Consider the following 104,087-nt stretch of genomic DNA (forward strand, 5'->3'; position numbering starts at 1 on the left):
TGCCGCTACCGCCCACTTCGTCTTCAACCACACCATGTTGCGCGTCAAGGATATCGAGAAGTCGCTGGACTTCTACACCCGGGTACTGGGTTTCCGCGTGGTGGACAAGCGTGACTTCCCTGAAGCCGCCTTCAGCCTGTACTTCCTTGCCCTGGTCGACCCGGCGCAGATTCCCGCTGATGACGCTGCACGCCACCAGTGGATGAAGTCGATCCCTGGCGTACTGGAGCTGACCCACAACCACGGCACCGAAAACGATGCTGAGTTTGCCTACCACAACGGCAATACCGACCCGCGCGGGTTTGGCCACATCTGCATTTCGGTGCCGGACGTGCGCGCCGCCTGTGCGCGCTTTGAAGCACTGGATGTGCCGTTCCAGAAACGCCTGCAGGACGGGCGCATGAACCACCTGGCCTTCGTCAAGGACCCGGACGGTTACTGGGTAGAAGTGATCCAGCCGACCGAGCTCAAAGGCTAAGCATTCATCGCTGTTCGCTCGTCGGGCCGGGAACTCCCGGCCCCTTGCTGTGGTATATGAAGGTAACGGCTTCACATGCCACAGCGAGGTAAGGACGATGCAATCTCTTCACTGTGAATACCGCGAGCACACCATCACCGCCAGCGTGATGCCCCACCCCGACTCCCCCCTGCCCTACGCCGCCGGCTGCCTGATTACCGCGCCCGACGGGCACACCAGCAAGCGCATGTCGATGCCGATGAAGTTTTTCTCCGACCTGGAGAACGCGCAGCATGTGTCGCTGGCCCACGGCCGCGCACTGGTCGACCAGCAGCTGGATGACGGGCACAAGCTGTTCTGACCCTTCCAAGGTTTGTACTGGCCCCTTCGCGGCTAAAGCCGCTCCCACAGGTAATCCACAGATTTCAGATGCTTTGCTGTACCTGTGGGAGCGGCTTTAGCCGCGAAGGGGCCAGCACAGGAGTAACTAGCCCTCCCGGGCGTAAGCCACTGCGGCATCCACCTGCGCCCGCGTCGGCCTGATACCCGTGTACAGCACAAACTGCTCCAGCGCTTGCAGCGCAATGACCTCCAGCCCGGTAATCACCGGCTTGCCCAACGCCTGCGCCCGGCGAATCAACGGCGTCTGCGCCGGCATCGCCACCACATCGAACACCCGCTCGGCCGCCGCTATGGCATGCTCAGAAAACGCCAGCACCTCTGCCTCCGGCCCGCCAGCCATACCGATCGGCGTCACGTTCACCAGCATCGGCGGGCAGATGTCGCCCAACTCAGCCAGCCAGCGATAACCACACACATCTGCCAGTTGCCGACCGGCCTGCTCGTTGCGCGCAACGATGATGCCTTCGGCAAAGCCTGCATCACGCAGGGCACTGGCCACGGCCTTGGCCATGCCACCACTGCCACGCAGGGCAAAGGCGGTGCCCGGATCGACCTGATGCTGCGCCAACAACTGGCGCACGGCCAGGTAATCGGTGTTGTAGGCCTTCAGGTGGCCACCGGTATTGACCAAGGTATTGACCGACTCGATGGCCGCCGCCGACGGGTCGATTTCATCGACCAGCGCCATACAGGCCTCCTTGTACGGCATGGACACGCCGCAGCCGCGGATACCCAAGGCGCGGATACCCGCCACCGCCGCCGGCAGGTCATCGGTGCGCATGGCCTTGTAGTAAAAGTCCAGGCCCAGCTGCTGGTACAGGTGGTTGTGAAAACGCACGCCAAAGGTGCCGGGGCGGCCGGCCAAGGAGATGCACAGCACGGTATCCCTGCTGGGAGTTGTCGACATAACCTGCTCCTGTGTCAGAACTGAAACGTTTGTGCAGCGTAACAGAGGCGACCACTGGTCGTCCCTTACACAACCTTTACCGTTCCCCTGTGCTCAGCTGACAGAGACTGGAGTCATATTATCAAGGCCCCCGAACGTGGGCTTTCTCTGCGAGGTGCTCCATGATCCGTCACATTCCCGGAATCGCCCTGCTGGTCGGGGCCTTGGCCATCAGCGGGCCCGCTGCTGCTCACGGTGGCCATGGCGGCGGTGGCTGGTATGGACCGGGCCCGGTCCTGGGTGCGGCAGTGGTCGGCGCCGTGGTCGGGGCAACGGTTTATGGCGGGCGTGACCGTACTGTGTACGTTGAACGCCAGCCGGTCTATTACGGGCCGCCGCCGGTGTACGTGCAACCGCCGCCGCAACCGGTGTACTACCAGCCGTACTACGCACCGGCACCACCGCCCCCGGGCTACCGCACCTACTACGGCCCGCCACCGGTGTATTACGGACCGCCACGCTGGTAATGGTTGATAGAACTAATGACCACTATCGAGGAAGTTGATTTCAAAGTGCCCAGGCTGCTGCGTATGGTAGGGCCATGTTTCACAGGAGGTCCACATGGCCACTATCCAGATCATGTCCGTTGTCGGCAGCGCCGTTCCCACTTCACTGCGTGAACAGGGCCGGCTGGCATGCTGGTACCTGGTGCGCAACGGCGAAGCCGTAAGCGGCCCGATGCCGACCCTTGCTGCGGCGCAGGCCCTGGTTGAACAGTTGCAACCAGGCACCCTGGTCGCCTGACCCGAATTTGTTGTGCGTTGCTCCCTACGCCCTTTATGGCCCGCCGATCTGGCGGGCTTTTTTTTGCCGAAACGCCTGGCCGGTACTGTGTGGGGGGCGCATCGCGAGCAAGCTCGCTCCTACAGTTTTTTCGGGCCAGTGTTTTTTGTAGCCATGGCCAACTGGCTGGTCAGTGCCAGGACTTTGCCCTGTAGCCGGCCGACGCTTATCACCAGCTCGTTGCGTTCCCTGGCGAACTGGTCGGCTTTGGCCTCTGCCTCTCTGCGGGCATCGCGCTCAATGTCCAGCAGGTCGGTCAGTCGGCGGATGACTGCAATATCTGCACTGTCCATCGCACGCTCGGTTGCATCCCTGGATAACCACTTGCGCAGCCACAGACCTGCACCCAGTAACACAGTGCCCGTGCCGCTCAGCCAAGTGACTGTGCCCGGGCCGAAGTCGGTCGGATCCATGTGAACCTCATTACAGATGATGATGCCATGAGCCCCGGAGAAAAATGTCTCGCTGGCTTCCCTTGCTGGTGAATTTAATTTAGCCTACAGCTAACTTTGCCACAAGAGAAATTTAGCTATGCGCACATTTAGCAGCAAGCTAAACACTGGCATGCTTCGCCCTATGGACATCTACGACATTCGCAAGCACAACCTGGTCAAGCTCATCGGCAGCCAGAGAAAGGGATCCTGCGCAGAACGCTGGGGGATGGCGCCTGCACACCTCAGCCAGATCCTTTCCGACAAGACCGTGAAAAACCTGGGCGATGACGTGGCCCGCCGAATCGAGGGCATCGAAGGTTTGCCTCGGGGTTGGTTCGACGCACTGTCGGCAGGCGACCCTGGGCAGCCTTCGGTCGAAGCCGGCGACGGTAAACTTTCGGCAGCCGACCTGGTCAAGCAGATGCTTGCCAGAAGCGGCAGAGGCATCCCTGAAGAAACCCGCCAAAGGTTGCTGGCCGCTGCAGAAGAACCGCAGAATGCCACGCTGCTAAAGGCTGACCGTGTTCGCCCTGGCTTGGTCGGCGACGAAGTGTGGATTGCTCACTACGATGTGCGGGCTGCCATGGGCGGTGGCCAGATCCCTCACGACTACCCCGAGATGTTCACAGACGTCCGCGTCAGCCCCAGCCATCTGCGCGAACTGGGTGTGACGTTCACGGAGCACCATCACCTGAAGATGGTAACGGGCTGGGGCCAGTCGATGGAGCCGACCATCAAGCACCGCGACCCGCTGATCGTCGATGTCAGCATCCGCGAGTTCGTCGGCGATGGCATCTACTTTTTCTCCTGGGGCGACCATATTTACATCAAGCGACTGCAGATTGCTGATGAGGACCATTTCGAGATGATCTCCGACAATTCGCGGCACAAGGACCGCATGATCCGCCGAGAAGAGACCTACATCCAGGCCAGGGTCCTACTGGTGTGGAATGCCCACCTTGTGTAAAACGAAGCCCGCCTCTTAAGACGGGCGTTTGCTGAGGCTCAAAATGGCGGCGCCTCCTCCATCACCTCCTCGTTGTACTGCTCGACGCTGAAGTCGTCACGTGCTTGCACGCTGGTGCGCGCCCAGCGCACCGTCACGCTCTGGTCATCGTTGAAGGTAAGGTTCAACTCGGGCGTCTCCAGCAGCAGGCCCATCACCTCGTCCCATTCCGCATCACCGTCGGTATCCAGCCGGTGCACAACCACCCAGCGCTGCGTCTGCGCCAGCGGGTGGTTGATCATCGACGACACCCGCAGGCTAAGCCGCTCTACTCCGGTCATTCCCTGGCACTGCCGGGGGGCTGCGTTCACGTGCTTGAACATATTCTCATCCTGATATCTGTATGTTTGTACAGTATTCAGGGAAAGCTTATCTCACCGCCAAATCCACCGTAAACCCCTGCCACCGGAAAATTTCGCCTCCAGGCAATTTTGCCTATAGCGAAATTTATTTAGCCAATGGCTATTGACTTGAATTTAGCCCAAGGCTAATTTCGTTGCGCAAGCCACCGCAAAGCTGCTGGAACGCTTCGTCATTCAGGCCCTTTTCGTCAGGAGTTACCATGACCGTAGACATCAACGATCTCACCATCGCCACCCCGGTGGCGGTCTCCCCAAGCAACCCTGTAGCACTCGAACTCAGCGGTGCTGAAGCGATCGCCCGGTTCCCGAGTGTGGTGAAGGTCCTCAGCGATGGGTCAATCCAGCTTTCAGCCCCCACCAAGGGCGCTTCGAGCAAAAGTACCCACAGGACCCGCTGCGAATGGACAGAAACAGAAGACTGGACACTGGGAAGCGCCCAGGACCACTGGAATCGCCAGACCATGACGCTGACCAAGGTCAACGCGGCGCAAAAGGTGGTGATCGCCCAGATGCACGTGCGCGGGGATGACAGCCCGCCGGTGAAGGTGTTCTGGAACAAAGGCAACATTACCCTGGGGTTTCGGCGGACCTACAACCAGACCGACCCGGTAAACTCGACAGTACTCAAAGGTGTGCCGCTGGGGGGCAGGTTCGACGTGAGCCTCCACACCACGTCTGCAGGCGTGGTCAATGTAACAGCCAAATGCAACGGGGTATCCGGCACGTCCGGCGATCTACAGCTCGACAGCACCTGGTCTTCGCAGCTGTTCGAGTTCCACGGCGGCATCTACAACCAGGTTGACTATACCGACGCAACACCGGCCGACGACGGCTCGGTCTGCATCATCAGCGAACTCTCGCTGATTCATCGCTGAGCGACATTAGCCGGCAAAGCATCCCGATGCCCCGCCCCATCACAGATTGCATCGGGATGCCAACTGACCAAAAGCGCATGGTTGACGCGCGTGACACGCCACGCCAGTGATTAGTCTCGATGAGTCATATTGTTGCCTGCCCGCTCTCAGACTAATAATTACCTCTCTGCCTGGGGAGGCGCGAAACATGCAACCAAGATTCGTTATCGTTCCTGCTGTGCCAGTGGAAGGTGAATCCTTCCGCATCGGCAACCGGTTCTACGCCGCGACCGCTTCGGGCGGCTTCGATATCTATGACAACCAGGAGAAACAACGACTCAAGCGCGGCTATATCAACAAATCCGAGGCTGCGACTGCGTGCGGGTTGATGAACGCCGAGTCACGCAATCCCGCAGAGCAGTTCCCCATATTGCGAGCAGATTGATGGTTATACGCAGCCTGGCGAAAAACCTGCCTCCAGACCCCGACAAGGAGGGCTGGGTGCTCGGCTGGGGTGTGCTTCGGGACAAGCATCCATGGCATTTTGTCGACGTCTATGCCGACCAGAAGACAGCCCAGGTGGAGGCAGCGCGCCTCGGCGCTGGTTATGTTGTGGAGTACGGTTCACATCGCCTTGGCTCGAGTGAGTTCGTGTGCGGCATTACGCTTCCCGAAGGCTAGAGAGCAGCCCCGCCCATGAAACAGGGGCTCTAAAAGGCTTGCGGTATCATATGGCCGTGCCGTAAATTTCCCCTTCCTGTCATTCCTGCGTTGAGGAGTGGCGCTGAGGCCCAACACCATGTTGGGCTTTTTCGTTTTTGCGACAGGGCCATGGTTCAAGGTGTGCCGATTGTTGCGACTCATCAAAAGAAAGTTCTCCAGGGTGCTGCGAAAGTGGTTTGTCTACCTTGCGGTTGCAGGGCTGGCGGGCAACTACAGCCGACTGTTCGATCACCTTTCAATCTGGAAGCCGTGGCGAATTGCCAAGGGCCTGGCGGCCTATCTGATCGCATCCTGATACGCCTTTCACGCGGCGCAGGATTAAATTTCGTTCAACTTGCGCCCTTTAGTCATAAGGCATTCGACAGCAATTCAGCCATACTCCAGAGGTGTTTTTTGGATTTTGGCGGGTTCTAGAAAGTTACGGAGGCCCGTATTTACGGGCCTTCCAGCCCCTCTCGTCACCAGGCGGCTACGTTCCAAGCACAAGGTTAGGACCCATTAGCCCACATTTTTCGAAAGTGCTTTCGGGCTGCAGCTGGCAGATTTCCAGTTTTGTGCTAGATATTTTGATTCTTGATTTTTTTTCAAGAGCTCTCCCCAGGGATAACGTAAGCAAGGAGCTAACAATGGGAATTGTTCAAAACGCTATTAGGGCTTTAGAGAATCACGCTGACGAAAAAGCTAAAGAAGTGAAAGCTTCTTTGCAGATGTTAGATGTACTCGCTCAAACAAAACTTTCAGAAATAAAACGACTCGTTGAAGACGACATTGCCAAATCTAAGTCTGACGCTAAGTCTGGATCGCCCACCCAGATCCCTCCAGGCCTCTACATTATGCAGGACGAGGGGACTCATGTAATGTCATCTTCTGGACCGTCGGCAGGCATCAAGAATGCTGTCGACAGTCTATTACATAGTCCGGAAGCTAAATGGCGCGATGCCTTAACCGGCTTGATAGGTACTGCACTAGACACATTAATTGGTAACTCATCAGGTGCATCAAGCAACAAAAAGCTCTATTTAATCGCACTCGATGGACATGCAGCAGATCCAGATAAAGGCATCGAAGAAACATACGTTCCCGTACGCATTGACTATTGCCTGTGGACCTACAATTTCGAAAGCTCAGGCATCTCAGATATAGCAACAAATGCTATTGCCTATTACGCACAGACGTCCCTGCTTGACTACAGCAACATCCCAAGCAATCTCCAAATCGATCAATCTCTTAAGTTGATCGGAATCCCACAAGAATATCGCAACGCCATTATTGAACAGGTTCAGAAAGAGCGCGAAGCAAAACGACCTCTCAATTTGGAGAAATATCTTAAATCCGCCTCACCAGAACTGCGCGCCTCAGCTAAAAAGCTGTATTTATCGTAAAGGTAGAGCCCCACCCCTCCGTAGGGTGGGGTCTTTACAGCCAATATTTCCAACAGCATGGTCGACATCCGGCGTACTTTTCCCAGTCTTGCTGGAGCGTGCCTAACCTGACTACATCGAACACACATGCCGAGCAAATAACCCTCAACTTTGGACGAGGGGCTATCCGACGTGTTCGAGTGGTATCGGTTGGGCTCAGTCGTGAGGAATGTACGCAAACAGGGAGCTGAGTTGATAAAGCCAGCTGAGTGGAGCGGCGGCAGATCCTTGCCCCGGGCCTTGGCCACGACGTGGAGCTTGTAATCGGAGACCGCCTGGAAGAGCGACTCAGCCAGCAGGCGCAGGTGCTCGATCTCCTCTGCAGGCGCGCCATGATCCTGCGTCTGGTGGTAACAGCGCATGGCGTCGATCGCCTTCTGAATCAGCGGCTCGCCGGCCTCAACCATCCCGATGAAAGTCCGCTCATCCATGCCTAAGCTCCAAGCAGGAATGATATGGAAAGGTTTGGTCAGTAACCAACGTTGAAGCCCCATTCAAGCGTGAAACCTCCAGAGCCAAGATTAGGCTGCTTCAAAGAAAAAACCAGCAAGCAGCCTAATGGTGTGATCACGCTAGCGCTGCACTTCAATAGCCGTGCCGGCCTTAAGGGACGAGCGTGAAATAATTTTTGCCAGCGTCAGCAGATATTTCTCTACAAGAAGGTAGCATACAATTCCGCCTAGCAGCCCAGCAGTCACAGCGCCTACCGCGTACCAGACTGCCATCGCAAGGCTGGTTATCTGCCCAAACGTCGTTACAAATAGCACATACCAGATTCGTTGAGAAATTGGATGCGACAAATACAGTGAATAAGATGCCTCCCCAAACAACAGAGCGACCCTATTGATATTTGACCGAATGTACTTCTCAATCGAGATAAATCCTGCGACTAAGAAAAACGCCGGGACGCCATATACTAAAGGCCGAGTGAATAGGGTGAAATCAGCTAATACCAGCGCCACACTACTAGCCCCAACCAATAGACTTGTCGGCAAAAAACCGATACCCACCCAGCGCTGCCTGGTGACCCCTAGCAAGACGCCAAGCAGAAATTCAATGATGATCGGGCTTGTGTAGGTTTTGCCCAATGGCCCTTCTGGAGCCAAAGCAGACCCAACAATAGCAAGTGCAACTATAACTGCAGCCAAGAACAGAAGTCTCATTCTTAGGTTTTGCAATGCTAAGGAGAGACCGAATATCGCGTAAAAGAACATCTCATATGTGAGGGTCCACCCAATGGTGTATACAGGCGTGACATCACCCACATCTGGGTTTAGGGCGGGAATGAAAAACAGTGACTTAAGCAGGAATACTGGATCGACTGCGCGGGAGTTGAAAAACAAGCTTGGCATTAATAGCGCGGCAGCGACAAGCACACAGGTGAACACCCAGTATAACGGCGCCACTCTCAATATCCGCGAAACCCAAAACTCTCTTATACCTTTATTCTTACCCTCTGTGGTTACCCACATTACGAACCCGGATATAACAAAGAATATATCTACACCAAAATCACCCACCGGGTTATCGAAGTATGGTGCTACAGCAATCATCACCATGGAATGGTAGATGATAACCAGCCCAGCTGCAATGCCTCTCAAATATTGTATTCCGTAGAATTTTTCCACGCGCGCAGTCCATTGCAAGTGTATGAGATTAATTCGCCATTATCGCCAGGTACGTCGCATTTCTCAATATCTTGAGAGGCTGAAGTCTCAGATGGTTATTTTCGCCCGAGTGCGTCATAGGACGCTTCGCACTGATGACCGGCTATGCGTGCCCGGTCATAAGCCTGCGCCAACTCTCCCGCTCGTTCATCAGCCCGTGAGAGCAGCTCGGAGAGCACAATGGCGGCGCGGGTGGCTACCTCGCCTCGGGCGACAGCGGCGATATTCGCGTCTCGACGAAGTCGCCATTCATCTTCCAGCCTTCTGGCTCATCACCACACATCACCGTGCCCGAAACCGGCGGCAGGCACTTCAACCAGGCGCTAGAGGCAAAGGGGCTCAGGCACAGGCCTCAGTACAATTGCCGGCACACATATGTCACGATGTGCCTCATGTCGGGGATGAATCCAGCGTTTATTGCTGGGCAGCTTGGGTACTCGGTGCAGGTGCTTCTCTCGACCTACGCTAAGTGGTTGAATTCTGCCAACGATTGGGCGGAACTGGCGAAACTGGAAAAGAACGTAATGGGTACAGCATCGGCGCAGGATTAAATTTCGTTCACCTTGCGCCCTTTAGTCATAAGGCATTCGACAGCAATTCAGCCATACTCCAGAATGCATCGGTTTTAGGGGGAAAACCCTTGCACAGCCAACGACATACCAACTTTTAGTGAGCCTCAACGTGAAAAAATCCCTGTCCATCCTCAGCCTGCTGCTGTTGCTCACAGGTACCGCGACCCTTCCGTCGACTGCTGCTGCACAACCCCCGGCCCAAGCCCAACGAGATCCGTCCAAGTTGCATCTGGCTTCAGGCAGCGCCTTGCTGATCGACCTGAATACCAACCAGGAGTTGTATTCGAGCCACGCCGACCGCGTGGTGCCGATCGCCTCGGTCACCAAGCTGATGACGGCGATGGTGGTACTGGATGCCAAGCTGCCCATGGATGAAATGCTCACCATGACCATTGCCAACAACCCGGAAATGAAAGGCGTGTATTCCCGCGTACGCCTGGGCAGCCAACTCGATCGCCGCGAGACCCTGCTGATCACCCTCATGTCGTCGGAAAACCGTGCGGCCAACAGCCTGGCCAACGCCTACCCCGGCGGCTACCCGGCGTTCATCAAGGCGATGAATGCCAAGGCCCGCAGCCTGGGCATGGCGCATACCCGCTACGTTGAGCCGACCGGCCTGTCGACGCAGAACGTGTCCACCGCACGCGACCTGGCCAAACTGCTGATGGCCTCGCGCAAATACCCGATGCTGAGCGAGCTGTCGACCACGCGTGAGAAGACTGTGGCCTTCCGCAAGCCCAACTACACCCTGGGCTTCCGTAACACCGACCACCTGGTGAACAAGAGCAACTGGGACATCAAGCTGACCAAGACCGGCTTCACCAACGAAGCAGGGCACTGCCTGGTGCTGCTGACCCGCATGGATAACCGTCCGGTGGCCATGGTCATCCTCGACGCCTTCGGCAAGTACACCCACTTTGCCGATGCCAGCCGCATGCGTCAGTGGCTGGAGACCGGGGCCGCCAAGCCGGCACCGGCAGTGGCCATGCAGTACAAGACCGAGCGGCAGAACAAGGGGCGTGTAGCGGCCGAATAACCGCATGCCCCTGGGGCTGCACAGAACCTGTGCAGGAGCGGCCCATCGCGACGCAAGGCCGCTCCTGCAGGCGTTGCACCAGGCAGTCAGGCCGTGGCGCTGACCATCCCGCCCGAGCTGCTGCCACCCTCTTGCTGCAACAGCTCCAGCAGCTGTGCCGTGGCTGCCATGATCTGGCCGTTGATAGTGGCAATGCTTGCCTGCTTGGCGCCCACCGCAGCGGCCTTGGCCGCTTCATCCATCTTGCTGTTCTGCAGCGCAGCCAACTGCTTCTGCTCCTCGACCAGTTGCTTCTGCAGATCCTTGATCAGCTGACGCAGCTCGGATACGGCCTCTGACTCACCACTGTCTTCACTGTCCGCAGGTTGCGCCTGGCTACCCGCTGAAACTTTCATGCTGTCGCTACTGATGCTCAAGGGGCCCAGCGCCTCACCGGCCTGCTTTGCCTGTTCGCGTTCGTTGGCTGCGTTGGCGCTCAGCGTCTGCGCTGAAACGCCATTGATCATGAGGTTGCTAGCCGTAATTGCGCTCATCTCGATTCCCTGGCTGAAAGATAGGTCCTTGCCGTAACCACCCTATCGGCCATCCCTGGCAGTTCTTTAGCCCGCTTAAATTCCCCCGCGACTGGCTCGTTCCAACACATGTACTTGCGCAGGAGCCGGAGCGCCGGCGGGCGTCCAATTTCGACCATTCAGGGAATCGCAGCCATGAGCCAGTCCTCACAGCAGGAAACCATCAAAGATCTGATCGGCGTGGGCTTCGGCCCTTCCAACCTGGCCTTGGCCATTGCCCTGGAAGAACTCGCCGAGTCCCAGGGCCATGCCCTCGACGCGCTGTTCATCGACAAGCAGCAGGACTACCGCTGGCACGGCGAAACCCTTGCCACCCAGAGCGAGCTGCAGATTTCGTTCCTCAAGGACCTGGTGTCGTTGCGCAACCCCACCAGCCCCTACAGCTTCGTCAACTACCTGCACCAGAAGCAGCGCCTGGCCGACTTCATCAACCTCGGCACCTTCTACCCCTGCCGCCTGGAGTACAACGACTACCTGCGCTGGGCCGCCGACCATTTCGCCACCCAGGCGGTATATGGCCAGGAAGTGCTGCGCATCGAACCAGAGGTGAATGCCGGCCGGGTCGAGCACCTGCGCCTGGTCTCACGCGACGCCCAAGGCCGCGAATACAGCCGCCGCACCCGCTCGGTGGTGGTCGGCAGCGGCGGCACGCCAAAAATCCCGGAAAAGTTTGGTGCCTTCAAGGACGACCCGCGGGTTTTCCATCACTCCCAATACCTGAGCAGCCTCAACAAGCTGCCGTGCACCGCCGGCAAACCCATGCGCATCGCGGTGATCGGGTCGGGGCAAAGCGCCGCCGAGGCGTTCATTGATCTGAACGACAGCTACCCGTCGGTCAAGGTCGACATGATCCTGCGTGGGTCGGCCCTCAAACCCGCCGACGACAGCCCGTTCGTCAACGAAATCTTCTCACCGGACTACACCGACCTGGTCTACAACGAACCGGCCGACCAGCGCAGCAAACTGCTGGGCGAATACCACAACACCAACTACTCGGTGGTCGACCTTAACCTGATCGAGCGCATCTACGGCATCCTGTACCGGCAGAAGGTCGCCCACCAGCACCGTCACAACGTGCTGTGCCGCCGCCAGGTCGAAGCCGTGGTGGCCACCCGCGACGGCCTGGAACTGACCCTGCGCGACCTTGCCACCGGCCAGCAGCAAACCCACCGCTACGACGCCGTGATCCTCGCCACCGGCTACGAGCGCCGCTCGCACCGTGACCTGCTGGCACCGCTTGCCGGTTACCTGGACGATTTCAGTGTTGACCGCAACTACCGCGTACTGGCAAGCCCCGACCTGCAGGCGTCGGTTTACTTGCAAGGGTTCTGCGAGAACAGCCACGGCCTGAGCGACACCCTGCTCTCGGTGCTGCCCGCCCGCGCTGCGGAAATTGGCCGGGCGCTGTACCAGGACCTGGCGCAGTTGCACGGCAAACCGCAACCGGCCGTGGCCATGACCCACGCCTGACCCCGCTGCTGCATGCCTTCAAAGCCGGCCTGACGCCTCGCGCACAGGCCGGCTTTGCGCTTAGAAACATTTGCTTGCATTTAAAACGGCAGGTTTTCAATTCTCATTCGTCCTTATCAGTACAGCCCTCTTTGGTTGGGCACACGCTCGACCACCCAATGCAGAAGACCGTCTGATGGCCAAATCACCGAAAAAATCCAAATCCAGGCTGTGGTTCCTGGTCCATAGCTGGCTCGCCCTGCCGATCTGGTTCTTTGTGCTGATTGTCTGCTTTACCGGCATGCTCGCCGTGGTCAGCCAGGAAATCGTCTGGCTCGCCAACCCCGATGTGCGCGCCAGCAAACCCGATGCCGACGCCGAGCGCCTTAGCTTCCAGCAAGTGCTGGACGCCCTGCACAAAGCCGAACCGGACATGGTCGTGGACTCGCTCATACAGCCCGACGGCTCACACTTTGCCCTCACGGCCGATGTCACCTTCCCCGACGGCACCAGCCCGACGCTGTACGTCAACCCGTACACCGGTGCCATCCAGGGCAAGTCCCCCGACTTCAACTTCGAAGCCTTCACCCGCGCCCTGCACGGCTGGTGGCTGGTGCCGTTCACCAACGGCTTCAGCTGGGGCTGGTACCTGGTGTCGATCCTTGGCTTGCCCATGCTGGCATCGCTGGTAACCGGGCTGGTGGTGTACAAGAAGTTCTGGAAGGGCTTCTTCAAACCGGTACGCACGGGGCATGGTTCGCGCATCTTCTGGGGCGACCTGCATCGCCTGGCGGGCGTCTGGTCGATCTGGTTCATCGCGGTCATTTCCATCACCGGTACCTGGTTCCTGATCCAGGCAATCCTGTTCGACAACCACATCACCATTTCCAGCCGGCCCATCGTGCCGGTGATCGCCCGCGAAGAAGTGCCGCAAACACCAGATGGCAGCCCTGCCCCGCGCATTGACCTCGATGAGGCGGCACGCATCGCCGGCCTGGCCATTCCCGGCCTGGATATCACCTTCGTTTCGTTGCCGTCTACCGCTTACAGCCATGTTTCAATGGGCGGGCGCGGCTGGTATCCGCTGATGTTCCAAAGCGCCGAAGTCAATCCTTACACGCGCAAAGTCGACAGCCAGTTCCTGCTCAGCGACCGCTCCACGCTGGAGTTCGTCACCGAGTCCATGCGCCCCTTGCACACCGGCGACTTCGGCGGCCTGCCGATCAAGCTGATCTGGTTCTTCTTCGGGCTGATACTCACCCTGATGGTGTTCAGCGGTTTGCTGATCTGGACCAAGCGCACCGCGCAGGCCACCGCCGCCGCCCTCAAGCGCAGCGAACGCGCACCCCGTACCGAACGCGCCCAGACCTCCCTGGAGACCCAATCATGAGCCACGCCCAGGCCGTACCCGCCAGCCCACTGAAGCAGTGGTGGCTGAAGTGGCGTTTCCACCTGAACATCCTGCTGATCCTGGTACCGCTGGGCTTCATGCCCAAGTATTTCAACGACGCAAAGCTGTTCCGTGGCGACGCCGGGCTGGGTGCCAACGTGATCACCGGTATCCAGGCAGGCCCCTACACCCTGGATTTGGCTGAACTGCGTGACGAAGCACCACGCCCGGACGGCCCCGCTGGCGATTTCAAATCCTTCAACGCAGCGCTGTGCAAGGCCTGCATCAATGACGTCAAGGCCGTTTACCTGCGCATTGGCAAACCGCGCAGCCTGCGTGCCGCCGGCACGATCTTCTTTGGTGCGCCTTATCGCATGGGCACCAACCTGCCCATCCCGCCCCGCACCAAGCCTGACGCACAGATCTGGATCACCCTGGAAGGCTGGGACGGCAGCATGCACCAGGCGTCGGTCCCCCTGGCCAAAGCATCGCCAGCCACCGTGGCCTGGCTCGAAAAACAAGGAGGCAAGAAATGAAACAGCTGATGCGAACCCTCGCCCTGCCCTTGCTGGTACTGGCCGCCGGCCCCGCCCTGGCGCATAACCCGATGTGCGAATGCGAAGAAACGGCCGGCGGCCAGGTCAAGTGCACCGGCGGTTTTTCGGACGGTAGCGGTGCCCCCGGGGTGACCCTGGATGTGATCGGTTATGACGAACAGGTGCTGGTCGGCGGCAAGCTTGGCGACGACTCGACACTCACCTTCAAGCGCCCGGACGGCGAGTTCTACGTGCTGTTTGATGCCGGCCCAGGGCATGTCGTGGAAGTCGACTACGCCGATATTGGCCAGCCATGAGCCGCGCCCAAGTGATTCGCCCGGCCGGCGCCGGGCACGAAACCCTGTACGTGCTGCTGATCAGCCTGCTGATCGTGCTGCTCGCCGCCAGCGTGGTGCTGCTGCGTGGCGAGCGCGAAGACGAACAGACCATCGCCAGCCACCAGATCGACGCCCGTCGCGACCTCACCGCCGCCGAGCAAGGCCTGTACACCGACCTGCGGGTGGCCTTCGACGAGATCCAGCTGCTGCGTGAAGAAAACGCTGCCGTGCCTAGCGTGCAGGCCCTGGCCGAAGAAGGCCTGCCGCCCTTCGTGGTCGACGCAGGCAGCCAGAGCCGTGGCGGCCACCACTGGTCATGGCTGGAGCCCGGCGCCTACCTGGGCCGCAGCCAGGCCCCTGAAGTCGCCGGCAGCCTGCTGCTGATCCTGCCGGCCGAGAGTACTGGCCAGGCCGATGTCTGGCTGCGCCGCGACAGCGCCGCCACGCCCCCGGACGACCTCGGCCAGGCGGCACTGATTGCCGCTGGCTGGCAGCAGGTGGTCAGCCACTACGACGCCGGGGTTACCCGCGAACACCGTCACTGAACCCAAGGACTTCCCCATGTTCCGCTCCGCCCTCGCCCTGCTCCTGGCGCTTGCCCTGCCGGCAACGGCCCTGGCCGATAACGGCAAGCCGCTGCGCATCGGCATCACCCTGCACCCCTACTACAGCTACGTGACCAACATCGTCGGCGACAAGGCCGAAGTGGTGCCGCTGATTCCAGCGGGCTTCAACCCCCACGCCTACGAGCCACGGGCCGAGGACATCAGGCGCATCGGCACCCTGGACGTGGTGGTGCTCAACGGCGTGGGCCACGACGACTTCGCCGACCGCATGATCGCCGCCAGCGAAAAGCCCGGCATCAATACCATCGAGGCCAACCAGAACGTTCCATTGCTGGCGGCCACCGGTATTGCCGCCCGCGGCGCCGGCAAGGTGGTCAACCCACACACCTTCCTGTCGATCAGCACCACCATCGCCCAGGTCAACAACATCGCCCGTGAACTGGGCAAGCTCGACCCGGACAACGCCAAGCTCTACACGCAAAACGCCCGCGCCTACGCCAAGCGCCTGCGCGCCCTGCGTGCCGATGCCCTGGCCAAGGTCACCGAGGCCCCCAGCGCCACCTTCCGGGTGGCCACCATCCACGCCGCCTACGATTACCTGGTCCGCGACTTCGGCCTGGAGGTGACCGCCGTGGTCGAACCGGCCCACGGCATCGAACCCAGCCCGGCCCAGTTGAAAAAGACCATCGACCAGCTCAAAGCCCTGGACGTGAAGGTGATCTTCTCGGAAATGGACTTCCCGTCGGCCTATGTCGAAACCATCCAGCGTGAATCTGGTGTGCGCCTGTACCCGCTGACGCACATCTCCTATGGCGAATACACCAAGGACAAGTACGAAGTGGAAATGAAGCGCAACCTCGACACCGTGGTCCGCGCCATTCAGGAGAACCGCGCGTGACCGCCGCCGCCAACCTGCTGACGGCCTGCGGGCCACGCATCGAGTTCGCTGGCATCGACCTGACGCTAGGCCGCACACGCATCCTTGAACAGGTCGCTTTCACTGTGGCCGCCGGCAGCGTGCATGCCATCGTCGGCCCCAATGGCGGCGGCAAGAGCTCGCTGATCAAGACCCTGCTCGGGCAGATGCCGCATCAGGGCCAGTTGACCCTGCATTGGCCAAGCGCACGCGAGGTGATCGGCTATGTGCCGCAGGCCCTGGAGTTCGACCGCGGCCTGCCGATGACCGTGGACGACTTCATGGCCGCCATGTGCCAGCGCCGCCCCGCCTTTCTCGGCCTGTCGCGGCGGGTGCAACCGGCCATAGACGCCGCCTTGGCGCAGGTCGGCATGCTAGACAAACGCAAGCGGCGCATGGGTGCGCTGTCCGGGGGCGAGCGCCAGCGCGTGCTGCTGGCCCAGGGCTTGATCCCCGAGCCGCAGTTGCTGGTGCTGGACGAACCCATGTCGGCACTCGATGAAGCCGGTATCCAGGTGTTCGAGCAGTTGCTCAAGGGCTGGCGCCAGGCGGGCACCACCGTGCTGTGGATCGAGCACGACCTGGAAGCGGTGCTGCGCCTTGCTGACCGGGTAACCGGCCTGAGCCGCAAGGTGCTGTTCGACGCCCCCCCCGCCCAGGCCCTGACCCCGGAGCGCCTGCTCGGCCTGTTCTCTGTTCACCCGCGTAGCGAGAGCCTTGCCCCATGAGTTTTGAAGCATTTCGCCAACTGGTCCAGGACTGGGCCACCGCTGGTTACCTGCCCGAGGCGCTGGCCTACGGTTTCGTGGTCAACGCCCTGTTGGCCGGCCTGATGATCGGCCCGGTGCTGGGCGGCCTGGGCACCCTGGTGGTGGTCAAGCGCTTCGCTTTCTTCTCCGAGGCAGTGGGCCATGCCGCGCTGACCGGGGTGGCCATCGGTATCCTGCTGGGCGAGCCCTACACCGGCCCTTACGGCAGCCTGTTCGGCTACTGCCTGCTGTTCGGCATCCTGCTCAATTTCCTGCGCAACCGTACCGGGCTGTCGCCGGACACCCTGATTGGCGTGTTCCTGTCGGTGTCGCTGGCGCTGGGCGCCAGCCTGCTGTTGATGCTGGCGGGCAAGATCAACGTGCACATCCTCGAGAACGTGCTGTTCGGCTCGGTGCTGACCGTCAGCGGCCAGGACCTGGTGGTGTTGGGCATCGTCGCGGTCCTGGTGCTGGCTTTGGCGCTGCCGCTGTACAACCGCATCATGCTGGCCAGCTTCAACCCACAGCTGGCAGCTGTGCGCGGGGTAGCGGTGAAAACCCTGGACTACCTGTTCGTGGTGCTGGTGACTTTGGTGACCGTGGCCGCCGTGAAGGTGATCGGGGCCATCCTGGTCGGCGCGCTGCTGGTCATTCCCGCTGCCGCCGCTCGCCTTGTCAGCCAGTCGCTCAAGGGCTTTTTCTTCCTGTCGGTGGTGATTGCCACTGTCAGCACCCTGTTTGGCATCCTGCTTCCGATCGTGTTCGACCTGCCAGTACCGTCAGGCGCCGCCATCATCCTGGTCGCGGGCATCTGCTTTGCCCTGGCCGCCCTGGCCCGCGCCCTTGTCCCTCGCCTGCAAGGAAACCCGGCATGAACCTGAAACGCCTGACCCTGGCGCTGGCCCTGGCCGGCCTGCCGTCGCTGTCTTTTGCCACACAAGTGCTGACCACCCTGCCCGTCACCCACAGCCTGGCCAGCGCCCTGCTCGACGGCACTGCGGTACAGCTAAAACGTGCGGCGCCGGCCAACCTGCCGGCCAGCCGGCAGCCGTCGTACTTCAGCGGGCGCGGTGGCGCCAGCCTGGAAAAAGCCGCACAACAGGCCGACGCGGTAATCGGTGTGCGTTCGATCTGGCGTGACGACCCGCTGTACCCGATGGCCCGGCGCAGCAACATCCGCATCGTCGAAATCGATGCCGCACGGCCGGTGGATGGTGCGCTGCCAGGGATTGCAGTCTCCGGTGATGATGCCTATGGCGCCTACCCTTGGCTCAACCCGACCAACCTCGGGCGTATGGCCGATGTGGTGGCCAATGACCTGGAGCGCCTGGCCCCGGGTGACAAAGCGAAGATCCAGGGCAACCTGGCGGGGCTCAAGCGCCAGCTGCTGGAGCTTTCTGCCAGCAGCCAGACACGCCTGGCCAAGGTCGACAACCTGACGGTGGTGAGCCTGTCCGAGCGGTTGGGTTACCTGGCCAGCGGGTTGAACCTGGATGTGGTGGAGCAACCGCTGCCGACCGAATGGGATGCTGCCGCGCTCAAGGCGCTGGAGGAGAACCTGAAAGCGCAGGATGTAGCACTGGTGCTGGACCACCGCCAGCCGGAGGCCGCAGTAGCCGAAGCGATCAAGGCCGCCGGGGCGAAGCTGGTGGTGGTGGAGAGTGACCCTGACGATGCGTTTGCAGGGCTCAAGACCAGTGTCGACCAGGTGGTTGGGGCATTGGGCGAAAGCTGATCGAGCAGGCCGATGTGGTCAATGTGGGAGCGGCCTTGCGTCGCGAAAGGGCTGCACAGCAGCCCCGCAATTTTTGTATCAACGCAGAAACCCTGGGGCCGCTATGCGGCCCTTTCGCGACGCAAGGCCGCTCCCACAATGGATCGCGTCAGCTGAAAAGTTAACGCTTCATGCACCGCTGATAGCGCTCGTCCACCCGCCCGGCAAACCACGCCGTGGTCAACTTGCGGGTGATCTTGGGGCTCTTCAGTTCGATCCCCGGCAATACCGCCCGCGGCACAGGTTTACCGGCCTTGGCATCTGCCAGGGCAAACACCCCGCTGTACAACTTGCTGTCCTCGAACGCCAGGCTGTCGCCCTCTTCCAGCTGGCTGCGAATCTGCGGGTTACGCAGCCCCAGCTTCGCCCCCAGCTTTCTTGCGGCTTGCTCGGTGGCACCTGGCATGATCGCCCCAGGTGCAATCAGGTCGCCGTCCAAGGCAAGCGGCACGCCGGTCGCCTTGCCCAATGCGGCCTGGAACGCCGCGTTGCGGCTGGCGTACCAGCCCGCGTTGAAATCGGCAAAACGGTAGAGCTGGCGTTCGTAACTGGCGGGGTAGCCCAACAGGTGGGCGATGCCGAAGTACATGCCGCCGCGCCGCGTGAACACCTCCTGGCGAATCGTGCCGTCATGACTGTAGGGATACGCCTGCGCATGCTTTTCGGCGAAGTCGATGCTGACCTGCATCGGCCCGCCGGTGCGCACCGGGTTCAGCCCGTCCAGCAAGGTCTTGCCCAGCGGTACACGGGCGATGACCTCGTCGTAAAGCTCGCTCAGTTGCTTCTCGCTGCGCACCGCCTGCAAACGCTGCTGGTAGCTCTGGCCGTTACCGGAGGGCGCCTTGAGCGCACCGTCAACCAGTAGCCTGGGGATATGCAAGCGCCCGGCACGGCGGTCGATTTCCTCGCGGGCGATACGCCCCAGGTTGGGCACCTGCGGGTCGGCAGTGAAAGTGGATTCCTGCTCGGTCACCGCCAATACAGCGCACAAATTGCTTTTGCTCGGCGTAATACGCTGGGCCTCGAACGCCACTTGGATGTCCTTGGCCCAGCCTTCGCGGTCCTTGGCCTGCGCAGGCAGCAACCGCAACAGCTGGGCGCGGACTTTGGCCGGGTCCGCCTCGGGCGCTTCTTCACGGCGCCCGGCACAGCCTTGCAGCAGCGCCAGCGCCATCAACCCGGCAGCCAGTAACCGGCCGTTCAGGGCTGTTCACCGACCAGGTAGGTTTTGCTGATGTGGCGAAACAGCGGGTGGCCGGCGCTGCCCATCAATTCGAACAACACCATCTCGCGGGTCACCACCTGCGCCCCGGCCTCACGCATGCGCGCCAGGCCCGCCGCCTTGCTGGCAGCGGTACGGCTGTCGCAGGCATCCTCGACCACGAACACTTGCTTGCCCAAGGCCAGCAGGCCAAGCACCGTCTGTAGCACGCAGACATGGGTTTCCATACCACACACGATCACCTGCTCACGCGCCATCAGGCTCGCTGGCAGGCAACCGGCAGCCACACAGGAAAAATGGCTTTTCTCCACCACTTCGGCTGCCGGTGCTGCGGCCAGCAGTGGCGCCAAGGTATGCCCCAGGCCCTTGGGATACTGTTCGGAAATCACCGTCGGAAGCTCCAGCTCGGCGGTCGCCGCCAACAACCAGCGTGCCCGTGCCCGAGTACCCTCAGGGTCGCTCATGGCGTCGATGAGTTTTTCCTGGATGTCGACGACCAGCAGCGTGGCCTTGTGTGGATCGATCAGCATTGTCCGCCCCTTGCCTGGGAAAAGGCCTAGCCTCCCCCAGGCAAGCGGTGACGTCAATCAGGCAGAAAGCCGAAGCGGTTCCAGTGAAGCCGTGAGCGCGCCAAGCACGTGGTCCTCCTGCTCATGGATGAAGAAGTGGCCACCGGGAAACATCTGCAGCGAGAACTCGGCTTGGGTTTCCTGGCGCCAGGCCTGCAATTGCTCGTCGCTGGCCCGGTCATCCGCCCCGCCCAGCACGTGCAGCGGGCACTGCAACGCCGCCCGCTGGCGGTAGGCGTATGTGCCGCAAAGCAGAAAATCGGCGCGCAGGGTAGGCAAGGTCAGGCTCATCAGCTCGGCGTTGGCCAGCACTTCCTCAGGGGTACCCTGAAGCTCACGCAACTCGCGGATCAGCTCGGCGTCGCTCTTGGGCTCGCCCCAGTTCTTGCCGTCGTAGTCTTCGCGCCGGGAGGGTGCCGCCGTACCGCAGGCAAACAGGGCCAGCGGCGCGGGGCAGCCCAGCGCCTGCAGCTCATGCGCCAGCTCGAAGGCCAGCAATGCACCCAGGCTGTGGCCGAGCAACGCATAAGGGGCGCTCGTCGCCAGGCGCTGCTCGCTGGCCAGTTGCCGGGCCAGCACTTGCATGTCGGTGTGCAGCGGCTCGGCCATGCGTGCGCCGCGCCCGGGCAGCTCCACCGGGCGCACTTGCAACCAGGCGGGCAGTTTGCGCCGCCAGCGGTTGTAGACCATGGCGCTGGCCCCGGAGTACGGCAGGCACAGCAGGTTCAGCGCGGTCACTGGGCGGCTTCGGCCATTTTCTGACGCAGGCTCAGCGGGCGCATGTCGGTCCACACCTCGTCGATGTAGGCCAGGCATTCCTTCTTCAAGCCGCTCTTGCCGACGGCACGCCAGCCGTTGGGGATGGCTTTGTAATCTGGCCAGATCGAGTATTGCTCTTCGTGGTTGACCACTACCAGGAACTGGATATCGTCGCGGTCGAAAACGGAAGTCATTGCCTGTCTCCTTGAATGATGAGTGCCGCTGCACGCCTGGTGCAGGGGGCTTTCAAGTAGACGTAGCACGCGGTGAAAAAATTAGAGCAACTGGCGCGCCCCATGTGGGAGCGGTGCAGAAATCAAAGGTCAGGCATCACGCAGCAGGTCGTGGGTATCGAGCAGACGGAAGGCTACCTGCGGGTTGCGCTCCAGCCCGCGGCGAATTGCCGCCGGGATCGACTGCCGGGTCTTGCGGCACAGACCCGGCTGGTCATCCAGTTCAATGACGATACCGCGCATGGTCCGCACTTCGTTGTAGCCGGGGGCAATGTGCACGCGGATGCCGAGGTTTTCGTACAGGCGTTGCTGCAGGCGTTGCAGGTCCTCGAAGTCCTTGAGGTTTTCCAGGCGTTCAAGCAGGCGCTTTTCTTCCTGTCGGGTCAGCAGGAGGATGCGCTGGGCCGCCTGCGGGTGATCGACCAAGTGTTCACGGCCGCAGTCGCAGGCACCAGGAGGGCAAGGTTGGCGCAGAGGGGGTGGTGTCATGGAGCAAGCATAGCCCGGCAAAGGCCTCGAAAAAAACTTTCCTGTCAGGATAAAAAATTTCACAAACCGCTAGACCGCTAGCCCTCATTTCGCCTATAAATCGCCAAAAGGAAATTTATATTCCCACGAAGAAACACCACTTTGCCCCTTGCGAAGCTTTTTTTGCCCTTGTGCCCGACCTGCCCCACTCCATCACGAGGCCTACCCGACATGCACCCCGCTCCCGATCACTTCATCCTGCGCGTCAGTTGCCCGGCCGTGTCCGGCATCGTCGCCGCAGTGACCACCTACCTGGCCGAGCACGGTTGCTACATCAGCGAGATGGCGCAGTTCGACGACGAGGACAATGGGCGCTTCTTCATGCGCGCGGTGTTTCGCTTCAACACCGGTATCCGTGGTGATACGCCGCAACTGGAGGCTGGCTTTACCGACGTGGCCCAGCGCTTCGGCATGCAGTGGAGCCTGCACAGTAGCGCCCGGCCGATGCGCGTGCTGCTGATGGTGAGCAAGTTCGACCACTGCCTGTCCGACCTGCTGTACCGCCACGCCAAGGGCGAGCTGGACATGCACATTACCGCTGTGGTCTCCAACCACCTGGACCTGCGCCCGATGGCCGAGCGCCAGGGTATCCGCTTCGTCTACCTGCCGGTGACCAAAGACACCAAGGCCGAACAGGAAGCCGCGCTGCTGCGCATCGTCGAGGACACTGGCACCGAACTGGTGGTGCTGGCGCGCTACATGCAAATCCTCTCCGATGACCTGTGCCGGCAGCTGTCGGGGCGGGCGATCAACATCCATCACTCGTTCCTGCCCGGTTTCAAAGGTGCCAAGCCTTACCACCAGGCCTATCAGCGCGGGGTCAAACTGATCGGCGCCACCGCCCACTACGTGACCAGCGACCTGGACGAGGGCCCGATCATCGAGCAGGAAGTGCAGCGCGTGGACCACGCCTACGCACCGGACGATCTGGTGGCCATCGGCCGCGACACCGAGACCATCGCCCTGTCCCGCGCCGTGAAATACCACCTGGAACACCGGGTGTTCCTTAACCACGACCGCACGGTGATCTTCAAATGAGCGCCCTTCCCAGCGTCAAGCTGATCGACGGCAAGGCCACCGCCGCGCGGGTGCTGGCCGAAGTGCGCGAGCAGGTGCTGGAACTGCGCCAGGGCGGCGTGCAACCCGGCCTGGCCGTGGTGCTGGTGGGCGCCGATGCCGCCAGCCACGTGTACGTACGCAACAAAGTGCTGCGCGCCGAAGAGGTGGGCATCCGCTCGCTGGAACATCGCCTGCACGCCGACACCACCCAGGCCCACCTGCTGACCTTGATCGACCGCCTGAACCGCGACCCGGAGGTAAACGGCATCCTCGTGCAACTGCCGTTGCCCGGGCACATCGACGAGCACCGTGTATTGCAAGCCATCAGCCCGTTCAAGGACGTGGACGGCTTCCACAGCGAGAACGTTGGTGGCCTGGCCCAAGGCCGCGATGTGCTCACCCCGTGCACCCCCAGCGCTTGCATGCGCCTGCTGCGCGACGCCTGTGGCGAGCTGCGCGGCAAGCATGCGGTGGTGGTCGGCCGCTCGAACATTGTCGGCAAACCCATGGCTGCCCTGCTGCTGCAGGCCGACTGTACGGTGACCGTGGTGCACTCGCACAGCCGCGACCTGCCAGCGCTTTGCCGCCAGGCCGACATCCTGGTGGCGGCAGTGGGCCAGCCACGGCTGATCGGTGCCGACTGGCTCAAGCCCGGCGCGGTGGTGATCGACGTCGGCATCAACCGCGTCGATGACGGCGGCCACAGCCGCCTGGTCGGTGATGTCGACTTCGCCGCTGCCCTGCCCCAGGTCGCCGGCATTACTCCGGTGCCCGGCGGCGTCGGCCCGATGACCATCGCCTACCTGATGAAAAACACCCTGCTCGCCCTCGACCTGCAACAACAGGCCGCCCACCAGGAGCGCACCTGATGCCTTTCGCCCTGCTGAAATACGGCCTGAGTGCCGACTACCCGGTGGAGGTCGACCTGCCGCCACCGTGCGAACTCAAGCCACGCTATGACGTGGTGATCATTGGCGCCGGCGGCCATGGCCTGGCCATCGCCTACTACCTCGCCAGGTACCATGGCGTGACCAACGTCGCTGTGCTGGAAAAGGCCTACCTGGGCGGTGGCAATACCGCACGCAACACCGCGGTTATCCGCTCCAACTACCTCACCAGCGAAGGTGTGCGCTTTTACGCAGAATCGGTGCGCATGTTCCAGAACCTGTCGAACGAGTTCGACTTCAACATCATGTATTCCGAGCGCGGCCAGCTCACCCTGGCGCACACCGATGCCACCGTGCGCGCCTTCCGCCAGCGGGCCGAAGTCAACAAGCACTTCGGCGGGCGCACCGAAATGATCGACCGCCAGCAGATTCGTGAACTGGTGCCCAGCCTTAACCTCGACCCCGGCCACCTGCCGGTGCTGGCGGGCCTTTGGCACATCGACGGCGCCACCGCGCGCCATGACGCAGTCGCCTGGGGCTACGCCAAGCAGGCAGCCAAGCGTGGCGTGGAAATCCACCCGCTGACCGAAGTGCAGGACCTGCTGATTCGCAATGGCCGCATCGAAGCGGTCAAGACCAACCGTGGCACCGTACAGTGCGGCTGCGTGGTCCAGGCCGTGGCCGGCGCCAGTTCGCTGCTGATGGCCAAGGCTGGCATACGTGCGCCGATTCACACCTACCCGCTCCAGGCCATGGTCACGCAGCCGTTCAAGCCGTTCCTCGATCCGCTGGTCAGTTCGTCGGCACTGCACTGTTATGTGCAGCAGACCAGCCGTGGCGAGATCGTCTTTGGCGGCGGCTCCGACCCCTACCCGCTGTACAACACGCGCTCCACACTGGATCTCAAGGAAAGCCTGCTGGCCCACGCCATCGAGATGTTCCCGTTCATGGCCAACGCCAAGCTGATGCGCCAGTGGGCCGGGATGACCGACATGACCCCGGACTACAGCCCGATCATGGGCCTGTCGCCGGTGCACAACTACTACCTGGACGCCGGCTGGGGCACCTGGGGCTTCAAGGCCACGCCAATTTGCGGCAAGACCATGGCCGAGCTGGTGGCCAGCGGCGGCAAAGTGCCCGAAATGATCGCCCCCTTCGCCCTGGAGCGCTTCAGCCGCTTCCAGCAAGTCAACGAAATGGGCGCCACTGCGGCCAGCCACTAGGAGCAACGACAATGAAGATCCTGACCTGCCCCTTGAACGGCCCGCGCAACATCAGCGAGTTCACCTACGGCGGCGAATTCAAGCACATGCCCGACCCGGCCCGCTGCAGCGATGCCGAGTGGGCAGACTACGTGTTCAACAGCGACAACCTGGCCGGGGTGGTGACCGAGTGGTGGCTGCACAACGCCTCCAGCTACTGGTTTCTGGCCGAGCGCCACACGGTGAGTGACCAGGTGCTGCGCACCTTCGACCCGAAAGCACTGTTCGACCGCCGTGTCGACTTCACCCCCGTTGCCACACCGGAGATCGCCGGATGAACAGCCACACCCGCCTCCCTGCGCCCATGGGCCTGCTGATCGACCGCGAGCGGCCCCTGCGCTTCCAGTTCGATGGCCAGGCCTGCCAGGGCTTTGCCGGTGACACCATTGCCAGCGCCCTGCTCGGTAACGGCCGCTGGCTGCTGTCGCGTTCGTTCAAATACCATCGCCCACGCGGCCCGCTGAGCATGGCCGGGCAGGATGCCAACACCCTGGTGCAGTTGCCTGACGAACCCAACGTGCTGGCCGACCTGGAGGCCGCATGCGAGGGCCAGGTGGTCACAGGGCAGAACTTCAACGGCAGCCTGGAGCATGACCGCGACGCCTGTCTGGGCAAGTTTTCACGCTTCATGCCGGTGGGCTTCTACTACCGCTCGTTCTACAAGCCCAAGGGCATGTGGAAAGTGTGGGAACCGCTGATTCGCAAAAAGGCCGGCCTGGGCGTGCTCGACCTTGGCTTCAAGCCGCAGTACTACGACAAAGCCTATCTGTTCGTCGATGTGGCGGTCATCGGCGGCGGCCCTGCCGGCCTGCGCGCCGCGCTGGACGCGGCCAATGCCGGGGCCAAGGTGCTGCTCATCGAACAACAGCCGGTACTGGGAGGCTCGCTCACCTACGCCCGCTTCGACATCGCCGGCACCCGCGCCGCCAGCCTGCGCCAGGAGCTGTTGGCCGCCATCGAGGTCCACCCGAACATCCAGGTACTGCTGGATGCCACCTGCAACGGCTGGTTCACCGACAACTACTTGCCAGTGATCCAGCACACACGCTTGTACAAGGTGCGTGCCAGCCGTTGCCTGGTGGCAGCCGGTTCGTTCGACCAGCCGGTGGTGTTTCGCAATAACGACCTGCCGGGCGTGATGCTGACCAGCGCTGCCCAGCGGCTGATGAAGCTGTATGCGGTCAAGCCCGGCCAGCGCGCGGTGATCCTCACCGGCCACGATGACGGCTATCTGGCCGCCCTCGACTTGCAGGAGCAAGGCGTGGCCGTGGCCGCAGTGGTCGATATGCGCGCTGCGCCGGCCGATGCCGCACTGGCCGCCGAACTGAAGCGCCGCGATATCCCCGTGTACCTGGGCAGCACGGTGTACGAAGCACTGCACGAAGCGGGTATGCGTCATGTGAACGGCGTGGACATTCGCCCGATCACCGGCCAGGGCAAGGTCGGCCCTCATGGCCTGCGCCTGGCTTGCGACCTGCTGTGCATGTCGGCGGGCTACATGCCGGTATACCAGCTGCTGTGCCAGGCCGGTGGCAAGTTGGCCTATGACGTCAACCGCGACGAGTTCACCATCAGCGACCTGCCAGCCGGGTTGGGCATCGCCGGCTCGGTGAACGGCCGTCACGCGCTGACCAACGTGCTGGCCGATGCCACGCGCGGGGCTGCCGATGCAGTGGCAGCGCTGGGCCTGCAAGCGCCACCACAATCGGTGTTCAGCGCCGAAGCCAAGGTCAATTTCCCCTGGCCAATCTTTGCGCACCCCAAGGGCAAGGATTTCGTCGACTTCGACGAAGACCTGCAGGTGCGCGACATCGTCAACGCCACCCGCAGCGGCTATCGCGACGTGCAGTTGGTTAAGCGCTTTTCCACGGTCGGCATGGGCCCGTCCCAAGGCCGCCACTCGGCGCTGCCCACCGCACGCCTGGTAGCGCAGGCGACCGGCCGCAGCATCAGCGAGACCGGGGTGACTACTGCCCGCCCACCGTTCCAGGCAGAAAAGCTGGCGCATGTCGCCGGCCGTGCCTTCGACCCTTACCGGCAAACGCCAATGCACCGCCGCCACTTGCAAGCCGGGGCGAAAATGATGCCTGCCGGCACCTGGCAACGCCCGGCCTACTACGGCAAGCCCGAGGAACGTGAGCGCTGCATGCAGGAAGAAGCCCGCCATGTGCGCGAAAAAGTCGGCCTGATCGACGTGTCTACCTTGGGCGGCCTGGACGTGCGCGGCCCAGACGCCGCAGAACTGCTGGAGCGCGTCTACACCTTCGGCTTTGCCAAGCTGCCTGTCGGCCGCACCCGCTACGCGCTGATGACCAACGAACAGGGCGTGGTGATCGACGACGGCGTCTGCGCACGCCTGGGCGAGCAACACTTCTATGTCACCGCCACCACCAGCGGCGTGGACCGCATCTATCAACAGATGCTGAAGTGGAACGCGCAGTGGCGCCTGGACGTGGACATCACCAACGTCACCGCCGCCCTGGCCGCGGTAAACCTGGCCGGGCCACTGTCACGCCAGGTGCTGGCCAAGGTGTGCGCTGACGTGGACCTGTCGGCCGAAGCCTTCCCCTACCTCGGCGTACGCCTGGGCAATGTAGCGGGCATCCCCGCACGCATCCTGCGGGTCGGCTTCGTCGGTGAGCTGGGCTACGAAGTGCATGTGCCGGCGCGCCATGCCGAGCGCCTGTGGGACGAACTGATGCAAGCCGGTGCAGGCCTGGGTATTCGCCCTTTCGGCGTCGAGACCCAGCGCCTGCTACGCCTGGAAAAAGGCCATGTGATCATCAGCCAGGATACCGACGGCATGACCCACCCGGCAGAGATCGACATGCAATGGGCCATCGGCCGCAAGAAGCCGTTCTTCGTCGGCAAGCGCTCCATCGAAATCCTTGAGGCGCAGCCGCTCAAGCGCAAGCTGGTCGGTTTCACCCTGCCGAAGGGCAGCCCGCAACCACTGGAGGGGCACCTGGTGCTGGACGGGCCGGACATCAGCGGCAACGTCACTTCCTGCGAATACTCGCAAACCGTAGGGCGGATCATCGGCCTGGCCTATGCCGGTGCCCACCAGGCCACCCCAGGCATGCACATCCCGATCCGCGTGCAGGGCGGCGCGATGGTGCAGGCCAAGGTGGTGCAACTGCCGTTCCACGATCCCGACAACCAGCGCCAGGAGCTCTGAGCCATGACCCGTTTGCAAGCCGAAGCGTTTCTCCCTCACAGCCCGCGGGCCGAGTGGCGGCACACCTGCGCGTTGACCGACCTGACCGATGTGGCACGGGTCGGGTTTCGCGGGGGTGACACCGCCGCCTACCTGCAGCAGCGCGGCTACCGTTTGCCGCCGCAGCCGAACCAGGCCGTGCGCCAGGACGACGGCGGCTGGGTAGCGCGGTTGTCGCAGACCGAGTACCTGCTGCTGGGCAGCCTGGCCGACAAAGGCGCACGGGTGGCTGGCGCAGAGGCCGAGTGGGTGCAGGATGCCCAGCGTAACTACTTGCTGCCGCGCCAGGACAGCCATGCCTGGCTGCAGCTGTCTGGAGCCCTTGGCAGTGCGGTGATGGCCAAGTTGTGCGCAGTGGACTTGCGTGCCGAGGCGTTTCCGGCCGGGGCGGTGGCGCAGACTTCGGTGGCACGCATCAATGTGATTGTGGTGAATGTGGGCAGCGATGAGCGTCCAACATTACAGTTGCTGTTTGATCGGGCGTCACGGGTGTACATGCGGGCAGCGATGCTGGATGCCATGAATGAATTCGATGGCGGTTTGATTGAGCTGGGTGCGTTGGTGGGTTGATACGCGGTGAGGCCTGCAGCGTGTTCGCCGCACGATTTTCGGCGTTTGGCCCACGCTTGTGATTCGAGATTACGGCCCTCATCCAACTGTTCGGGCTCTCGCCAAAGTGGAACGGTGAATGGCAGCTTTTGCTCCCACACGTGCTCTGGGCACCTCGGGCTATCAGCTTGCCATTCACCGCTCTCACTTCAGATTCTATTCCTTCTCCAAGACACAAGCGGGTTTACCCGCGAAAGGGCCATCAGCCCAACATCAGGGTTCAAACCCTTCGACAATGATCACTTCAGCCTTCGCCACCCCCTGGCGATGGCTGCACGCCTCCTGGTACAGCGCGGACCGGTAACACGCCACGGCCTGCTCGTACGAATCAAACTCGATCACCACGCTACGCTGCGGGGTTGGCCGCCCTTCCATCGCCTCACTGCGCCCGCCACGTGCCAGGAAGCGGCCGCCGAATGCCTTGAAAGCTGCCGGAGCGCGTTGGGTGTACTGCTGGTATTGCTCGGGGTCGGTTACGTCCACGTGGGCGATCCAATAGGCCTTCATGCGCTGCTCTCCTGAAACGACGATATTTGTGTATGATGGTATACCATAATAATCACCCCACCACAGTGAGCGTGCAACATGGCATTCAACACCATCGAGGAACTTCTAGCGGACTACCGGCAAGGCAAGATGGTCCTGCTGGTGGATGACGAGGACCGAGAGAACGAAGGCGACCTGCTGATCGCTGCCGAGCGTTGCGACGCCCAGGCCATCAACTTCATGGCCCGCGAAGCGCGTGGCCTGATCTGCCTGACCCTGACCGACGAACACTGCCAGCGCCTGGGCCTGGAGCAGATGGTACCGGCCAACGGCAGCGCTTTCAGCACGGCGTTCACCGTGTCGATCGAGGCGGCCACCGGCGTCACCACCGGCATTTCCGCCGCCGACCGGGCGCGCACCGTGGCAGCGGCCATGGCCCCCACCGCCCGCCCCGAAGACCTGGTACAACCCGGCCACATCTTCCCCCTGCGTGCACGCGAAGGCGGCGTGCTGACCCGCGCCGGCCACACCGAGGCCGGCTGCGACCTGGCGCGCCTGGCTGGCTTCAGCCCGGCGTCGGTCATTGTTGAAGTGCTGAATGACGACGGCACCATGGCCCGCCGCCCTGACCTTGAAGTGTTCGCCGCCCGGCATGGCATCAAGATCGGCACCATCGCCGACCTCATTCACTACCGCCTGAGCACCGAGCAGACCATCAAGCGCATCGGCGAGCGCGAGCTGCCGACCGTGCACGGCACCTTCCGCCTGGTCACCTATGAGGACCGCATTGAAGGCGGTGTGCACATGGCCATGGTCATGGGCGACATCCGTCGCGAGCAACCGACCCTGGTGCGGGTGCACGTGATCGACCCGCTGCGCGACCTGGTCGGTGCCGAATACGCAGGCCCGCCCAATTGGACGCTGTGGGCAGCGCTGCAGAAGGTGGCCGATGAAGGTGCTGGCGTGGTGGTGATCCTGGCCAACCATGAATCCTCCCAGGCGCTGCTGGAGCGTGTACCGCAGCTGACCCAGCCGGTAAGGCCTTATCAGCGTGGGCAGTCGAAGGTGTACTCCGAAGTGGGCACCGGGGCGCAGATTCTGCAGGACCTGGGCGTGGGCAAGCTGCGTCACCTGGGGCCACCGCTGAAGTACGCCGGCCTGGCGGGATATGAGCTGGAGGTGGTGCAGAGCATTGCGTTCGAGCCCGTAATGCCGGGCTGACCTCCGCCCTCCCTGCGACACCGGCCTTGTGGGAGCGGCCTTGTGTCGCGAATGGGCCGCAGAGCGGCCCCTGCAATCTTTCGGTCAGCTCTGAAATCCTGGGGCCGCTTTGCGGCCCATTCGCGACACAAGGCCGCTCCCACAACGCCCCCGGCAACCAAACCTGAGGGCAGGGTGATGGCCGGTCGCCTCATACCCCTTGCCAAAAGTTTGGAATACCATAATATGATATCCCGTAGACCTTAAATCTGCAGGCCGGCACCTACAATTAAAAACGGCCACCCAGACACTTTGTTTTAGCTGCTCCCCGAACACTGTTGGCGGGCGCACCACAAGCCCCGCCTCGAATAACAAAAGCAACGAGGGCGTAACCATGCTGTTGAGCAAACGTGTAACCGCAGTGCTGTCCGCCAGCCTGCTGACCCTGGCATGTCAAGCCGCCCAAGCCGCTGACAGCCTCAACTTCGTCAGCTGGGGCGGGACCACCCAGGACGCCCAGAAAGAAGCGTGGGCCGTACCCTTCACCAAAGCCACCGATATCAAGGTCGTGCAGGACGGCCCCACCGACTACGGCAAGCTCAAGGCCATGGTCGAAAGCGGCAACGTGCAATGGGACGTGGTGGATGTCGAAGCCGACTTTGCCCTGCGCGCCGCCAGCGAAGGCCTGCTCGAACCCCTCGACTTCAACCAGATCAAGCGCGACAAGATCGACCCGCGCTTCGTGTCCGACCACGGCGTCGGCTCGTTCTTCTTCTCCTTCGTACTGGGCTACAACGAAGGCAAGCTCGGTGCCAACAAGCCGGTGGACTGGACCGCACTGTTCGACACCAAGACCTACCCTGGCAAACGCGCCCTGTACAAATGGCCCAGCCCCGGCGTGCTTGAACTGGCCCTGCTGGCCGACGGCGTAGCGCCGGACAAGCTGTACCCGTTGGACCTGGACCGCGCCTTCAAGAAGCTCGACACCATCAAGAAAGACATCGTCTGGTGGGGCGGTGGGGCCCAGTCGCAGCAGCTGCTGGCTTCGGGTGAAGCTTCCCTCGGGCAGTTCTGGAACGGCCGTGTCTACGCCCTGCAGCAAGACGGCGCTCCCGTGGGCGTGAGCTGGAAGCAGAATCTGGTCATGGCCGATTTCCTGGTCATCCCCAAAGGTGCCAAGAACAAGGAGGCGGCCATGAAGTTCCTGGCCAACGCCAGCAGCGCCGAAGGCCAGGCCGAGTTCGCCAACAAGACCGCCTACGCCCCGGTGAACGTCGACAGCGTGGCCAAGCTGGACAAAGACCTTGCGCCAAACCTGCCCACTGCCTACGCCCAGGACCAGGTCACACTCGACTTCGCCTACTGGGCTAAAAACGGTCAGGCCATCGCGGCCCGCTGGAATGAGTGGTTGGTCAAATGAAAGTCGCCATCAACGCCCTGCATAACGCGCAAGGTGCCCCCACGGGCACCGGCGCCCCTGGGACGGCCCCTCGCCGCACCAGCCTGAGCCAACGCTGGAAAGGCAGCCGCAACCTGCTGCCGGCCCTGCTGTTTCTTGGCTTGTTCTTCTTCGCACCGCTGGTCGGCCTGTTGCTGCGTGGCGTGCTGGAGCCAACGCCGGGGCTGGGCAACTACGAGCAGCTGTTTGCCAACTCAGCCTACGCACGGGTGCTGTTCAACACCTTCTCGGTAGCTGGCGTAGTCACCCTGATCAGCGTGCTGCTGGGCTTCCCGCTGGCTTGGGCGATCACCCTGGTGCCCAAGGGCTGGGGCCGCTGGCTGCTGAACATCGTGCTGCTGTCGATGTGGACCAGCCTGCTGGCGCGCACCTACTCGTGGCTGGTGTTGCTGCAAAGCTCGGGGGTGATCAACAAGGCGTTGATGGCCATGGGTATCATCGATACCCCGCTGGAAATGGTGCATAACCTCACAGGCGTGGTAATCGGCATGAGCTACATCATGATCCCGTTCATCGTGCTGCCGCTGCAGGCCACCATGCACGCCATCGACCCGATGGTGCTGCAGGCCGGTTCCATCTGCGGCGCCAGCCCGTGGACCAACTTCTGGAAGGTGTTCCTGCCGCTGTGCCGTTCGGGGCTGTTCTCCGGGGCGCTGATGGTGTTCGTGATGTCGCTGGGCTACTACGTTACCCCTGCGCTGCTGGGCGGGGCGCAGAACATGATGCTGCCCGAATTCATCATCCAGCAGGTGCAGTCGTTCCTCAACTGGGGCTTGGCCAGCGCCGCTGCGGCATTGCTGGTGGCGATCACCCTGGTGCTCTTCTACCTGTACCTGAAGCTGCAGCCGGAATCCCCGGTCGGCAACGCGAGGTAAACCGCCATGCTCCTGTCTCCCAATGCCATGGGCCGCCCGCTGCGTACGGGCCTGTACCTGACCACCGGGGTCATCGCGGCCTTCCTGCTGCTACCGGTGGTGTTCATCGTGTTGCTGTCGTTCGGCTCGTCCCAGTGGCTGGTATTTCCGCCCCCGGGCTGGACCTTCAAGTGGTACGGCCAGTTCTTCTCCAACCCGGAGTGGATGGACGCCGCGCTGGCCAGCCTCAAGGTGGCCGTGCTGACCACCGTCGCCGCCGTGCTGCTGGGCCTGCCCAGCGCATTCGCCCTGGTGCGTGGCCGCTTCCCGGGCCGTGAGCTGCTGTACGGCCTGTTCACCATGCCGATGATCGTGCCGCTGGTGATCATCGCCGTGGCGGTGTACGCACTGTTTCTCAAGCTCGGCTACACCGGCACGCTGTTCGCCTTCGTGGTCAGCCACGTGATCGTCGCCCTGCCCTTCACCATCATCTCGATCATCAACTCGCTGAAGCTGTTCGACCAGTCGATCGAAGATGCCGCGGTGATCTGCGGTGCCTCGCGCCTGCAGGCTATTTTCAAGGTCACCTTCCCAGCCATTCGCCCGGGAATGATCGCCGGCGGCCTGTTCGCCTTCCTGGTGTCGTGGGATGAGGTGGTGCTGAGCGTGATGATGGCCAGCCCCGACCTGCAGACCCTGCCGGTAAAAATGTGGACCACCCTGCGCCAGGACCTCAGCCCGGTCATCGCCGTGGCCTCGACCCTGCTGATCGGCCTGTCGCTGCTTGTCATGTTCATTGCCGCCGCCTTGCGCCGGCGCACCGAAACAAACGCCTGAGCGCGCGGAGAAAACAACAATGAGTGCAGTGATCAAAGACATCGCGCCAGGCAAGACCCTGGTCAGCCTGCGCGGCCTGAACAAGCACTACGGTGACTTCACCGCCGTGGACAACCTTGACCTGGAAATCCAGGACGGCGAGTTCCTGACCTTCCTCGGGTCCAGCGGCTCGGGCAAATCCACGACCCTGTCGATGCTGGCCGGCTTCGAAACACCCAGCAGTGGCGAGATCCTGGTGGATGGCCAGTCGCTGGTGAATGTACCGCCGCACAAACGTGACATCGGCATGGTGTTCCAGCGTTACTCGCTGTTCCCGCACCTCAACGTGCGCGACAACATCGCGTTCCCCCTGGCCATCCGCAAGCTCAGCACCAGCGAGACCAAAAAACGGGTCGACGCCATGCTCAAGCTGGTACAGCTGGAGCAGTTCGCCCACCGCAAGCCGTCGCAGATGTCCGGCGGGCAACAGCAGCGCGTGGCGATTGCCCGGGCACTGGTGTACGAGCCACGCATTCTGCTGATGGACGAACCGCTCGGCGCACTGGACAAGAAGCTGCGCGAAGACCTGCAGGACGAGCTACGCCAGTTGCACCGTCGGCTGGGTATCACCATCGTCTACGTCACCCATGACCAAGAGGAAGCCATGCGCCTGTCCCAGCGCATCGCCATCTTCAGCCATGGCAAGATCGTCGGCCTGGGCACCGGTTACGACCTGTACCAAAACCCGCCGAATGCCTTTGTCGCCTCGTTCCTGGGCAACTCCAACTTCTTGCGCATCAAAGCCAGCAGCAACGGCGCAGGCAGCTTCGAAGGCCAGCCGGTGGCCATCCGCCTGACCCCGGGCCTGGCCGCTGCGCAGGATGCGCTGATCATGGTGCGCCCGGAAAAAGCCCTGGCCCTGACCGTCGACCAGGCCGCCCGCGAACCACTGCCGGCGGGCTGGAACGAGGTGAGTGCCAAGGTTGGCGAAGTGCTGTTCCTGGGTGAAAGCCAGACCTGCCATGTGGTGACTGCAGGGGGCACCGAGCTGACGGTGAAAGCACTGTCGGCTGCGGGCATGCCGATGCAGCCGGGTGACAGCGTGAAGGTGCGTTGGGCGGTAGCCGATGCGTGCATCTATACCGAGTGGGCCGAGAGTGACCTGAGCAAATCCGCCGGGGCGCATTGAGTTCATCACTCGCCGCACAGGGAGGGCAAGGCCCTCCCTGTGCGGCTGTCACATTATCATCACGCCACTGTCGTAATCTGCCGGCCATCTCTATGCCATAGGCCACCCGGCATGCCCCGCCTGTTTGTCTTGCTGCTCACTTTGCTACCGCTGGCCACCCTGGCCGAGCCTGTGCACCTGCGCGTTCAAGGCTCCAACACCATCGGCGCAGCGCTGCTCCCTGCCCTGGTAAAAGGGCAACTGCGCGCGCAGCAGGCCACAGTCGTCGAGCAGCAGCCGGGCAAGGTCGCCAACGAGTTGGTGATAACCGCGCGCGACGCACAGGGGCAAACCGTACGCATCGACATCGCCGCTCATGGGTCCAGCACCGGCTTCGCCGCCCTCGGCCGTGGCGATGCCGACCTGGCAGCTGCCTCGCGGCCGATCAACGACAGTGAAGTGCGCCTACTACGTGCCCTTGGCGACCTGCGCACTGCCAGCGCCGAACAAGTGATCGGCCTGGACGGTGTTGCGGTCATCGTCCACCCCGACAACCCGCTACCACAATTGAACACGCAGCAGCTGGCGCAGATTTTCTCTGGGCAGATCCAACGCTGGGAGCAATTGGGCATTCCTGGCGGCGCCATTCACCTGTACGCCCGCGACGACCGCTCCGGCACCTTCGAGACGTTCAAGGCGCTGGTGCTGGAGCCCCAGCACAACGAGCTGTCAGCCAAGGCTCTGCGTTACGAGTCCAGTGACGAACTGGCCGCGCAGGTGGCCACCGACCGCCAGGCCATCGGCTTCAGCAGCCTGGCTGCGGTGCACGGGGCCAAGGTGCTGGCGGTAGCCGAAGGCGACGCACCGGCCATGCTGCCGGAGCGCGCCCTGGTGGCCAGCGAAGATTACCCGCTGTCACGGCGCCTGTACTTCTACCTGCCGGCCAACCCCAAGCCACAGGCCAGAGCCCTGGCCGACTTTGCCCAGAGCCCGGCCGGCCAGGCCATCGTCGCCCAGCAGGGCTTTGTTTCGCAGCAGATCACGGCCCAGCCAGTCGTGCCCCAGGCAGACATGCCGCCGCGCTACCGCACCCTGGCCCAGCAGGCGCAGCGGCTGAGTGTGAACTTCCGCTTTCAGGAAGGCAGCGCCAGCCTCGATAACAAGGCCCTGCGTGATGTGCAGCGGGTGGCCGAATACCTGCGCCAGGCTGGCAAGCTGCAGAGCAAAGCGGTGCTGGTAGGGTTTGGCGACCCCAAGGAAACGCCTGGCCGCGCCGCCCTGCTCTCGCGCCTTCGGGCCCAGGCAGTGCGCCGCGAGCTGGCGCGCGATGGCGTGGAGTTGCTGGAGGTGACGGGCATGGGCGATGAACTGCCGGTGGCCGGCAATGAGCTGGAGCAAGGGCGACTGCGCAATCGGCGGGTTGAGGTGTGGGTGTACTGAATTGATGCAGGGGCCCTGGCAAAGAAATGTAACAGCTCCCCATTCGGTATCTCCTGCAATCGGGTCTAGGCTCAAAGTCATGTGATACCGGGCCCCTCTGACGGCTGCCAAGCCGCCATGTCGGATCACTGTTGCCATGCAACGTCGACATTCAAGGAGGGGCTCATGACAGCTCTGCAAGCATTCCTCACCACCCCCGTACTCGGTACCAGCACCTGGTTGTGGCTGGTGTTCATTGCCATCGTCATCGGTTTGCTGGTGCTCGACCTGGGCGTGCTGCACCGCCACGACCGGGAAATCGAAATGCGCGAAAGCCTGCTGCTGTACTCGGGCTACTTCAGCGTTGGCGTCTTGTTCGGCGTCGGGGTCTGGTACCAGCTGGGCGCGCAATCGGCGCTGGAGTTCTACACCGGTTTCCTGGTCGAGCAATCGCTGTCGATGGACAATGTCTTTGTCATGGCGATGATTTTCAGCTACTTCGCCATTCCCCGCCGTTACCAGCATCGCGTGCTGTTCTGGGGCATCCTGGGGGTGGTATTCCTGCGGGCGATCATGATAGGTGTAGGCGCCGCGCTGGTGCAGAACTTTGCCTGGGTGCTGTATCTCTTCGGTGCTTTCCTGTTGTTTACCGGGGTGAAGATGGCGCTTTCGAAAGAAGACAGCCACCCTGACCTGGCCAACAACCCGATACTCAAGTTCGTGCGCCGGCACATGCGGGTCACCGACCAGATCCACGGCTCGCACTTCTTCGTGCGCCAGACCCCGCCCGGGCACAGCAAGGCGCTGCGCTACGCCACCCCGTTGTTTCTGGCGCTGGTGCTGATCGAACTGGCCGACCTGGTGTTTGCAGTCGACAGCGTGCCCGCGATTTTCGCCATCACCCAGGATCCATTCATTGTCTACACCTCGAACATCTTCGCCATTCTTGGGCTGCGATCGTTGTACTTCGCGCTGTCGGCGTTGATGCACCGGTTTGTATACCTCAAGTATGCGTTGGCGCTGGTGCTTATCTTTATTGGTTGCAAGATTTTCTATCACGGCATGGTGGGCAAGGTGCCGGCACTGCTGTCGTTGGGGGTGACGTTCGGGTTGTTGCTGGGTGGGGTGGTGGTTTCGTTGGTCAAGACGCGGGGGGAGAACCCGGCGATCGCGGATCATTCGCCTGAGCAGTCTTCAAATGCCGATTGTCCAGTCAGCCCGAAAGACGAAGACCCGCAGATGCGGATCTGATACGGCTACTTGATTTTAAATAATGCCCATACAACTACCATCCAGATGAATCCAGTCATGCTTAGCCACGCAGCAACCTTCAACTTACGCTTCAGCTTCTGCGGAAAGGCATTCAACTCGCCAGCATCCAGTTGCCCCATACGCAGCGCTAATCACGGAAATGCAACTAGTCCACTTACCGTACAAAGGGTCAGCCAGCGCCACTCAAATGATCCAGAACCCCATACACGCTTAATGCTTTCGAAGTAGGGATTGCTCGTGATGGCCGAGCAGGCGACGCCATAATCTTTCGTCAACGTCGCGACAACACTAAGAGCTAGCCCAGGTATACCGATAACAAAAGGACTTAGTAGAATTACCAATTTGGCAAGTGGTTGCCAGCCAGTAATCAATCACTGGTCGCCTCGTAGATAACCTCGCCTACCGACTCACCGAGCTTGCCGCCCAGCACTCCCCCAGCCATACCGCTGGCACCCACCAGCACTATGCCGCACACTGGCCCGGCCAGACCTGCAGAGCCCATAGTAACAACGGCACATACTGTTCCGGATACGAGGACTGCTCCTGAGGAGCCAAGCATAGCTCCGGCGGTTCCAACAGCAAAACCTCCTGTCTCGGTCAGTCTGACCTTTTTACAAGCTGCGAAAAACGCTGGGCTGTTCAAGTGGCCATGGCGCAGGAACTCTCGCTGGTGCAACTGCTCGATACTGGTCAATGTATGACTGACCTGTTTCAAACCTTGATCGAGCATGTCCTTGCCGACGCCCATGGTCAGATACTTCCTACACATTGCGGGAGTTTGCGCGATCACTGTGGGAGCGGGTTCACCCGCGAAGAGGCCGGTGCAGGCCGCTGACTCAGCGCCCGCTACGCAACAGCTCCACCGGCACATACTTGCCAATTTCATATTTGCCAATCGCCGCCCGGTGCACTTCATCCGGCCCGTCGGCCAGGCGCAGGGTGCGCTGCATGGCGTACATGTAAGCCAGCGGGAAATCGCCACTCACCCCTGCCCCACCGTGAATCTGAATCGCCCGGTCGATCACCTTCAACGCCACGTTCGGCGCCACCACCTTGATCTGCGCGATCTCGCTGCGGGCCACCTTGTTGCCCACGGTGTCCATCATGTATGCCGCTTTCAGCGTCAGCAGCCGGGCCATGTCGATTTCCATGCGTGAGTCGGCGATCTTGTCGACGTTGCCGCCCAGCCGTGCCAGTGGCCGACCAAATGCAGTACGTTCCACCGAACGTTTACACATCAGCTCCAGCGCACGCTCGGCCATGCCGATCGAGCGCATGCAGTGGTGGATACGGCCAGGGCCAAGGCGCCCTTGGGCAATCTCAAAGCCGCGCCCCTCACCGAGCAGCACGTTTTCATAAGGCACCCGCACGTTCTCGAAAAGCACTTCGGCATGGCCATGAGGGGCATCGTCATAGCCGAACACCGGTAACGGGCGGACGATCTTCACGCCCGGCGCATCGGTGGGCACCAGCACCATCGAATGCTGCTGGTGGCGTGGCCCTTCAGGGTCGGACAGGCCCATGAAAATCATGACCTTGCAGCGCGGGTCGCAGGCGCCGGAGGTCCACCACTTGCGGCCATTGATGACCCATTCGTCACCGTCACGCACGGCAGTGGCGGCCATGTTGGTCGCGTCCGAGGAGGCCACGTCCGGCTCAGTCATGGCAAACGCCGAGCGGATCTCGCCGCGTAACAGCGGCTCCAGCCACTGGCGTTTCTGCGCTTCGCTGCCATAACGCACCAGCACTTCCATGTTGCCGGTGTCCGGCGCCGAGCAGTTGAACGGTTCTGGCCCGAGCAGCGAGCGGCCCATGATTTCCGCCAGTGGGGCGTATTCCAGGTTGCTCAGGCCGGCGCCGTATTCCGATTCGGGCAAGAACAGGTTCCACAGCCCTTCGGCGCGGGCCTTGGCCTTGAGTTCTTCCATGATTGCCGTGGGCTGCCAGCGGTCGCCCTCGGCAACCTGGCGCTCGAACACGGCTTCGGCGGGGTACACGTAGGCGTCCATGAACGCAGTAACGCGCTCGCGCAGTGCCTGGACCTTGGGCGAATAGGCGAAATCCATCGGGGCTACCTTCACGGTTCGGAGTACATGGGCAGAGCCTAGAGCAGCGCAACCCCATCCACCTAGTCTATTTTCCGTGTGTATAAACATTCATAACCGATATATGATCGGCCAATAATTCCAACAAAGAGCGGCGCCCATGAACCTCAGCAAGGTCGACCTCAACCTGTTCATCGTGTTCGATGCGATCTACACCGAAGCCAACCTGACCCGCGCCGGGCAGATTGTCGGCATTACCCAGCCAGCGGTGTCCAATGCCCTTTCGCGGCTGCGCGAAACCTTCAACGACCCGCTGTTTGTGCGCACTGCACAAGGCATGGTGCCCACGCCGATGGCGCAGAACATCATCGGCCCGGTGCGCAACGCTTTGGCACTGCTGCGTACCTCGGTGCAGGAAAGCCGCATCTTCAACCCGCAGCAGGCCAACAAGACCTTCCGCATCAGCATGACCGACCTGACCGAAGCGGTCATCCTGCCGCCGCTGTTCCAGCGCCTGCGCCGTCTGGCGCCTGCGGTGCTGATCGAAAGCTTCCTGTGCAAGCGCCGCGAGACCACCAAGGAGCTCGCCGCCGGCCGCCTGGACTTCGCCATTGACGCGCCCCTGAACACCGACCCGCAGGTGCGCCACATCAAACTGATGCAAGACCGCTATGTGTGCGCCCTGCGCCAAGGCCACCCGCTGGCTGACAGCAAGCTGACCCTCGACAGCTACCTGAGCATGACCCACATCCATATTTCCAGCCGCCGCAACGGCCTGGGTTACGTCGACCTGGCGCTGGGCAAGATGGGTGTACAACGCAAGGTCGCCCTGCGTTCGCAGCACTACCTGATGGCCTCGCAGGTGTTGCAGCAGACCGACATGGCGATGACCGTCCCCGAGCGCTTCGCCCGTCGCCATCAGTTGCGTTACCAGCCACTGCCAGTGGAGGTGCCGGCACTGGAAACGCACCTGTACTGGCATGAAAGCACCGACCAGGACCCGGCCAACCGCTGGATGCGCGAGCAGATCACCGAATTGTGCGAACGCGTGGTAGCCGAGGAAGAGAAGACCCCACAGCCTGCCTGAAGACGCCTGCGAGCGGCGGCGCCTCAGCTCTGCTCGACTGTAGAAAAATATTCTCCAAAAAGTTCGCAGTGGAGAAATTTTTATTACAGAGATTCAGAAAAAAATTGGCGGGAAGCGAAAACTATCTTCTTCATCGCGGGTACGCTTATCCCAACAATCGCCGATTTCACGGCGACAGATATGGACCCGCCCGAATGCCTAGCGCCCCTCTTTATTTCGATTACGCCGCCACCACCCCCGTCGACGACCGGGTCATCGAAACCATGCTTGCCTGCCTTGGCAGCGAGGCCAACTTCGGCAACCCGGCGTCCAGTGGCCATGCCTACGGCCAGGCCGCGCGACAGGCCGTGGAGCACGCTCGCCAGCAGGTGGCCGAGCGCGTCGGCGCGCAAGCCGACAACCTGGTCTGGACCTCGGGCGCGACCGAGTCCAACAACCTGGCACTCAAAGGCATTGCCCAAGGCATCGACCAGCCCGGGCACCTGATCACCAGTCAGCTAGAGCACAAAGCCGTGCTCGACACCGCGGCCGAACTTGAACGCCAAGGCTGGGCCGTCACCCGCCTGGCGCCGGATGCTGCCGGCCTGATCCAGCCTGCAAGCGTGCAGGCAGCGTTGCGCGCCGATACCCGCCTGGTGTCGCTGATGGCGGTCAACAACGAGCTGGGCACGGTTACCGATTTTGCCGCCATCGGCCAACAGGTGCGTGACCACGGTGCCCTCCTGCACGTGGACGCCGCACAGGCCGTAGGCAAGCTGGCCATCGACCTGAAGGCGGTGGCCGTGGACATGATGTCATTTTCGGCGCACAAGGTTTACGGGCCAAAAGGGATCGGCGCGCTCTATGTCGGCCCACGCGCCCGTACGCTGATGCGCGCGCAGATGCACGGCGGCGGCCATGAGCAGGGCCTGCGTTCCGGCACCCTGGCAACCCATCAGATCGCGGGCATGGGCAGCGCCTTTGCCTTGGCCGGCGAACCAGGTGACAGCGAGCACCAGCGCCTTGAGCAACTGGCCACGCGCCTGCGCGAGGGCCTGCTGGCTTTACCCGGCGTCACCCTCAACGGCAGCGCCAGCCAACGCATCCCCCACACCCTGAACCTGTGCATCGACAGCAAGGGCTTCAACAGCGCGGCCCTGGCCAGCGAGCTGGCCTTGTCGACCACTTCGGCCTGCAACTCGGCGAGTAACGCCGCCTCCCATGTGCTGCTGGCACTGGGGCTGGACGAGCGTCAGGCGCGCAACAGTGTGCGCTTGAGCATCGGCCGATTCACGACCGAGGCGCAAGTGGACCAGGCGCTCGCAGTGTTTGGCCGGGTGCTGACGACGGCATCGGCTGCACTGTGGTGAACACACGCTAGAACAAGCGGCTGTCCGGGGTAAAATCCTCGACCTGGATTTTCGCACGCTGTGCCTGCGCGTGCCGTGGGTTGAACAGGTAGTTGATGGTGCTGGGCATGATCGCGCTCGGCACGGGCAGCAGTAAAGCCGAGCAGTCATCCAGAAAGCGATTGCCCAGCGCCCGGGTCAACTCAGGCTGAGCGGACCAGCCGGGCTGCAAGGCGGGCAACTGCGCCTGTGAAACCGTATCAGGCAATTCGATACGGATCAGGCGCATGGTGGTAGGAAAATCCTCTGGGTCGATCTCCAGGTGCACAAGCACCTCGAGCATCGCCCCGGAAGGGCTGGTGGCGGCATACACCACGGGCCGGCCCGCCTGGTGCCAGCGTCCGCTAACACGCAGCCCCCCAGTGCCGCTCAAATCTGCATAGGCGCTGATACGCCACAAAATCACAGGCCAAAACCCTCGGCAATCTGCAGCAGCATCTCTTCGACCTGAGTGGTGCCTTGCTGGGTTGTGAGCATCTGCATCGGCGTCAGCCCCGAAAAACGTTCCTTGGGCTTGGACAGCCAGCGCTTGGCCTTGTCCGCCTCGCCAAACACGGCTTCGGCCATGGCGGTGATGTGGGCCGAACGGAACAGCCGATCACTCTCTTCCACGGTCAGCGGCTGGTCACGCTCGATACGGGTTTTCAGGGTGCGCAGGGGAATGATCTGGTCCCGCTCCACCGGCGTGAACACACCGCGCTCGGTCAGCTTCACCAGCCAGGTAGCGGCAAAACCGTGGGTGATCCGGGTGTGGATTTCGAAGTCACTGGCAAGTTCGGGTATTTCCAGCAGCGCCTGCAGGCGCGCCCGGTACTCGTGGTAACCGTTGTCACGAAGCACTTCGGCAAGCATGGCATACTCCTGTTTCGGCGTTTGCCGACAAGTATGCGGTATTCACCGGATCATTGCCAGTTTGACTGGCCCCCTTGGTTGTGGGGGCACTGCGCCCCCGCTCCTTTCAGAAGGTACCCGGATAAGCCCCGCCATCGATCAGCAGGTTTTGCCCGGTGATATAGCCGGCATGCGCACTGCACAGGAACGCACAGTACGCGCCAAACTCCCCGGCATCGCCAAAGCGCGCCGCCGGGATGGCCTTGCGCCTGGCCTGGGCAGTGGCTTGCACATCGCCACCCGCCGCCTGCAACGTTTTTTGCAAGCGCGCGGTGTCGAACGCCCCAGGCAGCAGGTTGTTCAGTGTCACATTGCTGCCCGCCAGGCGCTGCTGCCGGGCCAGGCCGGCAATGAAACCGGTCAGGCCACTGCGGGCGCCGTTGGACAGACCAAGCATGTCGATCGGCGCCTTCACCGCGCCTGAGGTGATATTCACCACCCGCCCGAAGCCCCGCTCGGCCATGCCGTCGACAACTGCCTTGATCAGCTCGATGGGGGTGAGCATGTTGGCGTCCAGCGCCTTCAGCCAGTCGTCACGCCCCCAGTCACGGAAGTCCCCCGGTGGCGGGCCACCGGCGTTGTTGACCAGGATGTCGACCTGCGGGCAGGCCGCCAACAGCGCCTGGCGCACCTGGGCATCAGCAACATCGCCGGCCACGGTAAGCACCTCGATGCCCGGGCAGGCCGCACGCAACTCGCTGGCGGTCTGCATCAGGGTGGCTTGGGTGCGGGCATTGATGACCAGGTTCACGCCTTCTTTGCCAAGCGCCTCGGCGCAGCCTTTGCCCAGGCCTTGGCTGGCCGCGCAGACGATGGCCCAGCGGCCGGTAATGCCTAGATCCATTGTGTTGGTCCTTGATGCAGTAGGGTTTCAGGGGGGTAATCTAGAGCACAGGACAGGGCCGCCGATAATGAAAAGAGCTGATCCACCAATAACCGGCATTTATCCCCGCCAGCAACAGGCTGAAGGGCTGGCGTCAACAAGTTTCAATCGGCCGTCAATTCCTCTACCAGCAACCGCGCCGCTGGCGCTAGCAGCGTCGCCACACGGTGCACGATGCCGAACGGCTCGCTCAAGGCCCGTAGCTGCACCGCCAGCGACACCAGTAACCCGCGCTGCTCGGCAAAAGTCGCCACAGCACTGGGAATGACCGCCACCAGCGTCGGGTCATCTTCCAGCAGCATGAAAGTAGCGAAGGTTGAAAAGGTTTCCAGCGGATAACGGGGCACCTCCACCCCTGCCTCGCTCAACTCGCGCTCCAGCGCCTGGCGCATGGGCATGTTCGCCGGGTAGACCACCCAGCGGTAATGGCTCAAGTCGCTGATATGCAGTGACGCTGCCCCGGCAAGCGGGTGTTGCGGGTGCGCGACCACTACCAATGGCTCCTGGGCCAGTTCGACAAAGGCATAGTCTGTAGCGTTGCGGCCCAGCCCCGGCCGGCAGATCGCCAGGTCCAGGCGCTCCTCGTCCAGCTGGGCGAGCAGGTTGGCGCTGGTATTCTCGGCAATTTCCACTGCCAGCTGCGGCTGCTTGCGGCGCAAGCGCCCCAGGGCGCTGATTAGGGTCGGCATGGCCCCCATGATGCTGCCCACCGCCAGCCGCCCACCCTGGCCTTGGACGATGCCCAGCACCTCTTCGCGCAAGTGCCCCAGGTCGCTGTGGATCAGCCGCGCGTAGCGCACCACGCAACGGCCCACGTCGTTGGCTACCAGGCCGCTGGGCAGGCGCTGGAACAAGGGTACACCCAACACCTCCTCCACCTCGCGCAACGCCTTGGTGGCCCCGGGCTGGGAAATGGCCATGGCTTCGGCAGCCTTGTGCAGCGAACCACAGCGATCCAGCTCGATCAGCAGGCGCAACTGGCGCAGGCGCAGGCGAGAAAAAATGGAATCCAGGGAAGGGATCATCAGGCAGGCTCGACATGGGTCTTGTAATGCCGAGCACTATAGAGGGTCGTCAACGGGGGAGTATTGAGTTTCAAGCAAATGACCCTTGATCGCAGAACACGCATACCAGCCCGTTATGCTGCGCTGTCGCCCATGGAACAAGGCTTCGGCAAACGCCGCTTTATCCTGTGGGAGCGGGCGCGCCCGCGAAGAGTGCGACGCGCTGCATGGCACCGGCTGCGCCGGTGTTCGCGGGCTTGCCCGCTCCCACAGGGGCCCCGCCCAATCAGGTATTTATGTTCGAGTAACGCGCTTACCGCGGTCTACGCCGTGCCAGGCAGGCGTAACCCAGGCCCAGCACACTGATCGCCAGTACGCTCAGCAACACCATCAACTCGCGGCTGTAGCGCGCCACCATGGCCGGAAAACCGATGACTTCGTGGTACACCTGCACATTGGCCACGCCGTCGGCGTGGCTGATGCTGACCCCGCCTTGGCGGATCTGCAAATAGTCTGCATCGAAATAGACCCAGACCTTGCACGTGCCACCCGGCTCGATGGCCGGGATGTCCACCTGCGCGGTGGCGGTTTCCAGCAGGGTGTCGTTGCCGGCAGCATCACGCACCTGCACCAGGCCCTTGGCTGGCAGACGGACCTTGACCTCCCGTACTGGCGCATCACCCCTGTTGCGTAGTTCGATGAGCAAGCCAGTACGGTGATCGACCAGCCCGGCCTCGAAAGGCTTGGCGAACAGCTGGGCATAGGGTGCCTGGGCCATTTCTATCAACCGCTCGACCTGATCGTGGCTTAGCTCGCCTTGGCCAATGCTGTTGATGCGCCCCTGCAACTGCTCATACTTGAGTTGCTCGCTGGCTTTGCTTATGCGCTCGCTGAACTGGGTGGGATAGGTGAGGTAGGCATAAGTCAGTGACGCCTCCAGACGCGGGTTGCCCCTGAGCAACACGTAGGCGGCCAAAAGGACCATCAGGCCCGCAAGCACGGCTACGAGGAATTTCCCCACCTTGTCCCAGCTCAATGCGAACTTCCTTTTGTGGTGATACAGACGATTCAAACCGCCCAAGGGTGCCAAGTTAAGGCCCCCCAGGCAAGCTTGACTAGCGTTCGCGTTCACCTTCCCGCGCCTGACGCATCTGCAGCAGCTGGCCATCGATCAGTGCTTTGGCCATGCCCGCCAGGTAAACCGTGGCCTGCATCATCACCTTGCGGTCGCCAGGCCTGTCGATGGCCTTGCGAGTGATTTCAGTCATGCAGCCCATGATGCTAGATGCCTCCATCAGTGCGGTCCTCATCGGCAGCTGCGGTTTCATCTGCACCAGTTCGGCATCGGCGTTGCCAAACCGGCTCGCTGCACGCACAACATTGAGCTTGCTGCTTTTCGGGTTGTCGTTGTCCATGTCCATTCCTCGGGCGGTTGCGGGCATGCCCAGACTAGGACGCTGCTTTGCCCCCCACAATGACCAGCAGGGTGGTAACAATCACTTTCGGAAATGGACTACAAGCACTCCATGAAGTGTGCCCTCCGCCACCGATCAGCCCTTGACCGCCACCTGGCAGTGTCGGACGATCAACCTCCCCCACCCCAGGACGAACACCATGCTACGGATACTCGGCAGAGCCTCCTCCATCAATGTGCGAAAAGTGCTGTGGGCCTGCGCTGAATTCGAGGTTGCATTCGAGCGCGAAGACTGGGGCTCTGGCTTCAAGGCCACTGACAGCGCCGAGTTCCTGGCGTTGAACCCCAATGCCATGATCCCGGTGATCCAGGATGGCGACTTCACCTTGTGGGAATCCAACAGCATCATCCGCTACCTGGCCAACCGCTATGGTGCCACCGCGTTCTACCCCGACGATGCCCAGGCGCGGGCCAGGATCGACCAGTGGATCGACTGGCAGGCCTCAGACCTGAACCGCTCGTGGAGCTACGCATTCATGTCACTGGTCAGGCACTCCCCCGCGCACCAGGACCCGCAAGCACTTGCCGCCGGTTGCGCGGACTGGTCTCGCTACATGCACATCCTCGACCACCAACTGGCCAGCACCGGTGCGTATGTGGCCGGCAGCCAGTTCACCCTGGCCGATATCCCTATCGGCCTGTCGGTCAACCGCTGGTTCGAAACGCCGTTCGAACACCCGCAACTGCCAGCGGTGCGCGATTATTACGAACGCCTCAGCGAACGCCCGGCCTATCACCTGCACGGCCGTAACGGTACACCGTAAACGTACAACACGGGTTTCACTGCCGGGCATTGGGTAATACTGCGAGTCATTACCACTAGTCGTTTACCCCCGGGTGACCTGGCCGGCAAATACAGCGCCGGGCTGCGTGGCAGCTTCAGCCAGCAAGCCCTGCAGCAGTTACTGGTCCTGCGGCCTGCTAGCCATGCCGCAGGACGGCGGTTACCGCCTGATCCCGGCCAACCGCTGCCATTGGGTGCTGTGGCACTGGACCCGACCAACGTGACCGGCACTGCCAGCCTCGGCGAGCAGACCGAAAACGGCATCACCGTGGTGGCGGCAACGGCACTGCTGGATTCTGGGGCTGCTTTGCAGCCCATCGCGACACAAGGCCGCGCCTACAAGAGATCCCATTTTCCCTGTAGGCGCGGCCTTGTGTCGCGAAAGGGGCGCACAGCGCCCCCGGCGATCTCAGTTTGTTACGCCGCAACCTGCCCCCCCGCTGCCACCACCCGCCCACGCCAGGCAAACAGCAACACCATCACCAACCCCAGTGCCGCCATCGCGGCGCCCGCCAGGGAAATCGCCGGGTAGCCCAGCCCTGCGTTGATCACTGCGCCACCCAGCGCGGCGCCAATCGCATTGCCCAGGTTGAACGCACCGATGTTCACCGCCGAGGCCAGGTTGGGCGCATCCTTGGCTGCCTCCATCACGCGCATCTGCAACGGCGGCACCAAGGCAAAACTGGCCGCGCCCCAGAGCAGAATCGCCACGGCTGTCGGCAGCGGCCAGTCGAGCACCAGCGGGAACACCAGCAGCACGGCAATCAACAACGCCAACGACAGGATCAGGGTACGGTCGATCGAGCGGTCTGCCGCCTTGCCCCCCCACACATTGCCCAAGGTCAGGCCAACACCGAACAACACCAGCATGGCTGTCACGAACGTGGTGGATGCGGCCGCCTCACTCTGCAGGATCGGCGCAATGTAGGTGAACACCGTAAACATCGCACTGGAACCCACCACCGTCAGCAGCAAAGCTGCCAGCACCGGGCCGCGGCCCAGCACACGGATTTCAGCCATGGCCCCGTCGCCTTTGGGCGACGGCACATTGGGCAGCGCGTACCAGAGGGTGGTCATCGCCACCAGGCCAAGCCCGGCGATACCCCAGAAGGCTGTGCGCCAGCCCAGCATTTCACCGAACCAGGTCGCCAGCGGCACGCCGCCGATGGTGGCCAGGGTCAAGCCCATGAACATCGCCGCCACCGCCCCGGCACGCTTCTCGGGTGGTACCACGCTGGCTGCGACAATCGAGCCGATGCCGAAGAAAGCACCGTGGTTCAGTGAGGTGACAACGCGGGCCACCAACAGGCTGGCGTAGTCGCTGGCCAGGGCCGACATCAGGTTGCCCAGTGTGAAAATGACCATCAGCCCGATCAGCAGATAACGCCGCGGGATCTTCACCGTGGCCAGGGTCATCAGCGGTGCGCCGATCAGCACGCCGATGGCATAGGCGCTGACCAGCAGCCCGGCAGCAGGGATGGAAACGCCAAGGTCAGTGGCGATACTGGGCAACATGCCCATGGGGGCGAACTCGGTGACACCGATGCCAAAGGCACCGATGGCGAGTGCGACAAGAGGTGGATTGATACGCATGGCAAGCTCCTTATCTATGCCGCAAATGCTACGATCTGTTTCAAAAGCGCACTAGACTGCTTTTTTGCTAACCACCTTTGCGCACGAGGCACAAATGGACTTCAGTGGAAGATCCGGCGAGATGGAGATATTTGCCAGGGTGGCGCAAGAAGGCAGCTTGTCGGCTGCCGCGCGGGCACTGAACCTGACGCCTTCTGCGGTCAGCCGTATCCTCGCCCGCACCGAACAGCGCCTGGGCACCCGCCTGCTGCTGCGCACCACACGGGCAATCACCCTCACTCCCGAGGGTGAGGCGTACCTGCGCGGTGCACGGCGGGTGCTGGCCGACATGCTCGAAGTGGAAGAAGCCATCACCGACCAGGGGGTGCCGCGCGGGCGCTTGCGGGTGAGCGCCGCACTGGGCCACGCCCGGTTGACCGTAGTGCCGCTGCTGGCGGCCTTCAGCGCCCGCTATCCGCAAGTGCTGGTTGACCTTACCCTCAGTGACGAAGTGGCCGACATTCTCGGGGGCCAGGCCGACGTGGCATTACGCTTCGGGCACCTGCCGGACAGCTCGTTGAGCGCCCGCGCCATTGGCGAAACCGGCCAGGTGGTGGTCGCCTCACCCGAATACCTGCAACGCTGCGGTACCCCGCTTGAGCCTGAAGACTTGGCCCGGCACAACTGCCTGCGCTTCAATTTCCGCCGCGCGGAGCCCGACTGGCCGTTCCGCCGCGACGGGCAGGCGTTCTCGTTGAAGGTGACGGGGAATATCGAATGCAGCAGCGGCGAAGCCTTGGCGCAACTGGCCAGGCTTGGTGCCGGCGTGGCACGCATCGGTACCTTCACGGTGGTCGATGACTTGGCCAGCGGGCGGCTGGTGCCATTGCTGGAGGCGTACAACCCTGACGACCGCGAGCCGATCCATGAGGTGTTCGTTGGCGGGCCGGCCATGCCGGCGCGGGTCCGGGTGTTCGTGGATTTTCTGATAGAGCACTTGTCGGGCGGCCTGCGCACCCCCTTGTAGAACGTCTTCCGGGCTACGCGTTGGGAGCGGCCTGGTGTCACGACAGGGTGCATGAGCCGGTCGTGGTGCGCTGCGACCACAGTCTGACCTGACGTTGATATCTACAGTTGGGTTATCTTCGACGCTTCACTGTACGGCCAGGGCCAGACCACCATGCGCATTGTCATTCCCGACGACTACCAGGATGTGATCCGCACGCTCGACTGCTTCGCCAAACTGAGCGGGCACGCTGTCAGCGTGCTTCATGAATGCCAACCCGCCACGCCAGAGCAACTTGCAGCACGCTTTGCCGACGCCGACGCACTGGTACTCACCCGCGAACGTACCCGCATCGACGCCGCCTTGCTCGACCACCTGCCTGACCTCAAGCTGATCAGCCAGACCGGCAAGGTGTCCAGCCACCTGGACCTGGCAGCGTGCACGGCGCGGGGCATAGCCGTAACCGAGGGGCGTGGCTCGCCGGTGGCGCCTGCGGAACTTGCCTGGGCGCTTATCCTGAATGCCCGTCGGCAGCTGGTACCGGCCATCGATGCCTTGCGCCAAGGCCATTGGCAGGTCAACCTGGGGCAGGCGCTGGCCGGCCAGCTGCTGGGCATTTGGGGTTACGGCAAGATCGGCCAGCGCCTGGCGCGTTACGCACAGGCATTCGACATGCACGTGCTGGTGTGGGGCAGCGACAGCAGCCGCGCCGCAGCCCAGGCTGATGGCCACCGCGCAGCCGCCTCGCGTGAGGCATTTTTTGCTGAAGCGGACATTGTCAGCCTGAACCTGCGCCTGTCGGCACAGTCGCGCCACGGGGTCACCTTCCGCGACTTGTCCAGCATGAAGCCCGATGCCCTGCTGGTAAACGTCAGCCGCGCAGAACTGATTGCCCCAGGGGCATTGCTGCAGGCACTGGATGCCGGGCGGCCGGGTTACGCGGCAGTGGATGTTTTCGAAGAGGAGCCGGTGCTCGACCCCGCCCATCCGCTGCTGCGCCACCCTCGTGTACTCAGTACACCGCACCTGGGGTATGTGGAGAAGAACGGTTACGAGCTGTACTTTGGCGACGCCTTCGACAATGTGCTGGCGTTTTTCGAAGGAACGCCAAAGAACGTTGCCAACCCCGAGGTGCTGGCGGCTCGGCGCTGAGCCCTGTGGGCGCGGGCATGCCCGCGATGGGCCGCATAGCAGCCCCAGTCATTACGTATGGACTGCACGCGCCCATTGGGCATGTGCCTTCAAGTTGCGTTCAACCGAACAGGTTCAGCCCCAGCGCAAAAACGGCCACCGCCAGCGCTACCAATGGCACAGCATTGCGCTCCAGGTACGCCGCCCAGCCAGGGCCGGCCAGCTGCTGCAATTGCAGCTCGCATTCACGCTGGCGCTCAGCCAGGCTGGCCAGACGCGCCTCGACGCTGTCAACGCGCTGAGCCTGGGTGCTGGTGGCCAGCGCTAGCCGCTTCAACGCCGTAGTCACAGTGGTGGACAACGCGTCCCGTGCCAGGTTGCTCGCGGCCAGTTGCTCCTGGTACTGCTCAAGGCTCTTGCGAATCGCCCCTTCCTTCTGCACGCGGGCCAGGGTACTTGCCACCAGTTTCCGGTTCTGCGCCTCGCCACTGGCCTGCAGCGCAGCCAGTTCGAGTGCATGCTGGGCCTGCACACTTTCAAGGCGCTCCACCTCTTGCCTGCAGAAGGCATGGCCCTCGGCCGGCGCCGGCAGGTCGTCGAGCTGTTGCTTGGGTTCGTATGGCTGGTTCATCAATTTCTGTCCGGATACAGCGGTAAAGGGCGGAAAGCTATCAAATTGGCATCACTGAATCCACCGGCCAACGAGAGAATTGAGCAGTTGATCAGGTAACGAGGGCACCGCAGGCCTGGGGGCTTTCGTCGCTGCGCAGGCGTACACTTCCCTTCAGCACAGGTTCAGGAGTTGCTCAATGCCCTACCCCATCGAACAGAAACTGGTCATTGGCGTTGCCTCGAGTGCGCTGTTCGACCTCACCGTCTCGGACGACATCTACAAGACCCAGGGGGTCGAGGCGTACCGCCATCACCAGCAGCAGAACCTGGACGAGCCATTCCCCAAAGGCGTGGCGTTCCCGTTCATCCGCCGCTTCCTGAGCATCAACCAGGCCTTTCCCGATCAACTGCCGGTAGAAGTGGTGCTGCTTTCGCGCAACTCCCCGGAAACCGGCCTGCGGGTGTTTCGTTCGATCAACCACTATCAGCTGGACATCACCCGCGCAGCGTTCATGTCGGGTCGCTCGCCCTACGAGTACATCCCGGCATTCAATGCCTCGCTGTTTCTCAGTGCCAACGAGGAAGACGTGCAGAAAGCCATCGATGCCAACTACCCGGCCGGGCGGGTGCTGCCGACGCGCATCTACGATGACGAGATCGACACTGAATTGCGGGTGGCCTTCGACTTCGATGGTGTGATTGCCGACGACGAGGCGGAAAGCGTGTACAAGCGCAACGACAACCTGGACGATTTTCAAGAGCACGAGCGCGTGCACAAGGGCATTCCACATTCGCCCGGGCCGTTGGCGGACTTGTACCGCAAGCTGTCGCTGATACGCATGCTGGAGGACCGCAAGCTGGCCGAGGACCCGGCGTACAAGCGGATCTTGCGGATTGCCATTGTGACAGCGCGCAATGCGCCCTCACATGAGCGGGTGGTGACGACGTTGAAGGATTGGGGGGTGTCGCCGGATGAGTGCTTCTTTCTCGGTGGGATGGAGAAACCCAGGGTGCTGTCGATTCTCAAGCCGCATGTCTTCTTTGACGACCAGCGCAGTCACCTGCAGTCGCCGGCAGGTGATTTGCCGATGGTGCATGTGCCGTTCGGGGTGGCGAACAGGGAGCGTTCAACGACGCGCTCCCCGCTCGACACGCCTGTGCAGGAGCAGGACGACACCGGCGTTGCCGGTGCCATCCAGCCTGTCTAGCGAGCAACTTCCTCGACCGGGGTATTGACGGCCGGGCGGCTACGCTGCCCCAGCAACGCACGCGCCGCCAATGCCGCTACTACAAGGCCAGGTGACGCTGCCAGCAGCAGACCACCTACACCGGCCCCGGCCGCCAAAATCTGCCCTGCAGCCAATGGCCCGGCCATCGACCCCAGGCGCCCTACAGCCACCGAAGCCCCCACGCCGGTCGCACGCACGTGGGTCGAATACAACGTCGGCGCAAGTGCATACAGCACCAGCTGGCCACCGATGGCGCAATAGCCTGCGGTAAATCCTGCCAGCAGCATCAGGCCGAAGCTGGTCGACAACCCAAGGCCTGCCAACGAAGCGAGCATGCCAGCATACGCAATGAAAACGGCCCGCCCCGCCAAGCCTCGGTCCATCATTCGCCCGGTGAGGAACGAGCCTGCAGCGCCCCCCAGGTTGAACAGTATCTGCACCGCACCTGCCTGAGGACGGCTGTAGCCCTGCCCGATCAGTAGCGACGGCAACCAGTTGAGCAGCATGTACAGCACGGTTAGCGTGAAAAAGCACGCCACCCACAGCAACAGGGTACGGCTTACCTGCCCCGGGCCGAACAGCTGGGCCAGCATGCCGTTGCCGCCGGTGCTGGCAGCAGGCTGGGCACGGAACGCCTGGGACTCCTTCAGCCACACCATCAGCACAAAAGCAATCGCAATGGGGGCGATACCGCCCACGTAGAACACCGCCCTCCAGTCCTCGCCCAGGCCGGCCATGCCGATGACCGACGCGATCGCCCCTCCCAAGGGCACGCCGCAATAGGTGACGCTCACCGCCGTGCTGCGCAGGCGCTGCGGCGCGGCCTCGCTGGCCAGGGCAATCAGGATCGGCAAGGCTGCCCCCAATCCCAACCCGGTCATCAGGCGCGCGATCAGCAACGAGGTGTATGTATCAGCGTGGGCGGTACCCAGCGAGAAGCCGCCGAACAGCAGCACCGCCACGATCAGGATTGCCTTGCGGCCCAGCCGATCGGCCAGCCAGCCGCCAATGAACGCCCCCGGTAACAGCCCCAGCAGCCCGGCACTGAATACCCAGCCAAGCATGGCGGGCGTCAGCGCGAATGCCTTGGCCATGTGCGGTGCAGCAACCCCGGTGGCCTGAAGGTCCAGCCCCTCCAGCAGCGCCACCAGAAAACACAGGCCGATGGTAAGCACCGGCTTGCTTGAAGATGAGGATGAATCACTCATGTATGGCCCCTTTTGTTGTTATGGGTCGGGAAGTCAAAGCCTGAACGTGGCACGCAAGGAAACGAACGACGAGTCTTCGCCACCGGCTTCCTTGATGGCGGAACCTACGTCGTAGTACTTCATGTCGAGATCCAGCGTGAGGTTGGGCGTCGCCAGCCATCGGGTGTTGGCGCGGTAGATGGTGCCCACATGCCGGCCGGTGCCGCGGGTGTTGGCCAGCATGCTCATGCCAGGCATGTACACGCCATCCTCTTCGCGCTGCTTCCAGACTTCGAGCACGCCTTGTTCGAAGCGCACCGTGCGCCAGGGCGAGAAGCCGAACGTAGGCCCGACCACGATCACGTTGCTCAAGGTGGTCAGGCTGGCCTCACCGTAAACGCCGTTTCGCGGGAACAGCGGGTCGAAGGTGCCGACCTTGCCGTCGCCGGGGTCGCTATCACCGCTGGCGGCGTCGGCACGCATGCCCAGGCGCGGCTGCCAGGGGTGGTCGAAGGTGTAACCACTGTCGCTCGACACTGCCCAGGCACGGATCGAGGCGCCGCCCAGGTGGCCGCCCTGCCCGGCCAGGTTCCAGCTCCAGTCCAAGGCCTGATAGCGGCCAAACAGGCGCGTGCCGTAGGTGTAGCGCTGTTCGTCCCCAGCCTCGCCGGCCAGGCTGCGGTCATCGGTTTGCAGGCCGAACGCGAACAAATCCATGTTCCATACGGCCGTCAGCGGCAGGGTGCCGTACAGACCGTAAAACTTCACCGCGTTGTTACTGCCATCGTCCCAGCTGTCTTCACCTGTTTTCAACGGCCTGACGGCAAAGGCATCGAGCTTGCGCCCGTCCTTGAGGTTGAGGCTGGCACGCACGCCATCGAAGCTCAAGCGCAGGTTGGGCACATCACGGTAGGTGACGAACACCTGGTCGCCGAAGGCCATCTCCTGGCGTCCGACCCGCGTCGTATAGCGCCCCGCAGCAAAATCGTGATTGAAGTCGATGAATGCCTGGCGGATTTCATTTCGACCTTCGTCATTAGGTGAGTACAGGTCTTTGCCGAATGCACGGGTGTTCTCGACCTGCACGAAGGTGCGCAGGGCGTCATCAAACAGGTGCAGGTCAGCATGCGCTTGCAAGCGCTGCAACAAATAGGAATCGTCGTTCAGGCCACGCAAGCCGAAGAAGGGCTTGTTCAGTACGTCGGCGCGATAACGCGCCTCAGCCCCCAGTTGCAGCCAGGCCGACTCGGACAAACGATGGTAGCGCAGCCCATCGAACGGGTCGCCGGCCTTGGCGGGGTCATCCAGAAAACGGTAGTCCTCGACCCAGCGCGGGGCGCCAGGCCTGCCTGGCCGGCTGTCTTCAAGCGGACTGGCCGCTTGCACGCACTGGCACAGCGAAAGCAGCACAACGGGCACCAACGCCCGGTTCAACGGCCTCGTCATCAGAATTTCCCTTTACTTGTTTTTATAAAATTGGATAACTCTGTTAACGATTATTTTTGTTAATCATCTTGCCGTCAATAGCCAATCGACTGCCCGCAAGAGGCAGGCGGCATTGAGCGTTCGCTGATCGAACGCTTATGCACGCAGGTGCTGCGATATGGCGCCATTGATGGCTACTATTGGCCTTGCGCGCTGTCTGCTACGCGGTCATACGCGTCTAAACACTCATTAAAACAACAAGAGCACCTACATGAACTGCCTCAAACCCCTTGCTGCCCTCGGCCTGCTGATGCTTGGCGCAAGCCAAAGCCTGGCTGCGCCAACCGTTAAGCAACCAAACATTCTGCTTATTGTTGCCGATGACCTCGGCTTTTCCGACTTGTCTGCGCTTGGAAGCGAAATCCAGACCCCGCATCTGGACCAGCTACTGGCTGACGGCCGCCTGATGCTGGACTTTCATGCCGCGCCCAGTTGCTCCCCCACCCGCGCAATGCTGATGTCGGGCAACGACCCGCACATTGCCGGGCTGGGCATGATGGCCGAAGCACGCAAACGGCTGCCCCCAGGTTCCGAAGTGCGCGCAGGCTACGAAGGCGTGCTCGGGGCCAACGTCGCCACCTTGGCCGAACTGCTGCACGATGCCGGGTACCGCACCTACATATCTGGCAAATGGCACCTGGGCATGCAGCCCGCTCAGCAGCCGCAAAATCGTGGTTTCGACCAGGCCTACGTGCTGCTGGAAGGGGGCGCTGCGCACTTCAAGCAAGCCAACATGGACTTGCAGTCGAACTACAGCGCAACGTTCCAGCACAACGGCAAACCCATCGAACTGCCCGACGACTTCTACTCAAGCACCTGGTTCACTGACCGCCTGATTTCCGCCATCGACGAAGGCAAGGCCAGCCAAAAACCCTTCTTCGCCTTCGCCGCCTACACCGCGCCACACTGGCCCTTGCAGGCGCCAGACAAATACCTGGCGCAGTACCGCGGCCGCTACGATCAGGGTTACGAGGCCATTGCCCACGAACGCCTGGAGCGCCAGCGCAAAGCCGGGCTGGTGCCGGCGGACTTCCCGCGCCAAGCGCAACTGGAGGGCGTGCCGAGCTGGGCATCACTGACCGTTGAGCAGCAACGCCAGTCAGCGCGCACCATGGAGGTGTACGCGGCCATGGTCGCCGCACTGGATGCCGAAGTCGGTCGGCTGGTAGATCACCTGCGCAAGGCCGGCGAGCTGGATAACACGCTGATCCTGTTCATGTCCGACAACGGGCCGGAAAACGCGACCCGCGTCGACCCGAACTGGATCAAGCAGCATTTTGACAACAACCTGGACAACTACGGCAAACCTGCCTCGTTCCTGATGATCGGCCCGGCCTGGGCCCAGGTCAGCGCCCTGCCCAGCCGTCGCTACAAGATGACGACCTACCAAGGCGGCATCCGCGTGCCCGCCTTTGTCTATTACCCGGCAACGATCAAGCCTGGGCGCAGCGAAGAACTGGCCAGCGTCAGAGACATCATGCCCACCCTGCTGCAACTGGCGGGTGCCCCCATGCCCGGCATCAAATACCGGGAACGCGATATCGTGCCGCCGCAAGGCACCTCGGCGTTGGCCTACCTGCAGGGCCAGGACACGCGAATTCATGCCGAGGACGAAGCCCTGGGCTGGGAAATCAACGGCAGCGCCTCGTTGCGCAAAGGCCCGATGAAACTGCTGTGGGATGCCACCGATGGCAAGCCGGCCTGGCACCTGTACGACCTGGGCAAAGACCCCGGTGAGCACCACGACATCGCTGCCGATCACCCCGAGCAGGTCGCCAGCATGCTGCGCGACTGGAAAGCGTATGCGCAGCGCAGCAATATCGCTATCGACGCCGATGGCCACCCCGCAAGCCCCGCCAAACCGGCCACCCCGACCGTGGCCAGCAAGCCATGATTGCCCGAGTAGCCGGCTGCGCACTGGTCGCCGCCGGCCTGCTCGCCGTGGGCTACAGCGCCTGGCCAGAAGCCCCGGCGCCGGTGCTGCTGTGCAACGGCTACAGTGGCCTGCCCGCAGCACGCCAGGGCGCCTGGCGTGACGGCCTGGTGCGCGTGCCAGGCGGCACGTTCAGCTTTGGCTCGGACCGCTTCTACGACGAAGAAGGCCCGCCCCATACGGCTAGCGTGGCGGATTTCTGGATCGATGTGCATCCGGTCACCAACGCCCAGTTTGAACGCTTCGTAGCCGCTACCGGTTACCTCACCCATGCCGAGCGGGGCATCAGCTTCAAGGACGACCCCACCCTGCCCGAGCACCTGCGGGTGCCTGGCGCGATGGTATTCCAGCAAGGGCCGGACGTGCTCAGCCCTGGCTGGCAATTCATCCCTGGGGCGAGCTGGCGTCACCCGCAAGGCCCGGGCAGCAGCTTGGCGGGGCTGGAAAACCACCCGGTGGTGCAGGTGGCGCTTGAAGATGCCCAGGCGTATGCCCACTGGGCCGGGCGCACGCTTCCCACCGAGGCCCAGCTGGAATACGCCATGCGCGGAGGCTTGCAGGATGCCGACTTCAGCTGGGGCAAAACGGAACTGCCCAAAGGCCGGATCATGGCCAATACCTGGCAGGGCCAGTTTCCATATCACAACGCGGCAGCCGACGGCTTCACCGGTACTTCACCGGTGGGCTGCTTTCCGGCTAACCGCTTTGGCCTGTTCGATGCCGGGGGCAATGTGTGGGAACTGACCCGAACGGGCTATCGTCCTGGCCACGACCCACAGCGTGACGCCGCCCTCGACCCGCCAGGCCCCACCCTGGACCAAAGCTTCGACCCCGCCGAACCTGGGGTGAAAGTGGCCGTGATCAAGGGCGGTTCGCACCTGTGCTCGGCAGACCGGTGCATGCGCTACCGGCCCTCGGCGCGGCAACCGCAGCCGGTGTTCATGGCGACCTCGCACGTGGGGTTCAGAACGGTTGGTGAATAAACGGCAAAGGTGCTGCGGCCGCGTCGATGGCCGCCACCTGCCGGTCGAAATCGGGCAACAGGTAGTCGAAGAAGTAACGGGCACTTTCCTGCTTTTCCAGGCGCTGCGGCGCGTCGACAGGCAGCGCCTGGATGCAGCGGCACGTGCGGGCCCAGGCATAGGCCTGCAAGGCTGTACCGCAAAGTTGCAGAAAGTCGCCCGCGGCCCGGTACGGGTACTCGGGGTCGTCTGCTGCGCTGAGCTGCACCTTGGCAAGCACCATCTCCAGCGTCTCGCAAACCCTGCGCAACGCATCGCCCTCCTCGCCCGCACCCGTTTCCTGCCGCAGCTCGACCAGCAGCAGCGCAAAGCCTTCGCCCCCATCCCCCAGCACCTTTCGCAGCAGCAAGTCGTTGGCCTGCACTTCATTGGTGCCTTCGTAGATCATCGCAATGCGGCTGTCGCGCAGCGTTTGCTCGATGGCGAACTCGCAGGTGTAGCCATAGCCGCCGAACACCTGCAGCGCCTTGCTGGCCAGGTTGAAACCGAGGTCGGTGAACACGGCCTTGATGATGGGCGTCAACAGCGCTGCCAGCTTCGAGGCCTTCGCCCGTTGTGCGAGGTCAGCTGATGCATCGGCAATATCCAGCCAGTGCGCTGCCCAGTAGCCCAGGGCCCGCATGCCTTCGGTGCGCACACGCAGCTCCAGCAAGATGCGGCGCATGGCAGGGTGCAGGTGAATGGGGTCGGCAGCTCCCTTGGCCTGCCCCGGTGCATTCATCTGCCGGCGCTCCCAGGCGTACGCGCTGGCGTACTGCCAAGCCGCCTGGGCATGCGCCAGCCCCTGCAGGCCGACATGCAGCCTGGCCGAGTTCATCATCACGAACATGGCGGCCAGGCCACCGTGCGCCTGCCCCACCAGCCAGCCGCTGGCCCCTTCGAAACGCAGCGCGCAGGTGGCGCTGCCGCGAATGCCCAGCTTGTGCTCAAGGCCATCGCAGTACACGGCATTGCGCTGGCCATCGTCCAGCCATTTCGGCACCAGCAGCAGCGACAAACCACGGCTGCCCGCTGGCGCATCCGTTAGCCGCGCCAGCACCAGATGCACGATGTCGTGTGTCAGGTCGTGGTCGCCGCCAGAAATGAACAACTTGTTGCCGGTGACGGCGTAGCGGCCGTCGCCCATGGGTTCAGCGCGACAACGTAGCAAGCCGAGGTCACTGCCGGCCTGAGGCTCGGTCAGGCACATGGTCGGCAAGGTCTCGCCGCTGACGATGCCCGGCAGATAGCGCGCCTGCAGTTCGTCAGACGCATGGGTTTTCAGGCACAGGTAGGCGCCATGGGCGATGCCGGTGTACATGGCCCAGGCGTGATTGCTGGCGAACAGCATCTCCTGCAAGGCAGCATCCAGCACCTGGGGCAGCCCTTGCCCGCCGAGTTCCGGGGCACAGGCCAGCGCCGGCCAACCACCCTCGACATAGGCTCGATAGGCCGCCGCAAAACCCTCCGGCGTGCGTACATCACCGTCGTCCAGGCGGCAGCCTTGGCGATCGCCCGGTGCATTCAGCGGGGCCAGCACCTGTTCACTGAAGCGGGCGGCCTCTTCCAGCACCTGAGTGGCCAGGTCGAGATCGATATCTGCATAGGGAGGCATTGCCTGCCAGCCCTGCTCGGCCCGCAGCCAGTGTTGCAGCACGAATTGCATGTCCGCCAATGGCGCCTTCCAGGGCATGGGCTACCTCGCGTTCAAGCCGTGAATTGGGGGTTTTCGATCAGCAGCGCCATGCCTTGGCCGCCACCGATGCAGGCGGCTGCGATCCCGTAGCGCAGGCCGTCCCGGCGCAGTTGCCGAGCCAGGGTGTGCACCAGCCGCAGGCCGGTGGCGGCCAAAGGGTGGCCCAGGGCGATGGCACCACCATGAACGTTGAGCTTTTCCACATCGAGCTGCAGCGCCCGGGCCACGGCCAGCACCTGGGCAGCCTGGGCCTCGTTGATTTCGAAACGGCCGATCTGCGCCAGGCGCAGGCCGCTGCGTTCCAGCAGCAGCGCGATGGCTGGGGCAGGCCCGATGCCCATGGTGTGCGGCGACACACCAACCGCCGTGGCCATCAGCAAGCGCGCCAACGGCAGCCGGGTACAGGCTGAGTAGCGCGCCACCACAGCTGCGGCAGCGCCATCGACTACTGCACAACTGTTGCCCGCCGTTTGTACGCCGTCACGGTGCACCGCACGCAGCCGGGCCAACGCTGCAGCATCCGTCGTGCGTGGGTGGCTGTCCCGGCTGATTTCGCTTACCCCACGGGGCAGCTCGATCCCGCGTGGCAAGCAGCCTTCAATATCGAATGCCTCAGCCGTGACACCGACGATCTCCTCATCGAACCAGCCCTGCTGCTGGGCGCGCAAGGCGCGCTGGTGGCTGCGCAAGGCCCAGGCATCCACGCATTCACGGTGCAAGCCGTACTCACGCGCCAGGTTGTCAGCAGTACCGATCATATCCACCCCGGCAGCGGGGTCGTACAGCGCTTCCCAGAGGAAGTCCTTGAAGCCGACCGGCGCACCCAGCCGAAAACCGTTTCGATGTTCGTAGGCCGCAACCGGGTTGCGCGACATCGACTCGGCGCCCACGCACAGCACCTGCTGGGCGCCACTGCGCAGCTGCTCGCCGGCCTGGCGCAACAGTTCAAGGCCGGTGCCGCAGATACGTTGCACCGCCAGCGCCGGGACGGCCTGAGGCACGCCGCAGTACAAGCCCACATGGCGCGGCAGGAAGTAGGCATCGAAACTGGCCTGGGCCATGCTGCCGGCGAGCACGCTGTCCACCGCCTGCGGGGCAATACCTGCCCGAGCCAGCACCGCACGCCCGGCCTTGATCCCCAGGTCGATGGGCGACACAGCGGACAGTGCGCCGCCCAGGTCTACCCAGGGGGTACGCACCATGCCCACAATGGCTGCGTCATCGAACGCTGTACACAGGCCGGCACTGCTCATGACCGACCCTGTGCGTGCAGCTGGGTCGGGCCTTCACCGCGGTACAACGCATCTACCTGCACGGCCCGCCGCTGCAGCACCGCACGCTGGTTGATCGAACCCTTGTCGGTGATTTCGCCCGCGTCGATCGACGGCGGCTCTTCGAGCAGCGCCAGCCACTCGATGCGGCTGGCGTTGCCCTGGGCGTCACGGTTCAGGCGCGCCAGCCACGCGGCAAACCAGTGGCGTACCGTTTCGCAGCCCAGCACCTCGGCATCACTGGCATCGGCCGCCAGGCCAGCAAGTGCCCGGCACTCGGGCAAACGCGGGAACACCAGCAACCCCAGGCACTCGCGGTCCGGCGCGGTTACCACGATGTCCTGCACATAGGGCGAGCCTTCCAGTACCGCTCGGTTACGCAGCGGGCCGACACTGACGAATACCCCGGACGATAACTTGAAGTCCTCGGCGATACGGCCATCGAACATCAGCCCCTGCTCGGGCTGCTGCAGGTCGGCCAGTTTCAGCGCATCGCCAGAGCAGTAGAAGCCCTCCTCGTCAAAGGCTTCGGCGGTTTGCTGCGGCGAACGCCAGTACCCCGGCATGATGTGCGGGCCACGGAAGCGCGCCTCCAGCTTGTCGGCCTGGGGTACCAGCTTCACTTCGCAACCCGGCGCCGGCAGCCCCACATAACCGGCCATCGATAACGGCCCGGTGGTGAAGGTGCAGGACGGCGCCGCTTCGGTCATGCCCAGGCCAGCCATCATGCGGATGCGCTCGCCACAGTGCTGCTCGGCGATGCGGTCCAGGCGGTCCCATACGCTTTGCGACAGGCCCGCGGCGGCGAAGAAGAACAGCTTGATGCGGGCGAAGAACACGTCACGCAACTGGGCGTCCTGTTCCAGTGCCTTGGCCAGCTCTTCCCAGCCCTTGGGTACGGTCAGGTAGGCTGTTGGCGAGATTTCGCGCAGGTTGCGCAAGGTTTCGCCGAAGCCTTGCGGGGTGGGTTTGCCCGCGTCCAGGTAAAAACTGCCACCGTTGTACAGTACGATGCCAAGGTTGTGGCTGCCGCCAAAGGTGTGGTTCCAGGGTAGCCAGTCCACCAGCACCGGCGGCTCTTCAGCAAACACCGGAAAGGTCTGCAGCAACATCTGCTGATTGGCGCAGAGCATGCGCTGGGTGGTGATCACTGCCTTGGGCAGTTTGGTGGAGCCCGACGTGAAGAGGAACTTGGCGATGGTGTCGGGCCCGGTGGCGGCAAACGCTGCATCGCCAGCAGCGGTGTCGCACGGTTGCAGCAGGCTGTCGAAGCTCAAGTGCCCACGCCCCGGCGCTTCGCCGCGCATGCTGACCACGGGTACCGACGCATCAAGCACGGCATCGAAGGCGCGCAAAAACGGCTGAGTATCGGTGGTGAAAACCAGACCGGGGGTCAACACCTGGCACACATGCCGCAGCTTGGCAAAGTCCTGCGACAGCAGCGCATAGGCCGGCGACACCGGGCAATACGGGATGCCGGCATACATGGCGCCCAGCGCAATCTGCAGATGCTCGATGTCATTGCCGGAAAACAGCGCCAACGGCCGCTCGGCGCTCAGGCCAAAGCCCAGCAGGTGGGTGGCGATGGTGCGCACCTGGCTGAGCATTTGCGCATAGGTGATCTCGCGCCAGGCGCCGTCAGGCTCACGCGCGGCAATAAAAACTGTATCGGGGCGCATCTGCGCCCAGTGCAGCAGCCGGTCGAGCAAGCGCGCAGGCAGCGGCGCCAGCGGCTCGACCGGCTGCATGCGCAGGATGCCGTCGGCTTCACTGACCTGCACCTGAGGGTGCCCGATGGACACCTGCCGGTAGGGCGTGCATTGGCCAGGGTCGGACGACCGTAAGCGGGCTTCGGTATTCACGCAGGTTGCTCCTTGTTCTTGTTGTACATCCTGCCGCCGCCCGGCGCTGCCGGTGGCGGCCAATCGCGTGTTGCTCAGATGGGATAATGCCGCGGGCCATGCTGCAGGGTGACCCAGCGCAGCTGGGTGAACTGGTCGATGGCCGTGCGGCTGCCGAAACTGCCGTAGCCACTCGACTTGACCCCGCCAAACGGCATCTGCGCCTCGTCGTGCACGGTCGGGCCATTGATGTGGCAAATGCCCGACTCCACCCGCTGGGCCAAGGCCAGCGCACGGCTGGTGTCGCGGCTGAAGATGGCTGACGACAGGCCGAACTCGGAGTCGTTGGCCAGCTTCAGCAGGGCCTCGTCACCCTCACCGCGCAACACCACCGCCACCGGCCCGAAGGACTCCTCGCGGTACAGGCGCATGCTGTTGTCGACGTGATCGAGCAGGGTCGGCTGCAGGATGCTGCCCTGCAGCTGGCCGCCGCATACCAAGCGTGCGCCCTTGGCCACGGCATCGTCGATCAAGGCCTTGATGCGCTCACCAGCCGCACCGCTGACCAGTGAGCCGAGCACTGACGTACTGGCCTGCGGGTCGCCGGCGCGCAGCCCGGTCACCTTCGCCGCCAGCTTCTCGACGAAGGCATCGGCGATGCGACTGTCCACCACCAGCCGCTCCGTGGACATGCAGATCTGCCCTTGGTTGAAGTAGGCACCAAACGCCGCGGCTTCGACTGTGGCGTCCAGGTCGGCGTCGTCCAGTACCAGCAACGGGGCTTTGCCGCCCAGCTCCAGCAAGGCTGGCTTGAGGTGCCGAGCGGCCAGCTCACCGACAATGCGCCCGACGTGGGTAGAACCGGTGAAGTTCACGCGGCGCACGGCCGGGTTGGCGATCAGCCGTTCGACGATGGCCGGGGCGTCTTGCGGGGCATTGCTGATCACGTTGACAACGCCGTCACCCAGGCCTGCATCGTGCAACACCTGGCCGATCAGCCGATGCACTGCCGGGCTCAGCTCCGATGCCTTGAGCACCACCGTGTTGCCGCACGCCAGCGGCATGGCGATGGCCCGGGTGGCAAGGATGACCGGCGCGTTCCAGGGCGCGATGCCCAGCACCACGCCACAGGGTGCGCGCAAGGCCATGGCGAAACTGCCGGGTACATCCGATGGGATGACTTCGCCGGTTATCTGCGTGGTCATGGCTGCAGCTTCGCGCAGCATGTTGGCGGCCAGTTTCACGTTGAAGCCATACCAGTTGGCCATGGCCCCGGTTTCACCCGCCAGCGCGATGAACTCGTTTGCCCGCGCCTGGAGCAAGTCTGCACCGGCCAACAACCGGCTGCGGCGCTCGCCGGGCGCCAAGGCGGCCCAGGCCGGGAACGCAGCACTGGCAGCGGCTACCGCCGCATCAGCATCGGCCAGCGTGGCGGCGGCGGCTTGCGACACCCCTTCGCCGGTGACCGGATTGCAGCGTTCGAAAGTACGTCCGTCACTGGCGGGGCACGCCCGCCCGCCGATCAGCAAAGGCACCTGCAACATGCTTATTCCTCTTTTTGTACTTGTCGGGAATATCTGCAGGCTGTGACCGGTAATGGCCCAGCCCGCTTGAACTCAGCGCTTGTAGGCCTGCAGGCCTGGCTTGATGCTCTTGTCGTCCAGGAACTGCTTCATGCCCTGCTCGCGCCCGCCTTCGGTGTCCAGCAGGCGGGACTGGTCAAGCTTGGCGTACAGGTAGTCTTCGTTCTGCTCCCAGGTCAGTTCGCGGCAGCGCTTGAAGCCGTGCTTGGCCGCACGCAGCACCACCGGGTTCTTTTCCAGCAGGTTGAGCGCCAGTTCGCGGGTGACGTCGCGCAATTGCGCCAGCGGCACGCTTTCGTTAACCAGCCCCATCTCGGCGGCTTTAGGCCCGCCGAACGTCTTGCCGGTCATGATGTAGTACAGCGACTGGCGGTGGCCAACGGTATCGGCCATGGCTTTGCTGACCAGGTTGCCCGGCGGGATGCCCCAGTTGATTTCCGACAGGCCAAAGGTGGCCTCGTCGGCACAGATGGCCAGGTCGCAGGCCACCAGCGGGCTGAAGCCGCCGCCAAAGCACCAGCCGTTGACCATGGCGATAGTCGGCTTGGCGTACATGCGCAACAGCTTCCATTGCCATTGCGAGGCTTCGCGGCGGATTTTTTCCTGGAGGATTTCCGGGCCGGCGTCCACTTCACGGAAGTATTCCTTCAGGTCCATGCCTGCGGTCCACGACTCACCTGCCCCAGTCAGCACCAGCACCCCGGCGTCGCTGTCCTGCTCCAGGGTTTCCAGCACGTCGACCATTTCCCGGTTCAGCGTGGGGCTCATGGCATTGCGCTTTTCCGGGCGGTTGAGGGTGACCCAGGCAATGCCCGACTCCAGTTCGACCTTCACGGTAGCCCAGCGGCCTTCGTATTTGCTCATGGTTCTGCACTCTTGTTGTTCGAGGTGGTGAACACCAAGCTAAGCGAGCTAATTAGTTATGTCAATTAACTATTATGAAAATTATCTTTCCTGCACTGCCTGTTGGACGGTGATTTCCCAGACACTCCTCTAGCCGGATTACGCCAAGGCAGGCAGACTGGGTAACTTTCTTATCCATGAGCCAGGAGCCTGTACCCCCATGGCAAGGTCTGCCCGCACTACCGAAACCGCTTCCATGCCCGCTGCAGCTGCGGATGGAGTGCTTGAAGACTTGATCGGTTACGCCCTGCGCCGCGCCCAATTGAAGCTGTTTCAGAACCTTATTGGCCGGCTCTCGGCACACGACCTGCGCCCGGCGCAGTTCTCGGCGCTGGCGGTGATCGAGCAGAACCCTGGGTTGATGCAGGCGGACCTGGCGCGGTCGCTGGCGATCGAGCCACCGCAGGTGGTGCCCCTGCTGAACAAGCTGGAGGAACGAGCCCTGGCCGTGCGCGTGCGGTGCAAGCCCGACAAGCGCTCTTATGGGATTTTTCTGAGCAAAGCGGGTGAAGCGCTGTTGAAGGAACTGAAGCAAATTGCCCATGACAGCGACCGCGAGGCGACCTCGGCGCTGGATGATGAGGAACGCGGGCAGTTGTTGCGGTTGCTGACGAAGATCTACCAGGCGTAAGGAGAACACCCGCCCAGGCATCACAAAAAATGCATTTTTTCGATTTTACAAATTTGATTTAATCATTTTTGAGAATATTAGCTTAGGTTGAAAAAGTATTTCAAAAGCGTTTTTCATAGAGATATGTTCTCACCAGACCGACCCCTGACTGGCGGAGGCAAAGGAACCTAATACCTCCTTCAGCCTCAGGTCACCTCACCCGGCTCCGGTATCCAGGTATCCGAAATCCCATTCGATGCTGGTTATCTGGAAGCTGCAGCATGAAGCCCTTGCCCTACCCTGTTCGCCATCACCTGTCCGCCGCCGTTGCGTTCGCCCTGTTCACGCCCACAGCCTTCGCCGAGCCTGTCGAAAAGCCTGGCGACAAGCTGCCAACCGTCACCGTCACGGCGGAGCACCGGGAAGAAAACCTGCAGAAAACCCCGCTGGCGATCAGCGCCTTCGACGAGCGCACCCTGCAGGACGCGCAGATCAACAACATCCGCGACCTGTCTGGCCGGGTGCCCAACCTGACGCTTAACCGCCAATCCATTTCCTACAGCGCACAAACCTACGGCATACGCGGCATTGGCGAGACCGACCCGATCCAGGAAGCGGCTGTTGCGGTCTACGCCGACGATCTGTACATCCCGCGGGCGATTTCTTCGATGCTGGACTTCAACGACGTGGAGCGCGTTGAGGTGCTGCGCGGCCCACAAGGCACCCTGTACGGGCGCAACAGTGCAGCCGGCGCGATACGGGTAATCACCCGCGACCCGACCCAGCAGGCCCGCGCCTTCGTCGAGCTGGGTGCCGGCAACTTCAATGCACAGAACGGGCGCCTGCTGGTCAGCGGGCCATTGGTGGACAACACCCTGTTCGGCAGCTTTTCAGCGATCCGCCTGACCCGCGACGGCACCGTGTACAACCGCACCCGTGACAAGGATGTCAACAACATCGACATCCAGTCCTACCGCGGCAAGCTGCGCCTGGCCCCGCAGGATTCGCCCTGGGACGTGCAACTGACCCTGGCCGGCACCTTCGACCGTGGCGATACCACCAGCTATACGCCCTTCAACCCGGCCAACGGCCATTTCGACAAATTCAAGACCTACAGCAGCCTCGACCCCAAGAACCAGCTGGATCAGGGCAGCGCGGTGCTGCGCGCGATCTACAGCATCGATGACCACCTGAATTTCAAGTCGGTCACGGCCTGGTCGGAATTCGACCAGCCGGTGGACTACGACAACTCCGGCCAGGCCAACAGCGGCACCGCGTCACCGATCCAGAACAACCTGATCACCTACAAGCAGCGCTACGCCACCCAGGAATTCCAGCTCAACGGCGAATACGACAGGTTCAGCTACACCCTCGGCGTGTACCTGTACAAGGAGCGCTTCCGCGCCGAGCGCGACAGCCTGACCTTTTCGGTGGCGCAGAACCGGGTCAACGCCAGCGGCCAATACAGCACCACCGATACCGAAAGCTACGCGTTGTACGGGCAGAGCAATTACAAGCTCACCCCACGCCTGTCGCTGACCACCGGCCTGCGCTTTACCCACGAGCACAAGCACTTCGATTACACCAACTACGCCATCACCACCGACAGAGCAATTACTGGCACCAACTTCGCTGCCGAAACCAGCGACTCCTGGGCATCACTCAGCCCCAAGATCGGCCTGGAGTACGCCTGGAGCGACAACCTGGTGCAGTACGGCTATGTGGCCCGGGGCTTCAAGGCCGGCGGCTTCGACAACCGCGCGCCAACCCGCGCCGCTGCCGAGCAGGGCTTTGAGCCGGAAAACGTCACCACCTATGAGGTGGGCTTCAAGGGCGACTTTGCCGATGGCCGCCTGCGCAGCAACATCGCCTTCTTCTATAACGACTACGACGACCTGCAGACCAATGCCTGGGACCCAGCCATCAGCGCCAACCTGCGCACCAACGTAGGCAGTGCCCACACCTACGGCGTGGAACTGGAAAACACCGTGCTGCTGGCGCGCGACCTGCGCCTGACCGCCAACCTGGGCTACCTGAAAAGCCAGTACGACGACTTCCAGAACGCCAGTGGCCCAGGCGTGAGTGCCGACGGCAAGGAAATGATCTTTGCACCGCAATGGAACGCCAGCCTTGGCCTGAACTGGACGCTGCCCGTCAACCTGCCGGGTGAGCTGGTGGCCAACACTGACTACCAGTACCAGACCCGCTCCTACGCCAACCCGCTGAACGCCGACATCTACGAAGTACCTGCCCAGGGCTTCTGGAATGCCAGCACCAGCTATGCCAGCGCGGACGGCCACTGGACCACCACCTTGTCGGTCAAGAACCTGCTCGACCGCGCCTACCCGCAAAGCATCGCCTACTCGGCCGCCAGCCGCACCGCCTACTACTCGGTCAACGACCCACGCACCGTGCTGCTGAGTGTGCGCTACGAGCTGTAGCGCCGCGCTGAACGGACTCACTTTCCACTTGCAAGGAGAACACACCATGGGCTTGACCCGTAGAGACCTTATTGCCCACCTGATGGCCGCTGGCAGCTACGGCGCCGCGCTTGGCAGCCTGTCCGCGCTGGGCCTGTTGCCCGCAGCAGCCACGGCCAGCACCTTCCAGCCGCTGGGCCTGCCGACCACGTCCGGCAACGGCAAGCGCGTGCTGGTGGTGGGGGCTGGCATCAGCGGCCTGGTGGCAGCCTATGAACTTGGCAAAGCCGGTTTTGACGTGCGTGTGCTGGAAGCCCGCGAGCGAATCGGCGGCCGCGCCTGGACGCTGCGCAACGGTGACGAGGTCCTGCACAATGACGGAAGCCGCCAGCAGGTGCGGTTCGACAACGGCCACTATTTCAATGCAGGGCCCGCACGCCTGCCCAGCCATCACCTGACCATCCTCGGCTACTGCCGCGAGCTGGGCGTGCCGCTGGAAGTGCTGGTCAACAGCAGCCGCAACGCCCTCGCCCAACCGGACCTTGCGCAGCCACCGTTACTGCTGCGCCAGGCGGTGAATGACACCCGTGGACACCTCAGCGAACTGCTGTCGCGCAGCATCAGCGGCAAAGCGCTGGACAAGGAGCTGGACACGGGCGATCAGAAGGCCTTGCTGGATTTTCTCAAGGTATACGGTGACCTCGACGAGCAGCGTCATTACAAGGGCTCGGTTCGCGCCGGCTACACCCGCTTCGCCGGGGCGGGCGACCAGACACCGATCCAGCGCCAGCCAGTGGCACTCAAGCAGCTGCTCAACCCTAACCTGATGCTGCCGCTGGTGTTCGACGAGATCCCGGAGTTTTCCGCCACCATGTTCCAGCCGGTCGGCGGCATGGACCAGATTGCCAAGGCCCTGTACGCCAAGGTGCAGGACAAGGTGCAACTGCATGCCCAAGTGCAGGCGATCCGCACCGGAGACAACGGTAGCCAGGTTACTTGGCGTGACCGGCGCAGCGGCAAGTCCCAAGTGGAAACCGCCGACTACGCCATCGTCACCATCCCCCTGCCACTGCTGGCCCGGGTTGACCACAACTTTGGCAAAACCACCCAGGCGGCCATCGCCCAGGCCAAGCCGGACCTGGCCAACAAGGTGGCCTGGCAGGCACCCCGGTTTTGGGAAAGCGAGTTCCAGATCTATGGCGGGCTCTCCTATATCAACCACGAAGCGCGGCTGCTGTGGTACCCCAGCGATCACCTGAACAGTGCCCAGGGCATCCTGGTGGGCACCTACAACACCGGCGAAGTGGCGCGCACATTTGCCACGCGCTCGACAGAGCAGCAACTGGCAGCGTCGCGCCAGGCCGTGGAGTCGCTGCACCCGGGCCACGCCGGCAAGTTGCAGCGTGGGGTGGCGGTCAACTGGTCCAAGGTACCGTTCAGCGAAAGCCCGTGGATTGTCCATGACGTGCTTGCCGAGCCCGGTTATTCGCACCTCAACCAGCCCCAAGGCCGCACCTGGCTGGCCAGCGATGCACTGGCCCATGGCGGGGTGGGTATCTGGCAGAACAGTGCTGCGGACTCGGCCCGCCATGTGGTCGGGCAGATCGCCCGGCACGCCCTGCAACAGCAACGCGGCGTCGCCGCCTGAACAAGGAAGCCCTTTGATGAACACAACTGCCCTGCTGCTTGGAGCCTTCATGTCACTGTCCGCACTGACCGCCCAGGCCGACACCATCAAGCGTGTCGACCCGCCAGGCTCGAAGTTCCCCATTTCGCAACTGGTCACCGTACCCGCCGGCACCTCGCTGACCTTCGTCAGCGGCACCTTGCCCGACGTTGCCGACCCCAAGGCACCACCACAGACCATTGCCGCCTATGGCAACACCGAAACCCAGACCCGCTCAGTGCTGAACAAGATCCAGGCTGCGCTGCAAAGCCAGGGTCTGGGCCTGGGTGACGTAGTACAGCTGAGGGTGTTTCTGGTAGGCGACCCGGCCACTGAGGGCAAGCTGGATTTTGCCGGGCTGCAAGCCGCCTACACCGAGTTTTTCGCCACTGCCGAGCAACCGAGAAAGCCAACCCGCACCGCCTTGCAAGTGGTGGCCCTGCCCCTGCCGGGCGCCCTGGTCGAAATCGAAGCGGTCGCTGCAAAAGCGCCCTGAAACGCCGCTAACCCACCCCTATTGCTTGCCTGCCGGGACCACCCGGCGGGCGGCCCCTGTGCACCCGCTGTTCAACAGCGCTCATGGAGAGCGAACATGCTTCACGCCCTGAAACTGCCCAGCCCGCGCCTGCAACCCGCACTGCTGACCATGGCCCTTGGCACCACCGGCCTGGCCACGCCTGCTGCATTTGCCGAAACCACTGCCCAGGCCAACGACCCGGCACAGCTGGGCACCGTGATCGTCACAGGTAACCGCGGCTCGGAAAAACGTACGGTCACCACAAGCCCGGTGCCGATCGATGTGATCAGCGCCAAGCAGCTGCAGCAAACCGGTAAACCCGGCCTGATGGAAGCCCTCAGTGCCAGCGTGCCGTCTTTCACCCTGCCGGAGAAAACCGGCTGGGACGCCAGCGGCATGGCCCGTGCGCCCAGCTTGCGCGGGTTAAATGCGGCCCAGGTGCTGGTGCTGGTGAACGGCAAACGCCGCCATACCAGCGCCACCCTGAACATCAGCGGCATCCATGCGGGCGCAGCGCCCACCGACCTCGACCTGATCCCCATCAGCCTCATCGACCACGTCGAGGTGCTGCGCGATGGCGCAGCCGCCCAGTACGGCTCCGACGCCATCGCCGGGGTGATCAACGTGATCCTCAAGGCCGACGCTTCCGGCACCTCGGTGACCAACGCAGGCCAGGGTTACGACGGCAAAAAGCAGACCGTGCAGCAAGGCTTGAACAAGGGCTTCGAGATCGGCGACAGCGGCATCGTGCAGCTGGCCCTGGATGCGCGCAGCCAGAACGACGACAACAAGGCCAGTGCTAACGGCTACAGCTATGCCGAAGCCTTCGACAAGGCTGGCAAGTCAACCTACGGCGGCTACGGCACACCGAAGATCAACCTGCTGACCTTGGGCTACAACGCCGAGCTGCCGCTAAGCGACGACCTGGCCCTGTATTCGTTCACCACCTATTCACACCGCAAGGCCGAGCAGGGGCAGAACTTCCGCCTGCCGACCATCACCAACACCATCACCACCGGGCCTAACGGTTACCCCAGCGGTTACACACCCACCTGGTACATCGAGGAAGAGGATGTGCAGGGCGCCTTCGGCGCCAAGGGCAATGTCGGGGAATGGGCCTGGGACCTGTCCAGCACCTACGGGCGCAACGAGGCGCTGCAAGGCACCACGCACAACCAGAACGCCTCGCTGGGCGAGGCCACGCCCAACCATTTCGAATCGGGCACCTGGGTCGCCACACAGCTGACCAGCAACCTGGACCTGCAGCGCAGCTTCGACATTGGCCTGGGCAAGCCGCTTGACCTGTCCTGGGGCCTGGAGCACCGCCGTGACACCTACCAGGTGCGCGATGGCGACTGGGCCTCGTGGGCCAACGGCGGCTACTGCCGTGCGCCCGGGGACTGCGCAGCCTCCGGTGCACAGGTCACCAACGGTATCTCACCGGAAGAAGCCACCAGCACCAGCCGCAACAGCGTGGCCAGCTACATCGACGTCGGCTTCAACCCGCTGCCGCAGTGGTACCTGGGCAGCGCGCTGCGCTACGAACACTACAACCGCGGGGTGGGCGCCACCCGCAGCGGCAAACTGACCACCCGCTATGACTTCACCCCCGCGCTGGCCGTGCGCGCCACGGTCAGCAACGGCTTTCGCGCACCGTCGCTGGCCAACAGCCTGTTCAGCGCCCGCTCGACCACCTACGGTGTGGTCAATGGCGTGTACCAATCGATCAACTACGGCGTACTGCCTGTGGACTCGGCGGCAGCCAAGGCATTGGGCGCCACCGCACTCAAGCCCGAGCGCTCGACCAACTACAGCCTGGGCCTGACCTACCAGCCTGCACCGCAGCTGTCGTTCACCGCAGATGCTTACGTGATCAACGTGCGCGACCGCATCACCCTCACCGGTACCCTGCTGGGCGACGAAGTGACCCAGACGCTGCTGGACAACGGTATCGATTCCACCTCTGGCGGGCGCTATTTCACCAACGGCGCCAATACCCGCACCAAGGGCCTGGACCTGGTGGGCAATTTCGACCAGAACCTGGGCAACTGGGGGCAACTGAAATGGACCGCCGCCTTCAACTGGAACCAGACGCAGATCCTGAGCTACAAGGAGAACGTCAATATCCAGGGCACGGACTACAGCCTGATGGACCGCCAGGCGCGCAACTTCCTGACCGAGGTGCAGCCGCACACCAAGTTGATTCTGGGCGCCAACTGGCAGCGCGACCGCTGGACCAGCAACCTAACCCTGACCCGCTATGGTTCATGGCGTGAAGTGAACTCGGCGACTGACCGCAGCCTCGACCGTGAATACAAGGCGCGCTGGATCACCGATATCGACGTGGGGTACCAGCTGAGCAAAGACCTCAACCTGGCGGTGGGAGCACAGAACCTGTTTGATGTTTACCCCGAGCGGCAGAACCCCAGCAGCAAGACCATGACCAAGGGGTATGGGGCCTATTCGCCTTATGGTTTTACCGGGGGTTACTACTTCACCCGGCTGACTTACAACTTCTGATATGCACCGTTGGCAGACTGGGGCTGCTGCGCAGCCCCGAAAACCCAAACTAGAACGCATATTTAAAACAAAAGACCATGCCGGTGGGCTAGATTCATTCGAAAGACGAGGCGCACCCCATGAGCCTGATCCCCGGATTATCTGACAATGCTCGCGTGCTGATATGCGGTGCAAGCCGAGGTATCGGCCTGGCATTGTGTAAGGCGATGCTGGCCCGCGATGATGTAAGCCGCGTCTGCGCTGTGTCGCGGCACGCCCGCACCGCTGAGGGACTGCTTGCACTTGCCCAGGCACATGGCGAACGCTTGGTACTGCTCAATTGCGATGCTCGCGACGAGCTGGCGCTGGCTGCGCTTGCATCCGAGGTGGGCCATGCCTGCCCACACCTTCACCTGGTTATCAGCACACTCGGTATCCTCCACCAGGAGGGCAGCAAAGCCGAGAAATCGCTGGCCCAACTGGACCTCTCCAGCCTGCAGGCCAGCTTCGCCACCAACGCATTCGCACCGATCCTGCTGCTCAAGCATCTGTTGCCGCTGCTGCGCAACCAGCCCGCCACCTTTGCGGCGCTGTCGGCCAGGGTAGGCTCGATCGGTGACAACCGACTGGGCGGCTGGTACAGCTATCGCGCGAGCAAAGCGGCGCTGAACCAGCTGCTGCACACGGCAAGCATCGAACTGAAACGCCTGAACCCGAACGCCACGGTGCTGGCGCTGCATCCGGGCACTACCGATACCGGGCTGTCGCGGCCGTTTCAAGGGAATGTGCCGGAGGGGAAGCTGTTTGAACCGGCGTTTGCGGCACAGTGCGTGATGGAGCAGGTGGGGCGGCTTGGGCCATCGGAGAGTGGCAGTTTTTGGGGGTGGGATGGCGAGCGGATAGCGTGGTGAGTGCGCTCGCGCCGGGTAGCGGTTGCAGCCCGGCCGAGGCAATGCGTTCCATCGCGAGATCAGCTCAGCGAGGGCCACCCCCCTGATGACCGCCGAAGCCACCCCCACCGCCACCATGACCACCACCGTGCCCCCCGCCACCACCTGGCGGCATGAACATCCAGCAACCCGACAGGCTGGATACCAGGACTGCAACCAGGGCTGCACGGAAAAGATGTTTCGACTTCATTGGAACGCTCCACAGGGTTAGATCTGCTGCCTGCCAGTAGCAGTCTGGCAGCGAGCGGATTCTAGAACTGCAGGGTGATGGCACAGGGAAACTTTGCATATCTTTACAGTCGGGTGGAGTGACTGACGCTCTAAAGCGTCCTTGACCCACGCCCTTCCACCGCCGCATGCTCGAACGCTTCCACCCCACGCTCAAGGAACGATTGCATGAAGCTGGAAACACTCGCCCTCCACGCGGGCTTCAGCCCCGACCCGACCACCAAGGCCGTGGCCGTACCGATCTACCAGACCACCTCCTTCGCCTTCGACGACACCCAGCACGGCGCGGACCTGTTCGACCTGAAAGTGGCAGGCAACATCTACTCGCGCATCATGAACCCTACCAACGATGTGCTCGAGCAGCGCATGGCCGCCCTCGAAGGCGGGGTGGGCGCGCTGGCGGTGGCCTCGGGCATGGCGGCCATCACCTACGCCATCCAGACCGTCGCCGAGGCCGGCGACAACATTGTCTCGGTGGCCAAGCTGTACGGCGGCACCTATAACCTGCTGGCCCACACCCTGCCGCGCATGGGCATCCAGACCCGCTTCGCCGCTCATGACGACGTCGCCGCCCTCGAAGCGTTGATCGACGCGCGCACCAAGGCGGTGTTCTGCGAGTCTATCGGCAACCCCGCCGGCAATATCGTCGACATCGCCGCACTGGCCGAGGCCGCCCACCGCCACGGTGTACCACTGATCGTCGACAACACCGTGGCCACCCCGGTGCTGTGCCGACCGTTCGAGCATGGCGCGGACATCGTCGTGCACTCGCTGACCAAGTACATCGGCGGCCACGGTACCAGCATCGGCGGTATCGTCATCGACGCCGGCACGTTCCCCTGGGCCGACAACAAGGAGCGTTTCGCCCTGCTCAACACCCCCGACCCGTCCTACCACGGTGTTACCTACACCGAAGCTTTCGGCCCCGCCGCCTTCATTGGCCGATGCCGTGTGGTGCCGCTGCGCAACACGGGCGCCGCGCTGTCACCGTTCAACGCCTTCCTGATCCTGCAAGGCCTGGAAACTCTGGCCCTGCGCATGGAGCGCCACACTGAAAACGCGCTGAAAGTTGCCCATTACCTGCAAGCCCACGAACAGGTGGCCTGGGTGAAGTACGCCGGGCTGCCCGACCATCCCGAGCATGAACTGGCACAGCGCTACACGGGCGGCAAGCCAGCGTCGATCCTGTCGTTTGGCATCAAGGGCGGCCAGGTTGCCGGGGCGCGCTTCATCGATGCGCTGCAGTTGGTAGTGCGCCTGGTGAACATCGGCGACGCCAAGTCACTGGCTTGCCACCCCGCCTCCACCACTCACCGCCAGCTCAACGACGAGGAGCTGGAAAAAGCCGGCGTGCCGCGCGACATGGTGCGCCTGTCGATTGGCATAGAGCACAGCGACGACATCATCGCCGACCTGGCCCAGGCCCTGGAGGCCAGCCGCGGGTGATGCATCCGCGCCCCACCCAATGCCGACGGCGGGCGCACCTTCATTTAGCCTGGATACACCCGCAATGACCCTGCTCTACCTGAAACTTATCGTCACGCCCCTGCTGATGTGGGCCATCTCCCTCGCCTCGCGGCGCTGGGGCGGTTTGCTGGGGGGCTTGCTATCCGGCCTGCCGATCACCTCGGCACTGGTGATGACTTTCCTGTGCCTGGAACAGGGCAATGCCTTCGCCTTGGGTGCAATAACCGGTGCACTGGGCGGCCTGGCGGCAGTGCAGGCCACCTACACCTTCTATCTGTTGGCCACGCGCAGGCTCGGCGTTGCCTTGGCAGCCCTGCTGGCGTTGCTTTTCTATGGTATGGCCGCCTATGCGTTTACCCACTGGGGCAACCTTAACCTGTCGATTGCCGTGGCACTGGTGCTGATCGGCGTGCTGATACGCGCCAGCGGCCGTGAACCAGAACCAGATACCTTGGCCCGCCCCAGGCACCGGTACTGGGAAATCCCGCTACGCATGGTGTCTGCCACATCCCTGCTGATGATCACCACCAGCCTGGCCAGCTGGCTGGGCCCGGCGACCAGCGGGATGCTCGCGCCGATACCGGTGATTGCCTGGCCGCTGGTGGTGTTCGCCCATGTGCAAGGGGGGCGCCCCGGGATGGTAGCAATGGTGCGGGGCAATGCGATCGGGGCGGTTGGGGTGATCGCATTTTATCTTGTATTGGCGGGGCTGCTCGAAACGTGGGGCGTTGGCGTTACCATCGGGCTGGCCATGGCTTGTGCCGTGCTGCTGACCGTTGGGCTCGCCACTGTGTTGCGGCGGCGTTGATGCGCCATTTGGGGCTGCTGGGCAGCCCATCGCGGCACAAGGCCGCCCCTACAGGGACCGCGTAAATCCTGGGCTGTGCACCCTGTCTGTGGGAGCGGGCTTGCCTCGCGAACACCGGCGCAGCCGGTGCCATACCTGATGGAAAAGCGGCCGATGAAGCCAGGCTGGCAGACCCAGGACGCCGCACTGAGTTGGCATCGGCCCTGAAATGCAAACGCCATCAACGCGGTTGAGGATGCTCGGCAGACACCGAGTTATTGGCCTCCACGTCTTTCATTTCCTCTTCAATCGGGCCGTCATCATCTGCGGGTAATGGCACCTCTGCGTCACCTGCACCAGCCTGCTCATCGTTGGTTCTTGCGGTGCCGTTGTCCCGGTCAAGCTGCCCGTCCTGGTCTGAACCGGGATTGCCGGGAGGTGGGTCCCAGTCTACGGGGCGATTCTCGGACCAAGCCTCACCGACGCCTTGCTTAGGCTCGGACTCAGCCTGTTCAAGGCCCGAGCCATGGCCCGCGCCTGCGTCAGGGGTGTTTTGCGGTGGCCCCGGGTACGGCGAGTCGGGGCCATTGTGGTCGATTGCCATGGGCGTTCTCCTGGTTGCAGCGCAGCAAGGGTGCGCCTGTTGTTCAGAGAGCAATCGGCTGGCGAGAGTGCCTTGTGTTCGACCGGTGGTGCAAAAGGCCGGGCTCGCGGCTTTTGCTGGCCAGGTTGCAGGCGTGTTGCACCGGTATCCGTCAAGCCAGGTGGATTTGCGATAAACCCAGTACCTGGGCCTGCGCGAGAACCTGCTGAGGGGTGGCGTCGGCGGGCGGCATGACCAAGCTGTTCTCGCCATCACCAAAGTGCAGCACCATCAGGTGAAGCGCCGCTTCGTGCAGGGCGAGCTTGGGCTGCTTAAGTTCGAAGGTATGAGTGGCCGATTGGCCGTTGATCAGATAGCGAACTGTGTACGCGTGCATGAGAACCTCAAAAGCAGATAAGGGGCTCATTACCTGACCAACCGGGCAGGAATTAATTCATAATGCCTCGATGCTGACGCAGCAGGCGCTTCAGCGCACCGCCGCGTCATACGCCGATCATGGCTGCTGCAGCTTCATCGTCTTGCGGTGCAGTTCGATGAACGGCGCCTCCGCCGGATCGATGCGGTCCATGCCTGCCGCAATGCGGTGCCAGTACGGATACTGCGGTGCAATGCGCGTTACTTGCTCGAGCTGCTCCAGGTCGTCTGCCGTGAGCACCAGCTCCACCGCCTGCAGGTTGTCGTGCAACTGCTCGAAGGTACGCCCTGCGGTGATGACGCTGGTTATCCCAGGCCGGTCTTTGAGCCAGGCCAAGCACACCCGTGCCGGTGAGCACGCGTGGCGCTGGGCGATTTCAATCAGTGCCTCGATGATGTCGTAGGCCCGCTCGCGGTCGTGCACGTAAGGTTCCGGCCAATCATTACCCTGGCGGGTACCCTCTGGGGTCGGCTGCCCGCGCCGCACCTTGCCGGTCAGCAAACCCTCCCCCAGCGGCCCCCACACCAGCGTCGCGAAACCCTGGTCGATGGCCATCGGCAGCAACTCGTACTCTGCCTCGCGGGCCTCAGGGGTGTAATAGATCTGCTGGGACACCGGCTGCTGCCAGCCGTTGAGGCGGGCGCAGCCGAGGGTTTTCATCATTTGCCAGGCGGTGTAGTTGGAGGTGCCGAAGTAACGGATCTTGCCGCTTTGCACCAGGTGGTCCAAGGCCGCCAAGGTTTCCTCGACCGGCGTGACACCGTCCCAGTTGTGGATCTGGTACAGGTCGATATGGTCGGTACCAAGCCGCTTGAGGCTGGCCTCGCAGGCGCGAATCAGGTGATAACGCGACGCCCCGCTGTCGTTGGGGTTGTCGCCCATCGGGCTGCGGGCCTTGGTGGCGAGGATGATGGAATGGCGTCGCTGCCCCAGCGCAGTGCCAACGATTTCTTCTGCCAGGCCGTGGGAGTACAGGTCGGCGGTATCCACCAGGTTAACCCCGGCATCGAAGGCCATGTCGAACATACGCCGCGCCTGGTCGACATCCACGCTACCCGTTTTTTCGAACGCGCCACGCCCGCCGAAGGGGACAGTGCCAACCACCAATTCTGAGACCAACAGGCCGGTGTTACCGAGTGCACGATACTTCATGGACAACCTCTTTTGCGCAAGACATGGAAGTACCGACGGTGCTGGGAGCTGAAACGTTCAATCTGATCAGCCGGCGAAGCTGCATGCACCTGAGTTGTGGGAGCGGGCTTGTCCCGCGAAGCAGGTGACGCCGTGCAGGCACCGGCTTTGCGGTGTTTGCGGGCGCGCCCCCCCCTACACGCCTGCGCCTGACTCGAGAGCCCGTCAGTGGAAAAAATGTCCAATGGTTGATTTAGAGACGTTTCCTACACGGTTTTAAGACGCCCATAAACCTCCGGCAAGCGATTCCTCGTTAGTGTTCAGGGACCATCACGGTCCTTTCAATGCGAGGTCGTTTTTGACAATCAGCCAACGTATCGCCATTGCGGCAGCCGAAGCCGGGCTGCCGCATGACCAGTGCATGTCTTGCGAACGCCAGGGCCTGCCGATCCTGCCGCTGCGCCGCGCCCTGGTACCGGATACCCGACAGGAGTGCATCACGACTGTGGCAGGTAGCCAACATATCTCGGGGAAGATGGGCCTGCGTACTTTGCGCATGGGTTACCTGTATGTACTGCTCGACCAGCAGGTCTGGCATGCCTACGAAGTCAGCGAACAGGGCCATCTGCGCCGCTTCAACCCCTACGAACCGTCAGAGGGCCTGCCCGCATCGCTGCCCGAAAAGTGCGTGAATGAAAACCACGACATTCCTTCATCCTTCCTGAACATCGATACCGACCGGTATGGCACAGCCTGGCTGGCCTTCTCCAGCGATGCCTGGCCGGTCAGCGTGCTGAATGCCTACAAGAAGGGCCAGGCACCTGCACATCGCTTCGAGGGGATTGACCTGACCCAGGCGCGTAACAACCCAGAATTACTGGGCATTGCAATGACGCCGGATAACCTGCAGGTCGACAAGGATGTGTTCGAGTACGCCCAGCATGGGTGCTCGCCGTTTGACAGTGCGCATGGCTTTCACACTCGCAAGCTGCGCAGGTTTGCCTTGAAGGGATACCTGGTCAACGCGATGAACCGGCACACGCTGGAGAACGGCGTGCTGGCAGTGGTGCTCGACGATACCGTTGGCCTGATTCAGGAATTCAACCATCAGCGGTTGACCTGGGTGGTGAAGCGCCAGGTCTGGCGTGAGGACCCCATGCGTGCCTACCAGCTGCAGACCTCGCAGATCCTGCAGGTCATTCGTGCCACGCAGCGAGAGTGGGCAGCGCAGAAGGTACCGTCGCTGGAACCCATGACCGGCGATGGGCCGCCGGTGTTCGTCGACCCGGCAGTGGAGCGTCAACGATTGGTAGAACGAGCCCAGCTGGAAAGTGACGAGCGTCTCGAAGAGCGCTACCACGAACCGAAGCGAGCGGCGTTCCAGGCCGAGTATGACCAGCAGGAAGCCGAGTTCCAGCGCTACATCGACAAGGACGCCCGTGCTTACGCCGCGCTGTTCGACACGCCCATGTTCAAGGTGGCCGAGCAGTACGATTACGACGGCGATCATCGTGAGTCTGGCGTAGCGTATGCCAAGACCATGGCGCTGTGCCTGGGTGGTGGCATCACCGAAGCCGTGGTGCCCGGTACAGCTCCCGTAGCTGGCACCACCGAAACTCTCTGGCTGAAATGGTTACAGGACCCCGACAGCCCGCCCTATCGCGCGCTGTTTATGCGGGACCGCTCACTGCTATCTGGCCTGCTTCCCAGCTTCACAGCCGCCGAAGGCATCAACTGGAACGACAGCGACAAGCTCTACTCGATGTTGAGCAAGGTCATCGCCAGCGACGATGCCGGCTTGCGTATACGCAATACCCTCAAGCAGGCCATTGCTGAAACACAGGGTGCGCTCAACGCTGCCAGCCAGCGGCTGGCACCCTGCATGTCGCCCGGTATTCAGAACGCCGTCCGGCACCTGAACAGTGCAACCCAGTTTCTCTACAACGGCTTGCACCTGATCGAACTGGAAGTGAAGATGAAGCTGGGCGAGTACTACGCCTTGCAGAGTGCTCACTTACGGGAGTTGCAACACAAGGCCAATGCCTCGATTGCCGATGCCAGGGACCGGATGCACGGCAATATCGATGAGATTGACGTCCATTCGTGGAAAGCCTGGCACAAGGTCCGGCCGATTATCCAGCACGGTTTGATGAGCCTTGCAGTGCTCGACCCGCGTTTCACCAACACCACGATCAGTGTGTCGGTGTGGGTCGAGGGCACAGCTGCGGAAGTGCATGGTCGATTATTTGAGGAAGCCCATATGAAGGTGACCCAAGCCAGCAGCTTAGCGCAGCGTACCTTGGTGGATGTCTCGGTAGCCGCGGGGACGCTGGAAACTCAGGCGCGAAAGGTGCTGCAAGGGATGAAGATCACCTCGCAGCAAGCGGCGCAATTGCTGCAGACCGGCTTCAGAGGGTTGCGGGGCGTGGCAAGTAGTTGGGAGCTACTGCTGGCAATGGGAGGTCTTTATTTGCAAAGTGACAGTTTGAGTAAGAACCAAGCGAAAGCCGAATCTGAAGTCGGGCCCAAAGCCAGGGAAGCCATGATGGCCTTGGCAGGTGTAAGAGTGGGCATCTTGGGCGGTAGCATTGAGGCGCTGGGGTTGGCTATGGTCTCTGGAGCATCAGAGATTAGGCGCATACGAACGTTGTCCTTAGCTGCTGAACATAAAGCGACAAACCTACTAAGTATCGGACGCGTGGTAGCTAGAGTCGGCGCGATTATCACTGCAGGAGCTGGTGTTTTCGACGCGCTACAAACGAAGAGTGCTAGTAAGCGCACTGCTGCAGCAGGAGACATAAGCGCCTCGAGGATCTATCAATACGCAGGCACTCTATTTGGCATCGGGATAATTGCCGCCGTCATTGCAGCTTTCAAGCCACTAATCGTGGGTGCCCTAAGTGTAGCCGTGATATCAGGCCTGGGTGCATATGCATTAACCAGGTGGGCAGAGGAGAACGAGTCGTCGCCGCTGGATCGGTGGGCAAGACGGTGTTACTTCGGCAAGGCTAACGAGGTACCCGCTGTCCACTGGAACGCTCCCGAGTATTCAGACTTGGCTTCAGCCGAGCTAAACACTGCGATACTAGGCATCACCGCAGACGTTAAATTCGAGACTAACCTTTTGGAGGTTATACCTAACGCCAAAGTTAGAAACACACTCAACCTAACTGTCACACAGCGCGTGCGATTCTCGATCAATATCCCTTATTTCAACAAAGAAACCTCAGGCTTTTACTGGGAGTTGAAAATTCACCGCCATGATGACGACCTATTCTCCGGTCATGGCAAAGGCGAGGTGGTTATCGGTAGCGCGTCCAGTCTTCCTTTAGACATCAAGAAGGAAATTCTTGGCGCGTCGAATCAGCAATACAACTCACCTAAGCACTCAGATTACGATACCAGTAGCATCGAGCAGAATGAAACCGACCAGGTTATTTCCACAACCGAAGGAAACATAAGTATTAAGCAGTGTTTTGGGGGATTCGAACTGGCTTCGTACATAGGCAACCCCACCATCCTTGGAATCACGCTATCGTTGACATTCTGGCCCAACCGCAACACACCTGAAATATACGCCAAAATATTTACTACCACACTAAACGATTAACAAATAAAATAATATGTTACCTAATCGAGGAATTGGCTGGAGGTATGATCTTCCTGCGCATGATGCCCCACCCACGCAGCGCGAGGTGTTTCTTTCATCCGTTCTGAAGACCAACGTAACTGGACGTATTTTTATCGAGCTCCCTCGATCGTCGACCAGCGCTCGAGGAATAGCCCTTCTCGGGGGTTTGATATTTTTAACTTACGCAATGGTATGTATCGCCCCCGACATCTTGGACTCTTTGTTTCATTACCCCCAATCAAGACTTGACATTACGGTCATCGGCGCCGCGATTGTACTTCTTTCAACCTGGGCATTTTTTCCACTCGTTCGTATGGACCTGAGACTCCCCCGCGACGAACCAATTCGTTTCAATAGAGCGCGCCAAAAAGTGTATTTCTACCAGTACAGGTTTGATCGCCTGAATCCGTTCGGCAGCAAGGGCTGGGGCGTGAAACCTGTGGCTTATGATTGGGCCGACCTCACTGCGGAGGTTTACAGAGTATACGCACCCATGGGAAACGGGGGCCTCATTGAAAATGTGATGCTATCCGTTTGTAAACCAGGCACCCAAGAAGTCATTGATCGCTTGTTTCTGTGTGACAACATAGAACAAGGCAAACAGTATTGGGCACTGGCGCGGTTGTATATGCAGGACGGCTACGACGCGCTTCCAGACGCTGTACGCCCTGTTCAAGGGCAAAAAAAAGGCAACGGCCTGAACCCCTTGCGATACCTCGCACCCAAGGTCCAATGGCCAGCGGCAATCGATATTGAGTCCCGGAGCGCACCGGGAACGGAATAAATTTTCTAGAGCGCTAGCGCAACGTCCTGAAGACTCAGCCGGCAAGGCCAGCTTCCGCGAGAAGACGTTGCTCAACAGGTACTGCACATGACTTGGAGATCTTGAAACCCCTGCAAGAGCAACTGCCCGGACAAAATCCAGCAGTCAGCGCGGTCCCTGTGGGAGCGGGTTTATCCGCGAAGGGGCCGATCCGGGTAGCAGAGATCCCGGGGGTTGGGTATGACTATTGATCATGGCCTTCTCTGTCTCGATACGTGCCCATATTCAGCTCCATCGATTGCGACATCAACGCTGAACCCTCGCGCAAAGGCTCCGCTATGCCAACAGGCTGGAAACCGCTTGCCTTGTACAAGCGCATCGCCGGGCTATCGGCGAGTGTCACACCCAAGCGTACACGTTGCGCCCCCTGACCAATAGCCCAGGTCACAGCACGCTCAAGCAAGGCCCGCCCTACTCCAGAGCCGCGCACATCAGGCGCTACCCACATCTGGAAAAGTTCGACCACGTCCACTTCACTGCCCGAGGACTTGCACCACACCAAGCCGCAAACCTCATTGTGCTGCGACGCAAAGAACGCTTGGGCACTGCTGGACGAAGCCATGGCTGAGACGCGGGCCTCCCACTCGCCCTCTCCCCTGGTTGACTCGTGCTCATAGGTACTTGCGAAGGCATCCTGCGACTCACGCAGGGCCCTGAGACGTAACTCCCTGTAAGCTCGCCAATCACTTGCTGTTACAGAATGAACAATCGTCATGGCACTTCCATTTGCGTTGTTTCAGCGCGAGACTAAAGATATCAGCCTAGCAAACCTGCAGAAGAAAATGGAGCACTCTCTCGATAGTCCTTATACCGGGCGCGAAAATCGTAATGTTAATGCCCGAACGTGCGCGGCCAGACTACAAGGCTACGGAGACGCTAAAATCATCACCTCCCAAGTGCCGAACGTTCACCTGATTGCTGACATCCCGCCCATTACCCGCTACAAACTTGTAATGGGACAATAGAAAATCTTCACGATGAACAATGCCTTCATTACGCTGTTTCCCGCCCCAAGCAATCATCAATCCGCCAGCAATTGAAATGAGCCCAGGGTTCAATTGTATGTGTTGCCTCAGGGTAAGGCCCGAGAACCGGTCATAATAAATAACCTCAGGACCGAAGATGGCGATACCCAGACCCAGCGCCGTGAGGGCGACTCAGCGCCTACCGCAGGCCCCGCCCACGAATCAAAACACCGACCACCCGATCCGTGAACTCAGCAACTCCAGCGCCGCCATGCCCGCGAGGGAGTTGCCCGCAGCATTCAACCCGGGGGACCAAACGCATACGGTAAATTGCCCCGGCACGATTGCCACAATGCCGCCACCCACGCCACTCTTGCCTGGCAACCCCACTCGATAGGCGAAATTACCGGCTTCGTCATACAGCCCGCTGGTGGCCATGATCGAGTTCACCTGCTGGGCCTGGCGCCGGGTGAGGATTTGCTCTTCGCTGTGCTTGCAGAACCCGTCGTTGGCCAGGAAGCAGAATGCCCGGGCCAGGTCCAGGCAGTTCATTTGCAGCGCGCAGTAACTGAAGTAACTGCGCAGCACCGGCTCGACCTCGTTATGGAAGTTACCAAAAGACTGCATCAGGTAAGCCATGGCAGCGTTGCGGGCACGGAACTGATATTCCGAATCGGCGACACGGGCATCGATTGAAATGTGAGGGTTGCCCGAAAGCCGTCGAACAAAATCACGCATCGACAACGTGGGTGCTGCGAAGCGTGACTGGTTGATATCGCAGATCACCAACGCCCCCGCATTGATAAACGGGTTGCGCGGGCGCCCGCGCTCGAACTCCAGCTGCACCAGCGAGTTGAACGGCTGGCCTGAAGGCTCATGGCCAAGCCGCTCCCAAATGGCTTCACCTGAGTGGCCTATTGCCTGGACCAGGCTGAACACCTTGGAAATACTCTGGACCGAAAAAGGCACCCTTGCGTCGCCTGCGCAGTAATGGCTGCCATCGTTGCTATAGACCGCGATGCCCAACTGCTGCGCCGGTACGTCGGCCAGCGCAGGGATGTAATCAGCCACTTTGCCCTTGCCGGTCAAGTGGCGTACTTCTTCAAGAATCTCGTTCAACAGCGTTTGCATGAAAGGCCCTGGCTCAATCCCCTTCAGAGGTAGGTAAGGGGTCGCATGCTTGACGAAGACTGAGCGGCTTAGATCACACATTCGGCAAGCGCATGCCGACGACCGCGATGCCAAAGGCCACAGCGACTACTACCACCTGGGCCTGTGCACCGGCGCCCAACGCGATGCCCTGCGCCTGAGCGCAGACTGTGGCTACACCCGGCACAAGCTTGGCATCAAACGGTATGCTCACGGTCTTTGTACAGAGGTATTACGAAGACGCTTCATCTACCGGGCGTATTTCTTGGCCCCGGCAACACAGACGACAGCGCCGAGCGTCACCACAAGCATCATCCAGCTGACGTGTTCATGCAGCAGCAATGCAGCCAGGCCAAGCCCCATGAACGGCTGGAAGAGTTGCAGTTGGCCCACTGCCGCAATGCCACCCTGGACGAGCCCTCGGTACCAGAACACAAAGCCGATCAGCATGCTGAACAATGAAACGTAGCCGAAGCTGAACCATGCTGGGGCGCTTACCTTGGCGAAGGCATCTAGCGCTGGGAAATTGGCGATTGTCAGCAGCAGCATGAATGGCAATGCCACAATCAATGCCCAACTGATCACCTGCCACCCCCCCAGTGTTCTCGACAGCCGCGCCCCTTCCGCATAACCCAACCCACACACAACCACCGCCGCCATCATCAGCAGATCGCCCACCGCCGACGCCTCTCCCCCATTCATCAACGCGTAGCCAACGACCAGCCCGGCACCTGCGATCGAGAACAACCAGAAACCTGGCCGAGGTCGCTCACCGCCCCGTAAAACGGCAAACCCTGCCGTGCAGAGCGGCAGGAGCCCGACAAAAACAATGGAATGAGCAGAGGTGACGTGCTGCAGCGCCAGTGCAGTCAGTAGCGGGAAACCGATAACAACGCCGAGCGCTGTTATAGCCAATGACGACAAATCTGCACGTTCAGGTCTCGGCTGCCGAAGCACGAGCAGAAAAAGCGCCCCCAACAGGGCGGCAATGGTTGCCCTGGCACAGGTCAGAAACGTGGGTTCGAAGGCCCCCACTGCCACACGGGTTGCCGGCAACGAGCCCGCAAAGATTGCAACGCCTATAAAGCCGTTGATCCACCCGCTTGTTGATTTTTCCATCGGTAACCCCTCGATAAACGAGGGTTGAGTACATCACTGACAGGCTCACCAGGGCCACGTACAATCCAATACAGTTAAACCGAACTGTTATGCATGTTAATCCAGCACAGTTGAGGGTGCGATGAAACGTAACGGCACGCGTATTCAAACTGTCATGGGTCAGATCCAGTCCAGGATCGCCGCTCGCACCTACATGCCAGGTGCGAGAATCCCCTCGGTCCGCGCCATGGCCCAGACCATGCAGGTATCGGTATCCACCGTGCTTGAAGCCTATGAGCGATTGATGGCACAGGGTGTACTCAGCTCCCGCCCTGGTTCAGGCTTTTACGTAGCCGGGCCAGTGGCGCCATTGGCACTGACCGACCTTGGCCCCAAGCTTGATCGGGAGGTAGACCCGCTGTGGATCTCGCGCCAGGCCCTTGAAACCTCCAGCGATGCATTGAAGCCAGGGTGCGGGTGGCTACCTCCCTCCTGGATGTACGAAGCTGGCATGCGAAAAGCCCTTCGAACGGTTGCCCGCTCTGATACTGCAAAGTTGACTGAGTACGCTTCCCCCCTTGGGCATCCGCCCCTCAGGCAATTCTTGTCGCGACGACTGGCAGCCGCCGGGATCGAAGCCCCTCCGGAACAGATCATGCTCACGGAGTCCGGCACTCACGCCATTGACCTGGTGTGCCGTTTTCTGCTGGAACCGGGCGACACTGTGCTGGTGGACGACCCCTGCTATTTCAACTTTCACGCATTATTGAAAGCGCACAGGGTGAAGATTGTTGGCGTCCCCTACACAGCCACGGGCCCGGACATCGATGCGTTCGGCGCCGCCCTGCTCGCGCACGCGCCCCGGCTGTACATAACAAATTCCGGCATCCACAACCCCAGCGGAGCCACCCTGTCGCCGGTCACCGCGCACAGGCTGCTAAAACTGGCCGATACCTCTAGCCTCGTGATTGTCGAGGACGACATCTTCGGGGATTTCGAGACCAATCCCGCGCCACGGCTGTCTGCCTTCGATGGCCTCTCTCGTGTCATCCAGATAGGCAGCTTTTCCAAGACCATCTCCGCTTCGGTTCGATGCGGCTACATTGCTGCGCGTGGTGAATGGATCGAGAGCCTGGTCGACCTCAAGATTGCGACTACATTCGGAGGAGGACGGTTGGCCGCGGACATCATCCATCACGCTATTACCGATAGCGGCTACCGAAAACACATGGAGAGTGTGCGCCTTCGGTTGGCCGAGGCAATGGACAAGACAGTAGCGAGGCTTCAGGCCATTGGGATCAAACCCTGGATAATTCCCAAGGCAGGCCTGTACGTCTGGTGCCAACTGCCTCAAGGCAAGGATGCAGCAACCCTGGCCAGAACCTGTCTGAATGACGGGGTAGTGCTGGCGCCCGGAAATGCTTTTAGCCAGTCCATGACTGCGGGTGACTTTCTCCGCTTTAACGTTGCTCAATCGGGTGATGCCAGAATCTACGACGTGTTGAAACGGGCCCTGAGTGGTTAGTCGCCGGCCCCATTCCGTGCCTCAGGCCAGATAACAGCCTGCGCCACGATCACATTTTTGCCATTGAACGTGAGTGCAGGCGAGCCATGAAGTTGATACCCCAGCTTCAAGGCATCACTGACCCTATGGCAAAAGGAAGCGTCATCGGGGCCAGTCAGCACTCGGTAAATCGGCAGCCCATCCGGTGGTTGAGTCATCTGTTCGGACCATGCAGAAGTGGTGTGTTTTTCAAGAGTACTGCCAACTGCCAGGCCACCGCTACGCGCCAGTTCACTTCCAACCTGTCCAGACCTTTACAGGCTAGGACGCGGCTAAAGATGCAGACAATAAAGCTAACGTACGCCTTAACGCTACGACGCCCGCGATAAAAAAATTAGATATCTCATTAAAGAAATCCCGCAGGCGCTGGCTGGGCCATGGGATTAGAGTCGCCCTCACGCCGTAGTCCGGCGGGGTGATTGCTGCTGGGCCGTAGCGCTCTGGAAGCCCTACCGCAACCCGGCGCAATTCACACCAATACAAGAACAAAGGTGACCACGCATGCCCAAGCCGCCTGTCGATGCCCCTATCGATGTCAAAGACTGGATCGATAACCGCCCCCTTGCTGCCTACCAGTGGCTGCTCCTGTCGCTGTGCTTCCTGATCGTGCTGTTCGATGGCTTCGACGTCGCCGTCATGGGGTTTATCGCGCCTTCGCTGATGCAGGACTGGGGCCTGTCACGCGCCGCCTTTGGCCCGGTGATGAGTGCCGGCATGGTCGGCCTTGCCATCGGCGCACTGACCGCCGGCCCGTACGCCGACCGGTTGGGCCGCAAGAAAGTGCTGCTGGTTGCGGTCAGCGGTTTCAGCCTGTTGAGCCTGGCCTGCGCCTTCGCCCGCAACCCGTATGAGCTGGCCGTGCTGCGGCTGCTGACCGGCATTGCCCTGGGTGCGGCCATGCCCAACTGCACTACCCTGCTCGCCGAATACCTGCCCACACGCAACCGCTCGCTGATGATCACCATCATGTTCACCGGCTTCAACATGGGCTCGGGCCTGGGCGGTTTTTTGTCCGCCTGGCTGATCCCTCATCACGGCTGGAAATCGGTACTGCTGGCCGGCGGCCTGCTGCCACTGGCCTTGCTGCCCTTGCTGTGGTGGCTGCTGCCAGAGTCCGCCCGCTTCCTTGCTGCACGCCAGGCACCGGCCAGCCAGATTGCGGCAGCCTTGGCCAAACTCGGCGGCCGCTTCGCTGCCGGCACCCGCTTTACCGTCAGTGAGCCAACCACGCAGCACAAGGCGCCGGCCCGGCAGCTGTTCAGCGAGCGCTACCGGTTTGGCACCCTGGCCCTGTGGCTGACCTACTTCATGGGCCTGCTGGTGATCTACCTGACCATGGGCTGGTTGCCGACCCTGCTGCGTGATGGCGGGCTGTCCATCGAGCGCGCCGCCACCATCACCGGCCTGTTCCAGATCGGCGGTGCAGTGGGTGCAATCGTGGTCGGCTGGATCATGGACCGACACAACCCCAACCGCGTCATCGCCATCGCCTACGCCTTGGGCGGCCTTTGCATCGTCTCACTGGGCGCCCTGAGCCTGGAGTCGAGCCTGCTGGTGGTGGGCGTGGCGGCTGCCGGGTTCTGCATGAGCGGCGCGCAGACCGGCCTTAACGCCTTCGCCCCTGGCTACTACCCGACCGAGTTCCGCGCCACAGGTGTAAGCTGGATGCTCGGTATCGGGCGCTTCGGGGCCATTTTCGGCTCCCTCATCGGTGGTGCCGTGCTCAGCCTGGGGCTGGGCCTGCCGCTGCTGTTCACCCTCCTCGGCCTGCCGGCATTCGCCGCCGCCCTGGCGATCCTGGCCAACGGCCACGCCCGGCTGCGCGCGACACCCGCAGTAACCGCGCCGTAACCTGTAAAAGAGGACCTTCACATGGCTCGTATCATTGGTGGCCTGGCCGTCTCCCATACCCCAACCATCGGCTTCGCAGTCGACCACGACAAACAGGAAGAAGCCGCCTGGGCGCCGATCTTCGAAAGCTTCGAGCCGATTCGCACGTGGTTGCAGCAGCGCCAGCCGGACGTACTCTTCTACATCTTCAACGACCACGTCACCTCGTTCTTCTTTGATCATTACAGTGCCTTCACTCTGGGTGTAGACGAGCAATACGGCGTGGCCGATGAAGGGGGCAACCCACGGGACCTGCCGCCAGTAGGCGGCCATGCGGCGCTATCACGGCACATCGGCCAGAGCCTGATGGCTGATGAGTTCGACATGAGCTTTTTCCGCGACAAGCCGCTGGACCACGGCTTCTTCTCGCCCATGTCGGCGCTACTGCCCTGTGATGAAAGCTGGCCCGTACAGATCGTGCCGCTGCAGGTCGGCGTACTCCAACTGCCGATACCCACGGCGCGGCGCTGCTACAAACTGGGCCAGGCGCTGCGCCGCGCCATCGAGAGCTACCCCGAGGACCTCAAGGTGGCGATCGTCGCCACCGGCGGGGTGTCGCACCAGGTGCATGGCGAGCGTTGCGGCTTCAACAACCCGGAGTGGGACGCGCAGTTCCTTGACCTGCTGGTAAATGACCCGCAGCGCCTTACCGAGATGACGCTGGCCGAGTACGCCACGCTCGGGGGCATGGAAGGCGCCGAGGTGATCACCTGGCTGATCATGCGCGGCGCGTTGTCTGCCAATGTTGAGCGCAAGCACCAAAGCTACTACCTGCCGTCGATGACCGGCATCGCCACCCTGCTGCTGGAAAACCGCGACCAGGCGCTGCCGGCGCCGGTCAACGAACGCCACCGCCAGCACATGCAGCATCAGCTGGCTGGGGCGCAGCAGCTTGAAGGCACCTATCCCTACACCCTGGAGCGCAGTGCCAAAGGCTACCGCCTGAACAAGTTCTTGCATCGCATGATCGAGCCGCACTGGCGCCAGCGCTTCCTCAGCGAGCCCGAAGCGCTGTACAGCGAGGCAGGCCTTAGCGAAGAAGAAAGCGACTTGCTGCGCCGCCGCGACTGGCGTGGGCTGATCCACTACGGGGTGATCTTCTTCGTGCTGGAGAAGCTGGGCGCCGTGCTGGGTGTGTCCAACCTGGATATTTACGCCGCCATGCGCGGGCAGAGCATCGAAGACTTCATGAAAACCCGTAACCAGCAGGTTCGCTACTCGGTGGCCGGCAAAGCGCCCAACTGACCGATGCAGCCCGCTGAGCCTGCTACAAGGCACCCTCCTGGGCTTACGCCTGCTCAGTGATGACCTGGCGGATACAAGCCATTAGCGCAACCGCCGCCGGCGATTGCAGGCAGCCGCTGCGCTGAATCAGGCCGATGGCGCGGGCGGTACCGGGCAGGGCCAGCGGCAGGCGTTGCAGTTCGCCGCTGGCAATCTCGTAGGCCAGCTGGTGCGCAGACACCGCCGCCAGCATGTCCGAACGCACCAACAGGCCACGGATAACCGCCAGATCAGCGCTTTCCACCACCGGCCACGGCGCTGCCAGGCCGGCGGCGGCAAAGCAGTTGTCCAGCAGCTGGCGCGCAGGCGAGCCGGCCCGCGGCAACACCCAGCGCGCCTGGTGCACGCCCTGGAGCGTCAGGTGGGTGTGCAACAGCGGGTGCCCCCGACGCGCCAGCAGCACCATTTCCTCGTTGATGAGCGGCTCGCCCACCAGGTCGCTGGCATAGTCGTAAGGCCGCAAGGCGCCCAGCACAAAATCCACATCCCCTACCCGCAGCTCGGTTGCCAGCAGGTCGAACGGGCTTTCGTTGGTCACCACCCGAACCTGGGGATGCTGGGCAGTGAAGCGTAAAATGGCATCCGGCAGAATGCGCGAGCGGCCCAATGGTAACGCGCCCACGTGCACCACCCCACGCAGGGTGCCTTGCATCGCGCTGAGGTCACTGTCCAACAGGCGCAACTCGTTCAGCGCCCGGCGTATGGGGAACAGAATGTCCCGGCTGGCCACAGTGGGCTGCAGGCCGCGCGACGTACGCACGAACAAGGGCTGCCCGCACCCGCCTTCGAGCACCTTCAAAGCAGCACTGACGGCCGGCTGGCTAAGGCCGAAGTGCCGCGCCACGGTTTGCATGTGCCGTGTTTCACACAGTTTCACGAACACCTGCAGGCGCCGCGCCTGAAACAGGTAGAGGGGCTCGCCCTGCGCGGTGCCCAGCAAACTCGGCACGCCGTCCAGTTCCGCCAACACCCGCTGTGCACGCGGCAGCAGGCACTCGCCGTAGTCGGTCAGGCGCATGCCATTGGCATGGCGCTCGAACAGGGGCACGGCAAAGCGCGCCTCCAACTCGGCAATGGCGCGGGTGACCACGGACTGAGCACGGAACAACACCTCCGTCGCCCGCGACACGCTGCCCAGCTCGGCTACCCGGATGAACGCGCGTACTTGCATCAGGTTGGGCAGTTCGACGTCGATCATGAAGGTTCCCCGGCGCTCGGCTCGTGACTGCGGCGACTATGCCTCTACCCCGCTTGCCCGGCAATAAATAAAACGCATAGCCGTTGCAAATGAATGCATTAGTGCCCTGCACAGGCCAATGACATCCTGCGCCAACCCCCACTGCAGGAGCCAACAAGCAATGAATACCCCACAAAAATCCGCCCTGGTGGTCAGCGCACATTCGGCCGACTTTGTCTGGCGTGCCGGTGGCGCCATTGCGCTGCACGCCGAGCAAGGCTATGCCATGCACGTGGTTTGCCTGTCTTTCGGTGAGCGTGGTGAGTCTGCCAAGCTGTGGCGCAAGGGTGAAATGACCGAAGCCAAGGTCAAGGACGCCCGCCGTGAAGAGGCCATGGCGGCGGCCGAAATCCTCGGTGCCAGCGTGGAGTTCTTTGACATCGGCGACTACCCGATGCGCGCCGACAAGGACACCCTGTTCCGCCTGGCCGATGTGTATCGCCGGGTCCAACCGGAGTTCGTGCTCAGCCACTCCCTTAAAGACCCCTACAACTACGACCACCCGCTGGCCATGCACCTGGCCCAGGAAGCCCGCATTATCGCGCAGGCTGAAGGCTACAAGCCGGGCGAGAAGATCGTGGGCGCACCGCCGGTGTACGCCTTTGAGCCGCACCAGCCCGAACAGTGTGAATGGCGCCCGGACACCTTCCTGGACATCACCTCGGTGTGGGACAAAAAGTATGCCGCCATCCAGTGCATGGCCGGCCAGGAACACCTCTGGGAGTACTACACCCGCGTGGCCCTGCAGCGCGGCGTGCAGGCCAAGCGCAACGTGGGCATCGCCAGTGCACGCAACATCGTCTACGCCGAAGGCCTGCAGAGCGTGTTCCCGCGTGTGACGGAGAACCTGGCATGAGCGGGCTGATCGGCAAGACCGGCATCGTGGTGCGTAATATCCCGCGCGTTGAGCCACACATGATTGATGCCCTGGGCCGGCTGGGTGTCGCCACGGTGCATGAGGCCCAAGGTCGCAAGGGGCTGCTCAACACTGCCGTGCGCCCCATCCAGCAGGGTGTGACCGTGGCCGGCAGCGCGGTAACCGTGCTGGTGGCCCCTGGCGACAACTGGATGTTCCATGTTGCCGTGGAGCAGTGCCGCCCGGGCGACGTGCTGGTGGTGGCGCCCAGTTCGCCGTGCAGCGATGGCTATTTCGGCGACCTGCTGGCGACCTCGCTCCAGGCCCGCGGCGTGCGCGGCCTGGTGATCGATGCGGGCGTGCGCGACAGCCAGACACTGCGCGACATGGGCTTTGCCGTGTGGTCCCGCGCCATCAACGCCCAGGGCACCGTGAAGGAAGTGCTGGGCTCGGTGAACCTGCCACTGCTGTGTGCCGGGCAGCTGGTAAAGGCCGGTGACATCGTGGTGGCCGATGACGACGGTGTCGTGGTGGTGCGCCATGGCGAAGCCCAGGCGGTACTCGATGCCGCCACCCAGCGCGCCGACCTGGAAGAACGCAAACGCCAGCGCCTGGCCGCCGGCGAGCTTGGCCTGGATATTTATGAGATGCGACCGCGCCTGGCGGCGAAGGGTTTGCATTATGTCGACCACCTCACAGACCTGGAAGGCTGAACATGGGCCAGACCCGCATCCCCTGCCTGCTGATGCGCGGCGGCACCTCCAAGGGCGCCTATTTTCTGTATGACGACCTGCCCGCCCCTGGCCCGCTGCGTGACCGGGTGCTGCTGGCGGTGATGGGCTCGCCCGATGCCCGGCAGATTGACGGCATCGGCGGCGCCGACTCGCTCACCAGCAAAGTCGCCATCATCCGCGCCTCGCAGCGCGATGACGCCGACGTCGACTACCTGTTCGCTCAGGTGGTGGTGGACGAGGCACGGGTGGACTATGGGCAGAACTGCGGCAACATCCTGGCCGGCGTAGGGCCGTTCGCCCTCGAGCGCGGCCTGGTGACCGCCAGCGGCGCGAGCACACCGGTGCGCATCTTCATGGAAAACACCGGGCAGATCGCCATCGCCCAGGTGCCGACCACCGATGGCCAAGTGGAGTACGCCGGCGATACCCACATTGATGGGGTGCCGGGCCGGGCGGCGGCGCTGGTGGTGACGTTTGCCGACGTGGCCGGCGCCAGCTGCGGAGCCCTGCTGCCCACCGGCAACAGCCGCGACCGTGTCGATGGCCTGGAAGTCACCTGCATCGACAACGGCATGCCGGTAGTGCTGCTGCGTGCCGAAGACCTTGGCGTGACGGGCTACGAGCCTTGCGAAACGCTGGAGGCCGACAGCGCCCTGAAAACACGCCTGGAGGCTATCCGCCTGCACCTGGGCCCACGCATGAACCTGGGTGATGTGAGCCAGCGTAATGTGCCGAAAATGTGCCTGCTGTCGGCACCGCGCAACGGCGGCACGGTCAATACGCGCTCGTTCATCCCGCACCGTTGCCATGCGTCCATCGGGGTGTTTGGTGCGGTAAGTGTCGCTACGGCCTGCTTGATTGAAGGGTCGGTTGCACAGGGCCTTGCCCGCACGCCAGGCGGTGATCGTCAGCGTTTGGCGGTGGAGCATCCGAGTGGGGAATTTACGGTGGAAATCAGCCTGGAACATGGCGTGATCAAAGGGTGCGGGTTGGTGAGAACGGCGCGTTTGTTATTTGACGGGGTTGTGTGCATCGGGACAGATATTTGGGGTGGGCCGGAGAAGTGACTCATCAAGGGTGGCTTGGGGTTTCAAAAATGAAGGGATACCGCAAGTCCACTGATCAGCAAACAGAGGCTCGCTACAGCAGTGAGCTGCACGCGCATCGGCAGATACCACCCAGGCACCGCTTGCGCCAGTTTGTGGTCCTGCCAAAGATGGCCGATAAAACCAAAGGTCAACACCAGGCACCCCAATGGCACAGGCAGCAACGTGCCAACCCAACCGATCAGGGCCGGTATGACACTCCACACCAGTCGCTCTTGACGCTGCTTCGCGGGCAACCCCTGCAACGTCATGGCGAACCCCCAGTGCAGGGCACCGACGAAGCTCAATATCACCGCGCCATAGCCCACCAGCATCATCGAGAAAAACGCTCGATATTCAGCCCCAAAAAAGATGAGCAACGTCAAACCAATAAACGGCAGCAGACCGCCGTACCCCAGGACAGCGAAGCGGCTTGGAGATAAAGCAGTAGCATCGGTATTCATCTGGGCGCCCCTTCGCAGCGGTTCAGGACCGGGTGTCAATTGTGTCGTCCAATGAGGTTAAGGAATTCGTGCCGCGTCGACGGGGCGTCGCGAAATTCACCTAACATCACGGATGTCATCATCACCGAGTTCTGCTTCTCTACACCGCGCATCATCATGCACATATGCTTGGCTTCGATCACGACCGCTACCCCTGCGGCATCTGTGACCTCCTGCACGGCATACGCAATTTGCCGCGTGAGGTTTTCCTGTATCTGTAAACGACGGGCGAACATGTCCACCACGCGTGCAACCTTGGAAAGCCCTAACACGCGCCCTGTTGGCAGGTACGCGACATGCGCCTTGCCAATGAATGGCAACAGGTGGTGTTCGCACAAGGAGTAGAGTTCGATGTCCCGCACCACAATCATTTCATCGTTTTCACTCTCGAACAAAGCACCGTTCACGACCTCGTGAAGATTCTGCGCATACCCGTTGCACAGGTACTGCATCGCTTTGGCCGCACGCTGGGGTGTGTCCAGGAGCCCTTCGCGCTGGGGGTTTTCACCAATACCGACCAGGATTTCATGATAGTGCTCGGCTAACGAATGTGACATTTGGACTCCTCACCGCTACAGCGGTGCCCGCCAGCGGGATGTGGTAGCCAGGCCAAGTGTGGCCTCAAACGGCAGAACAGTCTGTAAAGCACCGAAAACAGGGGACGTAGCGGACGCCAGGCCAGTGGCGCGACCCACATCCCCACATCGGCAGCACGCCAACTCCACAAGGTGGCGTCCAAGCCTGTAACCCAGTGCCCGCTCGCGAACCTTCCATGCAGGCACGACCTCAGTTGCTCAACCGTCAAGCCCAATGCTGCCGTATCGAAATCGTCATCACTGATGTCCACCAGGATGAGCTTTGCCCCGGTCGATTGCCTGCGCAGAAAGGCTATCTCCCGAGCGCACAATGGGCAGGCGCCGTCAAAGTACAGCGTGAAGGGCCACTTGCAAGACATGTACAACCTCTCATGCTTGTACAGTTTTTTGTACAAGTTAGCCGAAACCAGGAATTTCGCAATGGCCGTGACAACTTTCGGTGACGGCAGCCAAGCGGAACGGCTTTTGATGGGTGCATGCCCCTCCCCCGCAGCCGTGTTGAGCGGTAGTAAGCCAGGTGCAGTTCGGCCACAATCGCTCACTCAGTCAAGCTGGGACGCACCGCATGCTCACCACCCTCGCCATCGGCAACTACCGCTCGATCAACCACCTGGTGTTGCCGTTAGGCCAACTCAACCTGGTGACCGGTGCCAACGGCAGCGGCAAATCCAACCTGTACAAAGCCCTGCGCCTGCTGGCCGAAACCGCCCAGGGCGGCGTGATCGAAGCCCTGGCCCGTGAAGGCGGGCTGGATTCGACCTGGTGGGCTGGCCCGGAAACCAGCGCACGGATGAGGCGCGGCGAAGTGCCCATCCAAGGCCAGCACCCGAGCGAAGCCAGGCGCCTGCGCCTGGGCTTTGCCACCGAGCATTTCGGTTTTGCCATCTCCCTCGGCCTGCCGATTCCCCTGCCGTATCCAACCGCGTTCATGCTCGACCCTGAGATAAAGTGCGAGGCCATCTGGGGCGCTGGCGCCTACCGGCCCGCTTCATTGCTGGTCGAGCGCAAGAACGCCCTGGTGCGCGCCCGCGAGGGCCGCAGCTGGGCGGTGCTCGATCAGCATGCCGACAGCGGCGAAAGCTTTTTCAACATCGTCGGCCGGCCCCGCCAGGCGCCAGAGATTGGTGAGCTGCGCGCGTTCATCAACAGCTGGCGGTTCTACGACCACTTTCGCATCGACCGCGACGCGCCTTGCCGACAGCCACAGCTGGGTACCCGGTCGCCAGTGTTGCATCACGACGGCCGCAACCTCGCTTCGGCGCTGCAGACCATTATCGAGATAGGTGATGTCGAAGACCTGGTAGCGGCGCTGGACGACGCGTTTCCCGGCAGCCGCCTGGCGATCGATGCACCGCCGGGCGGGCTGTTCAGCGTGCGGCTACACCAGCATGGGCTGCTGCGCCCGTTAGGGGGTGCTGAATTGTCGGATGGCACCTTGAGGTACCTGTTGCTAATGGCGGCGCTGCTGACACCACGCCCGCCGTCACTGATGGTGCTGAACGAACCGGAAACCAGCCTGCATGCCGACCTGCTCCCTGCGCTGGCCCGCCTGATCATCCGCGCTTCGCAACGTAGCCAGGTGTGGGTGGTGTCGCACAGCAAGCCGCTGATCGACGCATTGACCGCGTGCGACGGGTGCAATGTGCTGGAGCTTGAGAAGCACCACGGGCAAACGCAGTTGCGAGGGGGCGGTTTGCTGGACGAGCCCCTGTGGCGGTGGGTTGACTGACCACGGCTGACCAAGCCTCAAGCCCCAAAAGCAAGCCATGCACCGCACCTGTAGGAGCTGGCTTGCCTGCGATGGGCCGCAAAGCGGCCCCATTGGCCATAGCTGGCCGACCTCAGGCCCGGCCCCACCCCGGCCCATTTCGGAAATACCCTTAAGGCCTCATCAGCGGCTCAATCCCAATCCATTTCTTCACCGGGTGATAGCAGAGCTTCAGCGGCGGAATCTGCACCTTACGGCCCTGCACATCCAGTGCCCCCAGATGGATCGTCCATTTGGAGTCCGCATCGAACTTGTCCGTCTGGAAAATCACATACGCCGAGCCATAGCGCTTGTTGTTGGTCATCCTGGGAATCATCCGATGCACTTCATCGCTGTTGATGTCGTACGGCGATCGCCGGGCGGTCTTCTCATTTACCAACGGAAAGTCGTAGGTCTCGTTGACGCCCACGTACACCTGGGGCCGTGCATTCAGCCGCGAACCGTCTTCAAAGGTAATGTAAGCCTGACGGCTGTCGTACAGCACCGGTATCGGCGGCTCGCCACGCTTGGAACCAGTCGACGGGCGCTGACGGTCTTTGTTGTAGGCGACCATTTGCACATAAAATTCCTGCCGCGAGTACTTCTCGCCCGGGTACTGCACGTACAGGGCTTGCTTGTAGGGCTTTTCGCCCCATAGGGCGGCGTGGTCGTAGAGGTAGGTTTCCAGGTAAAGCGTGGTCTCACCCTGCGGCCCTGGCACCTTGAACTGGAACTGGGATTCGCAGAGGTCCGCGTAGGCGGCACGCTCGCGTTTCCAAGGGACGCAAGCGGTTAACGAAGCCACTGCCAGCAGTAGGATGAGAGAGGTGGTCCGTTTCAGGTTATTCATGACCTGCCCTGGTCGAGATGAGAGTGGATCAGTTTCGAGCGCCGAACGGCGGAAGTCCATGCTGCCCCTTTGCTATTATCGCGCTACAGACAGCAGACCTTGCAGCCGCTGGGGATGTGACCACAAAGCCGGTAGCGGATTTGCTAAGATCGCGGCATTTCCGCTGGGTGACTGCATCCTCACCCAAGCCATTTGCAGCCTGCTGGAAGACCCGATGAACAAACTGATCCTGCCTTTCGCCATCTTCGTTAGCGTCCTACTCACTGGAAAAATCGCCGAGCATTACGGCCTGGAGGGCAGCTGGAAAATCGGCCTGCTGTGCCTCGTGGCAGCTGCCGTCCAGATCGCTGTTACCCGTTTTCAGCGCTACCAGCGGCACAAAGCCCAGCTGTAAAGGGCGCAAGGCCCCGCTAACGTCGCTGGCTGATCACATTCTGGGGACTTTTCTTTCACCCCATTTTCACAGTGGCTTGGGCAGTATCAAGCTATCCCTACGTGATAGTACTTAGCCCGCCTCGGCGGGCTTTCTTTTGCCCGCCTGTTTCCTGTCGACGTCTTGAGGAACGGCAGCGGGTCGAAAAATCAGAAATAACCCCTTCCTTGTAGGCCATTTCCCAAAGATACTCCTCGCGCCTGTTTTTCGTTGCACATGGAAATAGTCAGCCCTAGTCTCGACCTGTCGCTGCCAATTCAGCGACCGGTTTTGACAGACCGCTGACGTTGTCCTCATGTGCTCGCTTTCATGGCGGCTGTACGTGTGGGCACCTTCTGGTGCGCCGAGTGCCAACGTCTCGGTCTGTCAACCCGCGTACAGCTGCCACCATCTTGTTTGACAGCGAGGTTGAGGTAGCTCCACTTTCCGACGTTGGAGTTTCACCATGCTCAAGATCGTTCCAGATCCACCCCACAAGACTCTCTGCCTCGAAGATACCCTCATCGAAGCCTCGGACTACGCGCTTTGCGCTGCGACTGTCGTGCATCAGGCAATGCTGCTACAGCCCAAGTCGCCAGCATCGATTTTGATGATGACCTCGATGCATGAACTGGAGACGCTGCGGGCTTTACTGGAGTCCGCAATAGTCCAAGTGCAGATGCCCACTGAGCCTGGGACTTCGCACTGAAGCCTAATTGATGTGTTGCCCAGGCACCCAAACGCCTGCAAGCCGAGCCTCCACATGGATCTGAGCCATGTCGCAGATCGTGAAGCCTATGCAGCACTTGTAGGAGCTGGCTTGCCGGCGAGAGGCCAACCCAGGCACTAGAGATTTCGGGGAGATTGACCAATGTCCACAGATGAAACCAAATTCACCGTCGGCAAAACCACCTTCTATCAGGGTGAAAACCAGACCCATCCCCTGTTTCGCATTGAAGCCGGTATCCCTTGCCAGAGCGCGCGGGAACAAGCATCAGAGCTGATGGGCTACGCAAGGGATATGACCTTGGATGGCTTGATGGAAGACAAGCCACAGCTGATTTGGGCCTCCCACTACCTTTGCGCTTTGGCCAAAGCGCTGATGGATGATGCGGAGCTGGGGATGATGCGCTGAATGACTCATCATTGACTGGGTGCCTTCAAGACCTATGGGACTTCCGGTTTTGAAGGCGACTCAACGACCTAGCCCCTGCCCCTTTCTTGCTAGACGTGATCCAAGATTCAGCTCCATCGATTGCGACATCAAAGCCGAACCTTCACGCAAAGGCTCCGGTGCACCGGCTGCATGAAATCCGCTCGCTTTGTACAAGTGCATCGCCGGGCTATCTGCAATCGTCACACCAAGACGGACACATGCCGCACCGCGATCTTCAGCCCATGTGATAGCCCTCTCAAGCAAGGCACTCCCGGCTCCGAGCCCACGTGCATCAGGCGCAACCCACATCTGGAAAATCTCGACAACGCTTGACTCAACGTCGGATGCCTTGCACCACACCAAGCCACACGCCTCATTATTCCAATGAGCGAAGAAAGCTTGAGCAGTGCTGGAGCTAGCGACGGCTGATACGCGGGCTCGCCAATCATCGTCGGCCCGGACTGATTCGCGCTCGTGAGTACTCGCGAACGCCTCATGAGAGTCACGTAGGGCCCGCAGACGTAGATCCCGATAAGATCGCCAATCAGATGCTGCTACAGGGCGAACAAAGAGCATACCACCTCCATTGTGCATTGCTTCAGCGAGAGCTATTGCCGTGTCAGAAGATACTCATATTATTGGATTGAACGCTGTAGCTAGGCTATATCCCGGGTACGCTTGGATGTGTATGCCTACTGAGGTTCGATGACCCATCGTCCGCGTAACATGCCTTTCAGCTCATCGACACTGAGGGTCATGTCGCGCTTGCGGTGGACTACCGCATGACAGTTGGCACATAACGTTACGAGGTCTGTCTCAGGATTCACAGCCTGTTCTCCACCAAATTTCGAGATAGGTACTACGTGATGAACGTGAATGAAGCCCTTTGCATATTCGCCGTAAGCCTGCTCGAAATCAAAACCGCATGCTTTGCAGTCAAGCCCGTGAATAGCGATGGCCTTAATCCTAAGATCTTTCCGGCGTTCGTATCGGGTTCCAAAGTAGCTTGTCTTGCTGCCTTCATTAGACGATTCAAATGTAATCGGATCGTCTTCTGACTGCGGTAGAGCAGTATCCAACCGCGGATCTAAAAGCTTCGCGTGGCTTAAGATAGCGTCGTAATCAGACTGAGAAATGAGCCGAACCCCGTCACGCCAGTAGTTACTCGCGCGGCTGCCGGGGATAGTCTCCATGTACGCGCCGTCGATTTTGGCGGGAACAGCGCTTTCAAATGGAGTGAAATTTTCAATCAAAGCAAAAAGATCACCCTTATTACTACTGCTATCTGCGTAGACCTTGCCTATACGTGCCTTGCCAAAATAGTGCGGATTGGCACTCAGACGGACCGAGGCAAAGGCTTTATCTTTGATACGCCCTTTGTAGTAAACAACCTCGGTTCCCTGAGCGAGCAAGGTTTGGTAACGCTTGGGGAAGTGATAGACAGCGCCTGTCTGGTCTTCCCACTGTGATGTATCGTTTTCAACGATGACGACGGGCATTCCATTTTCCTCTCGACTGACGGCAGAAGCCTATCAAAAAAGAGGGATTTTCCTACAGCGCAGTGGAAAAAGGACACCATTCCGGCGTGATCACAGTCGCCCTAACCGCTCAAGCGAACTCTCTGCAGGGGTGGTTTTGCGTAGCTCTCGATTCAAAAGAAGACGAAACGGCACGGCTACAGGCCGTTTCGCTCAAACCTGTCCCCAGGGGAAATCGCGTTTCTGGTTGAGTTTATGAATTCCATTTCTTTCCTGCGCGCTTCGAGCCTGAAGAGGCATGACACCGGGCGAGTACCGACGGCAGCACAGCCACCAAACTTGAGGGCTGATGGCAGCTTTGGCGTCAGAAGCGCTCATCGCCGATAGCCGGCAAGATCAGCTCCCGTACGAACGAAGCCCCGGACAAGCGCAACAGCGCGTCGACCATGGTGACCACATCATGCACCGGTACCTGGCGCCGCTCGCCACGTGCTGCGGCTTGCGCCAATGGCGTGTTCAGGGAGTCGTCGGTATTCAGATAACCCAGGTGAAGCACGGTCACCGCCAGGTTGTCATCCCTGAAACCTTCGCGCAGTGCATCAGCCATGCCGTTGAGGGCGAACTTTGAGGCGCCGAACGCTACCTCCGGGCGCCCACTCTGACGAAGAGCTGAGGTCGAACCGGTGAGGATCAACTGCGGCCGGAGCGCACCAAGCAACTTGGGCACTAGCCGCTTGAGCAGAAGCAGCGTGGCCGTGATATTCACCTCGACCAGCCTGGTGATCGATTCGTCGCTGTCGTCAAGGAATGCATAGTGATCGCTGAAGGCGTGTTCTTCCCAGATGCCAACGTTGTAGATCAGGACATCCAGATCGGCAGGAGTCCGATCCGCGATCTGTGCCACAGCCGCCGTTGGCTTGGCAAGGTCGGCATCGATCCAGTGCAGATCGATGCCCGGGGCAAGGGCCAAGTCTGACGGCTGTTTGCGTGATACGCCGATCAGCGTGTCCCCTGGCTTGCCGAGCCCTTCGAGCAAAGCCCGGCCCAACCCTCTGCCGGCGCCTACGATCATCATCTTCATCTGTTGCTCCTTTTAGCTGAAATGCTCCAAGGTTCACTGGGCCGTTCAACTCCACCGCACATTCAGTACGACTGAGTGCAGCAGGATCCAGACCATCATCAGCAGATGGGTCAGTTGCAACACTTCCTGGCGCATCCAGTACCCGAACCATATCCCGCCCAGCAGCATCGCAAGCAGGAACCTGAGCGTTGCGCTCGAGGCCAAGTTCAACCAGGGCCGCGCCACCTCCAAGCCGCGAGAACGGCGGCTGCCTGTGTCAGCACTATGATCGACAAGGCCAAGCGATGGATGGCGTGAGGGGTCATCGCTCGCACCAGCAGAGGGAGGCTGATTCCGGGAGGTTGGGCCAGCGGCGCCATCGACATGGTCTCCCCGATCGCCCCGGCTGAGCTGGCAAAGGCCTGCAGGTTGTTGATCAGGCTTATACTCAGCCACAGGCTAAAGCCAATGCAGCAGGTGATCTGAAAAATCAGCAGTGACGTCGGAGTGTCCATTGCTGGTCCTTTGTGAGTTCGTTTCCGAAAGCAGCGAGAGCATCCGGACGCCACTCTAAAACCCCGACTTAACTTGAGGTCAATACCGGTTTTCCAATAAGGCTGGGCGGCCTCAGGTTCCAAGTGCAACAGTCAGTTGATAATGTTGAGCCGATTGGTTGCCAGCAGTTGCAGATGATCCG

Annotated in this window: 107 protein-coding genes and 3 pseudogenes (1 of these 110 only partly in view); 63 read left to right on the plus strand and 47 right to left on the minus strand. The window is 61.9% G+C overall.

Annotated elements, in window-relative coordinates; all coding sequences use genetic code 11:
• Positions 1 to 478, plus strand: partial view of a lactoylglutathione lyase gene (gene gloA / locus LU684_RS15050; protein ID WP_023048589.1) — the 3' portion only. The gene continues 50 nt to the left of window position 1, outside the view; the window shows 478 of its 528 coding nt (coding positions 51-528); its start codon lies beyond the left edge, outside the window; the stop codon is at positions 476 to 478.
• Positions 479 to 575: 97 nt separating this feature from the next.
• On the plus strand, positions 576 to 818 hold the full coding sequence (locus LU684_RS15055; protein WP_023048590.1) for a hypothetical protein: 243 nt from the start codon (positions 576 to 578) through the stop codon (positions 816 to 818).
• Between the two features lie 126 nt (positions 819 to 944).
• Here the strand turns inward: LU684_RS15055 and LU684_RS15060 are convergent, their stop codons facing one another.
• On the minus strand, positions 945 to 1,766 hold the full coding sequence (locus tag LU684_RS15060) for a shikimate 5-dehydrogenase (protein WP_016487635.1): 822 nt from the start codon (positions 1,764 to 1,766) through the stop codon (positions 945 to 947).
• A 161-nt stretch (positions 1,767 to 1,927) separates the two neighbouring features.
• Between LU684_RS15060 and LU684_RS15065 the strand changes: the two genes are divergently transcribed.
• Together LU684_RS15065 and LU684_RS15070 are read left to right on the plus strand one after the other, a co-directional pair.
• Positions 1,928 to 2,272: a hypothetical protein gene (locus LU684_RS15065; RefSeq protein ID WP_016487636.1), complete on the plus strand. Its 345-nt coding sequence runs from the start codon at positions 1,928 to 1,930 to the stop codon at positions 2,270 to 2,272.
• 94 nt (positions 2,273 to 2,366) lie between these two features.
• Positions 2,367 to 2,549 carry a hypothetical protein gene (locus LU684_RS15070; protein WP_016487637.1) on the plus strand — a complete coding sequence of 61 codons (183 nt, stop codon included), beginning with the start codon at positions 2,367 to 2,369 and terminating at the stop codon, positions 2,547 to 2,549.
• 119 nt (positions 2,550 to 2,668) lie between these two features.
• On the opposite strand, the gene LU684_RS15075 is transcribed toward LU684_RS15070, so the two are convergent.
• Positions 2,669 to 3,001 (minus strand): chemotaxis protein, encoded by a 333-nt coding sequence (locus LU684_RS15075; protein ID WP_023048806.1) that lies wholly within the window; start codon positions 2,999 to 3,001, stop codon positions 2,669 to 2,671.
• A 163-nt stretch (positions 3,002 to 3,164) separates the two neighbouring features.
• Here LU684_RS15075 and LU684_RS15080 point away from each other — a divergent pair, with 163 nt between their 5' ends.
• Complete coding sequence (locus LU684_RS15080) at positions 3,165 to 3,989, plus strand: S24 family peptidase (protein ID WP_016487639.1); 825 nt, start codon at positions 3,165 to 3,167, stop codon at positions 3,987 to 3,989.
• 38 nt (positions 3,990 to 4,027) lie between these two features.
• On the opposite strand, the gene LU684_RS15085 is transcribed toward LU684_RS15080, so the two are convergent.
• Positions 4,028 to 4,351, minus strand: coding sequence for a DUF1654 domain-containing protein (locus LU684_RS15085; RefSeq protein WP_016487640.1), 324 nt, complete (start codon positions 4,349 to 4,351; stop codon positions 4,028 to 4,030).
• Between the two features lie 239 nt (positions 4,352 to 4,590).
• Here LU684_RS15085 and LU684_RS15090 point away from each other — a divergent pair, with 239 nt between their 5' ends.
• From LU684_RS15090 to LU684_RS15110, 5 genes are all read left to right on the plus strand, one after another.
• Positions 4,591 to 5,265 (plus strand): polysaccharide lyase family 7 protein, encoded by a 675-nt coding sequence (locus tag LU684_RS15090; protein ID WP_023048808.1) that lies wholly within the window; start codon positions 4,591 to 4,593, stop codon positions 5,263 to 5,265.
• A gap of 187 nt (positions 5,266 to 5,452) precedes the next feature.
• Positions 5,453 to 5,689: a hypothetical protein gene (locus LU684_RS15095; protein ID WP_016487642.1), complete on the plus strand. Its 237-nt coding sequence runs from the start codon at positions 5,453 to 5,455 to the stop codon at positions 5,687 to 5,689.
• Positions 5,689 to 5,925, plus strand: a complete 237-nt coding sequence (locus tag LU684_RS15100) for a hypothetical protein (protein WP_016487643.1) — start codon at positions 5,689 to 5,691, stop codon at positions 5,923 to 5,925. The genes LU684_RS15095 and LU684_RS15100 overlap by 1 nt, the downstream gene beginning before the upstream one ends.
• Before the next feature lie 169 nt (positions 5,926 to 6,094).
• Positions 6,095 to 6,262 carry a hypothetical protein gene (locus tag LU684_RS15105; protein WP_156343155.1) on the plus strand — a complete coding sequence of 56 codons (168 nt, stop codon included), beginning with the start codon at positions 6,095 to 6,097 and terminating at the stop codon, positions 6,260 to 6,262.
• A 331-nt stretch (positions 6,263 to 6,593) separates the two neighbouring features.
• Positions 6,594 to 7,349 carry a hypothetical protein gene (locus LU684_RS15110; protein WP_143499755.1) on the plus strand — a complete coding sequence of 252 codons (756 nt, stop codon included), beginning with the start codon at positions 6,594 to 6,596 and terminating at the stop codon, positions 7,347 to 7,349.
• Positions 7,350 to 7,597: 248 nt separating this feature from the next.
• Here LU684_RS15110 and LU684_RS15115 read toward each other — a convergent pair.
• From LU684_RS15115 to LU684_RS15125, 3 genes and pseudogenes are all read right to left on the minus strand, one after another.
• Positions 7,598 to 7,819: pseudogene (locus tag LU684_RS15115) on the minus strand (hypothetical protein); the annotation flags it as partial.
• 141 nt (positions 7,820 to 7,960) lie between these two features.
• Positions 7,961 to 9,016 carry an acyltransferase family protein gene (locus LU684_RS15120; protein WP_023048810.1) on the minus strand — a complete coding sequence of 352 codons (1,056 nt, stop codon included), beginning with the start codon at positions 9,014 to 9,016 and terminating at the stop codon, positions 7,961 to 7,963.
• 95 nt (positions 9,017 to 9,111) lie between these two features.
• A pseudogene (locus LU684_RS15125) lies at positions 9,112 to 9,276 on the minus strand (DUF2514 family protein); the annotation flags it as partial.
• A gap of 171 nt (positions 9,277 to 9,447) precedes the next feature.
• Here LU684_RS15125 and LU684_RS15130 point away from each other — a divergent pair.
• Together LU684_RS15130 and pbpG are read left to right on the plus strand one after the other, a co-directional pair.
• On the plus strand, positions 9,448 to 9,606 hold the full coding sequence (locus LU684_RS15130) for an integrase (protein ID WP_232894786.1): 159 nt from the start codon (positions 9,448 to 9,450) through the stop codon (positions 9,604 to 9,606).
• Between the two features lie 130 nt (positions 9,607 to 9,736).
• Complete coding sequence (gene pbpG, locus LU684_RS15135; RefSeq protein WP_016487648.1) at positions 9,737 to 10,663, plus strand: D-alanyl-D-alanine endopeptidase; 927 nt, start codon at positions 9,737 to 9,739, stop codon at positions 10,661 to 10,663.
• Between the two features lie 86 nt (positions 10,664 to 10,749).
• Here pbpG and LU684_RS15140 read toward each other — a convergent pair whose 3' ends face one another.
• Positions 10,750 to 11,196 (minus strand): hypothetical protein, encoded by a 447-nt coding sequence (locus tag LU684_RS15140; protein WP_016487649.1) that lies wholly within the window; start codon positions 11,194 to 11,196, stop codon positions 10,750 to 10,752.
• A gap of 174 nt (positions 11,197 to 11,370) precedes the next feature.
• Between LU684_RS15140 and LU684_RS15145 the strand changes: the two genes are divergently transcribed.
• From LU684_RS15145 to LU684_RS15185, 9 genes are all read left to right on the plus strand, one after another.
• Positions 11,371 to 12,705, plus strand: a complete 1,335-nt coding sequence (locus tag LU684_RS15145) for a lysine N(6)-hydroxylase/L-ornithine N(5)-oxygenase family protein (protein ID WP_016487650.1) — start codon at positions 11,371 to 11,373, stop codon at positions 12,703 to 12,705.
• A gap of 175 nt (positions 12,706 to 12,880) precedes the next feature.
• Positions 12,881 to 14,074 (plus strand): PepSY-associated TM helix domain-containing protein, encoded by a 1,194-nt coding sequence (locus LU684_RS15150; RefSeq protein WP_016487651.1) that lies wholly within the window; start codon positions 12,881 to 12,883, stop codon positions 14,072 to 14,074.
• Positions 14,071 to 14,610: a hypothetical protein gene (locus LU684_RS15155; protein WP_016487652.1), complete on the plus strand. Its 540-nt coding sequence runs from the start codon at positions 14,071 to 14,073 to the stop codon at positions 14,608 to 14,610. The genes LU684_RS15150 and LU684_RS15155 overlap by 4 nt, the downstream gene beginning before the upstream one ends.
• Entirely contained in the window at positions 14,607 to 14,927 is a 321-nt protein-coding gene (locus LU684_RS15160; protein WP_016487653.1) for a hypothetical protein, read from the plus strand. The genes LU684_RS15155 and LU684_RS15160 overlap by 4 nt, the downstream gene beginning before the upstream one ends.
• Positions 14,924 to 15,493, plus strand: coding sequence for a DUF6162 family protein (locus LU684_RS15165; RefSeq protein ID WP_060517297.1), 570 nt, complete (start codon positions 14,924 to 14,926; stop codon positions 15,491 to 15,493). The genes LU684_RS15160 and LU684_RS15165 overlap by 4 nt, the downstream gene beginning before the upstream one ends.
• Before the next feature lie 16 nt (positions 15,494 to 15,509).
• On the plus strand, positions 15,510 to 16,412 hold the full coding sequence (locus LU684_RS15170; protein WP_016487655.1) for a metal ABC transporter substrate-binding protein: 903 nt from the start codon (positions 15,510 to 15,512) through the stop codon (positions 16,410 to 16,412).
• Positions 16,409 to 17,158, plus strand: a complete 750-nt coding sequence (locus LU684_RS15175) for a metal ABC transporter ATP-binding protein (protein ID WP_023048684.1) — start codon at positions 16,409 to 16,411, stop codon at positions 17,156 to 17,158. The genes LU684_RS15170 and LU684_RS15175 overlap by 4 nt, the downstream gene beginning before the upstream one ends.
• On the plus strand, positions 17,155 to 18,054 hold the full coding sequence (locus tag LU684_RS15180) for a metal ABC transporter permease (RefSeq protein ID WP_016487657.1): 900 nt from the start codon (positions 17,155 to 17,157) through the stop codon (positions 18,052 to 18,054). Before LU684_RS15175 ends, LU684_RS15180 begins: the two co-directional genes overlap by 4 nt.
• The gene (locus tag LU684_RS15185; RefSeq protein WP_096426225.1) at positions 18,051 to 18,914 is read left to right on the plus strand and encodes a metal ABC transporter solute-binding protein, Zn/Mn family; all 864 of its coding nucleotides are present in this window, start codon (positions 18,051 to 18,053) and stop codon (positions 18,912 to 18,914) included. Before LU684_RS15180 ends, LU684_RS15185 begins: the two co-directional genes overlap by 4 nt.
• A 160-nt stretch (positions 18,915 to 19,074) precedes the next feature.
• Here LU684_RS15185 and LU684_RS15190 read toward each other — a convergent pair whose 3' ends face one another.
• From LU684_RS15190 to LU684_RS15210, 5 genes are all read right to left on the minus strand, one after another.
• Positions 19,075 to 20,127 (minus strand): DUF1615 domain-containing protein, encoded by a 1,053-nt coding sequence (locus LU684_RS15190; protein ID WP_023048682.1) that lies wholly within the window; start codon positions 20,125 to 20,127, stop codon positions 19,075 to 19,077.
• 26 nt (positions 20,128 to 20,153) lie between these two features.
• Complete coding sequence (locus LU684_RS15195) at positions 20,154 to 20,705, minus strand: hydrolase (RefSeq protein ID WP_016487660.1); 552 nt, start codon at positions 20,703 to 20,705, stop codon at positions 20,154 to 20,156.
• A 57-nt stretch (positions 20,706 to 20,762) separates the two neighbouring features.
• Positions 20,763 to 21,482, minus strand: coding sequence for a thioesterase II family protein (locus tag LU684_RS15200; RefSeq protein ID WP_232894787.1), 720 nt, complete (start codon positions 21,480 to 21,482; stop codon positions 20,763 to 20,765).
• Positions 21,479 to 21,697: an MbtH family protein gene (locus tag LU684_RS15205; protein ID WP_232894788.1), complete on the minus strand. Its 219-nt coding sequence runs from the start codon at positions 21,695 to 21,697 to the stop codon at positions 21,479 to 21,481. Before LU684_RS15205 ends, LU684_RS15200 begins: the two co-directional genes overlap by 4 nt.
• 129 nt (positions 21,698 to 21,826) lie before the next feature.
• Positions 21,827 to 22,225, minus strand: a complete 399-nt coding sequence (locus LU684_RS15210) for a hypothetical protein (RefSeq protein ID WP_016487663.1) — start codon at positions 22,223 to 22,225, stop codon at positions 21,827 to 21,829.
• A gap of 210 nt (positions 22,226 to 22,435) precedes the next feature.
• Here LU684_RS15210 and purU point away from each other — a divergent pair, with 210 nt between their 5' ends.
• The 6 genes from purU to LU684_RS15240 are packed head-to-tail and all read left to right on the plus strand — an operon-like array spanning position 22,436 to position 29,259.
• Positions 22,436 to 23,302, plus strand: coding sequence for a formyltetrahydrofolate deformylase (gene purU / locus LU684_RS15215; RefSeq protein WP_016487664.1), 867 nt, complete (start codon positions 22,436 to 22,438; stop codon positions 23,300 to 23,302).
• Complete coding sequence (gene folD, locus LU684_RS15220) at positions 23,299 to 24,192, plus strand: bifunctional methylenetetrahydrofolate dehydrogenase/methenyltetrahydrofolate cyclohydrolase FolD (RefSeq protein ID WP_095115498.1); 894 nt, start codon at positions 23,299 to 23,301, stop codon at positions 24,190 to 24,192. Before purU ends, folD begins: the two co-directional genes overlap by 4 nt.
• A complete protein-coding gene (locus LU684_RS15225) occupies positions 24,192 to 25,433 on the plus strand; it encodes an FAD-dependent oxidoreductase (protein ID WP_016487666.1) in 1,242 nt (413 codons plus the stop codon). Before folD ends, LU684_RS15225 begins: the two co-directional genes overlap by 1 nt.
• Before the next feature lie 11 nt (positions 25,434 to 25,444).
• Positions 25,445 to 25,750: a sarcosine oxidase subunit delta gene (locus LU684_RS15230; RefSeq protein ID WP_016487667.1), complete on the plus strand. Its 306-nt coding sequence runs from the start codon at positions 25,445 to 25,447 to the stop codon at positions 25,748 to 25,750.
• Entirely contained in the window at positions 25,747 to 28,650 is a 2,904-nt protein-coding gene (locus LU684_RS15235) for an FAD-dependent oxidoreductase (RefSeq protein WP_232894789.1), read from the plus strand. Before LU684_RS15230 ends, LU684_RS15235 begins: the two co-directional genes overlap by 4 nt.
• A 3-nt stretch (positions 28,651 to 28,653) precedes the next feature.
• The gene (locus tag LU684_RS15240) at positions 28,654 to 29,259 is read left to right on the plus strand and encodes a sarcosine oxidase (protein ID WP_016487669.1); all 606 of its coding nucleotides are present in this window, start codon (positions 28,654 to 28,656) and stop codon (positions 29,257 to 29,259) included.
• A 252-nt stretch (positions 29,260 to 29,511) separates the two neighbouring features.
• On the opposite strand, the gene LU684_RS15245 is transcribed toward LU684_RS15240, so the two are convergent.
• Positions 29,512 to 29,805, minus strand: a complete 294-nt coding sequence (locus tag LU684_RS15245; RefSeq protein WP_023049469.1) for a DUF1330 domain-containing protein — start codon at positions 29,803 to 29,805, stop codon at positions 29,512 to 29,514.
• 78 nt (positions 29,806 to 29,883) lie between these two features.
• Between LU684_RS15245 and ribBA the strand changes: the two genes are divergently transcribed.
• The 7 genes from ribBA to LU684_RS15280 all read left to right on the plus strand — a co-directional run bounded on the left by ribBA (position 29,884) and on the right by LU684_RS15280 (position 37,951).
• A complete protein-coding gene (gene ribBA / locus LU684_RS15250; protein ID WP_232894791.1) occupies positions 29,884 to 31,005 on the plus strand; it encodes a bifunctional 3,4-dihydroxy-2-butanone-4-phosphate synthase/GTP cyclohydrolase II in 1,122 nt (373 codons plus the stop codon).
• Between the two features lie 373 nt (positions 31,006 to 31,378).
• Positions 31,379 to 32,404 carry an ABC transporter substrate-binding protein gene (locus LU684_RS15255; protein ID WP_016487672.1) on the plus strand — a complete coding sequence of 342 codons (1,026 nt, stop codon included), beginning with the start codon at positions 31,379 to 31,381 and terminating at the stop codon, positions 32,402 to 32,404.
• Positions 32,401 to 33,318, plus strand: coding sequence for an ABC transporter permease (locus LU684_RS15260; RefSeq protein ID WP_016487673.1), 918 nt, complete (start codon positions 32,401 to 32,403; stop codon positions 33,316 to 33,318). Before LU684_RS15255 ends, LU684_RS15260 begins: the two co-directional genes overlap by 4 nt.
• Positions 33,319 to 33,324: 6 nt before the next feature.
• Positions 33,325 to 34,134: an ABC transporter permease gene (locus LU684_RS15265; protein WP_016499074.1), complete on the plus strand. Its 810-nt coding sequence runs from the start codon at positions 33,325 to 33,327 to the stop codon at positions 34,132 to 34,134.
• A gap of 19 nt (positions 34,135 to 34,153) precedes the next feature.
• Positions 34,154 to 35,302 (plus strand): ABC transporter ATP-binding protein, encoded by a 1,149-nt coding sequence (locus LU684_RS15270; RefSeq protein WP_232894793.1) that lies wholly within the window; start codon positions 34,154 to 34,156, stop codon positions 35,300 to 35,302.
• A gap of 111 nt (positions 35,303 to 35,413) precedes the next feature.
• Positions 35,414 to 36,721: a substrate-binding domain-containing protein gene (locus LU684_RS15275; RefSeq protein WP_232894794.1), complete on the plus strand. Its 1,308-nt coding sequence runs from the start codon at positions 35,414 to 35,416 to the stop codon at positions 36,719 to 36,721.
• Between the two features lie 165 nt (positions 36,722 to 36,886).
• A complete protein-coding gene (locus tag LU684_RS15280; RefSeq protein WP_070086374.1) occupies positions 36,887 to 37,951 on the plus strand; it encodes a TerC family protein in 1,065 nt (354 codons plus the stop codon).
• Between the two features lie 388 nt (positions 37,952 to 38,339).
• Here the strand turns inward: LU684_RS15280 and LU684_RS15285 are convergent, their stop codons facing one another.
• Entirely contained in the window at positions 38,340 to 38,720 is a 381-nt protein-coding gene (locus tag LU684_RS15285) for a hypothetical protein (protein WP_232894795.1), read from the minus strand.
• Positions 38,721 to 38,808: 88 nt separating this feature from the next.
• The gene (locus LU684_RS15290) at positions 38,809 to 40,038 is read right to left on the minus strand and encodes an acyl-CoA dehydrogenase (protein ID WP_016487680.1); all 1,230 of its coding nucleotides are present in this window, start codon (positions 40,036 to 40,038) and stop codon (positions 38,809 to 38,811) included.
• A 139-nt stretch (positions 40,039 to 40,177) separates the two neighbouring features.
• On the opposite strand from LU684_RS15290, the gene LU684_RS15295 reads away from it, so the two are divergent.
• The gene (locus LU684_RS15295) at positions 40,178 to 41,104 is read left to right on the plus strand and encodes a LysR family transcriptional regulator (RefSeq protein ID WP_016487681.1); all 927 of its coding nucleotides are present in this window, start codon (positions 40,178 to 40,180) and stop codon (positions 41,102 to 41,104) included.
• A 194-nt stretch (positions 41,105 to 41,298) separates the two neighbouring features.
• Entirely contained in the window at positions 41,299 to 42,453 is a 1,155-nt protein-coding gene (locus tag LU684_RS15300) for a cysteine desulfurase family protein (RefSeq protein ID WP_016487682.1), read from the plus strand.
• 7 nt (positions 42,454 to 42,460) lie between these two features.
• On the opposite strand, the gene LU684_RS15305 is transcribed toward LU684_RS15300, so the two are convergent.
• From LU684_RS15305 to LU684_RS15330, 6 genes are all read right to left on the minus strand, one after another.
• Positions 42,461 to 42,898 carry an RES family NAD+ phosphorylase gene (locus LU684_RS15305; protein ID WP_016487683.1) on the minus strand — a complete coding sequence of 146 codons (438 nt, stop codon included), beginning with the start codon at positions 42,896 to 42,898 and terminating at the stop codon, positions 42,461 to 42,463.
• Entirely contained in the window at positions 42,895 to 43,344 is a 450-nt protein-coding gene (locus LU684_RS15310) for an antitoxin Xre/MbcA/ParS toxin-binding domain-containing protein (protein ID WP_016487684.1), read from the minus strand. Before LU684_RS15310 ends, LU684_RS15305 begins: the two co-directional genes overlap by 4 nt.
• 106 nt (positions 43,345 to 43,450) lie before the next feature.
• A complete protein-coding gene (locus LU684_RS15315; protein WP_016487685.1) occupies positions 43,451 to 44,227 on the minus strand; it encodes an SDR family oxidoreductase in 777 nt (258 codons plus the stop codon).
• A gap of 143 nt (positions 44,228 to 44,370) precedes the next feature.
• The gene (locus LU684_RS15320; protein ID WP_232894796.1) at positions 44,371 to 45,291 is read right to left on the minus strand and encodes a LysR family transcriptional regulator; all 921 of its coding nucleotides are present in this window, start codon (positions 45,289 to 45,291) and stop codon (positions 44,371 to 44,373) included.
• Between the two features lie 292 nt (positions 45,292 to 45,583).
• Positions 45,584 to 46,306 (minus strand): hypothetical protein, encoded by a 723-nt coding sequence (locus LU684_RS15325; protein ID WP_023047356.1) that lies wholly within the window; start codon positions 46,304 to 46,306, stop codon positions 45,584 to 45,586.
• Positions 46,307 to 46,385: 79 nt separating this feature from the next.
• A complete protein-coding gene (locus LU684_RS15330) occupies positions 46,386 to 46,685 on the minus strand; it encodes a DUF3077 domain-containing protein (protein ID WP_016487688.1) in 300 nt (99 codons plus the stop codon).
• Positions 46,686 to 46,884: 199 nt separating this feature from the next.
• On the opposite strand from LU684_RS15330, the gene LU684_RS15335 reads away from it, so the two are divergent.
• A complete protein-coding gene (locus LU684_RS15335) occupies positions 46,885 to 47,508 on the plus strand; it encodes a glutathione S-transferase family protein (RefSeq protein ID WP_023047355.1) in 624 nt (207 codons plus the stop codon).
• Between the two features lie 437 nt (positions 47,509 to 47,945).
• Here the strand turns inward: LU684_RS15335 and LU684_RS15340 are convergent, their stop codons facing one another.
• A complete protein-coding gene (locus tag LU684_RS15340) occupies positions 47,946 to 49,121 on the minus strand; it encodes an MFS transporter (protein ID WP_232894797.1) in 1,176 nt (391 codons plus the stop codon).
• Between the two features lie 94 nt (positions 49,122 to 49,215).
• Between LU684_RS15340 and LU684_RS15345 the strand changes: the two genes are divergently transcribed.
• Entirely contained in the window at positions 49,216 to 50,127 is a 912-nt protein-coding gene (locus tag LU684_RS15345; RefSeq protein ID WP_232894798.1) for a LysR family transcriptional regulator, read from the plus strand.
• A 153-nt stretch (positions 50,128 to 50,280) separates the two neighbouring features.
• Positions 50,281 to 51,258 (plus strand): D-2-hydroxyacid dehydrogenase family protein, encoded by a 978-nt coding sequence (locus LU684_RS15350; RefSeq protein WP_016487692.1) that lies wholly within the window; start codon positions 50,281 to 50,283, stop codon positions 51,256 to 51,258.
• A gap of 100 nt (positions 51,259 to 51,358) precedes the next feature.
• Here the strand turns inward: LU684_RS15350 and LU684_RS15355 are convergent, their stop codons facing one another.
• On the minus strand, positions 51,359 to 51,868 hold the full coding sequence (locus LU684_RS15355; RefSeq protein ID WP_016487693.1) for a hypothetical protein: 510 nt from the start codon (positions 51,866 to 51,868) through the stop codon (positions 51,359 to 51,361).
• Between the two features lie 178 nt (positions 51,869 to 52,046).
• Between LU684_RS15355 and LU684_RS15360 the strand changes: the two genes are divergently transcribed.
• Positions 52,047 to 53,057 (plus strand): 5'-nucleotidase, encoded by a 1,011-nt coding sequence (locus LU684_RS15360; protein ID WP_102690036.1) that lies wholly within the window; start codon positions 52,047 to 52,049, stop codon positions 53,055 to 53,057.
• Here LU684_RS15360 and mhpT read toward each other — a convergent pair.
• Both mhpT and LU684_RS15370 read right to left on the minus strand, forming a co-directional pair.
• A complete protein-coding gene (mhpT, locus tag LU684_RS15365; protein WP_024717911.1) occupies positions 53,054 to 54,286 on the minus strand; it encodes a 3-(3-hydroxy-phenyl)propionate transporter MhpT in 1,233 nt (410 codons plus the stop codon). The genes LU684_RS15360 and mhpT overlap by 4 nt on opposite strands.
• Before the next feature lie 33 nt (positions 54,287 to 54,319).
• Positions 54,320 to 55,711 carry an alginate export family protein gene (locus LU684_RS15370; protein ID WP_016487696.1) on the minus strand — a complete coding sequence of 464 codons (1,392 nt, stop codon included), beginning with the start codon at positions 55,709 to 55,711 and terminating at the stop codon, positions 54,320 to 54,322.
• Positions 55,712 to 55,961: 250 nt separating this feature from the next.
• On the opposite strand from LU684_RS15370, the gene LU684_RS15375 reads away from it, so the two are divergent.
• Positions 55,962 to 57,644, plus strand: coding sequence for an arylsulfatase (locus tag LU684_RS15375; RefSeq protein WP_210668692.1), 1,683 nt, complete (start codon positions 55,962 to 55,964; stop codon positions 57,642 to 57,644).
• Entirely contained in the window at positions 57,641 to 58,666 is a 1,026-nt protein-coding gene (locus LU684_RS15380) for a formylglycine-generating enzyme family protein (protein WP_060517259.1), read from the plus strand. The genes LU684_RS15375 and LU684_RS15380 overlap by 4 nt, the downstream gene beginning before the upstream one ends.
• Here LU684_RS15380 and LU684_RS15385 read toward each other — a convergent pair.
• The 5 genes from LU684_RS15385 to LU684_RS15405 all read right to left on the minus strand — a co-directional run bounded on the left by LU684_RS15385 (position 58,647) and on the right by LU684_RS15405 (position 65,939).
• Complete coding sequence (locus LU684_RS15385) at positions 58,647 to 60,377, minus strand: acyl-CoA dehydrogenase (RefSeq protein WP_232894799.1); 1,731 nt, start codon at positions 60,375 to 60,377, stop codon at positions 58,647 to 58,649. The genes LU684_RS15380 and LU684_RS15385 overlap by 20 nt on opposite strands.
• A 14-nt stretch (positions 60,378 to 60,391) precedes the next feature.
• On the minus strand, positions 60,392 to 61,633 hold the full coding sequence (locus LU684_RS15390) for a thiolase family protein (protein WP_232894800.1): 1,242 nt from the start codon (positions 61,631 to 61,633) through the stop codon (positions 60,392 to 60,394).
• Positions 61,630 to 63,513: a feruloyl-CoA synthase gene (locus LU684_RS15395; RefSeq protein WP_016487701.1), complete on the minus strand. Its 1,884-nt coding sequence runs from the start codon at positions 63,511 to 63,513 to the stop codon at positions 61,630 to 61,632. Before LU684_RS15395 ends, LU684_RS15390 begins: the two co-directional genes overlap by 4 nt.
• A gap of 74 nt (positions 63,514 to 63,587) precedes the next feature.
• Positions 63,588 to 65,036: an aldehyde dehydrogenase gene (locus LU684_RS15400; protein WP_016487702.1), complete on the minus strand. Its 1,449-nt coding sequence runs from the start codon at positions 65,034 to 65,036 to the stop codon at positions 63,588 to 63,590.
• Positions 65,037 to 65,108: 72 nt separating this feature from the next.
• A complete protein-coding gene (locus LU684_RS15405) occupies positions 65,109 to 65,939 on the minus strand; it encodes a p-hydroxycinnamoyl CoA hydratase/lyase (protein WP_016487703.1) in 831 nt (276 codons plus the stop codon).
• Between the two features lie 199 nt (positions 65,940 to 66,138).
• Between LU684_RS15405 and LU684_RS15410 the strand changes: the two genes are divergently transcribed.
• The 8 genes from LU684_RS15410 (at position 66,139) to LU684_RS15445 (ending at position 77,143) form a co-directional block, all read left to right on the plus strand.
• Positions 66,139 to 66,609: a MarR family winged helix-turn-helix transcriptional regulator gene (locus tag LU684_RS15410; protein ID WP_023049344.1), complete on the plus strand. Its 471-nt coding sequence runs from the start codon at positions 66,139 to 66,141 to the stop codon at positions 66,607 to 66,609.
• 260 nt (positions 66,610 to 66,869) lie between these two features.
• Positions 66,870 to 69,029 carry a TonB-dependent receptor gene (locus LU684_RS15415; RefSeq protein ID WP_060517253.1) on the plus strand — a complete coding sequence of 720 codons (2,160 nt, stop codon included), beginning with the start codon at positions 66,870 to 66,872 and terminating at the stop codon, positions 69,027 to 69,029.
• A 46-nt stretch (positions 69,030 to 69,075) separates the two neighbouring features.
• Complete coding sequence (locus tag LU684_RS15420) at positions 69,076 to 70,656, plus strand: flavin monoamine oxidase family protein (protein WP_232894801.1); 1,581 nt, start codon at positions 69,076 to 69,078, stop codon at positions 70,654 to 70,656.
• 16 nt (positions 70,657 to 70,672) lie between these two features.
• Positions 70,673 to 71,170 (plus strand): RidA family protein, encoded by a 498-nt coding sequence (locus LU684_RS15425; protein ID WP_016487706.1) that lies wholly within the window; start codon positions 70,673 to 70,675, stop codon positions 71,168 to 71,170.
• Positions 71,171 to 71,266: 96 nt separating this feature from the next.
• Positions 71,267 to 73,711 (plus strand): TonB-dependent receptor plug domain-containing protein, encoded by a 2,445-nt coding sequence (locus LU684_RS15430; RefSeq protein WP_016487707.1) that lies wholly within the window; start codon positions 71,267 to 71,269, stop codon positions 73,709 to 73,711.
• Positions 73,712 to 73,830: 119 nt separating this feature from the next.
• Positions 73,831 to 74,601, plus strand: a complete 771-nt coding sequence (locus tag LU684_RS15435) for an SDR family NAD(P)-dependent oxidoreductase (protein WP_024717913.1) — start codon at positions 73,831 to 73,833, stop codon at positions 74,599 to 74,601.
• Positions 74,602 to 75,036: 435 nt separating this feature from the next.
• The gene (locus LU684_RS15440; RefSeq protein WP_023048182.1) at positions 75,037 to 76,314 is read left to right on the plus strand and encodes a bifunctional O-acetylhomoserine aminocarboxypropyltransferase/cysteine synthase; all 1,278 of its coding nucleotides are present in this window, start codon (positions 75,037 to 75,039) and stop codon (positions 76,312 to 76,314) included.
• 64 nt (positions 76,315 to 76,378) lie between these two features.
• Positions 76,379 to 77,143: a hypothetical protein gene (locus LU684_RS15445; protein ID WP_096426241.1), complete on the plus strand. Its 765-nt coding sequence runs from the start codon at positions 76,379 to 76,381 to the stop codon at positions 77,141 to 77,143.
• A 220-nt stretch (positions 77,144 to 77,363) separates the two neighbouring features.
• On the opposite strand, the gene LU684_RS15450 is transcribed toward LU684_RS15445, so the two are convergent.
• The 3 genes from LU684_RS15450 to LU684_RS15460 all read right to left on the minus strand — a co-directional run bounded on the left by LU684_RS15450 (position 77,364) and on the right by LU684_RS15460 (position 79,293).
• On the minus strand, positions 77,364 to 77,726 hold the full coding sequence (locus tag LU684_RS15450; RefSeq protein ID WP_096426242.1) for a hypothetical protein: 363 nt from the start codon (positions 77,724 to 77,726) through the stop codon (positions 77,364 to 77,366).
• Between the two features lie 151 nt (positions 77,727 to 77,877).
• Positions 77,878 to 78,102: a hypothetical protein gene (locus tag LU684_RS15455; protein WP_016487712.1), complete on the minus strand. Its 225-nt coding sequence runs from the start codon at positions 78,100 to 78,102 to the stop codon at positions 77,878 to 77,880.
• Positions 78,103 to 78,219: 117 nt separating this feature from the next.
• On the minus strand, positions 78,220 to 79,293 hold the full coding sequence (locus LU684_RS15460) for an aldo/keto reductase (RefSeq protein WP_023048180.1): 1,074 nt from the start codon (positions 79,291 to 79,293) through the stop codon (positions 78,220 to 78,222).
• Between the two features lie 337 nt (positions 79,294 to 79,630).
• Between LU684_RS15460 and LU684_RS15465 the strand changes: the two genes are divergently transcribed.
• Positions 79,631 to 82,882 (plus strand): T6SS effector BTH_I2691 family protein, encoded by a 3,252-nt coding sequence (locus LU684_RS15465; protein WP_232894802.1) that lies wholly within the window; start codon positions 79,631 to 79,633, stop codon positions 82,880 to 82,882.
• Positions 82,883 to 82,967: 85 nt separating this feature from the next.
• The gene (locus tag LU684_RS15470; RefSeq protein ID WP_232894803.1) at positions 82,968 to 83,687 is read left to right on the plus strand and encodes a DUF6708 domain-containing protein; all 720 of its coding nucleotides are present in this window, start codon (positions 82,968 to 82,970) and stop codon (positions 83,685 to 83,687) included.
• Between the two features lie 223 nt (positions 83,688 to 83,910).
• On the opposite strand, the gene LU684_RS15475 is transcribed toward LU684_RS15470, so the two are convergent.
• A complete protein-coding gene (locus tag LU684_RS15475; RefSeq protein WP_232894804.1) occupies positions 83,911 to 84,441 on the minus strand; it encodes a GNAT family N-acetyltransferase in 531 nt (176 codons plus the stop codon).
• Between LU684_RS15475 and LU684_RS15480 the strand changes: the two genes are divergently transcribed.
• Entirely contained in the window at positions 84,440 to 84,691 is a 252-nt protein-coding gene (locus LU684_RS15480; protein ID WP_232894805.1) for a hypothetical protein, read from the plus strand. The genes LU684_RS15475 and LU684_RS15480 overlap by 2 nt on opposite strands.
• A gap of 222 nt (positions 84,692 to 84,913) precedes the next feature.
• Here LU684_RS15480 and glsB read toward each other — a convergent pair whose 3' ends face one another.
• From glsB to LU684_RS15495, 3 genes are all read right to left on the minus strand, one after another.
• A complete protein-coding gene (glsB, locus tag LU684_RS15485) occupies positions 84,914 to 85,822 on the minus strand; it encodes a glutaminase B (RefSeq protein WP_232894806.1) in 909 nt (302 codons plus the stop codon).
• Positions 85,823 to 85,895: 73 nt separating this feature from the next.
• On the minus strand, positions 85,896 to 86,054 hold the full coding sequence (locus LU684_RS15490) for a hypothetical protein (RefSeq protein WP_156343153.1): 159 nt from the start codon (positions 86,052 to 86,054) through the stop codon (positions 85,896 to 85,898).
• Between the two features lie 35 nt (positions 86,055 to 86,089).
• On the minus strand, positions 86,090 to 86,959 hold the full coding sequence (locus tag LU684_RS15495; protein WP_016487720.1) for a DMT family transporter: 870 nt from the start codon (positions 86,957 to 86,959) through the stop codon (positions 86,090 to 86,092).
• Positions 86,960 to 87,080: 121 nt separating this feature from the next.
• On the opposite strand from LU684_RS15495, the gene LU684_RS15500 reads away from it, so the two are divergent.
• Positions 87,081 to 88,463: an aminotransferase-like domain-containing protein gene (locus LU684_RS15500; protein ID WP_232894807.1), complete on the plus strand. Its 1,383-nt coding sequence runs from the start codon at positions 87,081 to 87,083 to the stop codon at positions 88,461 to 88,463.
• On the opposite strand, the gene LU684_RS15505 is transcribed toward LU684_RS15500, so the two are convergent.
• Positions 88,460 to 88,660, minus strand: coding sequence for a DUF1737 domain-containing protein (locus tag LU684_RS15505; protein WP_016487722.1), 201 nt, complete (start codon positions 88,658 to 88,660; stop codon positions 88,460 to 88,462). The genes LU684_RS15500 and LU684_RS15505 overlap by 4 nt on opposite strands.
• Before the next feature lie 343 nt (positions 88,661 to 89,003).
• Here LU684_RS15505 and LU684_RS15510 point away from each other — a divergent pair, with 343 nt between their 5' ends.
• Positions 89,004 to 90,353 (plus strand): MFS transporter, encoded by a 1,350-nt coding sequence (locus LU684_RS15510; protein WP_232894808.1) that lies wholly within the window; start codon positions 89,004 to 89,006, stop codon positions 90,351 to 90,353.
• Between the two features lie 21 nt (positions 90,354 to 90,374).
• On the plus strand, positions 90,375 to 91,637 hold the full coding sequence (locus LU684_RS15515) for a gallate dioxygenase (RefSeq protein ID WP_016487724.1): 1,263 nt from the start codon (positions 90,375 to 90,377) through the stop codon (positions 91,635 to 91,637).
• Positions 91,638 to 91,680: 43 nt separating this feature from the next.
• Here the strand turns inward: LU684_RS15515 and LU684_RS15520 are convergent, their stop codons facing one another.
• Entirely contained in the window at positions 91,681 to 92,874 is a 1,194-nt protein-coding gene (locus LU684_RS15520; protein WP_060517240.1) for a LysR family transcriptional regulator, read from the minus strand.
• Positions 92,875 to 92,992: 118 nt separating this feature from the next.
• Here LU684_RS15520 and galB point away from each other — a divergent pair, with 118 nt between their 5' ends.
• The 3 genes from galB to LU684_RS15535 are packed head-to-tail and all read left to right on the plus strand — an operon-like array spanning position 92,993 to position 95,570.
• The gene (gene galB / locus LU684_RS15525; RefSeq protein WP_134792813.1) at positions 92,993 to 93,769 is read left to right on the plus strand and encodes a 4-oxalmesaconate hydratase; all 777 of its coding nucleotides are present in this window, start codon (positions 92,993 to 92,995) and stop codon (positions 93,767 to 93,769) included.
• Positions 93,766 to 94,482 (plus strand): 4-carboxy-4-hydroxy-2-oxoadipate aldolase/oxaloacetate decarboxylase, encoded by a 717-nt coding sequence (locus LU684_RS15530; RefSeq protein WP_016487727.1) that lies wholly within the window; start codon positions 93,766 to 93,768, stop codon positions 94,480 to 94,482. Before galB ends, LU684_RS15530 begins: the two co-directional genes overlap by 4 nt.
• Positions 94,483 to 94,484: 2 nt before the next feature.
• Positions 94,485 to 95,570 carry a 4-oxalomesaconate tautomerase gene (locus LU684_RS15535; RefSeq protein WP_191086740.1) on the plus strand — a complete coding sequence of 362 codons (1,086 nt, stop codon included), beginning with the start codon at positions 94,485 to 94,487 and terminating at the stop codon, positions 95,568 to 95,570.
• A 23-nt stretch (positions 95,571 to 95,593) separates the two neighbouring features.
• On the opposite strand, the gene LU684_RS15540 is transcribed toward LU684_RS15535, so the two are convergent.
• Genes LU684_RS15540 through LU684_RS15550 form a run of 3 tightly spaced genes read right to left on the minus strand, consistent with a single transcriptional unit; the run spans position 95,594 to position 97,046 of the window.
• On the minus strand, positions 95,594 to 96,052 hold the full coding sequence (locus tag LU684_RS15540; RefSeq protein ID WP_197889132.1) for a DUF3429 domain-containing protein: 459 nt from the start codon (positions 96,050 to 96,052) through the stop codon (positions 95,594 to 95,596).
• Positions 96,053 to 96,087: 35 nt separating this feature from the next.
• On the minus strand, positions 96,088 to 96,648 hold the full coding sequence (gene folE, locus LU684_RS15545; RefSeq protein ID WP_016487730.1) for a GTP cyclohydrolase I FolE: 561 nt from the start codon (positions 96,646 to 96,648) through the stop codon (positions 96,088 to 96,090).
• Complete coding sequence (locus LU684_RS15550; protein WP_197889144.1) at positions 96,633 to 97,046, minus strand: thiol-disulfide oxidoreductase DCC family protein; 414 nt, start codon at positions 97,044 to 97,046, stop codon at positions 96,633 to 96,635. Before LU684_RS15550 ends, folE begins: the two co-directional genes overlap by 16 nt.
• Before the next feature lie 206 nt (positions 97,047 to 97,252).
• Between LU684_RS15550 and LU684_RS15555 the strand changes: the two genes are divergently transcribed.
• Positions 97,253 to 98,416 (plus strand): AAA family ATPase, encoded by a 1,164-nt coding sequence (locus tag LU684_RS15555; RefSeq protein ID WP_232894809.1) that lies wholly within the window; start codon positions 97,253 to 97,255, stop codon positions 98,414 to 98,416.
• A 151-nt stretch (positions 98,417 to 98,567) separates the two neighbouring features.
• Here LU684_RS15555 and LU684_RS15560 read toward each other — a convergent pair whose 3' ends face one another.
• Entirely contained in the window at positions 98,568 to 99,284 is a 717-nt protein-coding gene (locus tag LU684_RS15560) for a hypothetical protein (protein ID WP_232894810.1), read from the minus strand.
• Between the two features lie 214 nt (positions 99,285 to 99,498).
• On the opposite strand from LU684_RS15560, the gene LU684_RS15565 reads away from it, so the two are divergent.
• The 3 genes from LU684_RS15565 (at position 99,499) to LU684_RS15575 (ending at position 100,831) form a co-directional block, all read left to right on the plus strand.
• Positions 99,499 to 99,678: a hypothetical protein gene (locus LU684_RS15565; protein ID WP_016487733.1), complete on the plus strand. Its 180-nt coding sequence runs from the start codon at positions 99,499 to 99,501 to the stop codon at positions 99,676 to 99,678.
• A gap of 484 nt (positions 99,679 to 100,162) precedes the next feature.
• Positions 100,163 to 100,405: a hypothetical protein gene (locus LU684_RS15570; protein WP_059396186.1), complete on the plus strand. Its 243-nt coding sequence runs from the start codon at positions 100,163 to 100,165 to the stop codon at positions 100,403 to 100,405.
• Positions 100,406 to 100,567: 162 nt separating this feature from the next.
• Positions 100,568 to 100,831 (plus strand): DUF3077 domain-containing protein, encoded by a 264-nt coding sequence (locus tag LU684_RS15575; protein WP_196174556.1) that lies wholly within the window; start codon positions 100,568 to 100,570, stop codon positions 100,829 to 100,831.
• Positions 100,832 to 100,891: 60 nt separating this feature from the next.
• On the opposite strand, the gene LU684_RS15580 is transcribed toward LU684_RS15575, so the two are convergent.
• From LU684_RS15580 to LU684_RS15595, 4 genes and pseudogenes are all read right to left on the minus strand, one after another.
• Positions 100,892 to 101,446, minus strand: a complete 555-nt coding sequence (locus LU684_RS15580) for a GNAT family N-acetyltransferase (protein WP_080641064.1) — start codon at positions 101,444 to 101,446, stop codon at positions 100,892 to 100,894.
• A 98-nt stretch (positions 101,447 to 101,544) separates the two neighbouring features.
• On the minus strand, positions 101,545 to 102,351 hold the full coding sequence (locus LU684_RS15585; protein ID WP_016487736.1) for an HNH endonuclease: 807 nt from the start codon (positions 102,349 to 102,351) through the stop codon (positions 101,545 to 101,547).
• Positions 102,352 to 102,694: 343 nt separating this feature from the next.
• The gene (locus LU684_RS15590) at positions 102,695 to 103,411 is read right to left on the minus strand and encodes an SDR family NAD(P)-dependent oxidoreductase (protein WP_016487737.1); all 717 of its coding nucleotides are present in this window, start codon (positions 103,409 to 103,411) and stop codon (positions 102,695 to 102,697) included.
• 45 nt (positions 103,412 to 103,456) lie between these two features.
• A pseudogene (locus LU684_RS15595) lies at positions 103,457 to 103,905 on the minus strand (DUF2165 family protein).
• Positions 103,906 to 104,087 lie beyond the last annotated feature (182 nt).

The sequence above is a fragment of the Pseudomonas sp. NMI542_15 genome (genome assembly GCF_021283425.1).
GTDB classification, from domain to species: domain Bacteria; phylum Pseudomonadota; class Gammaproteobacteria; order Pseudomonadales; family Pseudomonadaceae; genus Aquipseudomonas; species Aquipseudomonas fortuita.

Coding starts and splice junctions, on each gene's coding strand:
- LU684_RS15505 (WP_016487722.1), bottom strand. CDS start 88,660: ATGACTCAACCACCGGATGGGCTGCCGATTTACCGAGTGCTGACTGGC.
- LU684_RS15080 (WP_016487639.1), top strand. CDS start 3,165: ATGGACATCTACGACATTCGCAAGCACAACCTGGTCAAGCTCATCGGC.
- LU684_RS15265 (WP_016499074.1), top strand. CDS start 33,325: ATGCTCCTGTCTCCCAATGCCATGGGCCGCCCGCTGCGTACGGGCCTG.
- purU (WP_016487664.1), top strand. CDS start 22,436: ATGCACCCCGCTCCCGATCACTTCATCCTGCGCGTCAGTTGCCCGGCC.
- LU684_RS15085 (WP_016487640.1), bottom strand. CDS start 4,351: ATGTTCAAGCACGTGAACGCAGCCCCCCGGCAGTGCCAGGGAATGACC.
- LU684_RS15570 (WP_059396186.1), top strand. CDS start 100,163: ATGCTCAAGATCGTTCCAGATCCACCCCACAAGACTCTCTGCCTCGAA.
- LU684_RS15145 (WP_016487650.1), top strand. CDS start 11,371: ATGAGCCAGTCCTCACAGCAGGAAACCATCAAAGATCTGATCGGCGTG.
- LU684_RS15480 (WP_232894805.1), top strand. CDS start 84,440: ATGGCACTTCCATTTGCGTTGTTTCAGCGCGAGACTAAAGATATCAGC.
- glsB (WP_232894806.1), bottom strand. CDS start 85,822: ATGCAAACGCTGTTGAACGAGATTCTTGAAGAAGTACGCCACTTGACC.
- LU684_RS15510 (WP_232894808.1), top strand. CDS start 89,004: ATGCCCAAGCCGCCTGTCGATGCCCCTATCGATGTCAAAGACTGGATC.
- LU684_RS15550 (WP_197889144.1), bottom strand. CDS start 97,046: ATGTCTTGCAAGTGGCCCTTCACGCTGTACTTTGACGGCGCCTGCCCA.
- LU684_RS15560 (WP_232894810.1), bottom strand. CDS start 99,284: ATGAATAACCTGAAACGGACCACCTCTCTCATCCTACTGCTGGCAGTG.
- folD (WP_095115498.1), top strand. CDS start 23,299: ATGAGCGCCCTTCCCAGCGTCAAGCTGATCGACGGCAAGGCCACCGCC.
- LU684_RS15270 (WP_232894793.1), top strand. CDS start 34,154: ATGAGTGCAGTGATCAAAGACATCGCGCCAGGCAAGACCCTGGTCAGC.
- LU684_RS15445 (WP_096426241.1), top strand. CDS start 76,379: ATGACCCTGCTCTACCTGAAACTTATCGTCACGCCCCTGCTGATGTGG.
- LU684_RS15155 (WP_016487652.1), top strand. CDS start 14,071: ATGAGCCACGCCCAGGCCGTACCCGCCAGCCCACTGAAGCAGTGGTGG.
- ribBA (WP_232894791.1), top strand. CDS start 29,884: ATGGCATTCAACACCATCGAGGAACTTCTAGCGGACTACCGGCAAGGC.
- LU684_RS15425 (WP_016487706.1), top strand. CDS start 70,673: ATGAACACAACTGCCCTGCTGCTTGGAGCCTTCATGTCACTGTCCGCA.
- LU684_RS15385 (WP_232894799.1), bottom strand. CDS start 60,377: ATGCCCTGGAAGGCGCCATTGGCGGACATGCAATTCGTGCTGCAACAC.
- galB (WP_134792813.1), top strand. CDS start 92,993: ATGACATCCTGCGCCAACCCCCACTGCAGGAGCCAACAAGCAATGAAT.
- LU684_RS15455 (WP_016487712.1), bottom strand. CDS start 78,102: ATGCACGCGTACACAGTTCGCTATCTGATCAACGGCCAATCGGCCACT.
- LU684_RS15590 (WP_016487737.1), bottom strand. CDS start 103,411: ATGAAGATGATGATCGTAGGCGCCGGCAGAGGGTTGGGCCGGGCTTTG.
- LU684_RS15205 (WP_232894788.1), bottom strand. CDS start 21,697: ATGACTTCCGTTTTCGACCGCGACGATATCCAGTTCCTGGTAGTGGTC.
- LU684_RS15320 (WP_232894796.1), bottom strand. CDS start 45,291: ATGATCCCTTCCCTGGATTCCATTTTTTCTCGCCTGCGCCTGCGCCAG.
- LU684_RS15295 (WP_016487681.1), top strand. CDS start 40,178: ATGAACCTCAGCAAGGTCGACCTCAACCTGTTCATCGTGTTCGATGCG.
- LU684_RS15340 (WP_232894797.1), bottom strand. CDS start 49,121: ATGCGTATCAATCCACCTCTTGTCGCACTCGCCATCGGTGCCTTTGGC.
- LU684_RS15240 (WP_016487669.1), top strand. CDS start 28,654: ATGACCCGTTTGCAAGCCGAAGCGTTTCTCCCTCACAGCCCGCGGGCC.
- LU684_RS15495 (WP_016487720.1), bottom strand. CDS start 86,959: ATGGAAAAATCAACAAGCGGGTGGATCAACGGCTTTATAGGCGTTGCA.
- LU684_RS15185 (WP_096426225.1), top strand. CDS start 18,051: ATGAACCTGAAACGCCTGACCCTGGCGCTGGCCCTGGCCGGCCTGCCG.
- LU684_RS15070 (WP_016487637.1), top strand. CDS start 2,367: ATGGCCACTATCCAGATCATGTCCGTTGTCGGCAGCGCCGTTCCCACT.
- LU684_RS15160 (WP_016487653.1), top strand. CDS start 14,607: ATGAAACAGCTGATGCGAACCCTCGCCCTGCCCTTGCTGGTACTGGCC.
- LU684_RS15450 (WP_096426242.1), bottom strand. CDS start 77,726: ATGGCAATCGACCACAATGGCCCCGACTCGCCGTACCCGGGGCCACCG.
- LU684_RS15355 (WP_016487693.1), bottom strand. CDS start 51,868: ATGAACCAGCCATACGAACCCAAGCAACAGCTCGACGACCTGCCGGCG.
- folE (WP_016487730.1), bottom strand. CDS start 96,648: ATGTCACATTCGTTAGCCGAGCACTATCATGAAATCCTGGTCGGTATT.
- LU684_RS15055 (WP_023048590.1), top strand. CDS start 576: ATGCAATCTCTTCACTGTGAATACCGCGAGCACACCATCACCGCCAGC.
- LU684_RS15140 (WP_016487649.1), bottom strand. CDS start 11,196: ATGAGCGCAATTACGGCTAGCAACCTCATGATCAATGGCGTTTCAGCG.
- LU684_RS15390 (WP_232894800.1), bottom strand. CDS start 61,633: ATGAGCAGTGCCGGCCTGTGTACAGCGTTCGATGACGCAGCCATTGTG.
- LU684_RS15095 (WP_016487642.1), top strand. CDS start 5,453: ATGCAACCAAGATTCGTTATCGTTCCTGCTGTGCCAGTGGAAGGTGAA.
- LU684_RS15285 (WP_232894795.1), bottom strand. CDS start 38,720: ATGGGCGTCGGCAAGGACATGCTCGATCAAGGTTTGAAACAGGTCAGT.
- LU684_RS15535 (WP_191086740.1), top strand. CDS start 94,485: ATGGGCCAGACCCGCATCCCCTGCCTGCTGATGCGCGGCGGCACCTCC.
- LU684_RS15130 (WP_232894786.1), top strand. CDS start 9,448: ATGTCGGGGATGAATCCAGCGTTTATTGCTGGGCAGCTTGGGTACTCG.
- LU684_RS15520 (WP_060517240.1), bottom strand. CDS start 92,874: ATGATCGACGTCGAACTGCCCAACCTGATGCAAGTACGCGCGTTCATC.
- LU684_RS15100 (WP_016487643.1), top strand. CDS start 5,689: ATGGTTATACGCAGCCTGGCGAAAAACCTGCCTCCAGACCCCGACAAG.
- LU684_RS15345 (WP_232894798.1), top strand. CDS start 49,216: ATGGACTTCAGTGGAAGATCCGGCGAGATGGAGATATTTGCCAGGGTG.
- LU684_RS15290 (WP_016487680.1), bottom strand. CDS start 40,038: ATGGATTTCGCCTATTCGCCCAAGGTCCAGGCACTGCGCGAGCGCGTT.
- LU684_RS15530 (WP_016487727.1), top strand. CDS start 93,766: ATGAGCGGGCTGATCGGCAAGACCGGCATCGTGGTGCGTAATATCCCG.
- LU684_RS15405 (WP_016487703.1), bottom strand. CDS start 65,939: ATGAGCAAATACGAAGGCCGCTGGGCTACCGTGAAGGTCGAACTGGAG.
- LU684_RS15335 (WP_023047355.1), top strand. CDS start 46,885: ATGCTACGGATACTCGGCAGAGCCTCCTCCATCAATGTGCGAAAAGTG.
- LU684_RS15440 (WP_023048182.1), top strand. CDS start 75,037: ATGAAGCTGGAAACACTCGCCCTCCACGCGGGCTTCAGCCCCGACCCG.
- LU684_RS15150 (WP_016487651.1), top strand. CDS start 12,881: ATGGCCAAATCACCGAAAAAATCCAAATCCAGGCTGTGGTTCCTGGTC.
- LU684_RS15075 (WP_023048806.1), bottom strand. CDS start 3,001: ATGGATCCGACCGACTTCGGCCCGGGCACAGTCACTTGGCTGAGCGGC.
- LU684_RS15435 (WP_024717913.1), top strand. CDS start 73,831: ATGAGCCTGATCCCCGGATTATCTGACAATGCTCGCGTGCTGATATGC.
- LU684_RS15170 (WP_016487655.1), top strand. CDS start 15,510: ATGTTCCGCTCCGCCCTCGCCCTGCTCCTGGCGCTTGCCCTGCCGGCA.
- LU684_RS15065 (WP_016487636.1), top strand. CDS start 1,928: ATGATCCGTCACATTCCCGGAATCGCCCTGCTGGTCGGGGCCTTGGCC.
- LU684_RS15515 (WP_016487724.1), top strand. CDS start 90,375: ATGGCTCGTATCATTGGTGGCCTGGCCGTCTCCCATACCCCAACCATC.
- LU684_RS15195 (WP_016487660.1), bottom strand. CDS start 20,705: ATGCTGATCGATCCACACAAGGCCACGCTGCTGGTCGTCGACATCCAG.
- LU684_RS15475 (WP_232894804.1), bottom strand. CDS start 84,441: ATGACGATTGTTCATTCTGTAACAGCAAGTGATTGGCGAGCTTACAGG.
- LU684_RS15275 (WP_232894794.1), top strand. CDS start 35,414: ATGCCCCGCCTGTTTGTCTTGCTGCTCACTTTGCTACCGCTGGCCACC.
- LU684_RS15585 (WP_016487736.1), bottom strand. CDS start 102,351: ATGCCCGTCGTCATCGTTGAAAACGATACATCACAGTGGGAAGACCAG.
- LU684_RS15555 (WP_232894809.1), top strand. CDS start 97,253: ATGCTCACCACCCTCGCCATCGGCAACTACCGCTCGATCAACCACCTG.
- LU684_RS15350 (WP_016487692.1), top strand. CDS start 50,281: ATGCGCATTGTCATTCCCGACGACTACCAGGATGTGATCCGCACGCTC.
- LU684_RS15540 (WP_197889132.1), bottom strand. CDS start 96,052: ATGAATACCGATGCTACTGCTTTATCTCCAAGCCGCTTCGCTGTCCTG.
- LU684_RS15180 (WP_016487657.1), top strand. CDS start 17,155: ATGAGTTTTGAAGCATTTCGCCAACTGGTCCAGGACTGGGCCACCGCT.
- LU684_RS15575 (WP_196174556.1), top strand. CDS start 100,568: ATGTCCACAGATGAAACCAAATTCACCGTCGGCAAAACCACCTTCTAT.
- LU684_RS15380 (WP_060517259.1), top strand. CDS start 57,641: ATGATTGCCCGAGTAGCCGGCTGCGCACTGGTCGCCGCCGGCCTGCTC.
- LU684_RS15090 (WP_023048808.1), top strand. CDS start 4,591: ATGACCGTAGACATCAACGATCTCACCATCGCCACCCCGGTGGCGGTC.
- LU684_RS15375 (WP_210668692.1), top strand. CDS start 55,962: ATGAACTGCCTCAAACCCCTTGCTGCCCTCGGCCTGCTGATGCTTGGC.
- LU684_RS15310 (WP_016487684.1), bottom strand. CDS start 43,344: ATGCTTGCCGAAGTGCTTCGTGACAACGGTTACCACGAGTACCGGGCG.
- LU684_RS15565 (WP_016487733.1), top strand. CDS start 99,499: ATGAACAAACTGATCCTGCCTTTCGCCATCTTCGTTAGCGTCCTACTC.
- LU684_RS15430 (WP_016487707.1), top strand. CDS start 71,267: ATGCTTCACGCCCTGAAACTGCCCAGCCCGCGCCTGCAACCCGCACTG.
- LU684_RS15110 (WP_143499755.1), top strand. CDS start 6,594: ATGGGAATTGTTCAAAACGCTATTAGGGCTTTAGAGAATCACGCTGAC.
- LU684_RS15165 (WP_060517297.1), top strand. CDS start 14,924: ATGAGCCGCGCCCAAGTGATTCGCCCGGCCGGCGCCGGGCACGAAACC.
- LU684_RS15190 (WP_023048682.1), bottom strand. CDS start 20,127: ATGGCGCTGGCGCTGCTGCAAGGCTGTGCCGGGCGCCGTGAAGAAGCG.
- mhpT (WP_024717911.1), bottom strand. CDS start 54,286: ATGAGTGATTCATCCTCATCTTCAAGCAAGCCGGTGCTTACCATCGGC.
- LU684_RS15400 (WP_016487702.1), bottom strand. CDS start 65,036: ATGTTGCAGGTGCCTTTGCTGATCGGCGGGCGGGCGTGCCCCGCCAGT.
- LU684_RS15300 (WP_016487682.1), top strand. CDS start 41,299: ATGCCTAGCGCCCCTCTTTATTTCGATTACGCCGCCACCACCCCCGTC.
- LU684_RS15500 (WP_232894807.1), top strand. CDS start 87,081: ATGAAACGTAACGGCACGCGTATTCAAACTGTCATGGGTCAGATCCAG.
- LU684_RS15230 (WP_016487667.1), top strand. CDS start 25,445: ATGAAGATCCTGACCTGCCCCTTGAACGGCCCGCGCAACATCAGCGAG.
- LU684_RS15245 (WP_023049469.1), bottom strand. CDS start 29,805: ATGAAGGCCTATTGGATCGCCCACGTGGACGTAACCGACCCCGAGCAA.
- LU684_RS15415 (WP_060517253.1), top strand. CDS start 66,870: ATGAAGCCCTTGCCCTACCCTGTTCGCCATCACCTGTCCGCCGCCGTT.
- LU684_RS15280 (WP_070086374.1), top strand. CDS start 36,887: ATGACAGCTCTGCAAGCATTCCTCACCACCCCCGTACTCGGTACCAGC.
- LU684_RS15580 (WP_080641064.1), bottom strand. CDS start 101,446: ATGCACAATGGAGGTGGTATGCTCTTTGTTCGCCCTGTAGCAGCATCT.
- LU684_RS15360 (WP_102690036.1), top strand. CDS start 52,047: ATGCCCTACCCCATCGAACAGAAACTGGTCATTGGCGTTGCCTCGAGT.
- LU684_RS15370 (WP_016487696.1), bottom strand. CDS start 55,711: ATGACGAGGCCGTTGAACCGGGCGTTGGTGCCCGTTGTGCTGCTTTCG.
- LU684_RS15235 (WP_232894789.1), top strand. CDS start 25,747: ATGAACAGCCACACCCGCCTCCCTGCGCCCATGGGCCTGCTGATCGAC.
- LU684_RS15315 (WP_016487685.1), bottom strand. CDS start 44,227: ATGGATCTAGGCATTACCGGCCGCTGGGCCATCGTCTGCGCGGCCAGC.
- LU684_RS15460 (WP_023048180.1), bottom strand. CDS start 79,293: ATGAAGTATCGTGCACTCGGTAACACCGGCCTGTTGGTCTCAGAATTG.
- LU684_RS15210 (WP_016487663.1), bottom strand. CDS start 22,225: ATGACACCACCCCCTCTGCGCCAACCTTGCCCTCCTGGTGCCTGCGAC.
- LU684_RS15410 (WP_023049344.1), top strand. CDS start 66,139: ATGGCAAGGTCTGCCCGCACTACCGAAACCGCTTCCATGCCCGCTGCA.
- LU684_RS15260 (WP_016487673.1), top strand. CDS start 32,401: ATGAAAGTCGCCATCAACGCCCTGCATAACGCGCAAGGTGCCCCCACG.
- LU684_RS15060 (WP_016487635.1), bottom strand. CDS start 1,766: ATGTCGACAACTCCCAGCAGGGATACCGTGCTGTGCATCTCCTTGGCC.
- LU684_RS15330 (WP_016487688.1), bottom strand. CDS start 46,685: ATGGACAACGACAACCCGAAAAGCAGCAAGCTCAATGTTGTGCGTGCA.
- LU684_RS15225 (WP_016487666.1), top strand. CDS start 24,192: ATGCCTTTCGCCCTGCTGAAATACGGCCTGAGTGCCGACTACCCGGTG.
- LU684_RS15420 (WP_232894801.1), top strand. CDS start 69,076: ATGGGCTTGACCCGTAGAGACCTTATTGCCCACCTGATGGCCGCTGGC.
- LU684_RS15255 (WP_016487672.1), top strand. CDS start 31,379: ATGCTGTTGAGCAAACGTGTAACCGCAGTGCTGTCCGCCAGCCTGCTG.